The following is a 105,369-nucleotide window of genomic DNA, read 5'->3' as shown; positions in this document are numbered from 1 at the left end:
GCTCGCTCGGACAATTAACATGGGCTATTGTCGCTGCGCTTAATATTTTAGCCCATTATTAATTGCCGCTTAGGCAGGCGTTAGCCCTCAGGAGGAAAAATGAAAATATCTCTTATGGCAGCTGTTTCCGAGAATGGAGTAATTGGCTCTGGATTGGATATACCTTGGCATGTACAAGGCGAGCAGCTCCTATTCAAAGCCATGACTTACAATCAATGGCTTCTAGTTGGTCGTAAAACCTTCGACTCAATGGGTAAACTTCCGAATAGAAAATATGCAGTGGTTACTCGTTCTAAAATTATCTCGAATGACCCTGATGTTGTGTATTTCGCAAGTGTTGAATCGGCATTAGCTTACCTAAACAATGCGACAGCACATATCTTTGTTTCTGGTGGTGGTGAAATATATAAAGCTTTAATCGATCAAGCAGATGTTATCCATCTTTCAGTGATTCACAAGCATATCTCTGGCGATGTGTTTTTTCCTCCAGTTCCACAGGGCTTCAAGCAAACATTTGAGCAAAGTTTCAGTTCAAATATTGATTACACGTACCAAATTTGGGCAAAGGGCTAACAATCTGTTTAAGAGTGATTCGCAACGCGTGGCATTTTTACTATGCGTTGCGTTTAGTGTTTAAGGTGGTATGCGGAGGCTTCGGTATTGCGTTGCTCACACCTTAACAGGGCGTTATAAGTACAAGGAAGTATGGAGAAATCATTAGAGTTTATAATTCCTTTTGTAATATTGTTTATTGCAATGGAAGCAGTAATGTACTTTCAATTAAAGAAAGGGATTAAGTCGACTTTAGGTTTCGGGCTTTTAATTGCTGTCATAATTTCCATCATCTATTTTATTTTCACTCAACCAGTTGCTCATAACGATCGTGATTTACATTATTTCTTTGTTTTGCTTTCCACTGCGGTATCGTATTTGGGTTTCTTTGCAGTAATTAGTACAATCCTCATAAAAATAAATAATGGCACTTTCGCGCATATCTGTATTTTATTAATTGCAATGTTATCAACACCGGTTTGGTGGATAGTTTTGCTTTTATTTTCATGTTTTACTGGTTACGATTGTTTCTAGGTACTTATAACAAGAGACTATGGCTCACTTGTGAAAATTTTATAGTTTCTATCTCACTTTGGGGGCGATTACGCCTTAGACTTAATACTCTAAATCCGTTTGAATTTAAATGATTCTTATGTCCGCTTTGGGGATTTAAGATCTAACACCATGCAAAGGTTTTAATCATAATTTTAGTTGTAAATGGATGTAAATTTTAATTGAAATATGAAGCTTTAGGACCTCTGAACTGCCGTTAATATTTAAAAGCTAATGTCAGCTTTTGGCTAGTTGAAGTCATAAAAGTAATCACTTGCCTTAATTTGAACTGCTGCACATTAAGGCAAGTGTTCACTTGCTAAATAGTCGCTTGATTGCATTTCTTGTAAACGACTGAGGCAACGTTTAAATTCAAATTCTAAACTACCATGTGTGTATAGTTGTTCCATAGCAACTTCAGCCGAAATAATAAGTTTGACATTGCGCTCATAAAACTCATCAACTAGTGCTATAAAACGACGTGTTGCATCATCACGATCTACATTCATTTGTTTTACATTAGCCAGTAATACGGTGTGATAGATGCGACTAATTTCCATGTAATCGCCCTGGCTACGTGCAGATTCACATAAAGTAGAAAAATCAAAATGTACAACGCCATCAGATTCTTGAAGCGTTTTCAGATCGCGATTATTAATTTTAACAATCTTATTTTTTATACCTTGCTCAGTAGATAACTGATTAAAATAATTTTCAAGATTTTCATCCGCTTGTTTATCTAGAGGAAAGTGATAAATCTCAGCTTGCTCTAAGGTGCGTAAACGATAATCAACACCACTATCTACATTGATCACGTCGCAGTTTTCATTGATAAGCTTTATTGCTGGTAAAAAACGTGCCCGTTGCAGACCGTTTCGATAAAGTTCATCAGGAATTATATTTGATGTCGCCACTAACGTTACATTATGTGCAAACAACTCCTCAAATAAGGTACCTAAAATCATGGCATCGGTAATATCTGAGACGAAAAATTCATCAAAACAAATAATACAAGTTTCATCAGCAAAACGCTTGGCAATAATCTTTAATGGATCAGACTGCCCAGTTAACGTTTTTAACTCTTGATGAACGCGATGCATAAAGCGATGAAAGTGTACCCGCATTTTATTTTCAAATGGCAAACACTCATAAAAAGTATCAACTAAATAGGTTTTGCCTCGACCAACACCTCCCCAAAAGTATAACCCCTTTAAGCGTTTTGGCTCTTGTTTTGCCACTACTCGCTTCCAACGATTTAAGACTTTTTTAAAGCCTGTAACAGGTAAAGGTTTATTTTTTAAATCCTCATATAAACGTTGTAAGTTTTTTACGGCATTTTCTTGAGCTACATCATATTGAAAATCATCTCGCGTTAAATCTTGTTTATATTTCTCTAGCGGGGAAAGAATTATCATTTATTGACCGTTTCATTGTAATTTAATCTATTTATGCTTGAAATTATCCTTTCACAAACATAATTATTAGATAAGTGTAAATAAGCGCGTTATATTATACCAATAGAAATGATACCAACGGAGATTATTTCTATTTTCATCTATTTTCTCTGAATACAACGAAGGTGTACACACTATGGAAGTTTTTACAATCATTGCTCTTTTACTTACTGGCGGTATTTTAGGTTTTCTAGCAAGTTATTTTTTATCCCCCGCTTCTGCGCAAACAAAAAAGCTTTCTGCACAAGTTAGTGAAAGCGAGTCTGCACTGGCTCAATATAAATTAGATGTTGCAGAGCATTTGGACGATTCAGCTAAATTACTAGCGCAAATGAATGACACTTGCCAAAAAGCCATGCAGCAAATGGAAAAAAGCACTAAGTTGTTACAACAAGCTACGCCAAGCGATATTGATGTTATGCCATTTTTTTCTAAAGAAACGCAAGAGCAATTAGCTCAAACAGTGAGCTTACGTCACGACAAAAGTGAAAGAAAAATATCAGAAGAATCTACAGAAGCACCATTAGATTACTCAGGAAAATCAACAGGGCTATTTGCTGATAAGAAACAAACTGTTACAAATGCTGAGCTTGGAAATTAGGAACTTCTTCCCTATACATAAGTCAGTAGTTTAGTGATTACTTAAGTGCTATAGGTTTGCTAATGAATATTATCAGCAAAATATTATTCCTTATAAAAATGTAATAAACGTTGTTATTTTTATTAAGTTCTATCTTTTTAACTATACAAGTACATGAGTTTTATATAAGCAGTAACTTTCAATGGCCTTTAGTCCAATAACCACTTTACATATTGTTTAAATGCCTAAGTAGGAGTAATTTTTCGAATGAATAAAATGTCGATTATTTGTAGTTCCATACTACTTTCAACCACTTTAGCTATGGCGTCTTTACCAGCCCAAGCTAATTTACCATTACAATTAAATGGTCAGCAGATGCCGAGTTTAGCCCCCATGCTAGAGAAGGTAACACCTGCTGTTGTGCTAATTTCAGTTAAAGGTACTCATGCTCAGCAACAAAAGATACCTGATGCTTTTAAGTTCTTTTTCGGTAATCCGAGACAAAATCAATCACGTGAGCGTCCATTTAGAGGTTTAGGCTCAGGCGTAATCATTGATGCTGAGAAAGGTTATATTGTTACAAACAATCACGTCATAAAAGAAGCTGACGAAATCCAGATCACTCTCAAAGATGGTCGTCAAATTGAAGCAAAGAAAATAGGAGCTGATGAGAGTAGTGATATTGCATTATTAGAAGTTGATCCAAATAATTTAACTGAAATTAAAGTTGCTGATTCAGATAAATTAAGGGTAGGTGATTTTACCGTCGCTATCGGAAGTCCTTTTGGTTTAGGGCAAACCGTTACTTCTGGCATAGTTAGCGCTTTAGGCCGTAGCGGCTTAAATAATGATAATTACGAAGACTTTATTCAAACAGATGCGGCTATCAATAGTGGTAACTCAGGTGGCGCTTTAGTTAACTTACGCGGTGAACTAATTGGCATTAACACCGCCATAATAGGCCCTAATGGTGGTAATGTGGGTATAGGCTTCGCCATTCCCAGTAACATGGTAAAAAATATTATTAGTCAAATTTTAGAATTTGGTGAAGTACGCCGAGGTGTTCTAGGGGTTTCTGGTTATAGCGTTAATGGTGAAATAGCTAAAGCAATGGAACTAGATGCAAGCCAAGGTGGCTTTGTTGAGCGCGTAGCACCTAACTCAGCCGCTGAAGAAGCAGGCATTGAGGCAGGTGATGTAATCACGCAAGTTAATGGCAAACGTGTTAAAGGTTTTAGCGAGCTAAGAGGAAAAATAGGCTCTATTGGTGCAGGTAAAGATGTAGAATTAACTGTGATAAAAGCTAATGGAAAAACTAAAACTTACACCGTAACCCTTAAAAAAGCAGAAAATGCGAATATAGAACCTGCGAGCATTCATGAAATGCTTGATGGCGCCAAATTAAGCAATCAAACAAATGCTCTAGGGGTTATTATAGAATCTGTAGAAGAAGATTCTCCAGCAGAAGTTATCGGTTTACGCAAGGGTGATATCATTGCAGGTGTTAACAAAGTAACGATAAAAAACATCGCTGAGCTACGTGATTATTTAGCTGAAATTAAAGGTATTTCACTGTTAAAAATCATTCGCGGTAACACCATATTATATGTGCGTATTAGATAATTACTTTCTCGTATTTACATCTAAAAAGGCTCTTTATTGAGCCTTTTTTATACCCCCACCCTTTTACTTTCCCTGTTAATAAATATAGACACTCAGTTTACATAAAAATCTAATAATCTAGTTTACCAATTGTTTACATACCTCTAGTATAGGTTTAAACCAAGTAAGTAATACTCTGAAATGAATTCAAAACCATTGACTGAACATAAAAAAATTCATCAAAAATCATTTGGCCATTTAAGTAATGGTGAAAATGCCCAACTTTTTATACTAAAAAATAGCCATGGCACTGAAGTTAGCATTACGAATTTTGGTGCCATTATCACAGGTTTATCTATAGCAGACGCTAATGGAAATTTTGACGATATCGTACTTGGTTATGAGAATGTTACAGATTATGAAAATGACACCTATTATCTTGGGGCTATTATTGGTCGATATGCTGGCAGGATAAAAAATGGTGAGATCATCGTAAACAACCACAAGTATCAGTTAACATTAAATGCTGGCAATAGCCAATTACATGGTGGTAACAAAGGACTTAATAAACAACTTTGGCGAGCACATTATAATACTAACGATACAAGTGTAACGTTAGTATTAGCATATACCAGTCCAGATGGTGAAGAAGGCTTCCCTGGAACAGTAGATTTTAAAGTTCACTATACTCTGACAGAAGAAAATGAATTAATCGTCGAATATTTTGCTAGTGCGGATCAAACTACCATTATTAACCTAACACAACATAGCTACTTTAATTTAGCTGGGCATGACAATGGAAATATAGAAGATCACTATTTAACCATGAATGCCCAATACTATTTACCTATGAATAATGAAGCTTACCCAACAGGTGAGATAAAAGCAGTACAAGGTGGTATACATGACTTTAGACAAAGTAAGCGAATTGGCAAAGATATTAGCAGTAAAGATCCTCAAATAATCATTGGCAAGGGGTACGATAATTATTGGCTACTTAATGAACTTGATAGTTCACAGCAAAGCTATTCAGCGCAAGTAGAAGAGCGAAAATCTGGCCGACGAATGACTGTCGTAACCGATCAACCTAGCTTGATTTTATATACAGCCAATTATATAGATGGTTCGCATATTGGAAAGAATAATACATGTTATCAACAACGTGCTGCGCTATGCTTGGAACCTGTGAGAGCGGTAACTAAAAACTATATTAATGACTTTACCCCGACAATGCTGTATCCAGATAAACCATTTTACGGAAAAACAGTTTATCGATTTGATACGATTGCTAAGAAGTTAGATTAATTTTTCACAATAAAATGCAATGAAGTCTCTAACCTAGACCAAGTTTTTTACGAATATCAAACGTAATTTCGTCAATTCTATGAACATCTGATGGAGCGATAAAAATAGTATCGTCACCCGCTAAAGTTCCTAAAATACCCACTGATTCACCAAGACTATCTAACATACGTGAAATTAATGGGGCACCGCCAATCCCGGTTTTAACAATGATTTGTACATTATTGTGTTTAACACTCATCACAACGGACTCGATTGCCTGCTTAGAGCGGGGTATGGCAAGCTCATCGGGTAAAATATAAACCACATCACTACTAGTGTTGCGCATTTTAACCGCACCAAGTTTTGATAATAAGCGAGAAATTTTCGCTTGGGACATATTAGTAAAACCTTGTTCAGCCAAAGCATCGGCTAATTGTCCTTGAGAGCCATAACATTGCTCATTTAGAAGGGCTTTAAATGCGGTAACTAATTCCGCTTCATTTTTTTTTCGTACTGACATCATTAATAATGGCCAACAAAAGTGATTAGCGACGATTTTACCGCGTTAGTAATAAATATCTAGCGATTTTATCTATATAAATTTTAGCTTGGCTAATAAATAATAAAAAACCGCCATCTAGGCGGTTTTAATTAGAAAAAATTCTTAAAGAATATTAGCCGTTGATAAAATCAACACCTTCTTGGATATCAGCATTTAAAGTAGCTAGCATGTCATCTTTTGCTTTTTGCTCAAATGCACTTAATTGACCATAAGATAAGATCTCTTCAACACCATTTGCGCCTAAACGAATAGGGTGTGCAAAATAAGGAGCATCACCACCTTCAACTTCAACGTATGCATAATCAACAACACTTTCACCTTGTAAACCTTTAACTAAAGATAAACAAAAACGGGCCGCGGCTGCTCCCATTGATAATGTCGCTGAACCACCACCGGCTTTAGCGTTTACAACTTCAGTACCTGCGTTTTGAATACGTGGTGTTAACGCTGCAATTTCTTCATCTGAAAACTCTACACCTTCAACTTGTGAAAGTAATGGCAGAATCGTTGTTCCTGAATGACCACCAATTACTGGTACTTTAGTTTGAGTAACATCTAGGCCTTTTAATTCAGCAACAAATGCTTCGCTTCGGATCACGTCTAAAGTAGTCACACCAAAAACACGACGCGCATCATAAGTGCCTGCTTTTTTGAAAACTTCAGCAACAATTGGTACGGTGCCATTTACTGGATTAGTGATAACCCCTACTAACGCTTTAGGACAATTAGCAACAATACCTTCAGCTAATGTTTTGATAATACCCGCATTAACTGCAAATAGATCTGCACGATCCATACCTGGTTTACGAGGCATACCTGCCGGAATAATAACAATATCAGCACCTGATAATGCATCGCCTAATGCATCAGCACCATATCCAGTAACTTTTACAGCAGTAGGGATATGTGATAAATCTACAGCAACACCTGGAACAACTGGTGCAACATCATATAATGATAACTCAGATCCTGCTGGTAATTGAGTTTTTAAGAGTAATGATAACGCTTGACCGATACCGCCAGCCGCGCCTAAAACAGCTACTTTCATGGGTTGTCTCCGAAATTTGAGTAAATACGTAAATATTTGGTGCCCAAAAGATATAGCATCACGCACCAAAAAACAATTATTATGATCTATTAATCTGTTATGGCATACAAGGATACCGTATAATCAAATTTATAAAATAATACTATGGTATTATAACAGGGAATATAAATTTACCGCTTTATCTAAATCAATCACTAGTGAGTTTTATGACTGGACAACAAAAGCAAGAAGCCTTAGTACAAGCCTTTAAAGATCTACTAAAACAAGAACAATTTAGTTCTCAGGGTGAGATAGTTGACGCACTGAAAACTGAAGGGTTTGACAATATAAGTCAATCCAAAGTATCACGAATGCTAAGTAAATTTGGAGCAGTTAGAACACGCAATGCGCGCCAAGAAATGGTGTATTGTTTACCGGCCGAGCTTGGTGTACCAACAGCTAAAAGCCCTTTAAAACAGTTAGTTCTCGATATTGAACATAATGATGTCATGATCATTGTTCACACTAGTCCAGGGGCCGCCCAATTAATTGCGAGATTATTAGACAGTTTAAGTAAAAGTGATGGTGTATTAGGTACTATAGCAGGCGACGATACTATTTTTATCGCCCCCACTAATGTCACAGAAATAAAGCAAACAATTGTAACGCTTGAGTTATTATTTTCTAAAAATTTAACTTAGAAGCTCAAAGCCTTGCTTCAAGTTTTTAAGAGTGAATCTGGCTTTAATTTTCATCTTTAATTTGCATTAGTTCCGCAAGTATATTTAAACTTGGCGCAAAAAAAGCAGCGCCTGTTTCAGCTTGCGTATATTTAAGCATATGGTCGAAATTTCCATGTTCATCACCTTCAATCATACTTTTTAGCATTAAATTAAATGGCTCTGGTGACTTACAATATGAAACAAAGAATAGTCCCTGCTGTTTCATGTCACCATAAGGCATACTTTGCCTTAAAATTTCAATGCTATTACCTTCCGAATCTTTAATACTTGTTCGTTTAGTATGAGATGTTAATGGCTTGTTTTCCGAAGAATATTCTTCATTATCCACTTTAGTACGTGCAAAAACATCTTCTTGCTCTTTAACTTCAAGCGTATTCCAATGATTTAGATTATGTCGATAACGTTGTATGTGTAAATAACTCCCACTAGAAAACGCTTCGTCATCTTCAACATGTACTAAAGCAACCTCTCGACGATGACGCCCTTTGGGGTTTTCAGTACCATCAACAAACCCCGTTAAATCACGTCCATCAAGAAAGCGAAAGCCTCTAACTTGCTCAATCAATTCGACACTTTCCGCAAGTAATGCACACACTTTACCCGCAACAATATGATTAACATCCGCTCGGTCACTTCTTACTTCGATATACAAATCATAGTTCACAGCTGGTGCTATACGGTCATCACTTGAAATCTCACTAAAAGGTTTTAAGTACTTAGGTTTTGCTTTTGGAAAAAGCTCATCCCAATAATTTGCCCCTATGGCAATAACCCCTGTTAAATTGCTCTCTGAAAAACGATCTGCATATTTATCAAATAACGCAGGAAGTCGAGATAAAGCCTGACGAATATAATCATTATTATCATCAAGCACATTAAACAATAAATAGTATCCATGTAAGCTTGGCTCTGCACATATACCAAATTGTTCTCTAGCCATTTAATGCTCCTAACCTAGTGAGATGTTCTTTTAATACGATAATTTTACACACTTTTCAATATTTGACAGTAACTGTTTAATTTAAAATAAAAAAGCCCCCCTAAAATTAGGGAGGCTTTTGTCGCAGAAGTTATATTAACTTAAGTAAATTCAGGGTAAGCCTCTAAACCACAATCAGACTTATCAACACCTTCGTATTCTTCTTCTTCACTTACTCGAATACCCATTGTTGCTTTTAATATCGCCCAAACAATTAGACTTGTCACAAATACCCAAACAAATATTGTTGCTGCGCCAATTAACTGCCCACTAAATGTAGAACCTGGATTAGTCACTGGCACGAGTAATAAACCAAACAAACCAACAACACCATGAACTGAGATAGCACCTACCGGATCATCAATTTTTAATTTATCTAAAGTGATAATAGCACCGATAACAATAATACCACCCATAGCACCGAATAATGTCGCTTGTAATGCTGTTGGAGTAGATGGCTCTGCCGTAATTGCCACAAGACCTGCTAATGCGCCGTTTAACACCATAGTTAAATCAGCTTTTTTAAATAAGATTTTAGCTAATATAAGCGCAGCAATTGCACCACCTGCAGCTGCAGCATTAGTATTTAAGAATACCATAGCAACAGAGTTAGAATTACCAATATCGCCCAACTTTAATACTGAACCACCGTTAAAGCCAAACCAACCCATCCATAAAATAAATGTACCTAATGTCGCTAGAGGTAAATTTGAACCAGGAATGGCATTTACTTTACCATCAGCACTATATTTTCCTTTACGAGCACCTAGTAATAATACGCCAGCCAACGCCGCTGCAGCACCCGCCATATGAACAATACCTGAACCAGCAAAATCAGAAAAACCTAAATCGCCTAATGTATATAACCCAAATACAGAGTTACCACCCCAAGTCCAGCTACCTTCCATTGGATAGATAACACCTGTTAATACTACGGCAAAGATAAGAAATGCCCATAATTTCATACGTTCAGCAACAGCACCTGACACGATAGACATTGCGGTTGCAACAAATACTACTTGGAAGAAAAAATCAGAGGCTTTTGAATAAATCGCGCCACCTGTGAAACCATCTTCACGATCTGAAAACTCTTTTAAAACCGCAGCAGCATCAACTGTTTCTATACCAGATAAAAAGAATCCTCCGCCATACATGATTTCGTAACCACAAGCTAAATACATGATACAAGCGATAGCATATAGAGCAACGTTTTTAGTTAATATTTCAGTAGTGTTTTTTGAACGAACTAAGCCGGCTTCCAACATTGAGAAACCTGCAGCCATCCACATAACAAGTGCGCCACAGACAAGAAAATAAAATGTGTCCATCGCATATTGAAGGTGAAAAATATTCTGTTCCATAATAACTCCTATAAGGCTTCTATGTCAGTTTCACCAGTACGAATACGCACGGCTTGCTCAAGGTTATAAACGAAGATTTTACCATCGCCTATTTTACCCGTATGTGCAGATTTAGTGATGGCATCAACCAAACGTTCAACCATGTCATCATTAACTGCTATTTCTAACTTAACTTTAGGCAAAAAATCGACTTGGTATTCAGCACCTCGATATAATTCTGTATGCCCTTTTTGACGACCAAAACCCTTTACTTCACTTACTGTTAAGCCTTCAACGCCTACTTCAGAAATAGCTTCTCTGACGTCATCTAACTTAAATGGTTTGATAATTGCGCTTATCAATTTCATGTTAAACCCCTCGTTATTATTTGTTATGATCTATTCAACCTACATGCCAAATAGATATTTTTAATTAATAACAACAACTTAAGAAGATTACATAAACATTACAGTACCTTTGTGCACCAAAATAATGCAACAGATAAAAACCAATGGAGTTATTTAGTGCAAAACTAGCAAGTTAGTGAGCTTTAATCTGATTGTTAACTGTTACAAATTGTTAATAAAAATTCTTAACAGTACATTAACAATTTTGCTAAAGTGTTAGAGTCTTAATAAAAATAGGAACATAAGATGATAAAGCAATGGATAAAACAGCCAAGCATAACCTTGGCTGCCACTTTAATTTTTACGATATCTACCTTCAGTACCTCCGTAAGTGCTGAAAATAAAATAGAAAAAATAACCGAAGTTGAAGGCATCAGTGAATATAAACTAGAAAATGGCCTTCAAGTATTATTATTTCCTGACCAAACTAAAGAAACAGTTACCGTTAATGTGACTTACCATGTAGGCTCTAAACACGAAAACTATGGTGAAACAGGTATGGCTCATTTACTTGAACATTTAGTTTTTAAAGGGACTCCTAAACATAAAGATATTCCTGCTGAGCTAAGTTCACATGGCGCTAGACCAAACGGTACTACCTGGACTGACCGTACGAATTATTTTGAAACTTTCGCCGCAACCGAAGAAAATATTGATTGGGCATTGTCTATGGAGTCTGATCGCATGGTCAACTCTTTTATCGCAAAAAAAGATTTAGACAGTGAAATGACAGTTGTACGTAATGAGTTTGAACGTGGCGAAAACAGTCCATTTAGAATTACATTACAACGTATGATGGCTGCTGCTTTTGAATGGCACAACTATGGAAAGTCAACAATTGGCGCGCGCGCTGATTTAGAGAATGTTCCAATTGATCGCCTACAAGCCTTTTATAAAAAGTATTACCAACCAGATAATGCAACCCTGATTATTGCAGGTAAATTTGACAGCGACGCTATACTTAAAAAAATCAATAACACTTTTGGTAAAATCCCTAAGCCTAGTAGAACCATCAACCCACTTTATACACAAGAGCCAGCACAAGATGGTGAAAGAGAAGTAACGGTTCGCCGTGTGGGCGATATTCAACTATTAGGTGCTATGTATCATGTTCCTGCAGGTTCACACCCTGACTTTGCTGCTATAGATGTATTAAACGAAGTGCTTTCTGCGACACCTGGCGGTCGTTTGCACAAAGCAGTGGTTGAGAAAAAATTAGCTACAACTACTTCAGGTTTTAACTTCCAATGGCAAGAACCTGGGGTTGCTATTTTCATCGCACAAGTAGATAAAGCAAATAACATTGCTGAAACTCGCGATGCAATGCTTTCAACACTTGAAGGCATTAAAACGTCTCCAATTACAAGTGATGAAGTTGAACGAGCCAAAAGAACACTGTTAAAAAATATTAAATTATCATTTAATTCATCACAAAGTATTGCACTTAATTTAAGTGAATGGTTAGGCATGGGTGACTGGCGATTACAGTTCCTAAACCGAGATCGTTTAGAGAAGGTAACTGCTGAAGATGTTCAGCGCGTAGCTACTAAATACATTGTACAAAACAATCGTACATTGGGTAAATTTCTTCCTGCTGAAACACCTGAGCGTGTTGAAATACCTCAAGTTGAAAATGTCAGCAAAATGCTTGAAGGTTATAAAGGCCGTGAGCAAGTTGCTCAAGGGGAAGCATTTGACCCTTCTCAAGACAATATCGATAAGCGTACACAAATATTAACGTTAAAAAGTGGTGTTAAAGCCGCGTTGTTACCGAAAAAAACACGTGGTGAATCAGTTGTTGTTAGTTTAAGCATGCAAATGGGGGATGAAAAATCACTCTTTGGCTTAAATACAGTTGGTCGCGCCGCTGGTGCAATGTTAATGCGTGGTAGTAAAAATTATACTCGTGAACAACTTAAAGAAGCTTTTGATAAGCTTGAAGCACAAGTAAGTATTGGTGGTGGTAGTGAATACGCCTATGCATCTGTTAATACAACAAAAACTAATTTAAATGAGACATTAAAATTAGTTGCCGAAGTATTACAACAACCAAGCTATACAGAAAAAGAATTTGAGTTGTACAAAAGTGAGCAAAAGGTAGCGATTGACCAACAGTTACAAGATCCTCAAGCAATTGCTTTTAGAGCTTTTTCTCGCCATCAAAGTCCTTTCCCTAAAGGTCACCCAAACTATACGCCTACTTTCGAAGAAGCTTTAACTGAATTAGATGCACTAACGCTGAAAGAAGTAAAAGCATTCCATCAAAAATTTTATGGCGCAAATCAGCTTCAAATTACTGTTGCTGGGGATTTTGACCAAGATGTCATTACTAACACCTTAGAAGAAATCACTTCAAATTGGCAAAGTAAAGCATCATATCAACGCGTTGAAAACCCTTATAAAGAGCTTCCAGTAAAAGTGTTAGATTTTAATACACCAGATAAAGAGAACGCGACTTTTGTAGCTTCTGCTAGTCTACCTGTAGGCGAAAACCATCAAGATGCACCGGCATTAACTATTGGTAACTATATGCTAGGTGGTGGTTTCTTAAATAGCCGTTTAGCAACACGTTTACGCCAAAAAGACGGTTTAAGTTACGGCGCAGGATCATTTTTAAATCTAAGTTCTCAAGATGAACGTGCAGCACTTGGCGCTTACGCTATTTGCGCTCCTCAAAACCTTGATAAAGTTGAAATAGGCTTTAAAGAAGAGATTGCACGCTTAATTAAAGACGGCTTTACTGCAGAAGAAGTAGAAAGTGCTAAATCTGGCTTATTACAAGGCCGTAAAGTAAGTCGTTCTCAGGATAGAGAACTTGCAACTAAATTAACAAGTAACCTTCGCTTAGATCGTACCATGCAATTTAGTAAGCAGTATGAGCAAGCAATTAAAAACTTAACAGTTGATGACATTAATAAAGTGATGCGTCGCTACATTTCAGTAGATGCTTTCACTATTATTAAAGCTGGCGACATGAGTAAAATAGAGAAGTAATATACTCACTTAAATTACTCAAAACATAAAAAACGCTTGTCTAGGCAAGCGTTTTTTTATTTAGGCTTAGTTGCGTACATCATTACAACATTGAGTTTTCGTTTAATAGATCATAGCCGCGCTTGGCTTTAGCATCGCAAGTATGCCTAATCTCTCCATGTCACAAAATTCATTTGCGGCTTTAATTAATGCTGAATTAACATGAGTTTCAACCAGTTTTTCAGGGGAAATTAACATTTCTTGCTCAAAGTGAGAACAACCATAATTAAGTAACATCATGCGTTTAGCTATAAAGAGTAATTTGGTTTCTTGCGTGCTACATTCAAACTTTTCTTCATTTTGATATCTAATAGGTTCAACAATACTAAAAGGCAATTGCCACTCTTTAAGTAATTCAGCACTGACATCTGCGTAAGTAAAACCAAATACCTCTCGCTGTTTTTGCCAAGGTAGTTCATCTGAAGAAATCACTAAAGCCTCTTTAAATTTCTCAGGTGCTAACTGTTTTATCACAAGTTCACCAACGCCGTGCAGCAATCCTAAAATGAATAAACGTTCGGCATTCACCGTATGTAACTTAGAGCCGATGTACTTAATCATTAATGCAGTATCAACACTACATTCCCAAAATTCTTCTAAAAATTGAGACTCTACTTGATTAGACTTAAACGCTTGTGTTGAGAAATAAGCTATCACTAAATTATAAACTTCAGTAATTCCTAGCACTAACACAGCTTTAGAAATCGTATCAATTTTTCCTGGATAATTAAAAAAAGAACTATTTGCAAGTTTTAAAATTGTGCCCGACAGCGCGGGATCTAACAATATAACATCTGCGATGTCATCTATCGTTGAAGATTCATCATCAATTAACTCTTTAATACGAATAAAAGAATCAGATAAAACAAATATTTCGCTTGCCTGTTCTGCATAATCTTCAGCGTTCATTAAAAATACCCTAAACAATAAACATGAAAATAAAACTGAATGCTAATGGTTTCAGTTAATAAACAAACCTTTATGGTTTAAATATGAAAATAGCTACCTAAGCTATTTTCATAGTATAGACGGTAAATTAAAACTATTAGAAGTTAATTTACCGAAACACTTATTTGATAAGAGCCATATTTTCGGATATTTATGACACCGGTATCGAATAATAGATATTGTCCCTTAATTCCTAAAAGTATTCCACTTACCGTTGGCGTTTTATCAAGATTAAATGATGTTACTTTCTGGGGAAACTCTGACACTGGAAAATGAAGTTCAACTACCTCTTCATTTAAAACTTCTATAGCCGTATTACCAAAACGTTCATTAAGTTTAGCTAAAGTGCCTTCAATTAAAGGACGTAATTCATTAGCTTTTTCTTTTAAATTAATCGACTCTGCATTTCCCTTTAACATTGCTCGCCAATTAGTTTTATCGGCTATAAACTCAGCTAATGCAACTTCAACTAATCCTGACTGTAAGCGAGTGCTTACTTTAAAAATAGGTAATGCTTGGGTAGCTCCTTGATCAATCCAACGAGTAGGAATTTGTGTATGCCGTGTGATCCCTACTTTCAACCCTGAAGTATTCGCTAAGTATATATAATGAGGGATCATACAGTTTCTCTCTCCCCATTCAGGTTCTCTACAGGTACCTTTATCGAAATGACAAGTTTCTGGTTTCATTATACACATATCGCATTGAGCTAATTTTTGCATACAAGGAAAACAGAACCCTTGGGAATAACTTTTTTTAGTTTTTCTACCGCAATGACAACAATTAATCTGACCATTAAAAGACAAGGTGACTGTTTTGCCAATACATTCATTCAAAGCTAGTCTTTCATCCCCCACAGGTAATTGATAATTAACATTTCCCTGCGAGTCAATTTGACCAATCATTTTTTTTAACGCACCGAAATCGGTTGAAAGCATAATCTAACTCTCGTTCATGTATAATGAAAATCTGGCGCCATAGTACTGAAAAGTGGCACAATAAACTAGCTTGTGTTTATCTAATATAATTTTAAATAGGTCTTTAATGCTTTCTAACTCTTGGTATGTCTATTTATTACGTTGTAGTGATAACAGTATCTATGCAGGTATAACTACAAATATTGTTCGCCGTATAAAAGAGCACAACCACTGCAATAAATTAGGAGCAAAGTATACACGTGTTAGACGACCTGTCAGTCTTGTTTATAGTGAAGAACACCCAGATAGAAGTACGGCAAGCAAAAGAGAATACGAACTCAAACAATTAACAAAAAAACAAAAAGAACAATTGATTCGCCAATAAAAAATCGATAAAAGATACACCTGTTCGCTCAAAGCCCTTATTTTTACTGGTCTGCTTAGTTAATTTTAGCATTATTATTTCGACTTTTTCTTACTAGTACTGGTAGAATGCGACGGTTTTTAGCCCGTATATGTAGAGTAGTCACTATGTTTCTTGAAAAGTATTGTCAAAACGACAATGAAAAAATCAGTTTTACTCGTCAGCAAGCAAGTGATTTTGCAAAAAATATTGCTGATGACTTCAACCCACTGCATGACATAGATGCAAAAAGATTCTGCGTACCCGGTGATTTGCTTTTCGCAATTATATTAGAAAAATCAGGTTTATCACAAAATATGACGTTTACCTTTTCAGGTATGGTCAATGATGGCATAGCATTAAATTTTCCTAACAAGATTAATGAAAGTGCACTTATTACTGATGATAATGGTAAAGAGTATTTATCGGTGTCAGTCAGTGGAGACAATACAGAGAATACAGCGACAATTAGATCCCTCACGCAAGCATATGTAGAGTTTTCAGGCCATACATTCCCACATATTTTGGTAGATTTGATGGCAAAAGAACAAATGATGATTAATCCAACAAGACCTATGGTTATGTATGAAAGTATGTCGATACACTTAGATAACTTAACGTTTACGTCTGTAAAGTTAGAACTCGCAAAAACCACCCTTTCAATTGATGGTAAACGTGGTGTTGCTGATCTTGTATTCAATTTAGTCGCTGATAAAAAAATTATTGGACATGGTAAAAAGCACATGCTGTTAAGTGGACTACGCCCCTACGAGCAAGATGTTATTAATGAGATAATTACAATGTATAACAATAAAAAAGCCGCCTTTTTGTCATAAAAAAGACTTCTCATATTCGCGAAGCTTCATAACTGGCTGGCTAACTAATTGTTCCGCGTACTATAACGACGCTTCGCTATAAATTTATCCATTTGCACTGCACTTTTTCGCATCCAACGCTGGCAAGACTTTAACCAGCGTTTTGCCCAGTTAAATTCCAAACTTAATAGCGCTAATCCTAATGGCAAAAATATAATCGCAGGGCCAGGAAGTAATATAAAAACAACGCCCATTAAAACTAAAATTCCACCTAATACAGTTATCACCAATCGCTTAACATTATTCATACATGCTCCTTATTAATTATTTAAAAAAAGCAAATTTAACGCCAAAAATATTACCTATTAATTTCAGACTGTTACAACCCGTTTAAATTATGCACCTGAGTTTTTAGTGATTTAATAAGCATTATCACTAAAATCTAGTGAAATAATCATGCAAACCCCAAGCTTGAGTCTATACTTCTATTGATATTTAACTCTCCTAACATTTATCAAATAAATTGAACAAGGACGTTCACATGAAAGTACTCTATGGTTTCGCCTCGATCTTATTCATCCTGCTATATTCTTTCTCTGCTTTTGCCGAGAATTTACCAATACAACACGGGATTAACTATCATAATAGTTTAAACATTAACGATTATTGGATCAGTGAAAAACTTGACGGTATTCGCGGTTATTGGACCGGAAAAAAACTCCTTACTAGACAAGGAAATCCTATTTACACCCCACAAGGATATACTGATAATTGGCCTAAAACCCCCTTAGATGGAGAGCTTTGGAGCAACAGAGGTGAGTTTCAACGGATTGTTTCTTGTACTCGTAAAAAAGTCCCTGAACCAGAGTGTTGGAAAGCAATTACATTTAAGGTATTTGATCTGCCAACAAGTAAAATTAACTTTACTCAACGAATTAACAAAATCCAGAATATAATTGAGCAATCTCAAAGCACTACAATTAGCATGGTAGAACAATTTAGCTTAACCAATGAAACACAACTATATAATAAACTTAATCAAGTTGTTTCCTTAGGTGGTGAGGGGTTAATGCTTCATCATAAACAAGCAATTTATAAAATAGGAAGAAATAAAGCATTACTAAAGTTAAAGCCCTATCAAGATGAAGAAGCTATTGTATTAAAACATATTCCTGGAAAGGGAAAATACAAAGATATGTTAGGCTCTTTACTCGTAAGAAATAAACAAGGGTTTGAGTTTAAGATCGGTACAGGGTTTTCTGACAAAGAACGTCAACAACCACCAGCTATAGGCAGTGAAATAACTTACAAATATATTGGTAAAACTGATCGTGGTGTGCCAAGATTCGCTAGTTTTTTACGTATCAAACAATAGAAGTATAGGAATATTAATGGAACTACATTTATGGTTGTCTCTTGTAACTATCTGTATCTTAGGCGCACTTTCACCAGGCCCTAGTTTAGCACTTGTTATTAGAAATACTTTAAATGGCGGCTCTCAGCAAGGCTATGCTACCGCATTAAGTCATGGTTTTGGTGTAGCGCTTTATGCCGCAATAACTGCAACAGGTATTGGTATTATCATCGTCAAATCTCCCACTTTATATTCTGTAATACAATATGCTGGGGCCGCTTTTCTTCTTTACTTAGGTGTAAAAGCCTTAATGAGCAAAAAACAATCAGTTGATTTAAACAGCAACTCTCAACATAGAGCAAACATAACAGTTAACGGATGGAGAGATGGTTTTTTAATTGCCTTTTTAAACCCTAAATTAGCTATTTTCTTTCTCGCACTTTTTAGCCAGTTTGTAGACGAAAATGCTGCTTGGCAGCAAAAAGCGATTATGACATCTACTGTAGGTTTTATTGATGCACTTTGGTACATCATTGTTGCCTATGCCTTATCACGCGGCCCCGTATTAGAAAAATTAAAAAACAACAGCCATATAATTGATAAAATTACTGGCTGCTTTTTAATTTTACTTGCAGCGCGTGTAGTTATTAACTAAGGATGAAATAAAGTTAAGCAGAATAATTAACTTGGTTTGTACTTAAAGTATAAAACTTTAAGTCCTTTACCTTGCTCAGCCTCCTTAAATACTTTAGGATTTTCTACTTTATACTGAAACTGACACTCAGGGCACTCTCTAGCGACTTCATCAAGAAGAAATTGCTCATCTAAATCCGGCGAATTTAAACATAACAATACATCAGCATTATCACTCATTAATTCAGGTAGACGTTTGATAATTTTTTTATAATCACGTTCAATATTGACACTGCCCTTTTGAAATGAGGGCGGATCGCATATTAACATTTGATAGGGCCCATATTTTTTTAAACGGCTATACGACTTAAAAATATCAACACCTTCAAACTTTACTTTGGTTAAGTCTTGTTCATTTAACTTATGATTGTCTCTCCCCTTTGATAAGGAAGATTTACTCATATCAATATTTACAACCTGAGTTGCTCCTCCTGATAATGCTGCTACTGAGAACGCGCACGTATAAGAAAATAAATTTAAAATATTCTTTCCATGTGCATTTTCTTTTACCCATTTTCGACCATTAGCCATATCAAAAAACAAGCCTAAATTTTGAGACTTACCTAATGTTAATTGATAGCGTAAGTCATTTTCAACAGCTACCGCTTGCTGTAGATCATCCCCCCAAAGTACCTCTATTGGTGAAAATTTAATATATCGATGCTGTACTTGTATTGATTTACATTCATGAATATTTTCTCGTAATAACTCAACCTGTTGATTGAGCCACGAGGGATCTACCGCCTGATATAACGTGATAAATATAATTGGTGAGAACCAGTCCACATTAACATGGGAAAGTCCGTCATAAGCGTGTCCACGCCCGTGAAAAAGTCGCTGACTATCTGGTTCAGAGAACCCGCTATTACCTAGAGAGGTTAAGTTTTCTGGAAATTGAATATATTCGATCATAAGGCAAGTCGTTCAAAACAGTAAGGCCGCATAATAACAATTATACGGCCTTAAAAATAACTAAAATTAAATGTATTTACTGATTTATCTAAAAACCAAATAAACTCACAGCAAAGAACTTTTGCATCACCGTATTAATAAAGATGAAAAGCACAATCACTGGGATAAAGGTACCTAGTGAGAAATTAATATACTTCTCAACCCATGAATTAGCATAGCTTTCATTACCAATAGACAATTCTTTAGTCAGTTGATTTTTCTTCCAACGGTAGCTGACAAAAATACACAGCAGAAAACCATTAAGTGGTAAAATGGTATCGTAAAAAATATCATAAACTACATCAAAAAATGACTTAGGCTGACCTGCATAAGTCACAAACTCAGTAAAAAACGCCACCATGCCGAATGAAACAGTAGCAAATACAGTCAATACGCCTGCAGTCATTAATAACGTTAATAAGGCTTTCTTACGACTCTTAGCTTTTTCAGTGACTAAATAAGATACAGGCACCTCAATAATCGAAACTAAAGATGTTATTGCCGCAAAGAAAACCAAAATAAAGAAAAACACCGCAACAGCACTAGCAGCAAAATATCCAATACTCGTCTGTAATGCTAAAAATATTTTCGGTAAAAATGTGAAAATAAGTGATACAGAGCTATCGCTCAGTTCTTGAGGGTTTACATCAGGATTAAATGAAAATACTGCTGGCAATATCATCAGTCCAGCAATAAAAGCAACTGCAGTATCGGTTAAAGCAACTAACTTTGCGGAGCCAACAATATCTGTTTGACGATTAATGTAAGATCCATAAGTAATTAAAATCCCCATACCTAACGACAAAGAAAAGAAAGCTTGAGAAAGCGCTCCATTGATTACAGAAGGTGTTAATTTATCAATATCAGGAATAATAAAAAACTTTATACCTGACATTGCATTATCAAGCGTTAGCACAAAACACACCATCAAAATTAGCATGAAAAATAGTGTTGGCATTAGTATTTTAGCCGCTTTTTCAATGCCATCTTTAACGCCTGCCACTAAAATAAAATTAATAATAGCGGCAACGATTATCATAACACCGAAAATATAAGGGCTATTAATAAACTCACCAAAAGCAGCCCCTGTAGCTAAATAATCTAAATTTCCAGAAAGTATTATTGCAATATAACCAAATATCCAAACGGTGATCACCATATAAAACACCGCGATCATAAAAGGCGTTAATACACCTAAAAACCCTGCGAGACTCCAGATCTTACTACCATTAGATAAAGTCTTATATGCGCCTACGGGTTCTTTTTGTGTTTTGCGACCAACGGCCATTTCAGCAATCATCACAGGTAAACAAATAAAGAAAACAAAGAGTGCGTACATTAATAAAAATGCACCACCACCATTTTTCGCAGCATTAACTGGAAAACCCACTAAATTACCAATGCCTACTGCAGAGCCTGCGGCGGCTAATATAAACCCAATACGGGAACTAAAATGTTCTCTTGCTGCTGTCATAAATGTCCTTGATTATAATAATTTTGTAGGGCAATTAATTGTTAATTATAAATAAGTAAATATCGACTTACTTCATTTTTGCCTATCTAATATTTTTGTTTTCAGATGCTATCAAGCTTCTTTGAAAATGTCTTGCTTTACCTTTACGTTAAGTAATAAAGAACTGTATATAATATTTTGCGCTTTTATTAAAGTTTATGACGCTTTAATTAGCGGTAAAAAACTTGGCATCCATAATGGTTAAAATGCTTTCAGCTTCTTTACCAGCAAATTCTGCCGCAGCTTCAAGATCTTCAGCAGTAATATTTAAACTTTCGCACATCGATTGATCTATGGTGTCGTCATAGGAAAAAACTTCAGGATCACTATCAACTAAAGCAAGTCTTGATGCTAGGTATAACACTTTAACGTCTTTATTAATTTGAATATTTTGAGCTTGATTGAAATGCTTAATTGGCAAAATAATTTTTTCAGGTATTTGCCAAATTTTTAATAGTTCTGCTGATATATCAGTATAAGTAAAATTTAAGACTTGTTGTTGCAAAGACCATGGCATGACATCTGCGTTATAGTGTTCACATTGTGTTGCTAAGTCGGGTGTAACTTTAGCTACGATCAACTCACCAAAATTTTGTAATAATCCAGCAACAAAAAGTCGTTCAATATCGCGAATTCCCGCTTTAATCGCAAGATTTTTTGTTGCCAATCCACAGAATACACTCATTCGCCAGAAACGCTTAAGATCAATAGCTTGATTCGAAAAGTGCTTAAACGCAGTAGCGGCAACATCGACTAGCATCATATTATAAATAGCTTGAGTGCCTATAATGGTGATAGCACGTGATATCGTACTAATTTCACCTGGAAAACTATAAACAGCACTGTTTGCTATTTGTAGTAAGCGAGATGTCATTGATGGGTCGATACTAATAACATTTGCAAAATCTTCAATGGTAGAATCTTCTTGTTCCATTAATGACTTCACTTTAAAACAGGCATCTGGCAAAGCAAAAGAACCATTTGCAGTAATGGCATAATCATGAGCATTCATAGAGATATTCCGATAAACAACATCGTTTCAGTGTAACCTGTTGCTAAGTTTGATTAAACAAAAAGCGCAACGATTTTGTTGTTGCGCTTACATTTTGAAAAAGCCCATTTACATGGCAAATGTTTTACCGAAAAAGTCACCTTCATTCCATGTAGGACGTTTTTCTTGATTTGCTATTTCTAACCCGATCATCATATTAACTAACGCAAATTTTGCTGCAGCTTCATAGTTAATCGGTAGATCTAATTGATCACTATGTTGGTGATAATGATTTTTCAAAAAGTCACCAAATACCTCACCACCATTAATACCTTCATCGGTTGACTTAAAACCTGTCATCATAAAAACAGACGGAATACCTTGTTTTACAAAGCTATAATGATCACTTCGCGTAAATATTGCTTGTTCTGGCATAGGGTCCGGACTCAAACTAATATTGATTTTATTTGCTGCTGTTTCAACAACTTCACCTAAACTTGAGTGGGTAGAGCCAAACGCGACTACATCAGCAAATGGATATAATACTAATGGCATATCTAAGTTAACGTTAGCTACCATGCTTGTTAATGGAACCGTTGGGTTATTAGCGAAATAACTTGAACCTAATAAGCCTTTTTCTTCCCCTGTAACCACAACAAATAAAATAGAACGCTTTGGCGGTTTTGCCATGCTTGACAACAAACGTGCTGTTTCAATTAATATTGAAACACCGGATGCATTATCTAAAGCACCATTATTAATTTTATCTTCATGATCACCATGTTCATCCACACCAATGTGATCTAAATGTCCTGTAAAAACCACATATTCATTCTTTAACTTCTCATCACTGCCTTCGATCATAGCGATAATATTCGGGCTTGTAATTTCTTCATGATGTGATCTTGTTTTTAGTTTCACTTTTGAATGGAGCATGAAACCAGTAATGGGTTTATTATTAGTGTCATCTAAAAAAAGCTCTTCTAAACTGCGTTTAGCCCCGAAAAATAAGGCTTGTGCATGATTATTGTTAATATACGCACTGCCCTTTATTGATGGTTGACTACCAAAAGGTTTACCGTCTTTATCTAACCATGAATATCGTGGAGCACTCGCGTATTGAGCCGTCTTTTCAAATGTTCTTACTTGGTCACGTTTAGGTGTGTGAATAGTAATATATCCCACAGCACCACGCTCAGCAGCATGACGCATTTTTTCTCCATTTGACCCTAAATGAGCTCCTTCTTCAGAGGGTAAATCATCTGGGCGCCCCGTCAGAGCAACAACGATTTTCCCTTCAACATCAATATCTTTATAATCGTCATACCCAAACTCAGGGGCAATCACACCATAGCCAACAAAAACAGTCTCAGCTTCAACTGAAGCGCTATTATCTAAAGTAGAGCCAGATGTAATAAAGTGTTCTATTTCTTTGAGCTCTACAACCCCGGATTCATTAATAATAGTTAATGCTGCGCTGTTTTTTTCTAACGATGTTTTACGAAAGGTAACTTCTTGCTCAAAGCCTTGAGCTTCGCCCATCGGAGTTAGCCCTAACTGCTTAAAATTAGATTTTACATAGTTAGCTGCAATTTGATAACCATCACTTCCAGTGTCTCTTCCCTTTAGCGTGTCATCTGCTAAAAATTCTAAATGTGCTTTTATATTTTCGGCTTTAGGTGTGTTTGTCACATCATGAGATTGTTCTACCTCTTTTTGACCACACCCCATCAATAATGCAAGTAACAGACTTGCACAAGTGAGTTTTTTATAATTCATTTTTCTCTCTTTTTAATTTTACTTAATTTAATTAGTTAAAGCTGACTTAGAAGTGCTACTGACCAGACGTTTGTGCCAATTACTTTATCATAATAGGCACACCAGAATCTCGCTTAACATGCTCTAATACTATATAGCTGTGAGTTTGCGATACACCGGGGAGCTCAACAATCTTTCCAAGCAATCCTCTATATGCATCAATATTTTCAAACCTTAATTGCAATAAATAATCAAAACCACCAGCAACCATATGACATTCAGCAACTTCCCTAATTTTAACGACTTGCTCTCGAAATTCATTAAACATGCTGCCATTATTTCTATCTAACGTCACTTGAATAAAAGCGGACATCCCAAATTTCAATTTAGTGGCATTGAGTAATGCGCCGTAACTTTCTATAAAGCCCTCTTTTTCTAACCGACGTACTCTTTCTAAACAAGGACTAGCGCTCAAATTAACTTTCTCAGCAAGATTGGCATTTGAAATTCGACCATTTTTCTGAAGTACATCTAAGATAGAAAGATCAATTCGGTCTAAAGTGCGAGGAGTATTGTTATTCATCATCAATACAATATTTTGGTTAATACAATATATACCATAGATTATTCTGTATTTTATTGCATTTCGCAAATACAATTGATTTGATTTGAATGTTTTTTTATGAACAATAACTGACTATGTAAATAATTCGAGACATGAACCGTCTATAGATTACTTTCTAAACAAAATTTTACGCTTGTAAGAATTTAACCAAATCACTTGCAGGCATTGGTTTATAAAAATAGAAACCTTGACCATAGACACAATCCATTTTTTCTAATAATTGAGCATCTGCAAGGTTTTCAATTCCTTCTCCAACGGTAGACATTTGTAAATTAGTAGCCAAGTCTACAATCGTTTTAATTATAGCTTGGTGATTACCGTGTTCATGCACATTATTGATAAAAGATCGGTCTATTTTGAGTACATCAATAGGAAAACGATGCAAATAGCTTAAACTTGAATACCCGGTACCAAAGTCATCAAGTAATATTCTAATACCAAGTGCTTTTAACCTCGTCATGTTCTCTAATACAACTTCAGTGTTTTCAAGTAATGCCCGTTCTGTTAACTCGAGGCGTAAATTCTGAGGACTTAACCCCACTTTAGTTAAGATATTTTCAATATCATCGGGTAAAGTATGACTAAAAAAATGATTAGAGAACAAATTACAGCTTACATATAAATCAAATCGTTGAAGTTGGTCCTGCCATAGCTTTAATTGTCGGCAGGACTTCTCTAAAATTTGTAAGTCGATAGCCATAATCAAATTAGTTTCTTCTGCTAAAGGGATAAATTCGGAAGGATAGACAAAGCCTCTTTGATCACTTTGCCAACGGGCAAGGGCTTCAAAGCCTACTATTTTTTTATCCCGTAAACGTACGATAGGCTGAAAGTGTGGTACAAACTCTTCTTGGATAATGCCTTCGCGGATATCTGTCTCTAAACGTAATGCATTCTGCACTTTATTATGCATACTCGCATCAAACACCTCATATCGACCTTTGCCTTTGTCTTTAGCATGATACATTGCGGTATCGGCATCTCTTAGCATTAAATCCGCACTGGTGTAGCGAAGATCATTAAATAAAATACCAATACTAGTACCGATAAAAACAGCTTGATTAGAAATATGAAAAGGGGTGGCTAAATATTCTGTAATACGTTGAGCTATTTCAAACGCTTCTTGATTTTCTTCTAAATCTTCAATCAAAATAACAAACTCATCGCCCCCTAACCTTGCAACAACATCTTTAGTTCGAACAATAGATTTTAGCTCTAAAGCAACTTCTTTAAGCAATTGGTCACCAGCATGATGCCCTAAACTATCATTGACTACTTTAAAACGATCCAAATCTAGAAAGAGAATAGCAAACTTCAACTCAGGTCGGCGGACATTACATGCAATGGCATGATTTAATAAATCAACAAAAATGGCCCTGTTTGGTAAGCCCGTCAAACTATCATGAGTTGCGGCATACTTTAATTTTGCTTCGGCTTCTTTACGTTGTTTAATCTCTTCTTCTAATGCAACCGTACGTAATTTTACTTGATGTTCTAGTAATTCATGGGTTTCTCGTTCAACATCAGCAATTTCTCTTCGTTTTATCGCTGTAGAAACATGCTGGGAAACAAATTTAAGTAACTCTGCATCTTGTTCATTAAAAATAACTTTACTTTGGTAGCTCTGAATTACCATAGCTCCAATCACATTACCAGATTGAATTAAAGGGACCCCCAACCAAGACTTTGTATCATCGTTAGGTGCTGCAGAAATTTCCCCTGCCTCATATAATTCAATCATGTCTTGATGTGATAAAAGTACAATTTCTCCCCGTTTAATAACTAATTCGGTATAACGGTTTGTTAACTTTCTAGGAGCAAAGTCTTTATCAATATTTTGACTACGTTGATCAGAGTGGTAGACAAAAGACAATAAATCTTCTTCAGGATCATACTTGGCAATAAAAAAGTTTTTCGCGTTAATTAATTGCCCTACAATGTTATGCACCATGGCATAAAATTTATCAATATCTAAAGAAGTATCGTTGGTTAATTCAGATATTCTATACAATGATTCTTGCAATAACTCAGATTTTTCACGCTCTCGTATTTGCCCCATTAATTCACGAGTTCTAGCATCAACAGCTTTTTGTAAACGTTCACGATCTTGTAAACGCATCATGGCAGTTATGACATGTTGGGCAGTAAACGTAAGCATTTCAAGATCATGCTCTTGATATCGTACATTTTCGTTATAGCTTTGTACCGCCATTACGCCAATAACAAAACCGTCACTCATTAGGGGGACGCCAAGCCAATCGACACCTTTAGTGCCCATTTGTTTAATTTTTTTCTGCTGAGTTAATTCTTCAATTTTTTCTGGTGTGGCAAGTAAAGGTTTAGCTGATTCAATAACATAACATGTCATTGAGCCTTCAAGTTCAGCATATGGCATAACACCAGGGGGATATGAATCTTTTTCATCGACATCATAAACAAAATCTATAGTCGACGCTCCTTGATCGTACATCGCTATATAGAAATTATTAGCGGGCATAATGGCTGAAATAGCACTATGAACTTGAATAAAAAAAGTATTAAGATCGGCACAATCAACGGCTAACTGATTAAGAGTAAATAGCGCAGTATAACGACCTTCTAATTTACGGTATTTATCTATTAAAATTAAGCTTTCTTTTGCTAAATCAGTCTCTTTATTATTCAATTGATTACCTGCAAATCCCATCTTACTACTACAGTAACGCATCTATTAAGAACAACTATAATGAACCTTATTAAAAAATAATTCCACTAAAAATATGAGATGCTACACTTATAAGTATATGTAACTTTACCTATTTTTATCACTTATTGTACTTTCTATTGCTTTCATTTCTTCTTTATTACCACAAATAGCATTTTGATGTTCATCTCGATAATATCGAATATCGACACAAGATTCTTGATACCTACGTTCCAATTCAGTTCTCAATATAGGTTTCCCCGAAGCCGCATTTATTTGATTTTGGAGAATCTGACATTGCTTTAATTGTTCTTTTGCTAAGCGAATATCTTCACAGGGATCTTGCTGAATTGCACATCCTGATAAGGTTAAAACGATCACCATACTACAAAGTGTTTTAGTATTCATACATGAGCTCTTGTTAGTAAATAAATGTTAAGGTATTGAAACTCTTAACTCCAGTATAAGCATTAAGTAGCATTACTTAAAGGTTAACACAAATTCAGTCTATAGTTTTCTACCACAATGAGCCCATATCACAAATTAAAACCCACATCGAATTAAAGTGACTTAGAGATATACTTTATTGCTATAATGACTCTGGCTGTATATATCGAATTAACAGGAGAAAGTCATGCAAGTTCAAGTCGTTGATTATCATTCAGATGACGCCGCCAAAGATTTTGTAGAAAGTTTAAAATCTACAGGCTTTGGTGTATTAAAAAACCACCCAATAAAACAATCGTTAGTTAATTCAATTTATCAACACTGGTATACGTTTTTTACTGAAGGAAACCCGAACGACTTCGCTTTTGACCCGACCAAGCAAGATGGATATTTTGCACCAGAAATATCAGAAACAGCTAAAGGACAGACTAAAAAAGACATCAAAGAATATTATCATATTTACCCTTGGGGAAGAATTCCTGCACAACTTAAAGATGAAATACTTGAATATTATGAAAGCACGTCAGCCCTTGCAGCTGAACTTCTCGATTGGATTGAAAAAAATAGTCCTCCTGATATTTCAAAAACGTATTCAGAACCTTTATCAAACATGATAAACAACACACCAAACACTCTTTTAAGGGTACTACATTATCCTCCACTAACAGGTCATGAAGAGCCTGGAGCATTACGTGCTGCCGCCCATGAAGATATTAATTTAATCACTATTTTACCTGCGGCTAATGAACCAGGATTACAAGTAAAATCACAATCAGGTGAATGGTTAGATGTACCTGCTGACTTTGGTCATCTCATTATCAATATAGGAGATATGTTGCAAGAAGCTTCAGGTGGCTATTTTCCATCAACAAGCCATAGAGTGGTAAACCCTACGGGGGAAGCGGCTAAAAAGTCGCGTATTTCATTACCCTTATTCTTACACCCAAGAAGCGAAGTAGTGTTGTCGGATAAACATACACAAGAAAGTTACTTATTAGAAAGGTTAAAAGAATTAGGCGTTAAGTAATCATAACTTAGGCTCTTCTTTGTCCAAACTCATTATTTACATGGATGTAAATATCTTAGCATATCTTTGAAACGACAAGCCTGTCCGTTCTTCTTGAACATAAAAAGGCACCGGTTAAGGTGCCTTTTACAAAATGATTATAAATTTTAACGGAAAGTACTAGCTAGATAAAACTTCCGAATTATCCATTTCATTTGATGCTATCACTTTTTTCTTACGAGAAAACATGCGTTTAATATCTTCAATAATCACATATAAGCTCGGGATCAACACTAATGTTACAATTGTTGCGAACAGCACACCAAATGATAGTGACACAGCCATAGGTACTACCATTTTTGCTTGCATACTTGTTTCGAAAAATACAATTGGCACCAAGCCTATAAACGTAGTAATTGAAGTTAACATTATCGCTCTAAAGCGTCGTGTACCTGCAAAAATGACGGCATCTTTTAACGGAACACCTTCTTTTCTGGCATTATTCACATAATCAACCATCACCAGAGAATCATTGACGACCACCCCTGCGGCGGCAATCACACCGAAAATAGAGAGGGTGTTCATGTCCATTCCTAATAATAAATGGCCAAACGCAGCTCCAATAATTCCAAACGGTATCACAGCCATAATCATTACTGGTTGAGAATAAGAGCGTAATGGTACTGCTAACAGTGAATAAATCACCATGAGTGAGATAACAAAATCTCGCACTTGCTGCGCAGCACTTTCCATTTCTTCCTGAATTCTTCCTGTAACTTCACTCTTCACTGTAGGAAATTGACGTAACAGTTGAGGAATAAAATTCTCTCGAATATCCTTAGCAACAGCAAAGGGCTCTACTTGATCCGCATCGACACTTGCCCAGACATTAATCGTTCGGTTTCCGCTTTCTCGGCGAATACTCGTAACACCCTCCGTTAACTTTATCGTGGCTAATTCAGATAATGGTAACTCTGAACCATTAGGTGCTTTTATCATTACATTATCAACATGACCTATTGAACTACGTTGTTCTAATGGATAACGCACCATCACCTTTATTTCTTCGGTATCTCGTAATATGCGTTGCGCTTCAAGACCGTAAAAACTATAACTCACCTGTGAAGCAATATCTGAAAGTGTTAAGCCTAAACTATAAGCTAACGGTTTAAGTTCAAACTGTACTTCTTTAGCACTTGTTTGACGACTATCGTTAACATCGCCAACGCCTTTAAGAGAATTTAGTTTTTCTTTAAGTTTAATTGCCGCAGCTAATAATTGAGCATCATTTTTACTTTCTAGTCTAAAGCTAATATCTCCATCTTCACGGCCCCCACCAAACAAATTATCATTAATAGTAAATGATTTTACACCTGGCATTTTGGGGATAGCTTTACGCCACCTATCCGCTAAAGCAAACGTATCCATAGCTCGGTCTTCCGGATCAACAAGCTTCACCGTAATATTGCCAGCGATCCGACCACGTAGCTCTACATTCATATCGGCAATCATAGGCTTACCAAACTCTTTTTCAACTTCCCTATCAACACTCGTCAGTATATTTTCGACTTTTAATAAAGCATCTAAAGTCGCTTGATCAGAAGAGTCAACGTTCATTTCAATGTTAATACGCGGGAAGTCATGAGGTATTTTCGGTTGACCCACAAAGCGTAGGATACCGCCGCTGTACAAACCTGCACTAATCAAGAGTAGCGAGATAAAAAACATCAAGACACCATAACGGTAGCGAATAAACATGGTCAATGAGGGTTGATAAACTGTATCAATAAAGTGCTTTAAACCTTTATCTATACTTCTACGCACACGATCCAAAGGATTTTTAGGGTTAAACTTTTTAACCTTCATACCCGCTAAATGCGCAGGAAGTATAAGTTTAGACTCAACCAAAGAAAACAATAAACATAGTATGACAACAAAACCAATAGATTTGCCAAACGCAGAAGATGGACCATCACCTAAAATAAACGGCACAAAGGCGGCTATTGTGGTTAGTACACCAAAGGTTGCCGGCATTGCGACTCTTTGTACGCCGCGTATAACGTTTTCGGTTGATTGCCCTTTCGATTCTATTTCACTGTGAGCACTTTCTCCCATCACAATGGCGTCATCAACAACAATCCCAAGGACTAATATAAAGGCAAATAAACTGGTAATATTAATCGTTACATTTACAAATTCCATTGGCATAAATAAAAGCGTACCAAGGAAACATACGGGTAACCCCATCATTACCCAAAAAGCTAGACGAATACGTAAAAATAGCGCAAGCATTAAAAATACTAATATTGCACCTGACTTCATATTATCGATCATCATAGTCAAACGACCTTCAAGATAATAAGTCAAATCTACCCATGTTTCTAATTTAACCCCTGTAGGTAATTGCTCACTTTTCTCTGCAACATATTTATGCATGACTTTAGCGATATCAGTAATGCTTTGATTTTCAGCAGCACCGATAAAAAAGGTCATTGAATTTTTACCATCAAATTTAGAGTATTGGATACCTTCTTCAAAACCATCATTAATAGTCGCTACTTGGCCCAATAACACTTTACTACCGTCAGCAAGTGTAATTAACGGAATTTGTTCAAATTCATGTCCACGATATGCTTGCTTTTCTACACGTAGATTGATGTAACCATTTTCGGCTTTAATCTGCCCTGCTGACATATTACGAGAATAGCTACGAACTGCGTTAGCCACATCAGTAAAACCTAAACCAAACTCACGTAGTTTATCTTTACTCACTTCAATTGAAATTTCATAGCCTAAACCGCTATAAAATTCAGAAATATTAATTAATGGTAGTTGTTGAATTTCATCATGAATACTACGACCTAACTCTTTAAGTTCTGTATTAGATAAGTCACCGTATAAGCTGATATACATCACTTCTTGGCGAAACTTTATTCTTTCAACTTTTGGACGTTCCATGCCATCGGGAAAACTTGGTATAGAGTCTATCGCCGATTTAATCTCTTCTAATACGATTTGTGGATCATAGCTTTCATCGACACGAAAATAACCAGAAGAAGCATTTCGGTTTGAGTAAGTAATTACTCGCTCTAGACCTTGTATAGTCTCAAGCGCCTCTTCAATTTTAATAGTAATACCTTCTTCAACTTCTTGCGGTGCAGCCCCTGGGTATATAGCTGAATACTGAATCCAATTAATTTTAACTTGAGGGAACATTTGTTTATTAATGGTAAACGCCGTTAATAAACCACCGACAATAATAAATAGCATTAATAAGTTTGCGGCAACACTATTGCGTGCAAACCATGCAATCAACCCTTTATTAGTACTATCCATAATTACCCCTTAATGCTTGCAATTTGCGTTGCTTCGCTGTCTTTTTCACTATCAGCTTTATCACTAGGCAAAGCTAATTGCATACCGTCAACAGGATAATCTAAAGCAGAAACTATAATTTGATCGCCATTATTCAAGCCACTAGAAACAATAACGTTTCGCCCTATTTGGCGTACAATATCAATTGCAGAAAAATGTAATTTAGAGTCAGAATCTAAGATAGCTATTTTATCTTTAACGACTAAGTAACGAGGCACTGTAGTGGCACTTGCCAATTGAAGCCCTTTAATTTTTGCATTTACATAAGCACCGAACCTTAAAGGTGTTTCCTGGTTACTTTTGTCTAATAATCCATAAGGGTCTTTTACTTGTGCAACAAAATAGCTCATACGACTTTTAGCATCGACAACGCCTTCACTGCGAATGACTTTTGCCTGCCATTGTTTTTCTTTACCAGCAAAATCACCAATAAGTACAACAGAAGCATCTTTACCCTGATTTTCTAAAAACTCAAGCTCACCATCGGCAACAGGCAAACGAACCTCAGCAATGGCAGTGCCTAGCAATTTTCCAATATTACTCCCAGTACCAACAAATGAACCAAGACCTATATTGCGACTTTCAATCATGGCGTCATAAGGTGCTCTTATTTCAGTACGCTCCATATTACGCTGAGCTCTTAATACCGAGGCTTGTGCTGCTTTTACCCTTGCAATTTCTTGGGCAAGTTGCGGCTTACGTAAACTAAGCTCAGTAGGTGATGTATCAGTAATTTCTTTCCATTCTTGTTCGGCTACTTTTCCCTGAGCGCGTTCGGTTTCTAAAGAAGCCTTTGCTGATGCAAGATTTGCTTGAGCATCAATTAATGCAGCTTCGTAATCACTAGGATCAATACGAGCAAGTAACTGTCCTTTAGAAACAAAACCTCCACGTTCAAAAGTTGGAGATAGTTCAACAATTTGACCACTCACTTGAGCAACCAACTCTGTTTCATACTTTGGTGATACAATACCGTAAGAGTCTACTTCTAGAGTCATGGGTGCTAGAGTAATTGGCTCAACTGCGACAATAGGAGTTTTGTCTATCTTTTCTTTTTCTTCTGGAGGCTTCTTCATACCAGAAAATAGCATAAACAGTAGTACACCTACTAAAAGTATCGCTATTGGTACAATTATTTGTTTTTTTCTTGTCATCACTAAATCCCCGGATAGTGTATACCAATTTGAGTTATTATTATTTTTCTAAAAAAGGACACTAATAATGATTCAAATTGGTATAAGTCATATAATTTTTATAATTGCTAATATAATAACTAATTAGCAGTATAAAATTTAAGTAAAGTGTAAATGCTTATTACAAGATCTACGCCGATTATTTAGAAAAAGTTCCACGAAAATAATAAATATTTTTTATTTAATAAAAACAAACAATTAAAATAAAAATAAAGATTTTTCTGATGTTAAAATTAACCTTTTATTTATAGGAAACTTTGAGAGGTTAGCGTAATTAGCTAAATGTTATATTTTTATAAAAAAAATTCGGCAAAATAACCAATAATAAATAAGTTATTGTAAAAACTCATGTTAATTAAACTTAGCGAACTTAAGTTATTATTCATGATAATGAAAAAGGAAATTTGAGAAGCAACGAAATATTACATATTTGACTTGCATTAATGGGTTAACCTCGTGATGCTATGCCAATATATTTAAATTTGGCAGAATTATGATCGCAAATATAAAAAAATTCTTTAATGATCTGAGCATTAATAGTCAATCAGAATCTAAAGATAATTTATCAATTGAAATGGCATCTACCGTATTACTATGCGAGGTGATGCGTGCTGACGGTAAATTAGATGAACAAGAATTAAAACAGCTTCCTATCTTTATTAGTCATCATTTTCAATTAAGCCAAGATGAAATATCACTCCTAATAAATGAAGCCATAGCGATGAGTGAACATGCTACTGATTTTTATCAATTTACATCAAAAATTAATACCGCCTTCTCTATTAGTGAAAAAATTGAGATGGTAAAACATTTGTGGTTACTGGCGCTTGCCGATGGAGAAGTAAGCGCAGTAGAAGAACACACAATTCGACGCATTGCAGACTTACTTTATCTACGCCAAAGTGAATATATTCAAGCAAAAGATATTATTATTCAGCGATAAGATGAATTTCCTATATAATAGTTTCAATAATGATTTTATATAACGAATGACAAACTATGGCTGATATTGGCAAATTTAACACCCTTCCTGTAATTGCATTAACTGAGAATGGCGCCTATTTAAACGCAGATCAGTTAGGTGAAATACTATTGCCTAATCGATATATCCCAAATGAATGTGAAGTTGGTGATCTGTTGACGGTATTTATTTATTTAGATTCTGCCGACAGGCTAGTGGCTACGACACAAAAACCTTATGCTCAAGTTGATGAATTTGCTTCACTTAAAGTTGTGCAAGTCAATAAAATGGGAGCCTTTCTTGATTGGGGCTTACCTAAAGATTTATTAGTGCCTTATAATCAGCAACATAAAGCCATGGAAGTCGGCCGACATTATCTTGTTAGAATTTCATTAGACAATAACAGTCAGCGATTAATTGCTTCAAGTAAAATAGACAAATTTGTCGATATTTGGCCAGCCGACTATAAAGCACAAGACAAGGTAGATTTGCTCATTGCCGCAAAAACTGATTTAGGTTTCAAAGCTATCATTAATGATAAGCATTGGGGACTGTTGTACGACAATGAAATTTTTCAACCTTTACGCGTAGGACAAAAAGTTTGTGGTTATATTAAACAGGTGCGTGAAGATGAGCGAATTGACCTAACATTAACACGAACAGGCAATGATAAGGTGAATGACTTTAGCGGTCAGCTTATTGCTTACTTAAGTAAGCAAGGTGGCCATAGCACCTTAAATGATAAAAGCTCCCCTGAATTAATTAAAAAAGAATTAGGTGTAAGTAAAAAAACCTTTAAAGCAACAGTGGGGAACTTGCTAAAGCAAGGTAAATTAACTATCGAACCGAATGGCATAAAACTAACGTAAATAGCCTGAACTCTCATTAATAAAAAAGTAAAAGGCGCTTAATCATGATAATTAAGCGCCTTTAAATTTAATTAATAAATGATTTCAGTAAGCTTTAAAAGCTACCTCTAATTCCAACCGTAAACCCACGACCTGGTAAAGGTGCTAAATCTTTTAAAAATGAGGAATGAACACGAGCCTCTTCATCTGTTAAATTATTTACTTTAGCAAAGATAACCATATCATCGCCAATACCATCAAGGTAATAATTCACATGAGCATCAACCATAGTATAACCATTAGTTTGACTTTCATATGCAGCAACATCTGACTGCTGGCTGTAACGAGTAAATGACAACTCAGCATCGAAATTATTCGCTTGGTAATTTAATAAACCGCCCACACGTAATGGTGGAATTCTTGGTAAATTCCCCCCTCCGACTATAGAAGCACGAATATAATCGCTGAACATAGTTGCTTTAATATTGCTATTTATTTGATAAATAAATTCAGCTTCAAAACCGTAAATTTTAACATCATTTTGTTGATAGTTATAAATAGGTAGGCCTGACTCTTCATCATGTTCGTCATGTTCGTCATGTTCGTCATGTTCGTCATGCTCATCGTGATCATGCTCTTCCCCGAAGAACAAACCTGTATTTTGAGAATAGTAATAATCATCTATACGGTTATAAAAAGCACTAACAATAAAACCAAAATCACCTTCAAATTTACGCCAAGTTAAATCAATACTATAAGACGTTTCAATTTCAGCTTCACTATCACTCAGCTCATAATGATTATGGCCATGACCTTCATGATATTCAGCTTGATATAAAGCCCCTATTTCATAACTGCTTGTGCCTACATGTGGGCCAAATGAGAATAATTCTGCTGCTGAAGGTGCTCGTTGTGATACAGCTGCCGACAAACCTAAATTGTAACCCTCTTGGTAATCCCATACGACGCCAGCAGAGGCGCTAACAGGGGTAAAACTGTATTTTTCTTCAGCTAAGCCTGCAACTTCTTCACTAAATAAAGAGTCTGTAATATTCAAAGAAATATGTTCAACTCGTGCGCCTAATTGAAAAAGTACATTATCAATATGTTTTTCTTCTAGCCATGCAAGTGCAATCGACTCTGTTTCAGATGGCGGCGTAAAAGCTTCTTCACCTTGGGCTTCAAAATCTGTATTTTTATAGTGAAGTGTCCATGCACCTTTCCAGCCTAAATACTCTTTATGAGTAACATCAATGCGAGTTTCTAACATATCACTTTTAAACACAGTACCAACTTCACCATGCTCGATTTCTTTATGCTGATAATCGGTATAAGCAAGTTTAGCCGTTACTTGATTAAAAATAGCATCATCAACATCCCACTGAGATAAAATTTGAAATCTATTCTGGCTTAAATCTGCAAAGACTTCTTCACTCTCATCTTCATCATGATGATCTTCTTCGTGTTCTTCCTCATGATCGTGATCTTCATGGCTATGGCCAACAATGCCATAAGTACGATCGGTTCTTCCATAAGAAAACCCGACAAATCCATCATCAAAAATATAACTAGAACCGATAGTAAAACCTGACGATTTCCCATTACTATTTGCTAGAGTGCCTTTTCCTTCTAATTCATCTTCGTGCTCTTCATGTTCATCATGATCTTCCTCGTCATGTTCTTCTTCATGAGCATGCTCTGATTCCGCATAACCTGGGATATTATAATCATTAGCATCACGCCAAAAGCCATCTAAATGAAAAGCAAAATTATCAACCGTTTTGTTTATTTCAATTGATGCTTCATTTTCATCCGCAACATCATTATGTTTAACCATATAGTTAACATTTTCATCTAAATTGCGAGGTACTCTGTTATCAACAACGTTGACAACACCACCTATAGCACCACTACCATAAAATAATGTGGCAGGGCCACGTAACACTTCAACTTGTTGGGCATTTGCAGTCTCTGTAGAAATAGCATGATCAGGCCCTACTCGAGAGGCATCACCTACGTCTAAACCATTTTGAGAAATCAGTACTCGCGGGCCGTCTAATCCACGAATAATAGGGCTACTTGAACCAGGGCCATAATATGAAGAATGTACACCTACTTCATTCTTTAAGGTTTCACCTAAAGTAGAAGTATGTTTAGTTCGAAGTTCATCAGCAGCTAGCACATTAACTGGCAAAGCTGATTCAATAGTAGATGAATGTAGTGGCGTTGCATGAACATCAATCACTTCCATGACACTTGGTGTTAACACCAATTCAAATGCAGTTATGTCGTTATCATTAATTGTGACACGTTGATTTTTATGACTATGATTTTTAGCAGTTACATGTAACTCTACCACGCCTTTATTCAAATCAGTCATTTTAAACTGACCGTTAGCATCGGTTGTTACTTCTTGATTAGATCCAACAATACTAACTTTAGCATTGGCTACAGGTTGTCCAGAAAGACTTTTTATTTTACCAGTAATATCTTGAGCATAACCCATGTGGCTATACGTTAACGCCAACAGACAAGCTGCTGAAACTTTATTTAACACCATGTTCATTTCACCTAGTTTTTAAATTTAAATTATTGTAAACAAGGGGTTTAAACATTTTATTTTTTAGTGAAATTACAACTTTATAGACTAAGCACGAAGCCTAACCTGATCAGTTAACAAAACTAAAAATAGAATAAAATGAAGAAACCTAGAGCAAATTAACCATCTCAGCATGTAGTAATGTGGTTGTAATATTAGCCCTAGAAATAAAATGGTGGTGCCCTAAGTTGAGGTGATAAAAAGTATAACTTGATATGTCTAGCATGTGACAATAGAGCTAATGGCTCATTAAACTCGCCAACATCAATCGGAGCCAGTTTTATCTTTTGTGGCGTTTTATCTAAATGATGTTGGCATAGTTTACAATCTTGCTGCTCTACACTCGTATTTAAAATGTCGACTGTATGCGCATGTCCTAACGAAGAGACAAACAAAAAAACCAGCAAAAATATGCTGGTTAATAAGTGTTTTTGTTTTAACGTTCGGTTCATACATATCATAACGGATGTGATATTATAACACTCAGCTGTAAATAACAATATGATGAAACACACAGCAGTTAAATTAAGGTGTAATTATTTGTTACTGAGTTCCTCCTACCGTCATCTCATCTACTTTTAACGTAGGTTGTCCAACCCCCACAGGTAGACTTTGACCATCTTTGCCACAAACACCTACACCAGCATCTAAAGCAAGATCATTACCTACCATACTTACATTTTTCATCGCCTCAGGACCGCTACCAATTAAGGTGGCTCCTTTAATTGGCGTAGTAATTTCACCATTTTCAATTAAGTAAGCTTCTGAGCTGGTAAAAACAAATTTACCTGAGGTAATATCCACCTGACCACCTGCAAAATTAGGGGCATAAATGCCTTTTTTCACCGTCGCTATAATATCTTTAGGATTATGTTCGCCTGCTAGCATATAAGTATTCGTCATGCGTGGCATAGGTAAGTGAGCATAGGATTCACGACGACCATTCCCCGTAGGTTTAACGCCCATTAACCCTGCATTATGCTTATCTTGCATATAGCCTTTTAGAATACCTTTCTCAATTAATACATTATATTGTGATGGTGTACCTTCATCGTCTATCGATAATGAACCTCGACGATTTTGTAAAGTTCCATCGTCAACAATAGTGCAATGTTTTGAGGTAACTTGTTGACCCACTTTTCCTGAAAAAGTAGAAGAGCCTTTACGGTTAAAATCACCTTCTAAGCCATGACCTACAGCTTCATGTAATAAAACTCCTGGCCAACCACTTCCTAAAACAACAGGAAAATTCCCTGCAGGAGATTCAACAGCTACTAGGTTGACTAAAGCCTGCCGAACCGCTTCTTCTGCATAACTTAAATAACGCGCTTTACCGTTTAAGGGTTCAAAAAAATAGCTATAATCGGTACGCGCACCACCACCTGAACTTGCTCGTTCGCGTTTACCATTTGCTTCTACTAATACTGAACAATTAAGTCGTACTAATGGTCTGATATCTGTGGCATAAGTACCATCACTTGCAGCAACAAGTATTTTTTCAAAAACCCCTGACAAACTTACAATAACTTGTTTTACTCTAGCATCTACTGCCCGCGCGTGTGCTTCAACTTCATGCAACAAGGCTATTTTTTGCTCTTGAGCTAAGCTTGATAACGGATCGTTAGCTTGATAAATAACGGGAGCAGTTCTCTTTTTAAACGCATGCACTGTAGCGCTTTTATCTGCATTAGCGATACCTTTAGCCGCATCAGCAGCGATGGTTAAGGCTTCTGGCGTTATATCATCTGAATAAGCAAAACCTGTTTTTTCCCCCGAAATAGCACGAACACCCACACCTCGCTCAATATTATATGAGCCTTCTTTAACTATCCCATCTTCTAACATCCAAGATTCATGGCTACTTGCCTGAAAATAAAGGTCTGCTAAGTCAACTTGTCGCTGATATATATTGGAAAGAGTTTTACTTAAAAAACTAGGATCTAACTGGCTATCTGCCAAGAGCTCTTGCTCTACACTATTCATATTATTTCAACTTGGTTATAAATTGATTATGTGCCTGTATCGGCATGGATTTTCGGACTTTGTTTAAATTTTCAAGTGAGAATGTTGCTGTTGCACATCCAGGCATTTGATCTAGCGAAGTCATTATTTCTCCCCAAGGGTTTATAATCATGCTGTGTCCCCATGTTTCACGCCCATTTGTGTGTCTACCAGATTGACCAGCAGCAACTATATATACTTGATTTTCAATCGCTCTACTTTGTAACAGAACTTGCCAATGAGCTTCACCCGTTACCTTAGTAAATGCACTAGGCACCGTGATAACATTTGCACCATAATTCGATAATTCCCGAAATAGTTCAGGAAAACGTAAATCATAACAAATGGATAAGCCAAGATTAATCTTATCTGTAGCAGCCAATACCGTTGTTGTATCACCTGCTTGCGTATAGCGGGATTCTAAATAACTCTTTTCACTGTCATCGACTTCCACATCAAATAAGTGCAACTTGTCATATCGCCCGATTTGTTCACCCGTTGCAGAAAACACGCAACAAGTATTTGTGAACTTTTCGCCGTTTTGCGTTAATAATGGGATACTTCCTGCAACTAAAATAACTTGGTATTTTTTTGCAAGTACTGCTAACGATTTAACTAAACTATTATCTTTAGCAGTAGCTTTTGCCAATGCTAATTGTTCAGCATCTTTACCACCAAAAAATAAACAACACTCAGGTAAAACTACAATGTGATCACCTTCAATAGGCAACTGCTCAAGCTGATGTTTTATAAAAGCTAAGTTTTTTTCAACATCAGGCTCAGAACACATTTGCATAACGGTTAGTTGAACACTTACTTTATCCATCTGTTTTATCCGGTATGTTAAGTTCTTCAGTTTGGTTGCTATCTTGACTTGTAGTGTTATTTTGACTGTTTTCGTCAATTTCAACAATTTGGGGGGGAGTAGAACGTCCTACACTTATATTTTGACTCTTACGATTAACTTCTCGTAAATTAGGTTCATCAACATTACCCGTTAGTTCAAAATTAAACTCTGACCAAACCTTAGAAATTAATACTTCATCTAAGGCTAGTGCACCTAAAAAGGTAACAGGGTTTAATGTAGCTATCCATGCTATTGCAGGTAAACTAGCACTAAAATTAGGCTTATAAGACATTCGATAATCTAAATTCCCCACCACTAAATCTGTATTACCTTTTATTGACAAATCTCCTGCTGCACCTTGCATTTTGGCATTATCAGTATAAAGCACACCATCTTTAATATGGGCATTTGCCTTGATCTCACTATAAAACATGCCGTCGCTGAAAATATCTCTAAAATCGAGTGTTAATTTTCTCACTAAAGACTGTAAACTTAATACAGAAAAGATGCGAAGGCCTTTATCATCGACATCAGCTAAATAGCCATCATTTAATTCAGTTTCAAAATCACCATTAAGCGTTGCGACATTCCATTGGTACGGCGCACCACGCCAAGTAATATCATATGTTGCTTCCATACCACTATCTTTAATGAGAGAGGCAAAGCCAAGTTGTTTGAACTCTTGCTCTAAATCATCAATAGATAATTTTCCTTTAATCGAAGTTGTATAATGATCTACTTGTTTCTGCCATTTTAAGTCAAAATTAATATTATTATCTTGCCGCTTGGCAACAAAGTTATCAACTAAGATCGTATTATCATTACCACGCTTCATTTGAAAATTTACTTGGCCTAAATCTAAGCCGTTATATTGGCAATGTTTACAAGAAAAAACTACGGGAGGAATATGATTAAAGACATTCTCAATCACTCTATTTTCTTCAATAATTTCTTGTTCAGTTTTTTCCAAAATAGGAATAACCTGTATTTGCTCTTCATCTAAATCTTGTGTTGTTGAAGTCGCAATCGTACGAGGAATATTGATAAAATCAGCATCAATAGATAAACCTTGTTCAAGCCAATTTGGGTAAAATTTAATATCAGCACGAACTTGTTCACTATTTAATTCTAGTAACCACCAGGCTTGTTGATCTGACATAGTAAAAGCTACATCATCTAATACTTCATCAAGTACATTCAACTTACCTATATTTCCCCTAATACGCTGAGGTTTCGCCAATAAGGGCACGCCATCTCCAGCTAAATTTTGGTCAGAAAATTCAGACACTGAATCAATAATGTCATTAACAAAGGGTTGCCACTGAGTTAAGTTAGCGTCTATCAAATTAGCTGTTATGTGGAAACCACTTAATGGCAATAACATATCTTCTTGTCCCAAAATTAAATGAGCTCGTGAAAAAGCCACTAAATCATGCTCTAAGACACCATAAAAATTCATATGCTCACCAACAACAGCATCAATAGTTGACCGATGATTATCACCTTTCGCCTTAGCAAAAACAGAACGCTTTTCTTTACTTGCTTTTTTAAAAGGCTCTGGGAGGTTTAGTTGTGTAGTATTAAGATCAGAAAGTACGGACAACTCATAACTAAACTCACCATTTTTCGCATTTTTCAGAGTCAATTCACCTTGCCACTCTAATGATCCCTCACCGTATTGGGTAAGTTTTTCAGGTAACTGCTTTTGCCATGTATTTTGAGGCCAATTTGCATTTATATTGATATCTGTTTGATAAAAATCCTGAGTAGATTTTGCTATCACATCCAAAGTTAAAGGCATACCCCGCCACATAAGTGCAATATCTTTCGTTGTAATAACATCATTCACAAAAGTTAATTGCCCATTAACTTGTTCAAAGTTCATTTCAGGGTTTTGTAGTAAAATATCATTATTAGCGAAATTTACAGTTCCCCTAGCTTCGGTTTTAGTTGAATCTTCAAGCGGGATAGTTAACGCAAATGAACCAGAGATATTGTCACCAATTTTAACCTGTTCTAGCACAGAACCAACGCTTTGTTTTAATGGACTTTGCTGCATTAATGAGGTAACAGCACTGGCTTGTGTTTTATTAAAGTCAGCATTAATTAGTAATAATTGAGAACCCACTAATTCATCGATTTGTGCGGTAACGCCTGTAACATCAATCCCTTTAAGAAAACCTGATCGACCAGTGATCAACATACTATTATTTGTAAAGTTTAAATTACCATGGAAGTTTTCTATTGCAGGCCATTGCTCATTAAATTTAAATAATGAATCGGTTAACTCTGCATCAACGGTAAAAACACCTTGATGGTCAGTAAATGGAAAATCAGCTAAAGGTCCATTAAATAGAACTTGTGCTTGTGTCACATGACCGCTAACCAATGAACTATTCAAATAATTTATTAAGCTATTACCCATTAACTTTTGGGGGTAATAATGAGGCGCATTTTTAGCATCTACTTTCTGGATATCAGCTAATAAAGCCATTGATATAGGTAAATTATTACGTGCGTCAATCGCTAATTCACCAGTCAATGTAAGCTCTTCAGACAATAGTTTTATTTCATTAGCGTAGGCAAGCACACCTTTCTCTTGAAAAAATAATGAAACACTAGCCGCTAAAGTTTGATATGAAATAGGCTTGATAAAATGATCTTTAAAATCTAAATAGCCTTCGTTACCCTCTACCTTCATCAACATTTGCTGTTCACGATAAAGAATTTCGCCTGACAAGTTATTTATACTTGGAATGCCATTAGAGTAATTTAATGATAATTGAGAAAATTCTGCATGTGCACTTACTTTTTCATCACGTATTTGCCAAAACAAGTTCTCTACTAAACCTTTAGGAGCTAAACCGTAGAGTAACTCTCTGACGGTTTTGTTATCGGTAAATAGTGGAATTAATTGCGCTATACCTTCTGTATCTATACTTGAAATATAACCATTATATTGATTATTTTTTGCTGTCAGTTCTATGCTAAGTGGTTGCCACAAACGTTTGTTAGAACTAAATGTTAACGGTGAAGTGCTTAAACTATAATTTTGATTATCAATGATATTATTAATCAACAATTGACCTTGTTGAATATCAAATGTTTGAATGTTAGCCAAGTGTTGCCATGCAATTTGAGTCTCACCTATGTCAACTTGAACTTTGCTGATCTCCCCCTGACTAATAGATAACCATGCATCAAAATTAATAGAAGAGTGGGTGTCTTCATTTTTAATCGCAAAAACTTTATCAAGCCAAGGAGTTATATTAACCTGATTAGCTTCAACGTAGAGCATTCCTTGCATTTCTTTAAATTTTTGACCTTTAACAGCTAAAGAAATATTTAAATTATTTGACGTTAAGCCATCAATAATAACTTGACCTTCAGCTTTATGGTGTTCACCACGGTTTAGCCAATTTAATTGGCTAATTAAAAAGGTTCTTTCGTTTTTTTCGGTGCGATAAATGACTTGGCTGTTAATTAATGAAAACCGATTAATTCGTTGTAAAAATAAATCGGTAACATTATCTAACATTGTTAATTGTTGATTATCAGCCGTTTGGTTAATAAGCGTCTCATCAACAAAAACTTTAACGCCTTCTAAAGTTAAAGCCTTAGTCACTAAATTAAGTTGCTGTAAACTTCGCCAAAAATCTAGATGAAAATCTACCTCAGCAATAAACACTTCGGCACCATCAGTTTGTAAGAAGCTCACATTATTCGCTATCATTGAAGGTCCTGAACTTTTCCAGTCCATGTGCAAAGAACCAATAATGATATTACTCTGATAAGTTGAATTAATATAATCTTGAAAGTCTAGACGATAATTATGAGCATAAGGCAATAAAAGCCTTAATGAGCTGATCAATACCGCGAAGGAAACCAACAAAATTGCAATAACTTTGTAAAATCGGTTTAACCACCGGTTTGAGAATTTAGAAATACCCATTCACACTCTTTTAATAATGCTCTACTGCATAGATAATTGCGGTTACTACTTATGTATTTGTTAATTACATTATACGTAAATAGTAGCTACATCATAACTACGTCAAACTGCTCTTGATTATACATGGTTTCTGTCTGTACTTTAATTTGCTTACCAATAAAAACTTCTAACTCGGCTAAATTATGAAACTCATCATTAACTAAAGACTCACTGACTGACGTCGAGGCATACACAATAAATTTGTCGGTGTCATAAGCCCTATTAACTCGGACTATTTCTCTTAAAATTTCATAACATACAGTTTCTACAGTCTTTAAATTACCTCTACCCGAGCAGACATCACACTCACTACACAAAATATGCTCTAAGCTTTCTCGTGTTCTTTTACGAGTCATCTCCACTAAACCTAAAGCAGAGAAACCACTAATACTAAATTTAACTTTATCTTTCAGCATAGCAGCTTCAAGGCTATGCAGCACTCTACGTTTATGATCGGCATCAGACATATCAATAAAATCAACAATAATAATCCCACCTAAATTACGTAGTCTTAACTGTCTAGCAATTGCTTGAGTAGCTTCAATATTCGTATTGAAAATTGTTTCTTCTAAGTTGCGATGCCCAACAAAAGCTCCTGTATTGATATCAATAGTGGTCATGGCTTCTGTTTGATCTATGATCAATGAGCCACCAGATTTCAATGTGATTTTACGATGTAATGCCCGCTGAATTTCATTTTCAACATCAAACAAATCAAAAATAGGCCGTTCACCAGGGTAATACTCCATTACTGCCGTAAGTTCCGGCACAAACTCTTTGGTAAATTCAGATAGCTGATCAAATGTCAACTTAGAGTCAATTCGAATTCGCTCTAACGAAATACCAACAAAGTCTCTTAGCACTCGAAAAGCAAGCGATAAATCTTGATACAAGGCTACTTTGGTTTGCTTTCGTTTTTTCCTCTCTAATACCTTAGACCACACTCTTCGTAAAAATTCCGCATCATGCTTTAATTCATCCTCACCAACGCCTTCAGCGGCGGTTCGAACGATAAACCCTTGGTTTTCATCACAATAAGGAGTAATAATATCTTTCAAACGAGCACGCTCACTGGCTTCCTCAATCCGCTGTGAAATCCCGGCATGGCTTGCATTAGGCATTAAAACTAAATAGCGCGCTGCAACGGTAATATCGGTAGTTAATCTAGCCCCCTTTGTCCCTAACGGATCCTTTACTACCTGTACAACAATGTGCTGTCCTTCATGTACTAAACTACGAATGTCAGGTACTTGCTCCGACGTTTTTTCTTCATTAGTTATTAATGTAGAATTTATGTCAGAAGCATGTAAAAAAGCGGCTTTATCTAAGTTAATATCTACAAATGCTGCTTGCATGCCAGGCAAGACACGAATAACTTTACCCAGATAAATATTACCCACAAGGCCTCTACGAGCTTCTCGTTCCACATGAACTTCTTGTAGGACACCATTTTCAATTAATGCCACTCGGGTTTCACTAGGGGTGACATTAATGAGTAATTCTCCGTTCATTGTTTTTCAACCTTCTTACGTTGAACTGCTGAATCATTTAGATATGCAATTGGGCTAGGTAAACCAAATTCAGCAAGTAATTGTGTGGTTTCATATAAAGGTAAGCCCACAACAGCACTGTAACTGCCATTGATATGGGTAACAAATTGTCCACCAATACCCTGGATGCCATACGAACCAGCTTTATCTTGAGGTTCATTGGTATGCCAATAATTAATCATTTCTTGCTCTGTTAGTGCTTTAAAGGTGACATCAGTTATCACTTCAATAACGTTACTCTTACTTCCCTTTACAGCTGCCACTGACGTTAACACATGATGCGTATTATTTGAGAGCATTGTCAGCATATTTATACTTTCAGCAAGTGTTTCAGGTTTACCTAAAATAGTATTTTGATATACCACTGTTGTATCAGAGCCTAAAACAATGGTGGTATCTGGCTGATTTTTAGCAATATGCTGGGCTTTAGCTAAAGCAAGTCGATTTACATAGTGGCTAGCACTTTCTCCCATTAGTTCGGTTTCATCAATATCTGAACTGATACAGTCAAACTGATAACCTAATTGTGCTAATAGCTCTTTTCGGCGAGGTGATTGTGAAGCAAGAATAAGTGTCTGATTCATTTTATTCCAATTAAATTAACAAGCTTGGCTCATTAAATTTCATTTACTTTATTTTAAAGTGACGACGTATTTTTCTAAGTAATAAAAAGGCCCATGGCCAAAGTATCACAGTCGTTATGACTGGATATAAATAGTGAGGCAAAAATACCACATCCGTTAAAAAGCGTTGAAACCAAAAAACCAGCAAATGATAAAGTGCAGATAAAATACCTACAATTAATGCCTGTTGCCACACAGAAAAATTTCTAATTTTTTGATAATTACCCGCTATAATATATACAGACAAGGCCATAGCTGCCGCATGTATTCCTAAGATAGAGCCCAATAAAATATCAAGTAATAAGCCAAACAGCCACGCAGTAACCACATTAACTCTATTGGGTAATGCTAAACACCAATATAAAACTACCACTAAAATCCAGTCCGGTCTAAATGCGTCGACTGCTATCGGTAGCGGCATAATAGTTGCCATTAACGCGACAATAAAGGTCAATAAGATGATAATTCCGTTATGCGCAAACATAATTATTTCACCTTCCCGATGTTATCTTCTTTAGACGATGTACTAGGTTGAGAGGAAAACAAACTCGCTTTTTGTTTTGGCCATAATAATAATAAATATCGTAATCTATCTATTTGTGCCACTGGTTCACTTTGCACTTGAGCAAAGGGGCGTGATTCATCTTGTCTAACTCGTGTAACTCGTCCTACAGGGTAGCCTTCTGGATACTTTCCTCCTAAACCTGAAGTGACCAACAAGTCTCCTTCACGAATATCGGTACTATGAGGTACAAAATTGTGAGTTAATCGATCTAAGGTTCCTGAGCCATTTGCTACTAAACGTATGCCATTTCGGCTAATTCTAACAGGGATAGCTTGTGTTACATCCGTTATTAACAACACTCGGCTGGTAATAGTACCCACATGTAATACTTGACCAACAATCCCTTGATCATCAATAACCGCCTGCCCTTCAAACACTCCATCATTAGCACCACGGTTAACAACTACTTGGTGTGAATACGGATCGCTATCAACAGAAAGTATTTCAGCCAACATTGTTTCAGAGTCTGTTCGGGCGGGTGAGGCTAATAAAGAACGTAAACGATCATTTTCTTTTTTGAGAATATCAAGCTGCATGATTTGAGCATTTAATAACAATTCATTCGCTTTATACTGTTGGTTTTGATTGATTAAGTCTTCTCGGCTGCCCAAGTTTTCAAGCGCCCAATTAACGGCATTTTTAGGAGCAGACGCTAAATATTGTATAGGGCTAACTAACGACTGTAGATAACCACGAACTACATCAAAACTACCCATTTTATGATCAAAAAATATAAAGGTAGCTGATAAAATCAGAACCATAATAAGTCTATGCTGAGGAGATGGACCGTGCTTAAATATCGGATTCATTGATGTGCTAAATTCTCCGCTAGCAGCTTGTGTTATTAGATAGAATAAGTGATAAAAGCCTCATCACTTATTCTTAGAATGTTTCTATGGCTAACTCTTATCAGTGATTAGCCATTAAGTTAATATTACTCGTAAGAGAATAAGTCGCCGCCGTGCATATCAATCATTTCTAACGCTTTACCACCGCCACGTGCAACACACGTTAACGGATCATCAGCAACTACAACGGGAATACCGGTTTCTTCCATTAATAAGCGATCTAAATCTTTTAACAATGCGCCACCGCCAGTTAAGACCATGCCTCGTTCAGAAATATCAGACGCAAGCTCTGGTGGTGATTGCTCTAATGCCACCATAATTGCACTAACAATACCCGTTAATGGTTCTTGTAAAGCTTCTAAAATTTCATTGCTATTAAGTGTAAAACTACGTGGTACACCTTCAGCAAGGTTACGACCACGTACTTCAATTTCAACTAACTCTTCGCCTGGGTAAGCCGAACCGATTTCGTGTTTAATACGCTCTGCTGTTGCTTCACCTATTAAACTACCAAAATTACGACGCACATAGTTTATTATCGCGTCATCAAACTTATCACCACCGATACGTACTGACGATGAATACACCACCCCATTAAGTGAAATAATACCAACTTCGGTAGTACCTCCACCAATATCGACCACCATAGAACCTGTAGCTTCAGAAACTGGCATACCGGCACCAATTGCAGCTGCCATTGGTTCATCAATTAAATACACTTCACGTGCACCAGCACCTAAAGCTGACTCTCTGATTGCTCGACGCTCCACCTGAGTAGAGCCACAAGGTACACACACTAAAACTCGTGGGCTTGGACGTAAAAAGTTGTTGCTGTGTACTTGTTTAATAAAATACTGCAACATTTTCTCTGTAACAAAAAAGTTAGCAATTACACCGTCTTTCATTGGGCGAATAGCTTCAATATTACCAGGTGTTCTCCCTAACATTTGTTTCGCAGCAGCACCTACAGCAGCGACACTTTTTGAACCACCCGCGCGATCTTGACGAATAGCCACTACTGAAGGTTCATCTAAAACAATACCTTGGTCTCGAACATAAATAAGTGTGTTTGCTGTACCCAAATCAATAGATAGGTCATTTGAAAACATGCCGCGTAATTTTTTAAACATAAGGTCTAATTGTCCTTTGTGCGTAGACAAGGCAAGTCATTGCCTGAAAATCATAATAATTTTTTGAATTGGCTAATCATACCTTAGGTTTAATAAGATGTGATGCCTGTTTTTCGAAAAAAACGTAATAAATTGCAATTTTTTTCATGAAATAGCTAAAAAGCAGCTAATTTCCAACTTCTCGCCATGAAATTATGCGATCGTTACCGCGATATAATCCAAAATTGATTAACGATGTTGGGTTTTCGGTAAAAGGACCATTACCATCGGTCCAATCATATTTAAGCCATGTTGGTACTTCATACTCTAGCTTTAATGGCCCTTGTCTGTAATCATCATTAGGCGCACTAAAAACAAAACCATTAAATAAGCCGTCTTCAAATTTTTCACTGGCTGAAATAGTTGCCGAAGTATCACTGACTCGTAAATTGTCAGTCGCATTTTCATCAGTCAGTAAATAATCAAATAAATCGAGTGGGTTACTTGATTTTTTAGCAGTAATAATTGGAGCGGTACAACTATCAAGGTTATGAATAACAAACTTCGTACCGTCAAAAACTTCAATAGACATCGGACTAATTAAATCAGAGGTTTCGGGGCCATACGCATTTTCAATAGTCCAACGACCAAAGTAAACTTTAAGATCTGACTCTAAGCTGGGGTTTTCAAAATAGGGACCATTACCATCATCAGGTTTTAGTTGGATGTTGTCACTATCTATTATTGATACAACGGGTATTTCAAATGTCGCATCAAACGGTGCGGTTTTACTTAAGTTATTTCGTGTATAAGTAAAGTGGTGTTGATCAGATAAAGTGTATATTGTTTGAGCATTGCTAAATTCGGATAAAGCACCTTTTTCACTAACATCACCAGCCACTTCCAATGTATTTGCATGTAATGTTAGAGGATCACCAAGTATTATATTATTCCCACTAACAGCTGGAGTTTCTGTGAACCCAGCAAGTTTAGCAAAATCACCAATATAATTAACGGTTGGGACATCATTGCTATTATAAGCTGTTACCGTTAATTCTGGTTCTATTGAATATTTTATACTACCCTTCCCAGCAGTTTTTTGGCCACTATAAACCCAGTTTTCTGCTGGGCATAATGCCGTATGATAAGCCGTAATAATTCCATTATTAGCCGTTTGTTTAAAGTAAGCTGGTGTAAAGCGCCCAACAGTCAAAGCATTAGCATCAACCAATAGACCACTACCTGTACCATCATCACCATAGTGACTATCTTTAAGGTCTATCTGTATCACTCCGACTTCAGAATATTTTGCGCCATCAGTACTAGAAACACCTGTATTTGATGCATCTGCATCAAACGCTGTTAAGGTAATATTTTGAAATCCTGAAGAGCTTGTTATATTGCCTGCGCCATAAGTAAACACCCCATCTACACTCCCAGCAACGCTAAGGTCTGGCAGTAAACGTAAAACGTTAAGTTCAATATTTCCTTGTCGGTAATTTTTCGTAATAGCACCCGAACGATTAACTGCACTCACAGTAAAGTCAAAAACGTCACCCGCTATATGCTTAGGAGCGCCACTTGCAGTCGCATTATTTAAACTATCGCCTGCTACTGTCGCTGATAGTACTAACGACGCAGGTTTAACCCAAAAATCATTAGAGTTACCCACTAACGAAATATTTGCATCACTGTAACTTGCATATAAACGTATTTCCCCTGCATCTTGGTACACAGGATTTGGAATAACTGCCGCACTAGTATTATCGAAGTTCAGTGTAATATTTGAGGTAAAAGTTGGGGATTTTGCAATATTTTTAATAGCCCCATCATTTACTTGAAAGGGTAAACCTGATGTCCCTGCAGGTGTAATATTGCGTTGCGACAAATTAACATTAACATCGCCATTAAATACGCCGGTACAAACCCCGTTAGTATTTTCCACCGCTTGTAATTTTAAAACTTCACTGAATTCATCACCAGATGTTTGATAACCAATTTTTTCATTTGTATTGGTTTCATACAAAAACCTAAAACCCGCATCCGCAAATTGCATATTACAGCTTTGTACGCCAGCATTTAAACAAACAAAGTTTGCAGCTGGCGCAGGAGATTCATTGGTTAACGCAAAGCTTACTTGTTCTGCAGTAGTATAATTAAAATCAACAGTGCCTACACCATTAACAAATGTACCCGCTTTTGCCACAGCGCCATTAGCCCCTGTCACATTAAGGGTAAAACTACCGCTTTCGTTAACGACATTACAGGTACCATCAAACGAATTACTACAAGCTTTTATCGTCACGGTTTCGCTATCACAAGTTAAGCCATTACCGTCATGTAATATTTGATAATGATCTAATAAAATAACACAATCGGTATCGATCATATCCGCTTGAATTTCAGCCGGTGTTTTTACAACTGAATAAACTCTAACTTCATCAAATTTCCCATTTGCAGAGGTACGTGACGCTAAAGAGCTATGATTGTTACCTGAATAAGTAGACGCATTATCACCAAAAATAAGCGAACTTAACACCATTTGACCATTGGTATTAATACTACTTTGAGCAACAACCTCACCATCTACTAATATTTGAAAATAATCAGCGCTGTAATCCCAAGTTACTGAAATATAATACCAAGTATCCGAATTTCTCACTGAGGTTGCTGGCTCTTGCAAAGCAAAGTCATTGTCAGCACTATCTTCGAAAGTAAACCGTAAACGACCATTACTTTGAATTTCTAAAGTAAAGTACTTATTAGAGTTACTTGCATCAAACAAGGTACGTTCACCACCACCGTTATAGCCTCCTTGATTCCAATCAGTATTACTATTAAACCAAAAACTGATAGTGCCTTTAGTACCAATATCCTCATCTACATCTAATCCAGTAGAAAAAGCATTATTGGTTGCAGAACTACTGTTTGTACCATTCGTATCAAAGGCCCGACAATATTTACCACTGGCAGAAGATCCCCCCCCAATGTTAAAGCCATGATTATCTAAGCCACTTGTATCAATAATATTCGTGTTAAAATCTGTTTGTTCAAATTGATAAAAACCCACTAAAGGATTACAAATAACAACTGCACGTGAACTACCGTCATAATTACTCTTTGCTAATTGATGAGCATAAATTTGGCTAATTTGAGTTTGTGATAATTCACCATCAAACACCATAAACTCATCAAGCGGCGCACGAAAACCTTGTGGATTACTCGCATTAATTTCATCGTATGAGGTACCTATATATTTTAGTGTACCTGTGGCTTGTAAATTAATGGTGTCCTTCAATACACCATCAATATAAAGTTTCGTTTGATTATTAGCATGAATAAGCACCATATGGTGCCAGTCATTATCCAAAGAACTGAAGCTATAAGTACCTAACCTAGAAGTTCCAAAACTTGCATTATAAACACCCCAACGCCAATTCGTCCCACGATCTAAATAAAGCAAATCACCGCCGGCCGCCATTGCACCTAAAACAAAATAACGATTACCCGAATTTGACGACGGTTTTTTAAACCAAGTTGACACACTAAAAGAAGACGTTAATGGAATACTTGTTTCAACATAAGAGGATGAGTTTGACAACTCTATCGCTTTTTCTATTTGCCCGGTAGGCAAAGATACGACGTTACCGGTAGTTTTAGCATTGTAATTTCCAGTTTGATCAACAACTTCACCGGCAGCACCAGAGTAACGACAATCATCAAAGCGATAATTTGCTTTGGGTATAGCTAATAAGCAATCGTCGCAACGCACTTCAACATTATCAACCTCTACGCCTACATCATTATCATAACTAAAAATACCAAAATCATTTAATATTGGCTGTTCCGTGGCACTATAAAGCATTGCGGTATCATTCACGCACACTGCCGTGCCATCGTCATTTACGACAACTTCAAAATTAAATGGGTCATTAACATCAAAGTCATCTGACGAAGCTAATAATGAAGCATTCCCTGAAGACACTTTAACAAGCTCTAAACGCCGATAAACGCCCGGAAAAGAATTATTACCAGAATAACTCGTACCGTATTTATTCCAACGTGCTAGAAAGTAATTACTGTCATCCTCATAACCAAAAACAAGACCAACATCGTTGTTAGTACCACTTTTATGTGCCGTTATATCAGATGAGATAGCATAATTATCAACATTTTGCTTATCAATATTGGCTAATGATAAGTCATACGACACCATACCGTATTCGTTATCCCCGCTAGCAGTAACTGCACCATTTATTTGCAGTTCTCCTCCGGTAATATTGAAAGCCATATCAGCATTTTCGCCATTTGAAGTAGTAATGGTATCTGAAGGCCAGTTACTAATGGCGCGATTGAAATTAGTATTTTCCCAGCCAGCTGTAACATTTGAAAAATTATCCGAAAAAGCAACCTCAGGTAACGAAGCACTACACGAAATAGGAATTACTGGCGCACTATTACCACAAAAACCATGCGCGTCCATATTATCGACGTAACTATCTTGGTAATTAAACTCACTATTTGAATCCACATAAAGTGAACCCGCAACAGAAACGGCACCATTTATCTTTGAGTTTTGATAAATAACTAAAGAACCTGTTGAATAAATATTTGCATTGATTACAGCATTTTGATTAATAACGACAGAACCGTTAACAATAATTAAAACATTTTCTGGCGATCCTGTTGGATTAATTCTAGTATTTTGACCAATGGAAACACTGCTATTAAAATACATGACTGCAGTGCCTGAACCTGTAAATGTAACGGTGGAATAGCTGCCTAACCCCCAACTTGTGTGTTGATACACACCGTCACTAATATTAGTCGAATTGAAAGAACCACTTGGATAAAGTGGAGGCACATTGGTCATGTAAGTAAAGTCTACGGGCGAACAATTATAGCTTCCATTACATTGGTTTGTGTTAAGGATATAAGCGCTTCCTTTGACAGCAAAAGACTTAGGACCAGGAAATACGGCGTCACAATCTGCAGCTAAAAGAGCTGAATGTATTAAGAGGAAGAAGAGCGTAACAAAAACGCGAAACATCATTGACTGATATCCCTTTGTCGAAAAATAAAAAATTAATTATAGTTAATATTGCTAAGTTACGCTGAACGATACAAATAAACAAGCATAACCCATTGAATTAGGCCCTATTGTATAATTTGATCAAGTGTCTAAATAGAAAAAAACCCCACAAAAGTGAGGTTAAAATTTCATGAAACGAGTTGAACAGTCGTCTTGTTGTTATAGGAATTTTTTACGTAAAGCCAAAGCAATTAAGCCAAAGCCAAAAATCATTACAGTAGTTGGTTCAGGCACATCAACGCTACCACCGCCACCTTGGTTGTTACGGCGGACGTAAAAAGTTTCAAAATCAGAACCAAATGTGTCCATATCACCCACAGTCCAAAAGCTCTTTACCTGTTTATTGGTAAAATTATCTAAATTACTTATATCAACATACTCTACACCGCCTACCGTAAACCTTAAAACCACATCTTCAAAATATGAGTTCCAAAATTTAGCAGCATTACGATAAACACCATCACTAATATAAAAGTCCGCTAAAGTTACATTTTCAAATAAAATTTCTAACTCTTCGCTAGTAGCATAATCCCAGCCTTCATGAATAGTTGGAGCATATAATTGATTATAATCGTCCCAGTATTCAACATTAACCGGTGATGCCCATGCAAAGTCTAAACTTCCTACACTCACATAGTGATCAGATGTGATAAGGCTAGAATCGGTAATTAATGTAGCATGAGAAGAACTTGATACAAATAACATCAAAAAAAGACAACATGTTTGAGCAAACTTATTCATTAAAAAACCTCGATTAATGACTATACGACATTACTTAAAACTTAATACACGGATTAATGCAAAATATAAGCCAAAATAAAACATCAACATAAAAACAAAGACTTAGTTTTTTTTTAAATATAATCTTAACCAAACTGTAAAAAATACCAACACTTACATGGCAATATTTGATGATAATATGTACTTTATTTGGGTGATTGTTAATTACTATAGACTACGGGCATCCACCGCTATCGTACGAGAGGTTTCAACACCACCAACAGAGCAAATACCCGTGCTTTTAAGTTGATAATAAGTAATATTGTTATGTTCGAAACTATCACACTGAAGTTTAGCCTGACAATTTTTTAGCCCTCTACCATGGTTGCCACTATTCGCAAAACTTTTGATACTATTAGCACTAGGGCATGCAATGCCACTACTATCTAATGGAAATATCTGCTGTAACTGCCATTGCATACCTGATTGCGCCGCTTGGAATGCACGTGTACCGATAACTTCATAAGCTACCGTTTCAGCTTCTGTGGACAGCATACGCACTAGTGCTGTACCTAATAATGTCATTACAATAATCACAAATATTGCGATCACCAAGGCGCTCCCCTTTTGTTTTTTATATGTTGATTTCTTACTAGGGAACATTAGGCACCTGTATTTCATTATTAAAGCTAACAACTTCATCATTTCGACTAAAATTTAATTTCACCAAAACATTACCTGAACGTAGCTGGCTTGGCGAATTAACTTGAAAACTGCTGATGTTGTTAGCGTCTAAATGCTCCGCCATTAACGAGGCTGATGCATTGGGAACACCATCTGATCTATAACTTGTATAATTTTCATAACGATTAAGCACGAGCCCTTCAATACAATAGCTCACTGGCTTATCAATAAAAAAAACGCGATTGGTAGGTGAACTTTCAGTAAATTGCATCGGCACATCAAGCGTAATTGGCCATTCATCTAATGTTACGTCGAAAGCAGGGTTACTACTATCGATGGCACTCATTTTATCGCTAGGGAAATAAGCATCATCTGCAGTGAGCGGATAAATAACCAAGTCGAGCGCATTACTAAACTGACTGTCATCAAAACGTATCACCTTAATTGTTGATGATGCCGGTAAAGGCGCTAGGGGTATTTCAGTGTATATGGCAGCAGCTTTAATGGGGCGAAATTCCAAACATTGATTATTACCAATAAGGCGTGGGCTATTGGGCAACGCATGACGTACTTCTCTATTGAGTCGCTCTATAGCAAAACGGGCACTGGCAATTAATTGACTTCTATCATTGGTTTCAAGATATATACGACTACCAAATTGTAAAAAATTACTTATACCCACAGCTAGCACACCAAGTATCACCATTACTGTGACCATTTCAATTAAGGTAAAACCTCTACTTTTAAGAGAAAAAGCGCCCATTAGAAATTGGCCTTATAGGTAGAAAAATCAATTGCAAAGCCTGTTGGTGTTGTAACTGTTACCGTAATAAGTTTTGCTGTATCGTTATCAGCATTGGTTGCACAATTCCCATCATAATCACTGTCATTACATACCATTATGGTTACCGAATAACCTAAATAGAGAGTGAGATTTTCACCTTGAGAATTTTGTATATAACTACCAACTGTATTAGCATCAAATCTTAGATTATTAAAGTCATCAACATCATCAAATAATAAACGATTTTCACCTATTTCACTCTTCATATCGGTTGAACATATTATTCCATTTTCACCACAACGATATTTACTCCCTGAATGATCTGAGTTTTCATCAAAAGCATGTCCTGTTATTTCATTTAATAACGATTGACCTAGCTCAGCCGCACGAATTTGATGTAGTTGATCGGCACTTTGTTCAACCGTAGGATAGATGAGTGTTATGATAATTGAGAATGAAATTGACAGCACCACAATACCGACAATGGTTTCAATTAAGGTAAAGCCTTTTGATAAGATATGAAAATTAGAGCGCATGAATATAGCCTTCATTTTCTATTTGAATAATTAGGGTGTCTTCACCTGTAATAATCACTTGGCAAACATTAGGATTTACACAATCAACTCTATTGCCATTACTGTCAATAACTCGCCCCATTTGATCGAATGCAAAAACACTAGCGAGTGAAGCTGATGTACTAAAAGTTACCTCGTGCTTACTATCAATACTGACACTGGTATGTTTATCGTATTCATCTTTACTAGCGTCCTCATAAATAGAAAGGTCACAGTTATTAGCTAATCCAGTATCAGTTTTATGTAAGCCGATTTGGCTGTTAGTAACTGAGATATGATGACAAGTGTCACTTGATGTTTGTTGCATTGAGCGTAATTGCAAAGCCCGTAATGTAGTAACGACTTCATTTCGATACGTAAATTGTTCAAAGCCATTAGAGGAAAAAAATTTAGGGGCAACCGTTATGGCCAAAATACCTAAGATGATAATGACAACGATTAATTCTATTATGGTAAAACCCTTGATCATCATAACAGAATTAAATTTTTGTGTTTTTTTTTGCATGTCACCCTCAATTTTTAGGTACAAGGATTAACTTTTATCGTCGGCTTTTCACCTGAGCCAGTTGGCTCTTTATAAAACACTAAACAACTCTGTAAAGTACTAACGGGTTTAGTTTTATTCAAGAAATAGATAACCAATGCACCATCTATTGTTTTTGTGTAGCCGTAAGTGTCCTCATCTATATCAATAATATTTTCCCAGTCAGCTTTCACATTCCGAGGGTGACCATAATGAAGCGCTATTGTTTGTCCTGACACTTCAACACTAGGGTTGTCTGTTACTGGAAGTTTATGTACGCCCTTAACAATAGCTTTACCATAGACTAAATTACTTGCCCCATCCATTGAAGCTTTTATTGCCTCAAGCGTTGCAGTTTCGGCTTCAGGTTTTAAGTTAATAAACTTAGGCGCAGCAGTTGCAGCTAAAATACCTAGAATAACGATAACCACAACGAGCTCAATTAAGGTAAAACCTTTCTTTGGGTTCATAACTTTCTACTTTAACTGAATTAATCAATGAAAGATAAAAATAAGGAGAGCATTGCTCCCCTTAATTATGTCTACTTAGCAATATTTACTAACATTTATCGAAGTCAACAGTTACTTCAGGACGAATCTCTGCTCCCGTAGAATCAGTATAAGTAACTACACATTCGTCTTTATCCGTTGCATTTTGATGCTTGAATAAAGCCGGTGCTGCAATAGTAATCTCAACAGGTGTTTCCGAGTCTAATTCTAATAATTCTGATATACCATAGCCATTCCCTGTAGTTTGACCATCAGCAGTCCCTGCACCAGCTGCTGAAGGGTAACCATTTATTAACGCATAAAACTCACCACCAATCACTATTTCACCAGTTGCACCAGTTTCGCCACTAACTAATGCTTTTGCGTTTGCTAAATTTATCGCGCTATTGATTGAGCCTTGAACACCTTGCATTACAGATGTTTTAGCATCACCGGTTAAATCTATAAATTTGGGTGCGGCTGTGGCCGCCAAAATACCTAAAATAACAATAACAACAACGAGTTCTATTAAGGTAAAACCATTACTTTTTTGTATATTTTTCATAAGACACCTGTTTCTAATTAATTATGTTTAACTTTATATTTCTTAAAGAAGTTTTATTTGATCGCTATCTTGTTATTACTGTTTAATTGTTACTTCTACAGAGCTTGTTGCTGGGAAGTAGCTAAAGAAGTTACTGACAGTATTAATATTAGTAGTGACAAATAAACCGTTATTATCTTTTGCAAGAGTTTCTTTCAAATGATATGAACAGCTTGTTGTTGCTGCCGTACCATTTAAAGTGACAAAATACTGCATGCTTGAATCGGTATTTAACGTATTAATATCATTTGTTAATTTAGGTGGCTGCTGTAAAATATTATTCCAAATATCAATACAGTTATCGGCTGTAAAGGCGCCACCAAGTCCAGCCCCAGAGTTTTCTCCGGCAACCGAAGCAACCACATAACCTGCACGAATTCCCGCTGTAGTGTTTTCTGTTGTTAGTAACATGTCGGTACCGTCATAAGAAACCACATTCTGCCCGCTAGTGTTGGTTGAACGACCTTCTGCTTCCCATTGAGCTCTCGCTAATGAAACTGCAGTAGCAAAGCCCCCTGCCATACCTTCAATATTGGCTTGTTTAGCTTGATCGGTTAAATCAATAAATTTTGGAATCGCCGTTACTGCAAGAAATCCTAAGATCACAACTACAATTACTAACTCGATTAAAGTAAAACCTGACTGTTTGTTCATAACAACCTCTAATTTTCTAATTATCTTAATTCTAACAACGTTTTACGTAATAAGTCACTTTTTTACGACAGTGAAAACTATTTTTTTCACACAGTAGTGAAAACGTTACTATAATTATTTAATTATCAATATATTAGATACTTTTCCATTATCTGGGTTATATTGAAAATATTCTCCACTCGCTAACATATAACGACAAAGACGCTTATTCACGCCAGAGTTATTATTTATTTGTAAGGCCGCTACTGGCTTATTCATAAACACCAATGGGCTATTCATTACCTGTTGCCAAATGCTAATGCAATCAAGATTACCTTTTTTACTGTCAACCCAGCCTTTTTTATTTACGCTGATGTTACGTTGTGTTTTTTGATCAACACCTTGTTGAATTTGTTCCTTTAGCATGATCACAGCTGGTTGCTTATCCATAAACCATTGTGCTCTGATAGTTGATACATTAGTCGCAAATTTACCTGCAATAGTTTCAAAGCCAACCAGGGTAAACTGCTGCTCTTGTTTTAAAAAATAATACCAAAAACCCGCCATTAATACCGATATCATGACAACGGTAATAATCTGTTCTGCTAACGACTTTTCACGTTTAACAATCACTGCGTTGCGAGACATAACTTACTTTAACCCAACTTAAATTGATTAATGGTTAAATAACTAAAAATAGTTAAAATATTACTTTCCTTTAAACGCTGACATCATATCCCACATAGGCGTAAATATACCTAATGCTAAAATCAATACCATACCTGCAACAATAGCAATAAGTATAGGTTCTATACGTGCAGTAAGTGTACTAAGTTCATAATCGACTTCTCGTTCGTAGTAGTCTCCGACTTCCTCTAATAGCTCGTCTACACGACCTGTTTCTTCACCAACGGCAATCATCTGTAATACCAATGGTGTAAACATCGTGCTCGCAACAGCTGAACGTAATAAGCTCTCACCACTTTCAATAGCCGTGCGCATTAATAGTATTTTCTTTTTCATATAGCTATTATCAACGGCATCTGAAACTAACGTGAGGCCTGATGTCATCGGTACCCCTGCTTTTAAAACAATAGCAAAACTATGTGAAAATCGAGATAAAATAGAACGTTCAATGACAGAGCCCACTACCGGTAATTTAGTTTTTAAGCGATTCCAAGCATGCTCTCCTTTAGGAGTACGCACATAATAACGAATACCAAAATATAACCCTATTGTAACGACTAACATTATCGGCCAATAATCTAAAAAGAAGTTAGAACTAGTAATTAATGCTTTAGTCGCCCAAGGTAATTCCGCACCTAATTTTGAAAACATATCAGCAAATGTTGGGATCACCCATATATTTAAAATTACAATTGCAGCGGCTAGGGCAATAAGTACAAAAGAAGGATAGCGTAATGCTGTTTTTATTCGTTTACGTGTTTCCTGCTCACGTTCAAAATAACTGGCAAGCTTTGCAAAAGCATCATCTAAATTACCGGTATTTTCACCTACATGAACCAAGGAAACAAACAAGGGAGAAAATAATTTTGGATGGCGATTTAAAGCCGAAGACAATTCATATCCCCCTTCCAATTGCGTGGCTATTTCAGATAACGCTTGTTTTAATTTGGGTGCATTGGTGGATTCAGCCATACCATTAATAGCTCTAAGAATAGGGACTCCTGATCGAACTAAGGCATACATTTGTCGACAAAATACAATTAAGTCATCTAATGCTATAGTCTCAAAGCCTAATAATTCTCCAATATCGATATTCGCCAAATCACCAGCACTACTTTTAGTGGATTTTGCCTCCGTTATTGCTGTAGGTGTAATGCGTTGCCGTGACAATTGTTCTGCCACTGCATTGCTATTTAAAGCCTCAATTGCACCTTTAACTTGGGAGCCAGCAGCGTCTCTTCCTACATAATTAAAAGCTTTCATCATTTAATTACCCAGTTACATCAACAGTTTCCACTAAACGTAGGACTTCTTCTACGGTAGTGATACCCTTGCATGCATAATCAAATGCTGACAATGCTAGGGGTTGAAAGGTTGGATTTTCTTTAGATAATTGTGTAAAGGCTTCAGTATCATCTCGTTTTAATGCCGCCATCATAGGCTCATTCATTTCAAGTAATTCAAATACACCAATACGACCTTTGTAACCTGTATATTGACAAGATTGACAGCCTTTGCCTTGTTTAAATTGAGCAGTGTTAGCCTGTTCGCCTGCTAAATGACTCAACCATAATAGTTCTTGGCTAGTTGGTTGATGGTCAATTGCACAGTGTTCACAAATACGACGTACTAATCGTTGAGCCACAATGGCACGTAAAGAGCTACCTACAAGAAAACCTGCCGCGCCCATATCAACTAAACGTAAGGCACTGGTTATCGCATCATTGGTATGTAATGTTGATAATACTAAATGACCTGTTAATGCACCTCTTAAACCTATTTCTACGGTTTCCTGATCACGCATCTCACCGACCATAAGTATGTCAGGATCTTGACGTAATGCGGTGCGTAATACACTTGAAAATGTTAAATCAATTTTACTGTTTATTTGTACTTGGTTTATTCTTGGTAAACGATATTCAACCGGATCTTCTACTGTAATAATTTTTTTACTCGATTGATTTAGCTCGCTTAGGGCGCCATATAGTGTCGTTGTTTTACCACTTCCGGTAGGCCCTGTAACTAAAATCATACCGTGAGGACGTGTAATTTGATGCCTTAATCTAGCAACTAAATCTTCAGGCATACCAGTTTCATCAAGTGATAAAATGCCTTCCGTTTGATCCAGCAAACGCATAACTACTGACTCACCATACTGTATCGGCATTGTTGACATACGTACATCAACACTATGGCCTTTAATTTTTAAATTAAATCGGCCATCTTGCGGTAAACGCTTTTCTGAAATATCTAATCCCGCCATTAATTTTAGGCGTAAAACCATAGCCGATGCTATTTTGGTTTCTTTTAAAACGTTTTCTTGCAGCACACCATCAATACGTTGCCTGATGCGTAATTGTTTTTCATCTGGTTCAATATGAATATCTGATGCTCGCATTTGTACAGCATCTTCAAAAACCGACTGTAATAACTTACCAACAGTTGCATCACCACCTTCATCAATAAAAGATGTAGATAAATCAAAGTCAGAGCTTTGCTCATATTCTTCGCCTAACTGACTAGCAAAAGATTCAATATCTGCGGTACGTCGATATAAACCATCAAATGCTTCATAAAGTTGAGATTCCATAACAACGGCAAGTTTAAGACGCTTAGGCGAAAGCATTTGTTCAAGCTGATCTAAGCCACTCAAATCAGCGGGATCACTCATACCAATAAGCACAGCATCACCTTGGTCTTCAATAATTAATGCACGTAAACGTCTGGCATGTACTTCAGGTAATAACTTGGCAACTTCAGTTGGAATACGGCGTTGACTAATATCTAGGAATGGTACATCAAGTTGTTGCGCTAAAAACTCAAGTAATTGCTTCTCACCAATGTAATTCAACTCAATTAAGGTGTCCCCTAATTTACGCCCTGTCGTTTTTTGGCTGTTAAGTGCTTGCATCAACTGTTCATTAGTTATGATGTGCTCATGTACTAATAAATCTCCCAGTCGCATTTTTAGCTTTGGTGCAGCCATGACTATTCTCCCAACTCTACTATTCTATTTTTTGCAAACTGCGCTGTTTCATTTGATAAATCTTGCAGTTTTAATGCATTTTGATAACTCATTTTGGCTTGTTTAAAGTAACCTTGACTGTCTTGTGCAATCCCTAGGCCTAACCACCAACGGCCAATATTTGGCGCTAATTGTGTTAATATATTGTAGGCTTTTTCTGCTGCCGAAAATAAGCTCAATTGTTGTGCTGTAGAAGCTAATACTGATTGATATTCTACTAACCGTAAATCATCTAAAACGACCAATTCGTCGTATGCAGATTTGGTCTGCCCTTGACTTAAGTATATACGGGCTTTCATTAAACGAAACTCAACATCTTGGTTATCAAGCGCTAATCCTTGTGATAATAAATTTAATGCCGCTTGATAAGATTGCTTACCAAACCATAGCGCAGCTAATTGTTTACGTGCAAACTTATGTGACGGTACGACTAACAACACCTCTTCGAGTAACTGCTCTGCTCTTTTAATATCTTGATCTGCAATAGCTTGTTCCGCTTGTGCTATTTTTTTTATAGCAAGTTGATCAGGCGTTAATTGTCTACGAGATATTGTTAAGGTAGGCTCTATTGACTGCGCTAGTTCTTTTTCTGCCTGCTCTACAATAATAGTGGCTTCTCTATTTTCTCCTCTCCCTATTTTTTCTAGACTTTGCTTTATTTCAGGTTTTTCTTGCTCAATGAGCTTTTGTTGGGCCATCAGGGACTGATCAGACTCAAGGTTACCATTCACATTTTTTGTAACAGTCGTTGCCGCTAAATTTTCAGCTTCGATAATATTCGGCTCGTTATCATTATTAGGTGAAGTAACGATTGTTTCTATATTATCTTTTTCTCTTTGCTTTTTAGATTGCTCTTGCTCCGGCAATGTACTCTCAGTCATTACTTTATCAGGGACTGTATTATTACCAGACGTTATATTATTTCCAATAACGGTGTTTTTCGATAATGTTTCGTTCGTACGAATACCCCACTTCTGCCAAACAATTACCCCCAATGATATTATTAATAGCAGAATTAGAATAATAATTACCCAGCGCTGACTGCGCGGCTTGCTATCTGTAATAGCTGCATTAGCTGTTAAGGGATTCACCTGCTCTTGCTGACGTTTATCTAAGTCTTTCAGCATTTGATTGATAACACTCAAGGTTGCACTCCAATAAACCAAACTATGATACAAAGCATGATTAAGACAACGACACCAAATATTGTTGTTAGGTTTTGATGCTTTAATTTATGATCTGTACCTTCAGTATCTTTAACCGCCGTTAAAAGGTGTTGACGAGTAATTTTATATTGGCCCTCTCCGAAACTTAACATCAACATTTTATGACATAAAATGTTGACTAACCGGGGAATACCATCACTAAATTGTGCTATTTTCTTACAAAGTGCATGATCAAATAGGGCGGCACCTTTATAACCCGCAATGTTTAACCGGTGATGAATATAACTTTCAACCTCACAAGCATTCATAGGCCGAAGCTGATAAGAAAAAGAAATACGTTGTTTTAACTGCCTAAAGGCATTTTCGGCTAAACGCTGATCTAATTCTGGTTGCGCAAACAACACAACTTGTAATAATTTTCGCGTTTCCGTTTCCAAATTAGTAAACAAGCGCAATGCTTCTAAACTTTCTGCTGGCAATGCTTGTGCTTCATCTAATATTAAAACAACCGAACGTCCTTCATTATGCAACTCCAATAGCCGAGATTGTATCCGTTGGGTAAGTAACTGAACTGACATGCGCTGTGCTTGTTTAACATCTAATTCAACGGCAACGGCTCGCCTTAATTCATCGGGTTTTAAATAAGGATTAGGGATATATGCTGTCACAAAGTGTTCAGGTATTTCATTTAACAACTTCCGGCAAAGTAAGGTTTTACCTGTACCAACTTCACCAATAACCTTTATAAAACCCTCGCCACTTTTTAAAGCTGTGAGTAATACGGCAAACGCCTCATCGTGAGGCGCTAAACCTAAATAAAAATTCGTATTCGGTGTTAACGTAAAAGGTAATTCTCGTAAACCAAAATGATAAAGATACATATTAGCGAGTCACTGATAAAGTCATCATTAAGCTTAATTTTCACTTTCTTCAGGGAACCATTCCTTTAATAAAGCACGAGCATCTTTTAATTGGTTTTTCCATGTATCCTGTCCAATTACAATCGGTTTAAGCATGATCACTAACTCTTTTTTCTCTGTGAGCTTACTTTTACTTTTAAATAATTCCCCCAGAACAGGAATATCACCTAGAAGGGGAGTTTTAGATTCAGAATCAACTTTTCGAGTTTCAATTAAACCACCAATCACTACGATTTCCCCAGACTTAGCACGAATAATAGTATCTGATTCTCGCACGCTACTTTGTGCTAATGGTAAAACAATATCTTCGTTACTTAATCGAATTGTTTTGGTTTGTTCATCGGTTACTGTAACTGATGGATGAACATGTAGTATAACTTCACCGTTAGCATCAATTTGTGGGGTAACGTCTAAAGCAATACCAGAAAAGAATGGCGTTAATTCAACTTGAGGTGTGGTTGTTGTGGCTGTACCAGTAGTAATAGTACTTGAAACATCCGTTACAAAATATTCATCTTCTCCTACTTTAATTACCGCTTTCTGATTATTAGTAGCAGTAATTCTTGGACTAGAGAGCACCTGAACATTGCCTTGTGTCTGAAGTAAGTCAATAACACCACTAAAGTCTTTATTTAAAAAACTTAAACCTGTAACGCCGCCAATAGAGGATGAAATAACATTGCCCGCAATAGAGCCACTAGTTGAAAAAGTAACGTCTGTGCTACCAGCATGGCCTAACACTTGATCCCATCTTACCCCTTGTTGATAATCATCATTAAGAGTAACCTCCATAATTTTAGCTTCAATAATCACTTGTCTACGCAAATGGCCCTGCGTATCAGTAATAAATCGTTTTACTGCTGAAATTTCCTGCGGTAAAGCTCGAACAGTTACTAAGCCAGCTTGAGGTGAAACAATAACTGATCGCCCATTTTCAGAGCCAATCAAAGCAGATAATGTTTCTTCAAGTTCAAGCCAGAAATCAGATTCACTTTCTGTATAAACGTTAGTACCACTGTTATTATTTTGCTGTTGGTTATTCTGATTATTACTATTATTATTTCTATTGTTATTGCTGTTATTACTATTATTGTTATTACTAGTACCAGAATTAGGGTCGTTTTCAGAAACGCCGCCTGAATTAATACGCATACTAGAAGTACCAAAACGTTTCACAAACAAGTAATCTAATGGGATTGTTTCAGTACGAATTCCAGCTGGATAAATTTGAATAACTCTGCCAGAACGGCGAACTTCATAGCCATATAGTTGTTCGATTACATCAAAAGCTTCACTTAATGTGACATCTTTTAAGTTTAAGCTTATAGTTCCGCTGACATCAGGATGAATAGCAATACTATATGGAGAGTCTTCCACCAATGCTGCAAAAAATTGCTGTGCGTCAACGCTATTGGCAGCTATTGCTAATCGTTTTTCAGCCAGTAACCCTTGCTTTGCTTGTTGCATATTTTGCTGCATTAATTCTTGCTTTACGGAATTAGGTAACTGACTTAATGGTTTTGGCTGCTGTGATTTATCAGTCTCACTAATTGCCTCATCTAAAGCTTGATTTACTTCAGTTGGCGCATCTGGCGTACTTTCACATCCCATTAAAACGATAAAAATGGAAGCGAGTGTGACACTTTTTTTCAATTTATTCATACCTAACTTACTTTTCATTTTGATTTGCCACTATTGGTGAAAATAACGATAACTCAAGGTGTTTATCTGGCGATGACAACACCACATTTTTCTTATTAATTTGCTTGAGTTGATACTGTTCAATGCGATCACCTACCTTTAGCACTTTGCCATTAATAATCACAGTTGAGTGTTCCCCGTTATCAACAATAGACTGTAATTGCATGGTCGATTTAACATGATGATATGCAACTGTACTTGAACCCGATAATGGACGCGTAGGATCCACTTCTTGTGCAACAACCTGCCCTGTAAGCATAAAAACTAAAGTAGTAACAAAAGTGATTAATTTATACACCTATAAACTCCTTTTTAGTGCTTAAGCTATATAGTTCAACCTCTAAAATACTCTGAGGATATTCTTTTAATTTATAATCAAACTTTTGCCAAAAAAATGTCCACTTTAATTGCTCTAACTGAGAAAGGTAATCTCTTAATTGGAAATAATTACCTGATAACGTCAATTTAATACCATGTTTATATAAAGTCAGTGATGGTATGTCTTTATCTAAATTATCGGTATTGTTTTGAGGTTGAACTGTTTTATTACTTTCCAGTTGATTATCTGAACTCACCTCAGCTTTAGCTATTTCAGGATTTATAGAAACAGGTTGTGCCGGAATGACATCAAAAGCAAGTAGAGACACCCCTTTTTGTAATTGGAGAAGCTCAATTAAGGCATACCGCATTTGAATAGGGTTAATGAGATCAGATGTTAAACTTAATAATGCGGTATCTATTTGTTCAAGTTTATTTTCATATTGAACAATTTGGCCATTAACCGCTTCATTAGGATCTTCCAATAAGGCTTGTTCAAATATATTCAGTGTTTGTTGTTTTGCTTTTATATTTGACTCAATTTGTTTAATGTCTTTTGAATAAGTGTCACTACGCATGCTATTTTCATCGATAAATAAGCTGTATAAAACAAACGAAATAGCAACGACACCCGTTAATAAAACTAATATTTGCTCACGTGGAGTAATTACTTGGAACTTATCACTATAATCTCGCCAAAAGGTACTCATTAATTGCCCCCTTTAACAGGCTGAACTTTTGTTGTACTCACGCTAAACATCGTCAGACCCTCTTCATTTTCAGATAAACTAAAGTGGGTAAATTGCTTTCCTGAGAGAAAGGTAGAAGATTCAAAGCCGGCAAGCCATTGGGGTACTGAATCAGCTGTTTTTGCTACACCTGAAAAGCTAAGTTGTCCTTGATTCATATTCACTTGCTCAAGGCTCACTGATTTATGATGTAACATAGCAAGCTCTGTCATGGCAGACGAAAAGCCAGCAGCATAGGTTTGTGATTGATCTGTTAACTGGTTATGCAACACTTTTTTATTAGCCAAGACCACTTTTAATTTATTTAATCGTTCGAGTAATTTAGCGTCTGCACGATTACTACTTACTTTTTGCTGTAACTCATCTAATAATTTTTGTTGCTCTAATTGTTGCTGGTTAACTTGTTGATATTGTCGAGCAAGATTATCAGTTGATATCTGACTATAAACCATCCAAGCGATCATAAAAATCAATAACGCACACCACAAAAAAACTACTCGGGCTAACGACAATAATGGGCGTTTGGGTAATAATTCAGGCTGAAGTAAATTTATGGCTAATTTAGGCATTTAGCTATAATTCCTCCATATGAGTTAACTGACTTGCACCGAAACAGGCACTACAATCTCGGGCGTGAGTAATAGCATCAGGGACCGTAAAAATATTCACAGGTACGTGAGCATTTTCAGCTAATTTTCGCGCTAAAAAGGCTTCATTTTTCATCGGGATAAGCACTTCAATTGAGCGAATTGGGGCCTGTTTTAGCTGACGTTCATAATAATCGGTAGAGCGTTGTATTTCCAAACTCAAAGCATCAACAACACTCATGCTAAGTTCTTCCTCAGATTTACTGGCAATATTTGCCATACCTCTGAGGCGACGGTAGAAGAAGAGTTTATTTTTTTTCACAATAAGCAATAAAATCTCTTCATTGGGTTGTTGGCAAACTAAAAGAATGGCGTCATCACTTTGAGGTACTAAACTGCTAAAAGCAAACTCTTCAATTGAAATAGATTTCACACTAAAACCATTATCAATTAACTGTTCTACATAAGGAGATAATTCAGCCTTGGAAGCGCATACCACATGAACCTTTTCAATACCACCTGAGGTCATTGGAGCATCAAAATAATCAAGTACCATATCGTTAGGTTCAATAGAAACTAAGTCTTTAATCTGCCACTTTAGCGCTTCTTTTAATTCATCATTTGGAATATTAGGTTTGTCGATTTGCACAATTTGGCTTTGCTGTGCAGATAACACTAGGTGACATTGTCCGCTCAAAGATAAGTCTTTCGATAAGCTTTTTAACGCAGGGCTGTAATTTTTATCTAACGCAGCTAACTCGTTAAAGTTAATACTACCGTCATCAAGGACGCTACAGCAGGCAATTGAGTGCTGACGAAAACAAAGTCCAATTTGACTTTGTTTATTTGATTTGGAAAATAATTTACTTAGTCGCATATTTAATGACATTATCGATATTATTGTTAGTGTAAACGAACTGTCTTACTTTCATTATCCCTGATTAGGTGCCCTGCGCAAGTTTTTTCAGTATTATGTTGTTAATAAAGTAATAATAATAAATTAACATCATTAGCTAATGAAAAACATCTCTCGACTACAAACTCTTAACCACCCATTATTTGCTAGGCATCAAGTTAAAGTATCAATTAAACGTGACGATCAAATACATCCAATTATTTCTGGCAATAAATGGCGTAAACTCAAATATAATTTACAGTATGCCAAGTTAAACCAATATAAGGGCATCATAAGCTTTGGTGGTTGCTATTCAAATCATCTTCACGCACTTGCTTATGCATGTCAACAGCAACAGCTAAAAGCCCTAGCTATTGTACGAGGTGAAAGCATTAATCAGGATAATTACACCCTTTCTTGGGCAAAACATTGGGGAATGCAACTTTCTTTCGTAGATCGCCAAACCTATCGTCAACGTCACGAAACAGACTACTTGTATACACTTCAACAATTATACCCTGATCATTTTTTAGTACCTGAAGGCGGTAGTAACCAACTTGCTTTAGAAGGTATAGGTGAAATAATTAACGAGTTAAATCAACAAACAACATTTGATCATTTATTAGTCCCTGTCGGCAGTGGTGGTACCCTAGCTGGTTTAATAAAACAAGATAACAATCAACATAACATATTAGGAATTGCTGTCCTTAAGCAAAGCAATTACTTACTAAATGAAGTTAAGACCTTACTCAAAGATAATAAAAGCCATCACCGTTGGAGTATTGAAAATGATTATCATGGTGGCGGTTATGCTAAGTTTTCTACTGATAATGCTAATAAGATATTGCAGTTTTCAAAAGAAACAGGCGTTCAATTTGAGCCTATATATTCAGGAAAAATGTTACTCGGCTTTTTAGACTTGCTTGAAAATGGCTACTTTAACGTTAATCAACACATAGTACTGCTTCATACTGGTGGCTTACAAGGTATTGCCGGTTTAGTTGAGCAAAATAGATTATCAGCTAGTGAATGGCCTTTACCACCTGCACCACCGGCTTGGTAAAAAAATGTCCTTGTCCGCCATTTACCCCTAATTTTTTTAATATGCGCCACTCTTCTTCGCATTCAATGCCTAAGGCATAAATATTGATATTAAGAGGCTTACAAATAGCTTTTAAGCTTTGGACAACTGTCTGATTTTCTGGCTTATTATGTATATTAAGTACTATACTACGATGAAGCTTAATTGACGATATAGGGCACTCTTTTAAGTATTGGGAACTCACAACATATTGCCCAACTTTGTCTGAAAGCAAACTCATTCCTTGTGCCTTAAAGAAGTCCATAACGGGCTTTAATAAAGGTAAATTATGAACTAAATGATATTCACTTATTTCAATAATTATTTTACTAGCGACATTCGGGTATTTATTCAAAATCACCTTAAATTTGTCAATAAATTGAATCGATAATAGCGATTCTATCGATAAGTTTAAACTACAACCTTCTTCCTGAAGTTCATGAGTTAGCAATTTACAAACCTGCTCAACAATTAGTAAGTCAACTTTCACAGTAAAGCCACACTTATGCACCATTGGCATAAAAACTCTAGCATTCAATAATTTCCCTTCTGTATCTCGAATTTTAGCGAGGACCTCATGATGTAATATTTTATTTGTGTCTTGCTCTATCACTGGCTGAAAAAAAATAACAAATGCATTATTGTCAATAATCTTGGTTAATAAGGTACGCCATTTTAATGATCCTTTAGCTTGCTCAACTTCATCTTTATCATACATAAACCACTGTGAAGGTCCTTGTAATTGAGCAGAACGTAGCGCCATATCAGCTTCTGACATAACTTGATAAGACTTTGCATTGCATTGGAAAAAACTAATACCAATATGAACAAATTCATCATTACTAATACCAATAGGAAGTGGTACTGACATTAGGTTTTTTACTAATCGAGAAGCTAATTTTTCTGTTTCTTTTACATAAATATCTGGAATAAGTAATGCGATTTCAAATTCATTACGCCGAGCAATAAAATAGCTTGGCAAGTGTGTTAATCGATGTTGTATGGTATGAATTAATGTTGTCAATAAAACTAATGCTTGTTGTTTACCATGCAGGCTTTGAATTATGTCGCATTCTTTAAAGTGAAAAAATAATACCGCGCCATGTGCTCCCTCTTCCTTTAATAAGGCCTCTAAACGATTATTAAAATATTCTCGATTACCAATGCCAGTTTCACCATCCAATAAAGCTTTTTCTCTTAATAACATGTCAAATGAACTGTTCTCTGTAGATTCTGTTAGCAATTGCTGTTGAAGCTTAGCAATCGCAACGGCTACAGAATAATTGGCCGTGTTCGGTGAAATAATGCTTTCATTATTATTTTTGTCTGCCCACTCCTCTATCGCTTGAATAGGTTCAAAACTTTCGTTTACTTTTGTTATCAACACCCTTTTAAATCTTGCGATAATAAAAAACATTAAAACAGCAGCAATCACTATAACAATCGATATAACGAATTGACTTGAAATAAGAAGATTAAGCGCCAACAAGGCAAAAAATATAGAAGCAATCGCTGCCTGTATAACGATAAAGCCAAAATTAATAACTTTTACTAACTGTGCTTTAGTAGCAACCATAAGTCTAATTTTTTATTTTATAATGAAATTAATTATTTATAGTGTAGACGGGAATAGCTTTTCTAGGTAATTTAATTTTCCCATAAAAAAACGCTGCACAAGGCAGCGTTTTTTAGCAAATTAAAGGCAATTGTAATTATGCTTCAGCAATAACAATTACTTTAATGCTTGTATCTACATCGTTATGTAAGTGAATAGCAATATCAAATTCACCTGTTTCACGAATAGTACCTAAAGGCATACGTACTTGAGCTTTCGCTACTTCTACGCCAGCTTCAGTAATTGCATCAGCGATATCTTTAGTACCGATAGAGCCGAATAATTTACCTTCATCGCCTGCAGTTGAAGCAATAGTTACTTCTGCTAACTCAACGATTTTAGCTGCTTTAGCTTCAGCAGCATTTAATGCTGCAGCTAATTCTTTTTCTAAATCAGCACGACGAGACTCAAAGTGCTCAACGTTTTCTTTAGAAGCAAATACAGCTTTACCTTGTGGTAATAAAAAGTTACGTGCATAACCAGACTTAACAGTTACCTTGTCGCCAAGGCCGCCTAATTTGGCGATTTTATCAAGAAGAATTACTTCCATTTTCAAAACCCCTTATTAGGTTACTTATGTAAATCAGTATATGGTAATAACGCTAAATAACGAGCACGCTTGATCGCACGACCAAGTTGACGTTGATATTTAGCAGCAGTACCAGTAATACGGCTAGGAACAATTTTACCACTTTCAGTGATATAGTTTTTTAACGTAGCGATATCTTTATAATCGATTTCGCTAGCGCCTTCCGCAGTAAAGCGGCAGAACTTACGACGTCTAAAAAAACGAGACATGGATCTCTCCTAATTAATCATTTCAATTTGTTGAGCATGTAACACTAAAAGCGGATTTCCGTTTCTAGATTCGTGACGATTAATAAAACCTGTCACTTTTATGTTACTACCCGAAATTAACTCACGTGTTAATAGTGATAATTCGCTAGTAGCCACTACTTGTATTCGTACAAACGCTTGTCTGTTCATACCTGCCTCTTGTTGAATTGACTTATGGTCAATTGAAAATTGGCAATGTTCTATACCTGCAGGACTCGTTGAAAACTTTGGTGTTTTTACCACTTTTCCAACTAATACTAAGCAATTTTCTATCACAGATTACTATTCTTCGCTTGCCGCTTCTTCTACAGTTTCAGTAGCTTTTTCAGCAGGAGCTTCTTCAGTAACCTCTTTCTTAACTTCACGACGGTCTTCTTTAGCAACAGCCATAGGTGATGCTTCAGTTACCGCGTTTTTCGTGCGCATGATCATGTTACGAATAACAATATCGTTATAACGGAAAGAAGTTTCTAATTCATCAATAACTGATTGAGGCGCTTCAATGTTAATTAAAACATAATGTGCTTTATGTAGTTTATTGATTGGGTATGCTAATTGACGACGACCCCAGTCTTCTAGACGGTGGATTTTGCCTTCAGCAGCATTGATCAAGTCAGTATAGCGCTGGATCATACCAGGTACTTGTTCACTCTGATCAGGGTGAACCATAAATACGATTTCGTAATGACGCATTACGAGCTCCTTACGGTTGTAGTCTCTTATCCGGCTCAGCCAATCACCAGTATTGAGACAAGGAACAAAAAATTAGGGCTGAATTAAGGTCGCGTATTGTATGTAAAAGCAAAGTAAATAACAAGCTTAAAATTCAAGCAACTTATGTAGTTTGATTTTAATTCAAATTTTTAAATATACGCCCTGAATATTCAGCATTAAATTTTTCAATTGCGCCACGCTTCTGCATGGTCACAAATACCGTTTTCCCGTCAACGCCACCAAATGCGACATTGGTAGGAAATTTCCCTTTCAACGTGACTTCTCGTATTAACTTTCCTTTTGGGGAAACGATTGCAATCACGCCTTTACCATAACGAGCAATATATAAATTACCTTGTTGATCAGTACGCATGCCATCTAGGCCAAAATCGTCAAAATGAATTAATAGGCGTTTATCACTGATGCTACCATCATTTGCCAAGCGATAACGCCAAACGTTTCGTTGCACACTTTCATTAACATACAAGGTTTTATTATCTGGGCTAACTTCAATACCATTGGTCGTACCCATTTCTTTCACGAGCAAACGCGCTTTACCCTCTTTATTCACTCGCCAAAGTTGTCCGGTATTTTTTGCCCAATTAGGATCACTGGCAAAAATGATACCGTTATCCATAATAGCGATATCATTGGGTTGATTCATCATCGAAGAATGCGCATAAACCTTAACACTGTCAGTTTTCAGTTGATGACTTTCTAACTGGTTACTAATTAGGTCTTTGTTATTAATAGTTAGCACATTATGATTAACATAATCGGCAATATACATATTACCGCTTTCATCGAAACGAATACCATTACCAATAGAACCATTACTTAATTTTACCAATAAAACCACTTGGTTTTTATCGATTACACGCCCAATAGTGCCTTGTTCTCGATAATTGACGACAAAAAGATCACCATTTTTAGCAACTGCCGGGCCTTCAATACCGCTTGTAAACGTACCATCACCAACCCAATCTTCACTTTGATATAAATCCCTTTGCTTAAGTGGAGTATCCGTAGCACAAGCAACTTGACTTGCTATAGTAAACAGTAAAAACAGTGTGAAAATTTTGAACATGGTAATTCCCGTAAAAAATGAAACAATAAGTTAATATAAAAGCTTAACGACATGATGATAATAATTGACTAATATGAGGCGCCCCTGCAAGTACCTGTTCTCGAGGAGTTATCATTATTGAAGTTAGTTTTTTCCGTATGTTAGTTTGCTGCGCCTTTGTCAGTACTTCTATTTTTTGGCAATGGTTAATCACCGCAATACTCAAGTCAATAAAGATATCGAGTTCATTCAATATCGATTTTATATTAAGACTTTCTTCCAATGTACTAGCAACTTTTTGAGTGGGATGGTCTGGTAAAGTTAAATTTTCCTTAAGATATTCACTTGCTTCTTTCCAACGAGATAAACGCGCTTTGGTTGCTGACAATGCCGACAAGTCACCGGCTATCACTGTATTGATCTCTTGCTTCATTGCGCGAATATTTCGGCTTTCTACCGGAAGGTAATCAACAAAGTAATTAAGTGCTGCTTGCTGATGATAATTGTTTTGCTGGAATTTTAAGTGATGTCGCGTGTAATAATGGGCAGGCTCGAACGCTTGAGCGATAATAGCTAAGGCGTTATCTATTGATGTAAGCATACTAGTGTCAGTAACTAATGGTGATACGCTCGCAGCCATACCACGTTGTTGTTGTACTTGATGCTGTAAGCCAATGATATTTGCTGCGTAACTATCCATAAGATGCAAACGTTGATACATATTATCTACATCGGTAAGACTCTTAGGTGACCATAAGCGCTCGGCAATAGCGAATAAACGCGGCCATATGCGTAAATCAATATTATGTTCATTAACCATTTCAGCCCATAATGTCGCCTCTCCCCCTAAAATATTTTGAGCTTGTACATTATTGAGTTGCGGCTGAAGGTTAATCGTTGTTGTTTGAAGTTTTTTTTCTTCTATGTCAGCATTACTGGCGTTCACCGCGTAATAACTATTGCCTATTTTTACGCTGCCACTTAAAGTGTTTTGAGCTAAAGAAACCTCAAATTGTAAAGGCCCCATCCAGCTATCAATAGTAAAAACTAATGACTTGTCAACTGACTTTAAGGCAATAGATTTTTGAAATACTACTTGCTTATCATTGCCATTATTGAGTTGCAGGTAAGCTTTTTGAATACCTTTATGAGGTTTGTTATTTAAATGATTACTTACCTCATCATTTTCTGTTTTTTGATAAATAACTGTCAACCGGCCTTTAACCGCACTACCTTTTAAACGAGGTATAATAAAGGTGTGTGTATGCCATTTTTCATTAGGTGCAGGGGCTAATGCTAATCTCTGTAAATTACCTTCGCCTTTAAAAGAAGGTTGCCCTTGAGGATCATTTAAATAATGAAAACTCGCGTATTGAGGTTGATCAATATAATACCCTGTGGAGAGAAGCCCTTGGTAACCACTCGCTGCAATAGTATTAAGTGAGTCTAGTCCTCGCCAAGATTGCACCATAATATTTTTAGGTAATTCAGGGTGAAAAATTTCATCCCACCCCATCATATTCCGGTTATATTTAGCTAATATTTTTTGGATTTCACTATTAAAGTAACGATGAACATCATCACTATCGCTTAGCAATTGTTCTTGCATTAGTTTCTGTATAGATGCACTTTCTTGCCATTGCTTAGGATTTACTTCATCGCCACCAATATGTAGATAGCTATCAGGAAACAAACGGCTTAGCTCTTCAACAATAGAGTCAATAAACTGATATACCTTAGGGTTGCTAACATCAAGTAAGGGTTCAAAAACGCCCCAGTGCCTTTCCATTGCGTATTTTTTTTGTTGTGTAATGAGTTCTGGGTAAGCAACGGCAATGGCAGAGGCGTGTCCTGGCACATCAAATTCTGGGATCACTCTAATGCCTAGTAAACTGGCATAATTAACCAAGTCTTTAATTTCATTCTGTGTGTAATATAAGCTATCGGATGCCTGTTGATGAAGTTTAGGGTAGGTTTTAGATTCGATTCGCCAGCCTTGATCATCTGTTAAATGCCAGTGAAATACGTTCAATTTTGCTGCAGCCATGCCATCAAGTTGTCTTTTAAGTGCCGCGAGTGGAATAAAGTGACGTACACTATCAATTAGCAAGCCACGCCATTTAAATCGTGGTTGATCGTTAATCGTTAATTGTTTAAGTGATAAAAATTCATCAGAAGCTAACACAAGAAGTTGCTGCAAGGTTGTTAACCCATGTAAAGCGCCAAAATCAGTCGCAGCATTAATAATAATCCGTGCTTGATTCTCGTCTGATTGATGATGTGTAATGATTAATTGATAACTTTCATCATATCCTAATTGAGGAAATTCATACGTATTAGCTTTTACGTTTACAACTACATCCGCATTTTGTTGAGTAGCTATGGCTGAAAAGCCAAGAAAATTGCCTTGCTCAATTTTTGCTAATTGTTTATTCAAACGCTTAAGTGCGTCTTGTTGTCTTTGCAAACTCATCCCCTGAAAGTGAATTTTAGGGTATTTTTTTAAACGTACCGAACCTTGTCCTATCAAAATTTGTTGTGGGCAAGGCATCAAATTAAAACATGACTTTTCTTGTAATTGGTCTTCAACAAAGAAAGCTTGCACAGGTATATGCCAAGTTAAAAAACTTAAAAATAACAATGTAAAAGTTAAATTTTTACTAGAAAATATATTATTCATTGAATTCTGCTTCTAAACGGGAATTAGTACCCTTGGTTTGTTGACTCACTGCGTTTTTTTGATAAGTGATCATGCTAACAACGATACCAGCGAAGAGTGCGCAACTCATTGCAGGGATGATAGCGTTGCCCCAGTACTGATACCAACCTTGGTGCCATGTGATGGTAATTGCACCTAACATTCCAAAAAACAAGCTAGCAATAGCACCTTGCCAGGTATATTTAGACCAAAGCCTCCCCAGTAAACCACAAGCACACATTCCTGACATTAACACTGCAATCATGCTCGTTATGTAGCTAATAATATTATTCGACATTAACGCTAATAGTAGTGCAGTAATAATAGTGAATACTAAACCTACACGAGAAAACAAAATCATACGAGCGGCAGGTGGTTTTTCTCCTGTTATCAGTTGATACAAATCAGTAAGTAACACGCTAACACCTGCAATAGCATCAGAGCTTGCACTTGATAATGTCGCAGAAATGCCTGCGATAATAATGAGTATACCAAGTGCTACCGGTAATACGTGTAGCGCAATATGAGGAAAAGCATAGGCCGGATTTTCTAAACTATCTGTCATTGCGTATGCACTCATTCCTAAAATAGCAGGGATCAATGAAAAGCCTAAGTAAAGTAATCCAGAATAAATAAACGACTTTCTGATACTACTAACATTTTTACCTGAATATATACGTTGACGGAAAGAGGGTGTCGCTAGTACTCCCACTAAAATAGCAACGGCTAATGAAAAAGCGGGGAGTACGCCTATTTTATCTAGTGCTAAGAAACTGATGTTTTCAACTGGCTGTGCGTCTAGCATATTCTGCCAACCACTTATTTGTTCACTAGCTAAGTAATCAACGGAGAAATAAGCCATTAATATAAACCCGACAAATAAAATTAATGCTTGAATAGAGTCGGTCCAAATGACCGCGGTGTAACCACCAATAACAATATAAATTGAAAAACTCAGAGCAATAATCACTTTAGCCAAGCTAATATCTAGGCCTGTCAGCCAAGATAAGTACATACCACCGCCAATAATGTGTGCACCTAACCAGCCAATACTTGCGGCATATATAATGAAAGCAATAATATTTTTAACATAAGGATGGTTATCAACATAATAAGCAATTTCTTCACTCATCGTGGTAAATTGTAACCGTCTAACAGGTGCAAATAACCAAGCCAGTAGTAATATTCCTGTTGCACCACCTAAACCATATAGCGTTCCTGCCCAACCGTTATAATAAGCAAAACCAACCGCCCCCATTGAAGACCCTGTACCTACCATTGTCGCAACTGTTGTGCCTAATGAAAGTAGCAATGGTACATTTCTCCCCGCCAGCAAAAAATCATCACCTGATTGTTGTTTACGTGAAACTAACCAACCAATAGCGATCATTGCGAGAATGTAAGCAATAAATGCGGCGAGAAAAATGTGTTCCATTTTAAGTCCTAAATATTCATCAATACTTAATAAAGCCCTTAGTAAAGGCTTAACTATCAATTAGCTAAGGCGCTTTATAGCAAGTAACATCAACCTCAACTTTACAATCAACAACTAAATCAGCCACCATACAAATACGTGCTGGAGGGTGTTCACCAAAAACTTCTTTAAACACTTTATTAAAAGACTGAAAATAACGCGCATCAGTTAACACAACCGTTACATGGGTAACGTCAGCTAAACCATAACCTGCTTCGGCCATAATTAGAGTGCAGTTTTCAATGGCAATACGTGACTGCTCAATAATTCCGCCTTCAACAACTTCGCCATCTCGCATCGGTGTTTGACCTGAAACTCTCAACCAACCACCTGCTTCAACAGCTCTTGAAAAAGGTAAATGTTGACCACCAGTTCCTTGACCGCCTTCAGCACCATATCGTTTAATTGTCATTTAATTTTCCTTACTGCTTGATAATAATGAGTTCTGTCACTCACATCGTTGATTAATTTTCATGTGCTAGAAATCGGCCAGCACCTTTGCTATTTTTAAGTATTTCATTTGCGTAATAGGTCAGTTGCCCATTAACCCAGACTTTTTCTATACCTTCTGATACTAAAAATGGTTCGGTAAAGCTGGCCTGATCTTTTATGGTGTTGGCATTAAAAAGTACAATATCAGCGAAGTAACCTTCTCGAATAAAACCCCGTTGCTTCAACTTAAATTCAGTCGCACTCAATCCTGTCATTTTATGAATAGCTTGTGCTAATGCTAAAGTTTGGTGATCTCGACTGTAATGCCCAAGTACTCGAGGAAATGTTCCCCACAGACGAGGGTGTGGATGCGGATCGCAAGGTAAGCCATCAGAACCAATCATGCTATAAGGCGCTTGCATAATCTGACGAACATCATCTTCTAGCATACAATGATACACAGCACCTGCTGGTTGTAGTTTTCTTGCTGCTTCAATAAGGGAGACTTGCCATTGTGCCGCAATGTTAGCTAATAATTGTCCTGACTTTTCAGGGTGGGTTTCAGACCAAGTAATAAAGATCTCAAAATCGTCTGTTACCTGAGACAAATCTAAGGTGCTAGAGCTAGCATTATACGGATAACAATCACAGCTAATTGCTTGGTTTTCTCTTGCTTGTGATATATGTTGCAGTACTTCGGATGAGCGTCCCCAGTTGTTTTTCCCCGCACACTTTAAGTGTGAAACAATAACAGGAACCTTACCTTGCTTCCCAAGCGAGAAGGCTTCATCTAGTGCACCGATAATACCGTCAAACTCGGTTCTTAAATGCGTAGTATATATAGCATTATATGGCGCAAGGGTTGACACTAATGCTTGCACTTCACTTGTAGGTGCCGCATTCGCATTATGATAAGCAAGGCCTGTACTTAAGCCTTTAGCCCCTTGTGATAATGCAAGGTTTAGCAAATCAACCATCTGCTTTATTTCAGATTCACTCGCGCCTTTATCTAAGTCCTTCATTACTTGTGCGCGTAAGCTAATATGGCCAACAAGTGCTGCTACATTTAGATTAGGGCGAATATTATTAAATGCCTCTATAAAATCATTTAATTCGGGATAAGCAAATTCATCTTTCTGACCTAATAAATTAATCGGATCCACTGGTGTAGCATTAGCCACATAAGGGCTAGCACTTATCCCACAATTACCAATAATGACACTTGTCACTCCTTGGCTAATTTTATTCATCATTACAGGGTTGCGTAAAACTTCAAGGTCATCGTGGGTATGAACATCAATAAAGCCAGGGGAAACAACCAAACCTTGAGCATCTATGACTTCGATTGCCGATAAAGTATTTAAATCACCTATTTTAACAATTTTGTCACCTTTTATAGCGATATCTTGCTTAACACTAGGGCTACCACTGCCATCAAACACTTCACCATTTAATATCAAAACATCAAAAATTTCCTGTAGAGGTGTAGCGGAATTTGATTCTTGATGCACACCTAATCTCCTAAAGGTAAACGTTTAAGACGATCTTCCATAATCTCACTATTTTCATCACAGTATTGTTCTCGGTGACAATCAAGGTGCATTTTAAGGCGTCGTAATTTTTCACGTGATTTACGTTGATTTTTCATTGCTAATTCATTTGATAAAATATCAATCGCAGCCATCATTACGTAACGTGATGCGCTAGGTTTGAATATATAATCACTTTCTTGTGTCGCTATCGGCAAATGAAAATCAGCAAAGCTCCCTAGTTTACCTTCAGGGCAAATCGCAATAATCATTGCACCATATTCCTTTGCTATTTGAGCTGCACTATATACATCGGGGCTTACTCCTCCTAATGACAAACAAACCACCACATCTTTAACATCGACAGTAGCCGCTGTCATACGCATCATCATAGGATCTGAGTGGGCATTACTTGGGATACCTAAGCGAAAAAAACGATTCTGGCATTCTTGTGCCATCATACTACTGCCACCACCAACACCAAAAATAAGTGTATGTTTTGCGTCACATACATACTGACTGGCTTGTTCAACAACTTCGTCTTTTATCAGGCCTGCATTAAGCGCCAAAATATCATGTATCGATTGGTATACATGAGAAATCCCTTGTTTATCCACATTACTTTCACTAATAAAACGAGCGCCAACCGCAGCCGACTGCGCTAATTTAAGTTTTAACTCACGTACATTCGCACATGTTAACGTACGAGCTAAACGCGTAATACTGGCATGACTCACCTGTGCTTTTTCTGCGAGTTCATTGATAGGAGCATTGGCAGCGTAATTAATGTCAGCTAAAATAAATCGAGCAACTTTTTCCTCTGCGGGACTAAAATGACGTAATCCTTCTTTAATTTTATTTACAATATCCAAGGTAGTGCCTCACTTTATTTGAAAAATGAACTTATTGGCTTTTAAGTTTAATTAGAAAAAAGTAGCTATGGTTTTATTAACAATATAGTTTTCATCCATAACACCGATACGACGCCACTTATCCATAGTCAAACATGGATGTGAACTTGAGAAAATAACAATATCACCTGGTTTTAAATCAGAATCGGGGTCAATATTCATCATACAATGTTGATCCATAATATGAGTAACATTCCAGTGACTATTGGCTTTTTTGGGGGCCTTATCTCCTGGGCGATAAACATATTCAGGAGTAGGTAAACCCGCATCAAAAGCAACATCTCGCTTCCCTAAACCTATGATCGCTAAACCAGCCTCGGGAACTGAATGTACATAAGCCCAAAGCTCAAGGCTTGATATTAACTCACCTGAAATATCACAAGCCTGTTGACTACGTGAAAGCACTTGCATTTGTGCGCTCTGATAAATACCTGTGTCATGGATTAAGTAACACCCGGGTCGGATAATCACTTGAAAATTAGCGTTACTATGATTTACATCAGCCATTAACTGTTTTGACACAACATCATACCAAGCCGATCCCGCACCAGTTAAAATAACATCAGAGGTTGAGAAAGCATTAATAGCCATTAATTCATTAGTTAATGATTTTATATCATTAATAAATTGACAAATTTTTTCTTCGGCATCATCACCGTGTATCACGCCTTCGTAGAAACTTAAACCACAAAGCTTCAAACATTTACTTTGTGTGATCACATTGGTAAGTGCTGAAATATTATTGAAGTTTCTCCAGCCACAACGACCACCCTCAACGCCCATTTCAATTAAGATGTTTAATGTGACACCTCTTTGTGAAAAATATTGATCTAGCTGATTAGCATTTTCTACGGAATCGACAAAACAATAAAACGTTAAGTCTCCTTTAGACAATAAATCAGCAATGACTTTACAATGATATTTGCCTATTAGTTGATTAGCTAAAATAATACGTTTTATACCGTTTTGATAAGCGTTAACTACTTGTGGAACCGTGGCTAAACTTATTCCCCAGCAACCATATTCTAATTGCAACTTAAATAATTCAGGTGCCATAGAAGTTTTGCCATGAGGAGCTAATTTTACTTGTGAACTTTCACTAAAACTTTGCATCCACTTTGCATTATTCAATAAAGATTGCTCATTAATAACAGCAATTGGAAAGCTCACCTCTTCTTCCAAAAGATTCCAACTACTATCATCGTTATTTTTATGAGCACCACTTCCTTTTTCAAAACTATTTGAAATGAAAGTATTTCCTATATTATCCATTGATATTTAAGCCTTCATGCATATAAGCCTGTTACTTAACCTTTAATAAAAATATCGTTATTGGTTGAAAACAAGCACTAAATAGCAAAAATGTATTGATTTATTAAGTATAGTAATGTTAAAAAGTAACTAGTTCAACACAAGTTTATTGTTATTTTATAACTTACACTTTTAATGTTGCACTTAGAGTGGCGACTTATCTATGAATGATAGGTGATTTAAAGGAAGAAGGAATCACATTAGAACAAGAGCTGACGCAACCCTTACACACGTTGCTGCATCAAAATTCATGTTTTACTATAAAATTTATCGTTAAGTCGCTTCACTCGACTTGTAAAACAATAATTATTTATTGTTTTACAAATAAATAATGTTAGCGACTAAACCATTCTTAGTAATTGGTATCGTATATGTGATAATAAAAATTATAAAATATCTGCTCAAGTCCTTGGTGGTCATTTTCAGTAAAGCGTACTTTCAACCCTCCTAAACTTTCAAAAAAGCGGTTAAGTTTATTTATATAGCAAGCTTTGGTAAGACTATTAGCACACTGCATTGCTACTTTACTAAACAGCTTAGCATTGGAATAACCTTCAAAAACAATACGGTCAAAGCCTTTTAAATTAGCCGCTTTGGCATCTAATCTAAACTCTTCGCACAGAAGTAATTCACAATTTTTAGGGTCGGGGAAGACTTCTGTCACCAACACTCTCGCAGGTACTTTAATTTTATTAAATAAGTCTTGGCTAGAAATAAAAGACACAGTAGAGAAATATGGGCTAAAGCCCTTAGAGGAAGCTAAATTAATCAACCGAGCAAAAGGCTCGTAAGTACCAACAAACGCAACGGCATCGATTAAATGTTGACTAAAAATATCAAGTGACAGCTCGATATCCTCAGTATTACGACGATATCTTGTCGTTACCACTGGTTTAAGGCCATATTGTTTTAATACTTTTAAGTAGCCGGCTTCTACAGCGTCACCAAACTCATCCGCCTGAACCATTAGGGCAATATTTTTAACTTTGACAGTATTTATTAAATAATTGATTTGCGCCTGAGCTTCTTGAAAATAACTTGCTCGTAAATTAAATATATTAGGCTTTACTGGTATACGTAAAAAATCAGCTCCTGAAAAAGGTGTTAATAATAGTGGTTCATACTTTTTAAGTAACGGAATAATCGCATGTGAAGTAGGCGTACCAACATAATTAAATAAAGCAAATAACTCGTCTGACTCAAGTACTTTTTTTGTATTTTGGTAAGTTTTAAATGGTTCATAACCATCATCCAACATAATTAACTTAACATGTTGGCCATTAATTCCCCCTAATTGATTAATTTTATCAAAATAAAGATTAGCGCCTTGATTTAGTTTAATCCCCAAACTTGCCGCAGGACCAGTTAGTGCACTTGAGCTCACTAAGACAATGTTATTCTTTTGCTCTGCGTATACAACAAAGCAAAACAGTATGGTAGAAACCAATACACGAAACATGTACTTTGCCAAACAATGCACCATTTTTATTTATATCACTTATCGCCGTTGACGAACAATTTCGAACAAACAAATTCCTGTGGCAACAGACACATTCAAACTAGATACACTGCCTTCCATAGGAAGTTTAACTAATTGATCACAATGCTCTCTTGTCAACCTACGCATACCTTTACCTTCAGCGCCCATCACTAGAGCCATAGGCCCATCCAACGTGATATCATATAAGCATGTATCTGTTTCACCTGCAGTGCCAATAATCCAAATCCCCATTTGCTGTAGTTGTTTCATTGTTCGGGCTAAATTGGTTACTTGTACCAAAGGGACCGTTTCAGCTGCGCCAACAGCGACTTTTCGTACTGTTGCAGAGAGCCTTGCTGCATTATCTTTAGGTACTATAATCGCTTGTACCCCTGCAGCATCAGCATTACGTAAGCAGGCACCTAAGTTGTGAGGATCAGTTACACCATCTAATATCAATAAAAATGGAGCTTTACCTTGATTTTCCGCATCCTTAAGGATGATATCTAAATCAGCTTCTGTATAGATTTTTCCTGGTGTTATACGTGCAACCACACCTTGATGTTGCTCACCTTTACTTTTATCGTCCAATACTTTTCGATTAACCATTTGCGTCGAAATATTATATTTTTTAGCTAAATTGATAATCGGCATTAAACGTTCATCTTCACGTCCCTTTAATAAGAAAAGTTCAATAAAACGCTCTGGTGAACGTTTTATTAATTCGTTTATTGCATGAATTCCAAATACTATATCGTCTTGCTTTGCCATAATTTTCTTTACTATCTATTAACGTTTATAAGTTCTACTACTTAGCTTTATTTTTACGAGCATTTTTTCCTGGACGCTTTTTACTCGCACTCGCTTTCTTAGGCTTAGCTTTTTTAGGTTTATTCTTCTTAACTGATGCTTTTTTAGTAGTGCCCTTAAACTCAGGTGAGTTTTTATTTGACGCTCTGCCACGTACTGGTTTTCCATTACGACTATTACGATCAGAATTTTTTCTTAAACTTTTTCTACTTTCACCACTATCATTCCTAGGTAATGGTTTAGCTCGACTAATTACCGCATTATCACCCGATAAGACTAAATCAATTTTTTTCTCGTCAAGGTTTACTGCAGCAACTTGTACTTCAAGCACATCACCGACTCGATATATTGCCCCCGTTTTTTCTCCACTTAAGGACATTCTAACATCGTCATAATGATAGTAGTCATGGCCTAGAGAAGTAATATGAATTAAACCTTCTATGTGCAATTTAGACAAACGCACAAATAAGCCAAAATTCGTTACCGTTGAAATTACCCCGGTAAATGTATCCCCCACGTGATCTTGCATGAATTCACATTTAAGCCAGTCGGAGACATCACGGGTAGCATCATCTGCTCGTCGTTCGGTCATGGAACAATGCTCACCCAACTCTACAACGGCTTCTTGAGGATATTGGTAAAAGCCTTGATTAGCGTCACTAGATTCTTGCTGTTCTAATACCGCTTTAATAACACGATGTATCACCAAATCAGGATAGCGACGAATAGGTGAAGTAAAATGACTATATGAATTTAATGCTAAGCCAAAATGGCCAACATTATCACTTTGGTAAACAGCTTGTCTCATTGAGCGAAGCAGCATAGTTTGAATAAGCTCTTGATCTGGGCGACCCGCTATTTTAGCTAAAATATTGCTATAATCTCGTGGTTCAGGTAAACCATCTTCACTATCACTTTTTGGCATTTGCAAGCCAAGCTCAGAAAGGTAAGTCACAAAATTTGCGAACTTTTCTTCGCTTGGTTTATCGTGAACCCTAAAGAGTCCTGCCACGTTATGTTTTTCTACAAACTCAGCAGTTGCTACGTTTGCTAACACCATACACTCTTCAATAATTTTATGAGCATCGTTTCGAATTAAAGGTTCTATTGATTCTATTTTACGGTCGGCATTAAAAATAAATATGGATTCTTCAGTTTCAAAGGCAATAGCGCCTCGCTCAACTCTTGATGTTGTCAAAGCTAGATACATTTGATAAAGATTTTCGAGATCAGCCACTAATGGTTGATATTCTTTACGTAATTCTTCATCACCCTCTAAAATAGCCGCAACTTTCGTATAGGTAAAACGCGCTTTTGAACGCATAACCGACGGATAAAACTGACTATCAATTAATTTACCGCTAGCACTTACTTCCATTTCGCAAACCATACATAGACGATCTACATCAGGGTTTAACGAACAAAGACCATTTGATAATTTTTCAGGTAACATAGGAATAACTTGGCTAGGAAAATAAACAGAGTTACCACGAGCGATTGCTTCATCATCTAATGCGGTATTAGGACGAACATAATAACTTACATCAGCAATAGCGACCCATAAACGCCAACCTCCGCTTTCAATCGGTTGACAATAAACCGCATCGTCAAAATCCCGCGCATCTTCACCATCTATGGTGACTAATGGCAATTGACGTAAGTCTTTACGTTGCGATTTAACTTTTTCTTCGACTTCGTCTGGTATAAGCGCAACTTCTTGTTCTACTTCATGTGACCACTGGTAAGGTAAGTCGTGCTCACGCAGTGCAATTTGAATTTCCATGCCTGGAGCCATATGTTCACCAAGCACTTCAATAACTTTGCCAACGGCATTGGCTCTTTTTGAGGGACGTTGAATAACTTCAACCACCACCATTTGTCCATGACGAGCCCCCATTTTTTCATCCGGGTTAATTAAAATATCTTGTTTAATACGCGCATCATCAGGCACAACAAACGCAATATTATGTTCAACATAAAATCGACCAACGATGCCCGCTTTTCTTGGCTCAATCACACCAATAATTTTTATCTCTTGTCGACCTTTTCTATCGGTACGATCAACTAAAATAGCTTCAACAATATCACCATGAATAACACGTTGCATTTCATGAGATGAAATATAAAAATCTTTACCTTTTTTCCCGCCAGCAGGCACATCAGGTTCAAAAAAACCAAAGCCATCGCGATGACCAATAACTTTACCTGTGATCAAGTTACTTTTAGGGGTAATAGCATATTGTTTAAACTTATTGAAAATTATCTGGCCTTCATTTTCCATTGCACGCAAACGGCGTTTTATACCAACAAGTTGATAATCTTCTTGGTAATTTAATATTTTTGCTATGGCTTTAAAGGTCAATGGGGTATGAGCCTGTTCAATAATCGATAATAACAACTCTCGACTTGCTACAGGCTGATCGTATTTTTCGGCTTCGCGTTTTAAATGTGGGTCTTTAATGATGAATTTACTTAATTAATTAATTAATGAGATCAGTATAACGTAGTTAAACTAAGCCCGCGATAATTTAAATTACCCTGATAAAAAAACATTCAGTGTTAACGTAAATTGAGTTGTTTTTAATACTTTCCTTTTTTAGCGGCATCAACCACTCTATCAGGCAGTTTTTCAGCAAGTTTAGCAAGCAATACTGTAATTTTTTGATGTGTTTTTTTATCATCTGTTAACGAATGATGAAGGAGCGAATAGAGTTCAGGATAGTCTAATGGGCTTCCCTCTCCTTCATTATAGATTTCAGCAAGGCGAATTTGTGCCTTCAGGTTATTTAATATTGCCGCCTCTTTAAGGAAAAGTATTGCCTTACGTAAATCGGGTTGCATAAATTTACCGATATGATAGTAACGTCCTATCTGCTCAAGGCCTTCAGGTAAACCTTGATCAGCAGATAACTGCATGTAATGTAAGCCCAACTCGATATCTTTTTTCACACAAACTCCATACGCCAACATGTCGCCCCATAAAAATTGATAAGCAGGTATTTCTGACTTCAGGGCTCTTGCTTGTATATCATCAACTAACTGGCACTCATCAATAACAACTTGGCTTAAATGTTTATTTTCTCGAATAAGTTCAAGCAACTGATTGTCTGAATAAATTTGTACCGCTTCTAATTGTTGGGCATTAGCCTTAAAGTTCATTCCAGTCGTTAAAATCAATACAAAAATAATTAATCGTAAATTCAACATAATACCTTCATATTATTTATCATGAGTTTTAAGAAGTATCTTTACCTTTTAACTTATCGGCAAGATGTAATGTTTCTTTGATATTTTTGGTTCATCATACACACATCAAAATTAAAGCAAACTTAATACCACCTTGCTTTATTTAGAACCTAAGTACAAAAATAAAATTCCACTTGACTTAATTAACGAAAAGCTCAGAATGAAAATTAGTACTAAGATGCAGTGAGTAAAAATGTCTACACTCGAACAATTAATTGCACATTCAAAAACAAATGAAGAAATAGCACGTAAATTGTTTACGATTGAAACTGAAATTCTCAGTTGTCAATCTAGTCAAGAATTATTAAAAAAGCTTCTCGACTTAATTAAAGAGTCTTTTCAATTAACCGACATATACTTATTATTAGCTGATCCTACCCCTATCAGCTATTTATTAACCAGTAAAACACAATCAAAATGGCATCAACAAAACACTAAACGTATTAGTGCTACTAAATTACAAAATTTCCACCCTAATAATTTACCCTATTTAACGAATGATACCTATTTGGTTAACGGCATAGTACCTCAACATTTACAAAAAAACGCAGGCTCAATAGCTTTAGTACCAGTTACATTAGAAGGTCAATTTTTTGGTAGTTTATTGTTTACAGATCAAAACCCTAATCGTTTTACCACTGACTTAGGTACTTTTCACTTAGAGCAACTTGCCGTAAAAATTAGCTTATGTTTATCCAATGTATTAATCCGTGAACAACTCGAATATATGGCTCATTATGATCGACTTACAGGCATTGCCAATCGGCGTTTAATGGAAAAAACAATCGAAGAAGAACTGATTAGACAACGACGCTATCAAGTACCATTTTCTGTGCTTTTTATTGATTGTAATAAGTTTAAAATGATTAATGATACCTATGGTCATGATTGTGGTGATAAAGTCCTTTCTTATGTAGCTACGCAGTTACAAGAATTAATTCGTGAAAATGATAAATGTTTTCGTTATGCTGGTGACGAGTTTGTTGTCGTGCTAGCGAGTCAAACCTACCAAGAAGCAAAGCAAGCTAGCCAAAGACTCTGCGAATTTTTTATAAAAAACCCTATGCCTTACCAAAATTCGCACCTCGAAATAACCATCAGTTGTGGCGTTGCCGCAAGCGATGGATTATTAACTATGGATCAATTACTCAAAAAAGCTGATGAGCACCTATACTTACATAAAAAAGTGACGTCACGCAGCTACTAATACCTAAAGTAGAGAATAAGAAATAAAATGCTCCCTAAAAAGCATTATGTAAAATAACCAACACTGAATATAAGCAATAATTATTATTTTTAGTGAGAATGTATAAGGTTTTCAAAACGAATGCAGTTAGAAATAAACATCGCAGAATTAAGAGCAGGACATTTTGTCGTTGAAATAGCGTCACAACGAGGCACCTACAAATTAACTCAAGCTGGGCATATAAAAAATGAACTTGTGATAAAAAATCTAATAGCCAAAGGTGTCGAAAGTATCATTATAGATACGGACAAAACGCTAAATTTGACACCAAAATCACTAAACCTCGATGATGACTTCAAACCTATCCCACCTGAATCTCCTGGTGTTTTTGAAATAGATAAAGCGAAAAAGCTCTTTAACGAATCTAAAAGAATTCAACGCCAAGTATTTGATGCCGCTTTTGTAGGAAAACCTCTAGATATTCAACCAATCCATCAAGTTACCGACAAAACTATCGATGCCATTTTCAAAAACCCTGATGCGTTAGCCTGTATCATCAATATTAGAAAGAAAGATGAATACTTACTAGAGCACTCTGTTTCAGTATCTGTATTAATGACTATTTTTGCTCGTTTTTTACGGATAGACAAAGAAATTATTCAGCAGTTAGCTGTTGGCGCTTTTTTACATGATGTAGGTAAAATAATGGTACCAGAGGAAGTATTAAACAAGCCTGGCAAACTGACCGATGAAGAATTTACCCTCATGAAAACCCATGTAAATCACTCCATTGATATAATAAAAGCCACCCCAGGAATTTCTCCAATTAGCTTAGAAGTTGCTGCTTTACACCATGAGAAGTTAGATGGTAATGGCTACCCGTTTAATGTTAAGGGCGAAGACATTACCACTTATGGTCGTATGATTGCGATATGTGACATATTTGATGCACTAACAGCCCATCGTTGTTATAAAGATGGATATAGTCACATGAAAGCTTTTAGTATTTTAAGGAATTTAGGTGATAGCGGTCATCTAGATAAACGTTTAGTTAACTTATTTATTAATTGTATGGGGGTTTTCCCTGTAGGCTCCTTAGTTGAGTTAAATTCAAATAAATTAGCTATTGTTGAAAAACGAAACGCTGAAGATCCAACAAAGCCTAAAGTTAGAGCTTTTTATAGCGCTAAACATCATCACTATGTAGAAGCTAAAAACATTGACCTTTCTAAAGACAGAGATTTTATTATTAAAGGTGTTAGAGCCGATGATTTTGATCTAGACATGAACAAAATTATTGAATTTTTGCTCACTGAGGGATAATTATATCCAAGTTAAGTTTCTATTAACTTTTAAGAACAAATTCATTGCAATAAAATACCTCAACAACTATCTACTTACAGTAATATAACCAATTGATTGTATTACTGTAAGCAGGGGTTCTATGCTGCATCATCTACGGGATTTTTTCGTTTTAACCTAAAGAAATTAAAACGATCACTTTGTGCTGTATGCTCTTTATTTCTATCTCTCACCATTAATAAACAAGGTGTTAAGACCAAGGTTAATACGGTTGCAAAAGCTAATCCACCAGCGACAGCTGTTGCAAGCTGTGTCCACCATTGTGTTGACGGCGCCCCCCAAACAATAGTGCGATTAAAAAAATCTAAATTCACTTGTAGCACCATAGGTAACAAACCTAAAATGGTAGTAATTGTCGTCAACATTACAGGGCGTAGACGTTGCGCTCCCGTTCTTAGTATTGCGTCAACGGTATTATGCCCTTCTTTTCTGAGCATATTGTAGGTGTCAATTAACACTATATTGTTATTAACTACTATGCCTGCAAGCGAAATAACACCAATACCACCCATCACAATACCGAAAGGCTTTTGTAATAAAAATAGTGCGAGAAATACGCCTACAGTAGAAAATACAACGGCACTTAAAATTAAAAACGCTTGATAAAAGCTATTAAACTGAGTGACTAAGATAATCGCCATTACAAACAGTGCAACACCAAACGCATTGACTAAAAATGCTTGTGACTCTTCTTGATCCTCATTTTGGCCTTTTAATGAGATTTCAACCATTGGATCGATACCAAGTTCAGGAAATTTAGCTTGTAATATAGGTAACTCTTTGACCAATTGAGCACCAGAGATTAAATTAGCTTGTATGGTAACTACGCGTTTTCCGTCAACACGTCGGATAGTATCAACTTTAGGCGCAGCTTTACGTTCAACAAAACTACTCACGGGTACTAACCCTTGCGGCGTTTTCAATCGCAAGCTATCTAAGCGATCAATATTGCGTTTATCTTCTGGAAAGCGAACAAGAATATCAAGTTCATCATCAACATCATCTGGACGATATTCTCCTAATTTTAAACCATTAGTGACCATTTGCACGCTAGAGCCAACTAAGGCAGCATCAGCACCATAGGTTGCAGCTAAACTTCGATCAATTTTAAGTTGCCATTCAATACCTGGCTTAGGTGAAGTATCTTCTAAGTCGGTAAAATTACCATTAATCAAAAGTTCATTTCGAATAATTTTAACCGCACTATCAAGCTTTTCAGGAAAACGAGAGCTTAATTCAATCACTAAATCTTTGCCGTTTTGTGGTCCATCTTCATTTTTACGCACTTCAATTTCTACGCCAGCTAAATCATCAGTTCGTTGATGTATTTCAGCAATAATGTCATTTGCAGGACGTCTAGATTGCCAATGAGTAAAGTTTACTTGGAAGGTACCTATAATGTCATTTCCCCCTGTACGAGTGTACAAAGTTTTAATGGCTTCCATATCTAGAATACGTTGCTCAATATCATGCATTATGACATCTTTTTCTTTTACCGATAAATCGCCATGCGACCGAACGACCATAGTGGCACTGTTTGGCTCTATTTCAGGAAAAAATACGACACCAAGACCTGATGCACCATATAACCACATCACAAAAATAGCGACTCCAATAGTGCCACTGATAATTTTCCAAGGATGGTTTATTGCTTTTTGTAATATTGAGACATATTTTCCAGTGAAACCTGACAGATGGGTAACATCACCCTCTTCTGCTTGTAATACTTGAGCTTTCTCTTCCTCACTGATCACACGTGATTTACCAAAAACAGTTCCTAAGGCCGGCACAAAAATTAATGCCATTGCCAATGATGCCGTTAATACTGCAATTAAGGTAATAGGAAGATATTTCATAAACTCCCCCATCATGCCAGGCCAGAACATTAAAGGAGCAAAGGCTGCCAAAGTTGTAGCTGTAGAAGCAATTATAGGCCAGGCCATACGCTTAGCCGCATGACTATAAGCTACTTTTCTTGGTTTGCCTTCGCTCATTTCACGATCGGCAAACTCTGTAACAACTATCGCGCCATCGACCAACATACCTACAGCCATAATTAAGCCAAAAAGCACAACAATATTAACAGTTAACCCTGCAATGGCTAACACTAGGATACCTGTCAAAAATGCACCAGGAATTGCAAACCCCACCAACATCGCAGTACGCGTACCTAGTGCAGCAATAATAACAATGACAACTAAAAGTACTGCAGAAAAGACATTGTTTTGTAAATCAGACAAAGTATCTTTTACGTCAATTGATTTATCTCCAACGTAGTCAACCATGACTTGATTTGGCCAAATAGTGCGTTCGCTCTCAATTAACGCTTTAACATTATCAACAGTATGAATAATGTTTTCCCCTGAACGTTTTTTCACTTCAAGAGAAATAGAGCGCTCACCATTTAAACGTGCAAAGCCTGTTGGATCTTTATAAGATCGGCGAACCGTCGATACATCTTGAAAGGTAATAACTCGGTCGCCATTAACTTTGATCGGTAACTCTAATAAATCTTGTACCGTTTCAAATACTGAAGGCACTTTGATAGCAAAGCGTCCTTTACCTGTATCCATAGTCCCTGCAGGAACTAAGCGATTATTACGTTCTACTAAGTTAAAAATATCAGTTTGATCTAATCCATAACTCTCCATCAATAATGGATCAACTAAAATTTCAACCATATCTTCGCGATCGCCGCCAATATCAACTTCAAGCACTTCTTGCATGCTTTCAATTTTATCTTTTAAATCACGTGCTAATGTAAGTAAGCCTCGTTCAGACACTGGGCCTGATAAAATAACAGTAACTGCTGGTACTTGATTAGCCATAGTCACTTCATTAACAACGGGCTCTTCTGATTCAGAAGGAAGCTTTGCTTTTGCCAAGGTCACTTTATCGCGAACATCAGCTAATGCTTCTTTGGGATCTAAGCCTGCTAAAAATTCAATCGTCACTGAAGCATGCCCTTCGCTAGCACTCGACTTCATTTCTTTAATGCCAGCTAGAGACTTAAGCTCTTTCTCCATAGGTCTAACCAGCATACGTTCAGCATCTTCAGGTGAAATACCATCGTGTACCATAGAGACATAAATAATAGGAATAGTAACGTCTGGGTTAGACTCTTTAGCAATATTGGCGTACGTGACAGCGCCTGCAATAAGTAAGAGCGCAAAAATCATTAATATTGAACGGGTGCGAGCAATTGCAGCATCAATCATAGCTAACATACAAACTCCGTTACTTCACATCAGTGCTGATTACAGACTGAACTTTATCGCCAGCACGAACAAAACCTTGTCCAAGTGTAATAATATTCGCTTTTTCACCTAAACCACTTAACCAAACACCATCGCTTTCACTTTTTACAATATTAATTGCTGTAAATATTACCGTATCATTTTCCACTGTTTTTACACCGATATTACCTTTTTCATCGAGTGCAAGTAATGCCGGTGTTATTTTAATCGCTGGAACTTGTGCTAAGCTGATATTGACTTCACTACTTAATCCCGCCAATAACGCGCTATCTGCGTTATCTATACTCACTTCTATTTTAAAAGTATTCGTTTGCTCTTCAGCCACGCTTGCAATGTAACGTACAGAACCCAAGACTTGAGTTTTATTTAAAATACGTATTTGTGCTTTTTGCCCGACAGTCACTTGAGCTACTTGATTTTCAGTGACATAAGCTCGAATAACCAAAGGGTCTAAATCGGCAATCATAGCGACATCGTCACCACTTTTGACATAGTCACCCTCTTCAACATAGCGTTTATTAAGCACTCCGGTATAAGGGGCTTTTATGACGGTACGTTCAATATTCAATTCTAGATTTTTAATATCTGCTTTAACTGACATTAAGTTCGCTTGAGCATTACTCAGCTGTGCTTGCCCTTGGTAACCATTTTCTGCAAGTTTGAGCGCACCTTTGTATTCAATTTCACGTTGTTTGAGCAAGGCTTTATTTTTCTCTAATTGTGCCATCAGATCTGAAAGATCAAGTTTCACAATAATATCGCCTGCTTTAACAAACGCACCTCGTTGAGCCATTACTTCAATAACTTTCCCGGAAATTTCAGCTTTAATAGTTGTTATTCTATCAGGCTCAGTTCGACCATAAAGTTCAATGCTATCATTTACTTGCTCTGCAAATAATGTTTCAACCTTTACTTTAGGAATAATAACTTCATGCCCCTTTTTAGGAGGGAGATTTTCTTGTGCCTGCATTGCACCTGAAGCCATCCAAAGTATTAAAGATAATGTAATAGTAATCGCAATAATGTACGGTCGTTGAGCCAACCATTGCTTTCCTTTACCCATTTGTGTCATAAATCATTCCTAAAAAATAAACATCCAATAACGGACTCTATATTAAATCGCTTTCATTATTGAGATTAGCTGTTAATTGCTACAAAATATTTATACTAAAGTTAACACAGTAGGTAGCAAGCAGCTCGTGCTGAATAACTTTTAAGCAAAAAATTAACTATATAAATTTTTGTGCTAAAAAAACCGGCAATTGCCGGCTTTTTTACAATGAGAAAATTAGATAGAAAATGATGACCCACACCCACAAGTGCTTGATGCATTAGGGTTACTCACCAAGAAGCGACTACCTTCTAAACCTTCAACATAATCAACTTCACCATCAACAAGGTATTGAATACTCATGGGGTCAACCACCATAGTAACACCTTTCTTTTCAATGGTCATATCGCCTTCATTCACCTTTTCGTCAAAGGTAAATCCGTATTGAAATCCCGAGCAGCCTCCACCAGTTACGTATACACGTAACTTAAGATTAGGATTCTCTTCTTCCGTAATTAATGCATGTACTTTACTGGCCGCGGCATCAGAAAATTTAATTGGTAATTCAGCGCTTGACATAAAACTCTACTCATTCGAAAAATCGAAAACACAATTATCTTAAACTTGACTAATTTAATCAAGTATTAGGGCTACTTATTATTTGCAATCACGTCTTGCCAAACATACTTTTGGTCAACACGACGGTGTTCTTGCCAAGACGTTTTATCCAAAACAGTGGTAAGCACCAATTTTTCAGGTAAAAAATTCTCTGATAATGTGAACTCGCCTTCAATAATTTGGAAATATTTAAAACTAAATGCTAAATCTTTTTTACTAATGCTAGAGACATTTAGTAAAGAGACTTGATCCGGCTTATTATCTAAACTTCCATGAAAAGTTAATTCTATAGAGCCTCTGGCATAGCGTTTTCTAGCTTGTTGCTGTACTAACACCACTTGAAAACGAAAGTGATTTAAGCTTCCTGTGGGTGTTATGGTTACGTCATCAATTACCACTCCATCAACTTGTTTCTCAGGGGCCATTACTTTTTCATAAAAAGCGAGTTCTTTTTTTACTTTAAAATGATCTTTTTCAATTTCAGTCAGTAATTGCTGCGAACGCATATTTGCCATACGCTCAACTTCTAATTCTACCTCAAGTGTGTGTATTTGCTTAACTTGCTGCACCTGTTGCTCGTATAAATTGTCTAAACGAATTTTCTGCTGATTAATCGTTTGTATTTGATAACCGTGAAAGAAGTTACCCATTCGATAACCACAAAACAGACAAGTAATAATTAATAGGAGCAATAATATCGCTGAGCGAAAAGAGCCTAATTTATTAATAACCACATTTAAATTTATTTTTGCTAACCAACTCATATGAAAGGTATTATGATAACTTATTAAATAATGACAGATTATTATGCAAATCCATCAACTATGACACTACTATATTCGCTAAAAAAACATTTAGCTTTGCCAAAAACTTCTTGGCAAATATGTTTGTTAGCGGCAATTGGAGGTGTCGCGTCTGCTGGCTTGATTATACTTTTCACTGCCAGTATCGATTTCATACAGCAATGGTACTTACCGCAAAAAGAGGATTATACCAGCTTAGATGCAGTAAGTCGTTTTGATTTACCAATAATTGGCGCTTTACTGATCTTATTGTTTGCAAAGCTTACTGGATATAAATACTTAAGAACAGGCATTCCGTTTGTTTTGCATCGCCTTAAAGTTGCTCATGGTGTTATCCCTTTACGTAATACCCTTAATCAATTTGTAGGTAGTGTACTTGCATTGGCTTCAGGGTTTTCTGTGGGGCGTGAAGGACCTGCTGTTCATTTAGGAGCTGCTTGTAGTAGCTTTATCGGTAGCTTTTTAAAACTGCCCCATAATGCAATTCGTACTTTGTGTGCTTGTGGGATTGCTGCGGGTATATCTGCCAGCTTTAATACACCGCTAGCCGCAGTAATTTTTGTGATGGAAGTCATCATGCGTGAATATAAAGTCCACGTATTTATTCCTGTTATGATTGCATCAATTGTTGGTTCACTAATCACCAGTCATACATATGGACCCGCACATAAGTTTGAATATTTTAATAAAATCACTATTGTTGTTGGTGACTATCCTTTATTAATCATGCTCGGAATACTTTTAGGTATTCTAGCTTTTGCTTTTAATCGCTATTTAACACTTATTATCAAACATTCAAGTCAGTTTCATATTATATCTCGTTTTCTATTTGCAGCTTTAATCACTGGGGCGCTTGGCGCAGCGGTTCCACATGCAATGGGAACAGATTTAACCGCCATTGCATTCGCCATTGACGGTAATGTTCATTATCAATTATTACTCGGTCTACTCCTTGCTAAATTAATTATGACCATCGTTGCATTAGGGTTAGGCGTGCCTGGTGGTATAATAGGTCCCATATTAAGCATAGGTGCCATTGGGGGAGTTTCTGCCGCTGCAATAGCCAACCACTTCTTTTTGCAAGACACATTAATCACTGATTATGCGTTAATGGGAATGGCAGGCTTTATGGCTGCAACTTTAAATGCACCACTTGCAGCCTTAATTGCTGTTGTTGAATTATCAAATCAACTTGAAATAATTATACCTGCAATGATAGTAATAACCACGGCATCACTTACATCTGGTCAATTTTTTAACAATCGTTCTATTTTAGTAATGCAATTGGAAATTCAAGGGTTAATTTATCGCCACCCTCCTATAGAAAAGTCATTACTACGTATTGGTGCTATGGGTATAATGCAAGAAAACTTCCGTTTATTAGATCCCGAACACTTGTCTAATAACACGAATTTTTTGAATGTGAGTACTAATAATGAACTATTAATAGTTAAAGAAAGTTCGCCTTCTCCTAGCTTTACATTATTACAACCAATACAAGCTGCATTAAACGATACACCTCCTATTATAAAACAACAGAAATTAATTCCTTTATCATATCAAGCCACACTCGCGGAGGCTTATGCATTATTAAAAGATACACGTGACGGGGGTGTTTATTTGTATGATGGCGCTGAAGATAATATTATTGGCGTGCTAATGTTTGTACAAATTCGTCGCTACCTAATAGAAGGAAAAGCAAATTAATGAATATTCTTTGGTTAAAAGCATTTCATGTCGCTTTTATGGTCGCTTGGTTTGCCGGTATCTTTTATTTACCGCGTTTATTTGTCAATCATGCAGAAGCAGATAACCAGGTTATACGTGATAAATTAAAAGGGATGGAAAAGCGCTTATTATTTTTTATCACGCCGTTTGCCATTTTCACGGTGGCACTTGGTATTGCACTAATTTTCCAGTATGGCTATGAATGGTTTATACAGGCAAAATGGCTGCATTTGAAAATAAGCTTAGTAAGTATATTAATTATTTATCATGCATATTGTTTTAAATTATTGAAAGACTTTCAGCTTGATAAAAACAATCGCACAGGGCGCTTTTATCGAATTTTTAATGAAGTCCCCGTATTAATTTTATTTGCAGTGATTATTTTGGCTTACCTTAAGCCTTTTTAAGCAAGTAATTCAGACACTAGATATAAGGGGCTAGTGCCGACATATAATTAATGCTAATCCCCCTTCATTTATGCTATATTCTCGCCGCAATATTTACCTCACAACTTACATTAAGCGGGGCAATTTTATGATGACCTTTGAAGGTAGCCATATTCTTTCTGTTTCACAATTTGATCGTGAATCAATTTCAAAAATATTGACTGTTTCGTCACATATGGCTCCCTACGCCATGCGACATAAAAGCTGCCACGTACTCAATGGCGCTATTTTAAATAATCTTTTTTTTGAACCAAGTACACGCACCCGTGTGAGTTTCGGCACTGCTTTTAATTTACTGGGGGGCTTTGTAAGAGAAACTGTTGGCGAAGAAAACTCCTCATTAAGTAAAGGTGAATCATTATTTGATACCGCACGTGTAATTAGTGGTTATTCAGATGTAATTGCCATGCGACATCCTAAAATGCATTCAGTATCAGAGTTTGCAGAAGGTAGTAGTGTTCCAGTAATTAATGGTGGTGACGGTGCAAATGAACATCCTACCCAAGCATTACTTGATTTATTCACTATACAATCTGAAATGTTACCTTTTGGTAAATCATTAGATGGTCTTCATATCGTATTAATGGGAGATCTAAAACATGGTAGAACGGTACATTCCTTATCAAAGCTTTTGAGCTTATATAATAATATTCAAGTAACCATGATCTCTCCAACTGCTTTGCAAATGCCTGACAATGTTATTTCAACCCTGACGAATGCAGGCCATAAAGTGGTTATTACCGACAAACTTGAAGGTAATTTAACTTGTGATGTTATTTATCAAACGCGTATTCAGCAAGAAAGATTCCCAAGTCAAGATGAAGCTGATCTTTACCGCGGGCACTTTAGCTTAAATAGAGAGCTATACCAACAATATTGCCAACAACATACAGTGATCATGCATCCTTTGCCGCGTGACTCTCGTCCAGAAGCGAATGAATTAGATATAGATTTAAACGAATTAGATAACTTAGCTATTTTTAGACAAGCCCAAAATGGCGTATTAGTGCGAATGGCTCTATTTGCATTAGCCCTAGGCGTTGAAAACAAGCTAACTCAATACGAAAGACCAGTGACATGGTTTACAAATAAAAGTTAAAACAGGTGTTCTTATGCAAAACTCTCAGCAATTGTTCAATCACGCTCAAGATATTATTCCAGGCGGTGTAAACTCCCCTGTTCGTGCATTCAATGGTGTTGGTGGCACCCCATGTTTCATAAAGCGTGCAGAAGGCGCTTATATTTATGACGCAGATGATAATGCGTATATCGATTATGTAGGTTCTTGGGGACCTATGATTTTAGGCCATAATCATCCTGCAATATTAGATGCCGTAATAAAAACAGCAAAAAATGGCTTAAGTTTCGGTGCACCAACAGAGCTCGAAATAACCATGGCTGAAAAAGTAAAACAGTTGGTTCCTTCTATGGAAAAATTGCGTATGGTAAGTTCCGGTACCGAAGCAACCATGAGTGCAATTCGTTTAGCTAGAGGGTTTACTGGTCGCGATAAAATTTTAAAATTTGAAGGCTGTTACCACGGACATGCCGATTCTTTATTGGTAAAAGCTGGATCTGGTGCTTTAACAATGGGTGTGCCAAACTCTCCTGGCATACCTGCTGATTTTGCTAAGCATACCTTAACAGTTAGTTTTAATAACTTAACAGAAGTTGAAGACATTTTTGCAAAATACGCTGATGAAATTGCTTGTATTATTGTAGAACCTGTCGCGGGGAATATGAACTGTATTCCACCTGTCGATGGTTTTTTACAAGGGTTACGGAAGATTTGTGATCAATATGAAAGCGTTTTGATTTTTGATGAAGTAATGACAGGCTTTCGTGTTGCTTTAGGTGGAGCTCAGGCCTATTACAACGTAAAGCCTGACTTAACAACATTAGGTAAAGTAATTGGCGGCGGTATGCCTGTTGGTGCCTTTGGTGGTAAAAAAGAAATTATGGACTATATTGCGCCCGTTGGACCGGTTTATCAGGCTGGTACACTTTCAGGCAATCCCATAGCGATGGCCGCGGGGTTAGCTGCGCTATCAGAGTTAAGTCAAGGCGATAAACATCAACAATTGACTGACGCTACTGAAAAACTAGCTATGGGCTTAAAAGCGGCTGCTGAACGAAATGGCATTGCGCTTTCTATAAATTATGTTGGTGCTATGTTTGGCTTTTTCTTTACTGGTGAAGACACAATAACCAGTTATGAACAAGCAACTCAGTGTGATAGTGCATTATTTAAAAAGTTTTTTCATTATATGCTTGAAGAAGGCGTTTATTTGGCCCCATCAGCATTTGAAGCAAGCTTTTTATCAACCGCACATACTGATGAGATTATTGATAAAACTCTCGCAGCCGCAGATAAATGCTTTGCAAAGTTATAATTTGGCCGCTCGAATACTAGCCTCCTTTTTAAAAACTATAAAAGCGCCTTTAAGGCGCTTTTATAGTTTTTAACACTAATCATTACTTTTCACAGGTTACTAATAACTCTTGTTGTAACCAATTATATGCTTCTTGCCAGCCCATATTTAAGCCTGCAAAAGTTTGTACATTCCAAGCGTCGTGTGCTCTTATTTTAGCCAACTGGTTAACTTGATTTTTACTTTCGGCAGTATAATAAACAAAAGCAATAGCTTTTAAATTTTCATAAGAAGCTAGGCTTAATTTAGCCTCATAACTATAATCGTAATGATTAACGCGATTAATTAATAAAGCAAAGTCATCAGGGCAATATTTATCAATAAACTGATGACATTCCTCTACCATTTCGAGTGTCATTTCTATATTTTCATCAACAATAACTTCAACAATATTGTCTTCAAGCAATGTAAAGTAAGCAAAGCTTAGTCTTTGTTTCATTAGTACACCAAATAAAAAACACAATCCATTAGTCGAAGAAAATATCAACAAAGCCTTTTGTTAATATGCACCTAAAACATAAATGAAAAAAATTCATTCATATTAAAACTAAAGTAAATATAGTAACTATTAGATCAAAGTACAAATAAACACCGTATAAAAAACAAAAAATATAGAAAACAACAACTAAATATAAGATTTTATAGCTTAATTTCCGAATAACTTTTCAAACCACGACTTTTCTTTTGGTTTGTCTTTATTTATCTCTACTTCTGAGCAGTCATAGTGTAATACAATTCCTGCGGAAATCGCTGGTACCTTGGTGGTATTTGGGCACTCTTGCGCAACTGCATAACCCGTTTCGCGTTCAAATTCGGCTAAACTTACGCCAGTTGGCATTGAGAGGTTTATTGAATTAACCCCATAACGCTTCATAAATTGTGCATACAGTACTAATGCACCGCTACTACCAGTGAGTTTAGTCGCATTATTGTCATCGTTACCTACCCAAGTTGTCACAAGTGTTTTTTGATCGAACCCCACATACCAAGAATCGCGTTGATCATTTGTAGTGCCTGTTTTACCTGCTGTAAGCTGTCCACTTAAACGCCACGCTAGCGATTTAGCACTCCCTGTTTTTGTTACCTGTTGTAAAGCATAGTTAAGTAAGTAACTCGCTTGAGTTGATATATATTGTGGCTCTTGGGCTTCAAATTGCCACAAAGTTTCTCCTTGAGCTGAAACTATTTTATCAATCGCATGTCCTTCGATAAAAAAGCCATTACGGGCAATAGGCAAATAGAATTGATTAACTTCATAGGGCGTCATATTTATTGAACCTAACAACATTGAAGGCCGCATAACAATATCATCAGGATAACCAAGTAAATGTATTGCTTTAGCGACATTATCCAAACCCAATGCCATACCTAAGTTAACAGAAGGTATATTGAGTGAGCGTACTAAACTATCTAGTAACGATACTCGTTCGTTATATTTACCGTCGTAATTTTTAGGTTGCCAAGTTTCTTCTCCCTCAACGGTAATAGTCAACGGCTTATCTTCGAGAATTGTTGCCAGATTATATTGCTGATAACGTTCTAAAGCAGAAAGATATATCGCAGGTTTTATTAGTGAGCCAATAGGCCTTGTTGCGCTCAATGCACGGTTAAATCCTGCAAACCCCGATTCTTTAGCGCCAAGCAGCGCTTTTATTTCTCCATTTTCTATATCAGTTACTACCATAGCAGCTTGTAATGCTTGTTCATTATTCTTATCTAAATTAACTAATTGCTCTTCAACCGTCTTTTCAAGCATTTGTTGGGTGTAATGTGAAAAACCGGTAAAAACTCTAATGCCAGATTGTTGGACATTTTCAAATAATATTTGTGATAACTCTCGTTTAACTAGTTGCAGATAGGCTGGAAATTTTAATGTGCTTTTTATTAGGCGGCGTTGTTTACGAATAGCTAATGGTAACTTTACAGCTTCAACAAATTCTTCTTTTGTTAGCAATTCATGCTCAAACATCAAACGTAACACTAAATCACGGCGCTGACGTGTGCGCTCTTCATGTCGCCATGGATCATAATAGCTTGGTCCTTTAATAACACCGATCAACGTTGCCATTTGGCCATAATTGAGTTGTGCAATACTTTTACCAAAATAGAACTCTGCAGCTAAACCAAAACCGTAAATACCATTAGCGTAATGTTGCCCTAAATAGACTTCGTTTATATAGGCTTCAAGTAATTGATCTTTGCTATAACGGTACTCTAACAACAGCGCCATAATAGCTTCGTTAATTTTACGCGTTATTGTTTTATCTCGAGTTAAGTACATATTTTTAACTAATTGTTGCGTTAATGTACTACCACCCTGCACTGTTCTACCTGCAACAATATTGTTATAGGCAGCGCGAAGAATTCCTATTGGTGATACTCCTGAATGGAAGTAAAAATCGCGGTCTTCCACTATTAATAAGGTATCAAGCAGTAATTCTGGAACGGACTGAAGCGGTACCAGTACTCTGTCTTCTTTATTCTCAGGAATAATTCGATCAAGCAAAATAGGTTCTAATGCAACCTCATTCACAGGCTGATCATCAATATAAACTTGTGTAACCACATTATTTTTTGCATCAATAGTAATGACATCTGTAGTTGTTACACCACTTCCAAAGTCAAACGGGCGACGATAAATAATTAATCTATTTTTACTCGCTGCAAATTCACCTGACTTGCTTGGAGAGTTAACACGCTGATATCCATTGAGTAACAAAGACTCTCGAATATGAGCAAAATTAATATCATCACCTTGTTTAAAGCGCTCAACTTTACCAAAAACCTGTACCGGCACTTGCCAACGTTGACCTTCAAATTTAGCGACTACTTTACTATCAAGGTATAAGGTATATGCAGCTAACAAAGCAAAAAACACTAAAAACAATTTAAATAGAAAGACAAATGTTTTACGCCATGAAACTTTCGCAAATAGACTGGTTTTGTTAGGAATAGTAGCCTCGTTTGAGGCTTTAGGTTCAGCTTTTCCTTTGCGTTTTTTATCTGAAATTTTTGTCATTAATTACGTCGTTTTGATCTGTTTGAAATAGTTTAATAATGAGCATTAAAATACATACTGCGTTCAGGGTTTGTAAATTCTATAGAAGTAAAGTTATATATTACCTTCTCAACAAACTATTCATATTTAATGTTTGAATATTTAACACTCTAAGTATAACTTTAACTCATAAGGTTGGGGAAATCTCGAATACTATGAAGATAAAGCTATTACTTTTAACATTTCTTTTAACAATTCCTATTACAGGCTTTTGTCAAAAGAAATTAACAATTGCTTTTGGTGATGCACTAGCTCCTTGGGTTGATCTTCCCCCGATTTTGTAGACCTCTAGCTTCCAGTTAAAAACTGGTTTTCATACTCATCAGGTGACACATGACCAAGGT

Annotated in this window: 90 protein-coding genes; 21 read left to right on the top strand and 69 right to left on the bottom strand. The window is 36.5% G+C overall.

Annotated features, from left to right (window positions below; all coding sequences use genetic code 11):
- Positions 1-99 precede the first annotated feature (99 nt).
- Both dfrA6 and IE155_RS15720 read left to right on the top strand, forming a co-directional pair.
- Positions 100-573 (top strand): trimethoprim-resistant dihydrofolate reductase DfrA6, encoded by a 474-nt coding sequence (dfrA6, locus tag IE155_RS15730; RefSeq protein WP_063844458.1) that lies wholly within the window; start codon positions 100-102, stop codon positions 571-573.
- 132 nt (positions 574-705) lie between these two features.
- On the top strand, positions 706-1,086 hold the full coding sequence (locus IE155_RS15720; RefSeq protein ID WP_189379203.1) for a hypothetical protein: 381 nt from the start codon (positions 706-708) through the stop codon (positions 1,084-1,086).
- Positions 1,087-1,403: 317 nt separating this feature from the next.
- On the opposite strand, the gene zapE is transcribed toward IE155_RS15720, so the two are convergent.
- On the bottom strand, positions 1,404-2,519 hold the full coding sequence (gene zapE / locus IE155_RS15715; protein WP_189379202.1) for a cell division protein ZapE: 1,116 nt from the start codon (positions 2,517-2,519) through the stop codon (positions 1,404-1,406).
- Between the two features lie 175 nt (positions 2,520-2,694).
- Between zapE and IE155_RS15710 the strand changes: the two genes are divergently transcribed.
- The 3 genes from IE155_RS15710 to IE155_RS15700 all read left to right on the top strand — a co-directional run bounded on the left by IE155_RS15710 (position 2,695) and on the right by IE155_RS15700 (position 6,045).
- Positions 2,695-3,159, top strand: a complete 465-nt coding sequence (locus IE155_RS15710) for a Z-ring associated ZapG family protein (RefSeq protein ID WP_189379201.1) — start codon at positions 2,695-2,697, stop codon at positions 3,157-3,159.
- Positions 3,160-3,405: 246 nt separating this feature from the next.
- On the top strand, positions 3,406-4,761 hold the full coding sequence (locus IE155_RS15705) for a Do family serine endopeptidase (RefSeq protein ID WP_189379200.1): 1,356 nt from the start codon (positions 3,406-3,408) through the stop codon (positions 4,759-4,761).
- Positions 4,762-4,941: 180 nt separating this feature from the next.
- Positions 4,942-6,045, top strand: coding sequence for an aldose epimerase family protein (locus tag IE155_RS15700; RefSeq protein WP_189379199.1), 1,104 nt, complete (start codon positions 4,942-4,944; stop codon positions 6,043-6,045).
- 28 nt (positions 6,046-6,073) lie between these two features.
- Here the strand turns inward: IE155_RS15700 and argR (IE155_RS15695) are convergent, their stop codons facing one another.
- Together argR (IE155_RS15695) and mdh are read right to left on the bottom strand one after the other, a co-directional pair.
- Entirely contained in the window at positions 6,074-6,544 is a 471-nt protein-coding gene (argR, locus tag IE155_RS15695; RefSeq protein ID WP_189379210.1) for a transcriptional regulator ArgR, read from the bottom strand.
- Positions 6,545-6,698: 154 nt separating this feature from the next.
- Complete coding sequence (mdh, locus tag IE155_RS15690) at positions 6,699-7,634, bottom strand: malate dehydrogenase (protein ID WP_189379198.1); 936 nt, start codon at positions 7,632-7,634, stop codon at positions 6,699-6,701.
- A gap of 206 nt (positions 7,635-7,840) precedes the next feature.
- On the opposite strand from mdh, the gene argR (IE155_RS15685) reads away from it, so the two are divergent.
- Complete coding sequence (gene argR / locus IE155_RS15685) at positions 7,841-8,314, top strand: transcriptional regulator ArgR (RefSeq protein ID WP_189379197.1); 474 nt, start codon at positions 7,841-7,843, stop codon at positions 8,312-8,314.
- A gap of 43 nt (positions 8,315-8,357) precedes the next feature.
- Here argR (IE155_RS15685) and IE155_RS15680 read toward each other — a convergent pair whose 3' ends face one another.
- The 3 genes from IE155_RS15680 to glnK all read right to left on the bottom strand — a co-directional run bounded on the left by IE155_RS15680 (position 8,358) and on the right by glnK (position 11,043).
- Complete coding sequence (locus IE155_RS15680) at positions 8,358-9,296, bottom strand: Dyp-type peroxidase (protein ID WP_189379196.1); 939 nt, start codon at positions 9,294-9,296, stop codon at positions 8,358-8,360.
- Positions 9,297-9,436: 140 nt separating this feature from the next.
- Complete coding sequence (amtB, locus tag IE155_RS15675) at positions 9,437-10,696, bottom strand: ammonium transporter AmtB (protein WP_189379195.1); 1,260 nt, start codon at positions 10,694-10,696, stop codon at positions 9,437-9,439.
- 8 nt (positions 10,697-10,704) lie between these two features.
- Entirely contained in the window at positions 10,705-11,043 is a 339-nt protein-coding gene (gene glnK, locus IE155_RS15670; RefSeq protein WP_189379194.1) for a P-II family nitrogen regulator, read from the bottom strand.
- A gap of 285 nt (positions 11,044-11,328) precedes the next feature.
- Between glnK and IE155_RS15665 the strand changes: the two genes are divergently transcribed.
- A complete protein-coding gene (locus IE155_RS15665) occupies positions 11,329-14,076 on the top strand; it encodes a M16 family metallopeptidase (RefSeq protein WP_189379193.1) in 2,748 nt (915 codons plus the stop codon).
- A 102-nt stretch (positions 14,077-14,178) separates the two neighbouring features.
- On the opposite strand, the gene IE155_RS15660 is transcribed toward IE155_RS15665, so the two are convergent.
- Together IE155_RS15660 and IE155_RS15655 are read right to left on the bottom strand one after the other, a co-directional pair.
- Positions 14,179-15,024 carry an HDOD domain-containing protein gene (locus IE155_RS15660; protein WP_189379192.1) on the bottom strand — a complete coding sequence of 282 codons (846 nt, stop codon included), beginning with the start codon at positions 15,022-15,024 and terminating at the stop codon, positions 14,179-14,181.
- A gap of 143 nt (positions 15,025-15,167) precedes the next feature.
- Positions 15,168-16,001, bottom strand: a complete 834-nt coding sequence (locus IE155_RS15655) for a DUF2797 domain-containing protein (protein WP_189379191.1) — start codon at positions 15,999-16,001, stop codon at positions 15,168-15,170.
- 106 nt (positions 16,002-16,107) lie between these two features.
- On the opposite strand from IE155_RS15655, the gene IE155_RS15650 reads away from it, so the two are divergent.
- Both IE155_RS15650 and IE155_RS15645 read left to right on the top strand, forming a co-directional pair.
- Positions 16,108-16,365 carry a GIY-YIG nuclease family protein gene (locus tag IE155_RS15650; RefSeq protein WP_189379190.1) on the top strand — a complete coding sequence of 86 codons (258 nt, stop codon included), beginning with the start codon at positions 16,108-16,110 and terminating at the stop codon, positions 16,363-16,365.
- A gap of 146 nt (positions 16,366-16,511) precedes the next feature.
- Positions 16,512-17,219 (top strand): DUF3581 family protein, encoded by a 708-nt coding sequence (locus tag IE155_RS15645; RefSeq protein ID WP_189379189.1) that lies wholly within the window; start codon positions 16,512-16,514, stop codon positions 17,217-17,219.
- A gap of 44 nt (positions 17,220-17,263) precedes the next feature.
- Here IE155_RS15645 and IE155_RS15640 read toward each other — a convergent pair whose 3' ends face one another.
- Positions 17,264-17,506 carry a PGPGW domain-containing protein gene (locus IE155_RS15640; RefSeq protein ID WP_189379188.1) on the bottom strand — a complete coding sequence of 81 codons (243 nt, stop codon included), beginning with the start codon at positions 17,504-17,506 and terminating at the stop codon, positions 17,264-17,266.
- Positions 17,507-17,739: 233 nt separating this feature from the next.
- Between IE155_RS15640 and IE155_RS15635 the strand changes: the two genes are divergently transcribed.
- The gene (locus tag IE155_RS15635; protein ID WP_189379187.1) at positions 17,740-18,573 is read left to right on the top strand and encodes a DNA ligase; all 834 of its coding nucleotides are present in this window, start codon (positions 17,740-17,742) and stop codon (positions 18,571-18,573) included.
- A gap of 16 nt (positions 18,574-18,589) precedes the next feature.
- Complete coding sequence (locus IE155_RS15630; protein WP_189379186.1) at positions 18,590-19,207, top strand: LysE family translocator; 618 nt, start codon at positions 18,590-18,592, stop codon at positions 19,205-19,207.
- A 26-nt stretch (positions 19,208-19,233) separates the two neighbouring features.
- On the opposite strand, the gene IE155_RS15625 is transcribed toward IE155_RS15630, so the two are convergent.
- The 7 genes from IE155_RS15625 to IE155_RS15595 form a co-directional block, all read right to left on the bottom strand.
- Positions 19,234-20,157 (bottom strand): class I SAM-dependent methyltransferase, encoded by a 924-nt coding sequence (locus IE155_RS15625; protein WP_189379185.1) that lies wholly within the window; start codon positions 20,155-20,157, stop codon positions 19,234-19,236.
- Positions 20,158-20,245: 88 nt separating this feature from the next.
- Positions 20,246-21,670, bottom strand: coding sequence for a sodium-dependent transporter (locus IE155_RS15620; RefSeq protein WP_189379184.1), 1,425 nt, complete (start codon positions 21,668-21,670; stop codon positions 20,246-20,248).
- A gap of 205 nt (positions 21,671-21,875) precedes the next feature.
- A complete protein-coding gene (locus tag IE155_RS15615; protein WP_189379183.1) occupies positions 21,876-22,721 on the bottom strand; it encodes an HDOD domain-containing protein in 846 nt (281 codons plus the stop codon).
- A 108-nt stretch (positions 22,722-22,829) separates the two neighbouring features.
- Positions 22,830-24,479 carry a M28 family metallopeptidase gene (locus IE155_RS15610; RefSeq protein ID WP_189379182.1) on the bottom strand — a complete coding sequence of 550 codons (1,650 nt, stop codon included), beginning with the start codon at positions 24,477-24,479 and terminating at the stop codon, positions 22,830-22,832.
- A 79-nt stretch (positions 24,480-24,558) separates the two neighbouring features.
- The gene (locus IE155_RS15605; RefSeq protein WP_373295378.1) at positions 24,559-25,044 is read right to left on the bottom strand and encodes an Lrp/AsnC ligand binding domain-containing protein; all 486 of its coding nucleotides are present in this window, start codon (positions 25,042-25,044) and stop codon (positions 24,559-24,561) included.
- 166 nt (positions 25,045-25,210) lie between these two features.
- A complete protein-coding gene (locus IE155_RS15600; protein ID WP_229817378.1) occupies positions 25,211-27,748 on the bottom strand; it encodes a sensor domain-containing phosphodiesterase in 2,538 nt (845 codons plus the stop codon).
- A gap of 126 nt (positions 27,749-27,874) precedes the next feature.
- The gene (locus IE155_RS15595) at positions 27,875-28,174 is read right to left on the bottom strand and encodes a hypothetical protein (protein ID WP_189379179.1); all 300 of its coding nucleotides are present in this window, start codon (positions 28,172-28,174) and stop codon (positions 27,875-27,877) included.
- 226 nt (positions 28,175-28,400) lie between these two features.
- Between IE155_RS15595 and IE155_RS15590 the strand changes: the two genes are divergently transcribed.
- Positions 28,401-29,240 (top strand): 2OG-Fe(II) oxygenase family protein, encoded by an 840-nt coding sequence (locus tag IE155_RS15590; protein WP_189379178.1) that lies wholly within the window; start codon positions 28,401-28,403, stop codon positions 29,238-29,240.
- Between the two features lie 159 nt (positions 29,241-29,399).
- Here the strand turns inward: IE155_RS15590 and IE155_RS15585 are convergent, their stop codons facing one another.
- Entirely contained in the window at positions 29,400-32,555 is a 3,156-nt protein-coding gene (locus tag IE155_RS15585) for an efflux RND transporter permease subunit (protein WP_189379177.1), read from the bottom strand.
- Positions 32,556-32,557: 2 nt separating this feature from the next.
- On the bottom strand, positions 32,558-33,748 hold the full coding sequence (locus IE155_RS15580) for an efflux RND transporter periplasmic adaptor subunit (protein ID WP_189379176.1): 1,191 nt from the start codon (positions 33,746-33,748) through the stop codon (positions 32,558-32,560).
- Positions 33,749-34,280: 532 nt separating this feature from the next.
- Here IE155_RS15580 and IE155_RS15575 point away from each other — a divergent pair.
- Positions 34,281-34,730 (top strand): tellurite resistance TerB family protein, encoded by a 450-nt coding sequence (locus tag IE155_RS15575; protein ID WP_189379175.1) that lies wholly within the window; start codon positions 34,281-34,283, stop codon positions 34,728-34,730.
- A gap of 56 nt (positions 34,731-34,786) precedes the next feature.
- Positions 34,787-35,617, top strand: a complete 831-nt coding sequence (locus IE155_RS15570; protein WP_189379174.1) for a CvfB family protein — start codon at positions 34,787-34,789, stop codon at positions 35,615-35,617.
- Between the two features lie 94 nt (positions 35,618-35,711).
- On the opposite strand, the gene IE155_RS15565 is transcribed toward IE155_RS15570, so the two are convergent.
- The 29 genes from IE155_RS15565 to IE155_RS15425 form a co-directional block, all read right to left on the bottom strand.
- The gene (locus tag IE155_RS15565) at positions 35,712-38,156 is read right to left on the bottom strand and encodes a TonB-dependent receptor (protein WP_189379173.1); all 2,445 of its coding nucleotides are present in this window, start codon (positions 38,154-38,156) and stop codon (positions 35,712-35,714) included.
- A gap of 200 nt (positions 38,157-38,356) precedes the next feature.
- Positions 38,357-38,647: a hypothetical protein gene (locus IE155_RS15560; protein ID WP_189379172.1), complete on the bottom strand. Its 291-nt coding sequence runs from the start codon at positions 38,645-38,647 to the stop codon at positions 38,357-38,359.
- Between the two features lie 91 nt (positions 38,648-38,738).
- Positions 38,739-40,178 (bottom strand): metalloprotease TldD, encoded by a 1,440-nt coding sequence (gene tldD, locus IE155_RS15555; RefSeq protein WP_189379171.1) that lies wholly within the window; start codon positions 40,176-40,178, stop codon positions 38,739-38,741.
- A 1-nt stretch (position 40,179) separates the two neighbouring features.
- The gene (locus IE155_RS15550) at positions 40,180-41,022 is read right to left on the bottom strand and encodes a carbon-nitrogen hydrolase family protein (RefSeq protein WP_229817376.1); all 843 of its coding nucleotides are present in this window, start codon (positions 41,020-41,022) and stop codon (positions 40,180-40,182) included.
- Positions 41,015-44,995 (bottom strand): YhdP family protein, encoded by a 3,981-nt coding sequence (locus IE155_RS15545; protein WP_189379170.1) that lies wholly within the window; start codon positions 44,993-44,995, stop codon positions 41,015-41,017. Before IE155_RS15545 ends, IE155_RS15550 begins: the two co-directional genes overlap by 8 nt.
- 86 nt (positions 44,996-45,081) lie before the next feature.
- The gene (gene rng / locus IE155_RS15540; RefSeq protein WP_189379169.1) at positions 45,082-46,545 is read right to left on the bottom strand and encodes a ribonuclease G; all 1,464 of its coding nucleotides are present in this window, start codon (positions 46,543-46,545) and stop codon (positions 45,082-45,084) included.
- A complete protein-coding gene (locus IE155_RS15535; protein ID WP_189379168.1) occupies positions 46,542-47,168 on the bottom strand; it encodes a Maf family protein in 627 nt (208 codons plus the stop codon). Before IE155_RS15535 ends, rng begins: the two co-directional genes overlap by 4 nt.
- A gap of 43 nt (positions 47,169-47,211) precedes the next feature.
- Complete coding sequence (gene mreD / locus IE155_RS15530) at positions 47,212-47,691, bottom strand: rod shape-determining protein MreD (RefSeq protein ID WP_189379167.1); 480 nt, start codon at positions 47,689-47,691, stop codon at positions 47,212-47,214.
- 2 nt (positions 47,692-47,693) lie between these two features.
- Positions 47,694-48,581 carry a rod shape-determining protein MreC gene (gene mreC / locus IE155_RS15525; protein WP_189379166.1) on the bottom strand — a complete coding sequence of 296 codons (888 nt, stop codon included), beginning with the start codon at positions 48,579-48,581 and terminating at the stop codon, positions 47,694-47,696.
- A 125-nt stretch (positions 48,582-48,706) separates the two neighbouring features.
- Positions 48,707-49,750 carry a rod shape-determining protein gene (locus IE155_RS15520; RefSeq protein ID WP_189379165.1) on the bottom strand — a complete coding sequence of 348 codons (1,044 nt, stop codon included), beginning with the start codon at positions 49,748-49,750 and terminating at the stop codon, positions 48,707-48,709.
- A 166-nt stretch (positions 49,751-49,916) separates the two neighbouring features.
- Entirely contained in the window at positions 49,917-54,782 is a 4,866-nt protein-coding gene (locus IE155_RS15515; protein WP_189379164.1) for a LamG domain-containing protein, read from the bottom strand.
- 198 nt (positions 54,783-54,980) lie between these two features.
- Positions 54,981-55,562, bottom strand: a complete 582-nt coding sequence (locus IE155_RS15510; RefSeq protein ID WP_189379163.1) for a PEP-CTERM sorting domain-containing protein — start codon at positions 55,560-55,562, stop codon at positions 54,981-54,983.
- A 207-nt stretch (positions 55,563-55,769) separates the two neighbouring features.
- Positions 55,770-56,204, bottom strand: coding sequence for a pilus assembly PilX N-terminal domain-containing protein (locus tag IE155_RS15505; protein ID WP_189379162.1), 435 nt, complete (start codon positions 56,202-56,204; stop codon positions 55,770-55,772).
- Positions 56,194-56,988, bottom strand: coding sequence for a PulJ/GspJ family protein (locus tag IE155_RS15500; RefSeq protein ID WP_189379161.1), 795 nt, complete (start codon positions 56,986-56,988; stop codon positions 56,194-56,196). The genes IE155_RS15505 and IE155_RS15500 overlap by 11 nt, the downstream gene beginning before the upstream one ends.
- A complete protein-coding gene (locus IE155_RS15495; protein WP_189379160.1) occupies positions 56,988-57,545 on the bottom strand; it encodes a type IV pilus modification PilV family protein in 558 nt (185 codons plus the stop codon). The genes IE155_RS15500 and IE155_RS15495 overlap by 1 nt, the downstream gene beginning before the upstream one ends.
- Positions 57,535-58,089: a prepilin-type N-terminal cleavage/methylation domain-containing protein gene (locus IE155_RS15490; protein WP_189379159.1), complete on the bottom strand. Its 555-nt coding sequence runs from the start codon at positions 58,087-58,089 to the stop codon at positions 57,535-57,537. The genes IE155_RS15495 and IE155_RS15490 overlap by 11 nt, the downstream gene beginning before the upstream one ends.
- 14 nt (positions 58,090-58,103) lie before the next feature.
- Entirely contained in the window at positions 58,104-58,577 is a 474-nt protein-coding gene (locus IE155_RS18110; RefSeq protein ID WP_189379158.1) for a type II secretion system protein, read from the bottom strand.
- Between the two features lie 88 nt (positions 58,578-58,665).
- The gene (locus IE155_RS18105) at positions 58,666-59,160 is read right to left on the bottom strand and encodes a pilus assembly FimT family protein (protein WP_308433838.1); all 495 of its coding nucleotides are present in this window, start codon (positions 59,158-59,160) and stop codon (positions 58,666-58,668) included.
- A 75-nt stretch (positions 59,161-59,235) separates the two neighbouring features.
- Positions 59,236-59,853: a type II secretion system protein gene (locus tag IE155_RS18100; RefSeq protein ID WP_189379157.1), complete on the bottom strand. Its 618-nt coding sequence runs from the start codon at positions 59,851-59,853 to the stop codon at positions 59,236-59,238.
- A 114-nt stretch (positions 59,854-59,967) separates the two neighbouring features.
- Positions 59,968-60,480 carry a hypothetical protein gene (locus IE155_RS15470; RefSeq protein ID WP_189379156.1) on the bottom strand — a complete coding sequence of 171 codons (513 nt, stop codon included), beginning with the start codon at positions 60,478-60,480 and terminating at the stop codon, positions 59,968-59,970.
- Positions 60,481-60,540: 60 nt separating this feature from the next.
- Positions 60,541-61,782 (bottom strand): type II secretion system F family protein, encoded by a 1,242-nt coding sequence (locus tag IE155_RS15465; protein WP_189379207.1) that lies wholly within the window; start codon positions 61,780-61,782, stop codon positions 60,541-60,543.
- Between the two features lie 7 nt (positions 61,783-61,789).
- Positions 61,790-63,505 carry a GspE/PulE family protein gene (locus IE155_RS15460; RefSeq protein WP_189379155.1) on the bottom strand — a complete coding sequence of 572 codons (1,716 nt, stop codon included), beginning with the start codon at positions 63,503-63,505 and terminating at the stop codon, positions 61,790-61,792.
- 2 nt (positions 63,506-63,507) lie between these two features.
- Positions 63,508-64,689: a tetratricopeptide repeat protein gene (locus IE155_RS15455; protein WP_189379154.1), complete on the bottom strand. Its 1,182-nt coding sequence runs from the start codon at positions 64,687-64,689 to the stop codon at positions 63,508-63,510.
- The gene (locus IE155_RS15450; RefSeq protein ID WP_189379153.1) at positions 64,686-65,591 is read right to left on the bottom strand and encodes an ExeA family protein; all 906 of its coding nucleotides are present in this window, start codon (positions 65,589-65,591) and stop codon (positions 64,686-64,688) included. The genes IE155_RS15455 and IE155_RS15450 overlap by 4 nt, the downstream gene beginning before the upstream one ends.
- 33 nt (positions 65,592-65,624) lie before the next feature.
- The gene (gene mshL / locus IE155_RS15445; protein ID WP_373295379.1) at positions 65,625-67,292 is read right to left on the bottom strand and encodes a pilus (MSHA type) biogenesis protein MshL; all 1,668 of its coding nucleotides are present in this window, start codon (positions 67,290-67,292) and stop codon (positions 65,625-65,627) included.
- Between the two features lie 7 nt (positions 67,293-67,299).
- Positions 67,300-67,629 carry a hypothetical protein gene (locus tag IE155_RS15440; protein WP_189379151.1) on the bottom strand — a complete coding sequence of 110 codons (330 nt, stop codon included), beginning with the start codon at positions 67,627-67,629 and terminating at the stop codon, positions 67,300-67,302.
- Positions 67,622-68,359: a hypothetical protein gene (locus IE155_RS15435; protein WP_189379150.1), complete on the bottom strand. Its 738-nt coding sequence runs from the start codon at positions 68,357-68,359 to the stop codon at positions 67,622-67,624. The genes IE155_RS15440 and IE155_RS15435 overlap by 8 nt, the downstream gene beginning before the upstream one ends.
- Positions 68,359-68,967, bottom strand: a complete 609-nt coding sequence (locus IE155_RS15430; protein WP_189379149.1) for a PilN domain-containing protein — start codon at positions 68,965-68,967, stop codon at positions 68,359-68,361. Before IE155_RS15430 ends, IE155_RS15435 begins: the two co-directional genes overlap by 1 nt.
- Positions 68,968-68,971: 4 nt before the next feature.
- Positions 68,972-69,862: a hypothetical protein gene (locus IE155_RS15425; protein ID WP_189379148.1), complete on the bottom strand. Its 891-nt coding sequence runs from the start codon at positions 69,860-69,862 to the stop codon at positions 68,972-68,974.
- Positions 69,863-70,001: 139 nt separating this feature from the next.
- On the opposite strand from IE155_RS15425, the gene IE155_RS15420 reads away from it, so the two are divergent.
- Positions 70,002-70,943, top strand: a complete 942-nt coding sequence (locus IE155_RS15420) for a 1-aminocyclopropane-1-carboxylate deaminase/D-cysteine desulfhydrase (protein WP_189379147.1) — start codon at positions 70,002-70,004, stop codon at positions 70,941-70,943.
- On the opposite strand, the gene IE155_RS15415 is transcribed toward IE155_RS15420, so the two are convergent.
- The 16 genes from IE155_RS15415 to IE155_RS15340 all read right to left on the bottom strand — a co-directional run bounded on the left by IE155_RS15415 (position 70,903) and on the right by IE155_RS15340 (position 89,045).
- Positions 70,903-72,537, bottom strand: a complete 1,635-nt coding sequence (locus IE155_RS15415; protein ID WP_189379146.1) for an EAL domain-containing protein — start codon at positions 72,535-72,537, stop codon at positions 70,903-70,905. The genes IE155_RS15420 and IE155_RS15415 overlap by 41 nt on opposite strands.
- 136 nt (positions 72,538-72,673) lie before the next feature.
- Positions 72,674-73,126 carry a 50S ribosomal protein L9 gene (gene rplI, locus IE155_RS15410; protein WP_189379145.1) on the bottom strand — a complete coding sequence of 151 codons (453 nt, stop codon included), beginning with the start codon at positions 73,124-73,126 and terminating at the stop codon, positions 72,674-72,676.
- Between the two features lie 20 nt (positions 73,127-73,146).
- The gene (rpsR, locus tag IE155_RS15405; protein ID WP_189379144.1) at positions 73,147-73,374 is read right to left on the bottom strand and encodes a 30S ribosomal protein S18; all 228 of its coding nucleotides are present in this window, start codon (positions 73,372-73,374) and stop codon (positions 73,147-73,149) included.
- Between the two features lie 9 nt (positions 73,375-73,383).
- Positions 73,384-73,689 carry a primosomal replication protein N gene (priB, locus tag IE155_RS15400; RefSeq protein ID WP_189379143.1) on the bottom strand — a complete coding sequence of 102 codons (306 nt, stop codon included), beginning with the start codon at positions 73,687-73,689 and terminating at the stop codon, positions 73,384-73,386.
- 6 nt (positions 73,690-73,695) lie between these two features.
- Positions 73,696-74,106 carry a 30S ribosomal protein S6 gene (rpsF, locus tag IE155_RS15395; protein WP_189379142.1) on the bottom strand — a complete coding sequence of 137 codons (411 nt, stop codon included), beginning with the start codon at positions 74,104-74,106 and terminating at the stop codon, positions 73,696-73,698.
- A 157-nt stretch (positions 74,107-74,263) separates the two neighbouring features.
- On the bottom strand, positions 74,264-75,214 hold the full coding sequence (locus tag IE155_RS15390; RefSeq protein WP_189379141.1) for an SMP-30/gluconolactonase/LRE family protein: 951 nt from the start codon (positions 75,212-75,214) through the stop codon (positions 74,264-74,266).
- Between the two features lie 43 nt (positions 75,215-75,257).
- Complete coding sequence (locus IE155_RS15385; RefSeq protein ID WP_189379140.1) at positions 75,258-77,873, bottom strand: family 20 glycosylhydrolase; 2,616 nt, start codon at positions 77,871-77,873, stop codon at positions 75,258-75,260.
- Positions 77,866-79,326: a sodium:solute symporter family protein gene (locus IE155_RS15380; RefSeq protein WP_189379139.1), complete on the bottom strand. Its 1,461-nt coding sequence runs from the start codon at positions 79,324-79,326 to the stop codon at positions 77,866-77,868. The genes IE155_RS15385 and IE155_RS15380 overlap by 8 nt, the downstream gene beginning before the upstream one ends.
- A 64-nt stretch (positions 79,327-79,390) precedes the next feature.
- Positions 79,391-79,777, bottom strand: coding sequence for a RidA family protein (locus tag IE155_RS15375; protein ID WP_189379138.1), 387 nt, complete (start codon positions 79,775-79,777; stop codon positions 79,391-79,393).
- Between the two features lie 52 nt (positions 79,778-79,829).
- Positions 79,830-81,308, bottom strand: coding sequence for an N-acyl-D-amino-acid deacylase family protein (locus IE155_RS15370; protein ID WP_229817374.1), 1,479 nt, complete (start codon positions 81,306-81,308; stop codon positions 79,830-79,832).
- A 2-nt stretch (positions 81,309-81,310) separates the two neighbouring features.
- Positions 81,311-82,198, bottom strand: a complete 888-nt coding sequence (locus tag IE155_RS15365; protein ID WP_189379137.1) for a MurR/RpiR family transcriptional regulator — start codon at positions 82,196-82,198, stop codon at positions 81,311-81,313.
- Positions 82,199-82,249: 51 nt separating this feature from the next.
- On the bottom strand, positions 82,250-83,509 hold the full coding sequence (locus IE155_RS15360; protein ID WP_189379136.1) for an amino acid deaminase: 1,260 nt from the start codon (positions 83,507-83,509) through the stop codon (positions 82,250-82,252).
- A gap of 391 nt (positions 83,510-83,900) precedes the next feature.
- Positions 83,901-85,007, bottom strand: a complete 1,107-nt coding sequence (locus IE155_RS15355; protein ID WP_189379135.1) for an ABC transporter substrate-binding protein — start codon at positions 85,005-85,007, stop codon at positions 83,901-83,903.
- 39 nt (positions 85,008-85,046) lie between these two features.
- Complete coding sequence (gene rlmB / locus IE155_RS15350) at positions 85,047-85,799, bottom strand: 23S rRNA (guanosine(2251)-2'-O)-methyltransferase RlmB (RefSeq protein WP_189379134.1); 753 nt, start codon at positions 85,797-85,799, stop codon at positions 85,047-85,049.
- 37 nt (positions 85,800-85,836) lie between these two features.
- Entirely contained in the window at positions 85,837-88,302 is a 2,466-nt protein-coding gene (gene rnr, locus IE155_RS15345; RefSeq protein WP_189379205.1) for a ribonuclease R, read from the bottom strand.
- Positions 88,303-88,418: 116 nt separating this feature from the next.
- Entirely contained in the window at positions 88,419-89,045 is a 627-nt protein-coding gene (locus IE155_RS15340; RefSeq protein ID WP_189379133.1) for a tetratricopeptide repeat protein, read from the bottom strand.
- A 232-nt stretch (positions 89,046-89,277) separates the two neighbouring features.
- Here IE155_RS15340 and IE155_RS15335 point away from each other — a divergent pair, with 232 nt between their 5' ends.
- Together IE155_RS15335 and IE155_RS15330 are read left to right on the top strand one after the other, a co-directional pair.
- A complete protein-coding gene (locus IE155_RS15335) occupies positions 89,278-90,291 on the top strand; it encodes a GGDEF domain-containing protein (RefSeq protein ID WP_189379132.1) in 1,014 nt (337 codons plus the stop codon).
- Between the two features lie 120 nt (positions 90,292-90,411).
- The gene (locus IE155_RS15330) at positions 90,412-91,593 is read left to right on the top strand and encodes a cyclic di-GMP phosphodiesterase (RefSeq protein WP_189379131.1); all 1,182 of its coding nucleotides are present in this window, start codon (positions 90,412-90,414) and stop codon (positions 91,591-91,593) included.
- Between the two features lie 119 nt (positions 91,594-91,712).
- On the opposite strand, the gene IE155_RS15325 is transcribed toward IE155_RS15330, so the two are convergent.
- The 4 genes from IE155_RS15325 to IE155_RS15310 form a co-directional block, all read right to left on the bottom strand.
- On the bottom strand, positions 91,713-94,859 hold the full coding sequence (locus IE155_RS15325) for an efflux RND transporter permease subunit (protein WP_189379130.1): 3,147 nt from the start codon (positions 94,857-94,859) through the stop codon (positions 91,713-91,715).
- Positions 94,860-94,869: 10 nt separating this feature from the next.
- Positions 94,870-95,961, bottom strand: coding sequence for an efflux RND transporter periplasmic adaptor subunit (locus tag IE155_RS15320; RefSeq protein ID WP_189379129.1), 1,092 nt, complete (start codon positions 95,959-95,961; stop codon positions 94,870-94,872).
- 216 nt (positions 95,962-96,177) lie between these two features.
- Complete coding sequence (gene erpA / locus IE155_RS15315; protein ID WP_189379128.1) at positions 96,178-96,519, bottom strand: iron-sulfur cluster insertion protein ErpA; 342 nt, start codon at positions 96,517-96,519, stop codon at positions 96,178-96,180.
- 71 nt (positions 96,520-96,590) lie between these two features.
- Positions 96,591-97,322 carry a DUF6776 family protein gene (locus IE155_RS15310; protein ID WP_189379127.1) on the bottom strand — a complete coding sequence of 244 codons (732 nt, stop codon included), beginning with the start codon at positions 97,320-97,322 and terminating at the stop codon, positions 96,591-96,593.
- 30 nt (positions 97,323-97,352) lie between these two features.
- Between IE155_RS15310 and IE155_RS15305 the strand changes: the two genes are divergently transcribed.
- From IE155_RS15305 to hemL, 4 genes are all read left to right on the top strand, one after another.
- On the top strand, positions 97,353-99,068 hold the full coding sequence (locus IE155_RS15305; protein ID WP_229817370.1) for a chloride channel protein: 1,716 nt from the start codon (positions 97,353-97,355) through the stop codon (positions 99,066-99,068).
- Positions 99,068-99,496, top strand: coding sequence for a CopD family protein (locus IE155_RS15300; protein WP_189379126.1), 429 nt, complete (start codon positions 99,068-99,070; stop codon positions 99,494-99,496). Before IE155_RS15305 ends, IE155_RS15300 begins: the two co-directional genes overlap by 1 nt.
- Before the next feature lie 127 nt (positions 99,497-99,623).
- Positions 99,624-100,634, top strand: a complete 1,011-nt coding sequence (locus tag IE155_RS15295; RefSeq protein ID WP_189379125.1) for an aspartate carbamoyltransferase — start codon at positions 99,624-99,626, stop codon at positions 100,632-100,634.
- Between the two features lie 13 nt (positions 100,635-100,647).
- Complete coding sequence (gene hemL / locus IE155_RS15290; protein WP_189379124.1) at positions 100,648-101,928, top strand: glutamate-1-semialdehyde 2,1-aminomutase; 1,281 nt, start codon at positions 100,648-100,650, stop codon at positions 101,926-101,928.
- An 82-nt stretch (positions 101,929-102,010) separates the two neighbouring features.
- On the opposite strand, the gene IE155_RS15285 is transcribed toward hemL, so the two are convergent.
- Entirely contained in the window at positions 102,011-102,406 is a 396-nt protein-coding gene (locus tag IE155_RS15285) for a hypothetical protein (protein ID WP_189379123.1), read from the bottom strand.
- 207 nt (positions 102,407-102,613) lie between these two features.
- The gene (gene mrcB, locus IE155_RS15280; RefSeq protein WP_189379122.1) at positions 102,614-104,986 is read right to left on the bottom strand and encodes a penicillin-binding protein 1B; all 2,373 of its coding nucleotides are present in this window, start codon (positions 104,984-104,986) and stop codon (positions 102,614-102,616) included.
- Between the last annotated feature and the right edge of the window lie 383 nt (positions 104,987-105,369).

The organism is Thalassotalea profundi, from assembly GCF_014653195.1.
Lineage (GTDB): Bacteria > Pseudomonadota > Gammaproteobacteria > Enterobacterales > Alteromonadaceae > Thalassotalea_B > Thalassotalea_B profundi.
The sequence above is the reverse complement of the archived record's forward strand: the minus strand, read 5'-3'. Positions and strand labels throughout refer to the sequence as shown.

Bases quoted from the DNA above. Each gene is read 5' to 3' on its own strand.
- dfrA6 (WP_063844458.1), top strand. From the start codon at position 100: ATGAAAATATCTCTTATGGCAGCTGTTTCCGAGAATGGAGTAATTGGC.
- IE155_RS15720 (WP_189379203.1), top strand. From the start codon at position 706: ATGGAGAAATCATTAGAGTTTATAATTCCTTTTGTAATATTGTTTATT.
- zapE (WP_189379202.1), bottom strand. From the start codon at position 2,519: ATGATAATTCTTTCCCCGCTAGAGAAATATAAACAAGATTTAACGCGA.
- IE155_RS15710 (WP_189379201.1), top strand. From the start codon at position 2,695: ATGGAAGTTTTTACAATCATTGCTCTTTTACTTACTGGCGGTATTTTA.
- IE155_RS15705 (WP_189379200.1), top strand. From the start codon at position 3,406: ATGAATAAAATGTCGATTATTTGTAGTTCCATACTACTTTCAACCACT.
- IE155_RS15700 (WP_189379199.1), top strand. From the start codon at position 4,942: ATGAATTCAAAACCATTGACTGAACATAAAAAAATTCATCAAAAATCA.
- argR (WP_189379210.1), bottom strand. From the start codon at position 6,544: ATGTCAGTACGAAAAAAAAATGAAGCGGAATTAGTTACCGCATTTAAA.
- mdh (WP_189379198.1), bottom strand. From the start codon at position 7,634: ATGAAAGTAGCTGTTTTAGGCGCGGCTGGCGGTATCGGTCAAGCGTTA.
- argR (WP_189379197.1), top strand. From the start codon at position 7,841: ATGACTGGACAACAAAAGCAAGAAGCCTTAGTACAAGCCTTTAAAGAT.
- IE155_RS15680 (WP_189379196.1), bottom strand. From the start codon at position 9,296: ATGGCTAGAGAACAATTTGGTATATGTGCAGAGCCAAGCTTACATGGA.
- amtB (WP_189379195.1), bottom strand. From the start codon at position 10,696: ATGGAACAGAATATTTTTCACCTTCAATATGCGATGGACACATTTTAT.
- glnK (WP_189379194.1), bottom strand. From the start codon at position 11,043: ATGAAATTGATAAGCGCAATTATCAAACCATTTAAGTTAGATGACGTC.
- IE155_RS15665 (WP_189379193.1), top strand. From the start codon at position 11,329: ATGATAAAGCAATGGATAAAACAGCCAAGCATAACCTTGGCTGCCACT.
- IE155_RS15660 (WP_189379192.1), bottom strand. From the start codon at position 15,024: ATGAACGCTGAAGATTATGCAGAACAGGCAAGCGAAATATTTGTTTTA.
- IE155_RS15655 (WP_189379191.1), bottom strand. From the start codon at position 16,001: ATGCTTTCAACCGATTTCGGTGCGTTAAAAAAAATGATTGGTCAAATT.
- IE155_RS15650 (WP_189379190.1), top strand. From the start codon at position 16,108: ATGCTTTCTAACTCTTGGTATGTCTATTTATTACGTTGTAGTGATAAC.
- IE155_RS15645 (WP_189379189.1), top strand. From the start codon at position 16,512: ATGTTTCTTGAAAAGTATTGTCAAAACGACAATGAAAAAATCAGTTTT.
- IE155_RS15640 (WP_189379188.1), bottom strand. From the start codon at position 17,506: ATGAATAATGTTAAGCGATTGGTGATAACTGTATTAGGTGGAATTTTA.
- IE155_RS15635 (WP_189379187.1), top strand. From the start codon at position 17,740: ATGAAAGTACTCTATGGTTTCGCCTCGATCTTATTCATCCTGCTATAT.
- IE155_RS15630 (WP_189379186.1), top strand. From the start codon at position 18,590: ATGGAACTACATTTATGGTTGTCTCTTGTAACTATCTGTATCTTAGGC.
- IE155_RS15625 (WP_189379185.1), bottom strand. From the start codon at position 20,157: ATGATCGAATATATTCAATTTCCAGAAAACTTAACCTCTCTAGGTAAT.
- IE155_RS15620 (WP_189379184.1), bottom strand. From the start codon at position 21,670: ATGACAGCAGCAAGAGAACATTTTAGTTCCCGTATTGGGTTTATATTA.
- IE155_RS15615 (WP_189379183.1), bottom strand. From the start codon at position 22,721: ATGAATGCTCATGATTATGCCATTACTGCAAATGGTTCTTTTGCTTTG.
- IE155_RS15610 (WP_189379182.1), bottom strand. From the start codon at position 24,479: ATGAATTATAAAAAACTCACTTGTGCAAGTCTGTTACTTGCATTATTG.
- IE155_RS15605 (WP_373295378.1), bottom strand. From the start codon at position 25,044: ATGATGAATAACAATACTCCTCGCACTTTAGACCGAATTGATCTTTCT.
- IE155_RS15595 (WP_189379179.1), bottom strand. From the start codon at position 28,174: ATGAATACTAAAACACTTTGTAGTATGGTGATCGTTTTAACCTTATCA.
- IE155_RS15590 (WP_189379178.1), top strand. From the start codon at position 28,401: ATGCAAGTTCAAGTCGTTGATTATCATTCAGATGACGCCGCCAAAGAT.
- IE155_RS15585 (WP_189379177.1), bottom strand. From the start codon at position 32,555: ATGGATAGTACTAATAAAGGGTTGATTGCATGGTTTGCACGCAATAGT.
- IE155_RS15580 (WP_189379176.1), bottom strand. From the start codon at position 33,748: ATGACAAGAAAAAAACAAATAATTGTACCAATAGCGATACTTTTAGTA.
- IE155_RS15575 (WP_189379175.1), top strand. From the start codon at position 34,281: ATGATCGCAAATATAAAAAAATTCTTTAATGATCTGAGCATTAATAGT.
- IE155_RS15570 (WP_189379174.1), top strand. From the start codon at position 34,787: ATGGCTGATATTGGCAAATTTAACACCCTTCCTGTAATTGCATTAACT.
- IE155_RS15565 (WP_189379173.1), bottom strand. From the start codon at position 38,156: ATGGTGTTAAATAAAGTTTCAGCAGCTTGTCTGTTGGCGTTAACGTAT.
- IE155_RS15560 (WP_189379172.1), bottom strand. From the start codon at position 38,647: ATGAACCGAACGTTAAAACAAAAACACTTATTAACCAGCATATTTTTG.
- tldD (WP_189379171.1), bottom strand. From the start codon at position 40,178: ATGAATAGTGTAGAGCAAGAGCTCTTGGCAGATAGCCAGTTAGATCCT.
- IE155_RS15550 (WP_229817376.1), bottom strand. From the start codon at position 41,022: ATGGATAAAGTAAGTGTTCAACTAACCGTTATGCAAATGTGTTCTGAG.
- IE155_RS15545 (WP_189379170.1), bottom strand. From the start codon at position 44,995: ATGGGTATTTCTAAATTCTCAAACCGGTGGTTAAACCGATTTTACAAA.
- rng (WP_189379169.1), bottom strand. From the start codon at position 46,545: ATGAACGGAGAATTACTCATTAATGTCACCCCTAGTGAAACCCGAGTG.
- IE155_RS15535 (WP_189379168.1), bottom strand. From the start codon at position 47,168: ATGAATCAGACACTTATTCTTGCTTCACAATCACCTCGCCGAAAAGAG.
- mreD (WP_189379167.1), bottom strand. From the start codon at position 47,691: ATGTTTGCGCATAACGGAATTATCATCTTATTGACCTTTATTGTCGCG.
- mreC (WP_189379166.1), bottom strand. From the start codon at position 48,581: ATGAATCCGATATTTAAGCACGGTCCATCTCCTCAGCATAGACTTATT.
- IE155_RS15520 (WP_189379165.1), bottom strand. From the start codon at position 49,750: ATGTTTAAAAAATTACGCGGCATGTTTTCAAATGACCTATCTATTGAT.
- IE155_RS15515 (WP_189379164.1), bottom strand. From the start codon at position 54,782: ATGATGTTTCGCGTTTTTGTTACGCTCTTCTTCCTCTTAATACATTCA.
- IE155_RS15510 (WP_189379163.1), bottom strand. From the start codon at position 55,562: ATGAATAAGTTTGCTCAAACATGTTGTCTTTTTTTGATGTTATTTGTA.
- IE155_RS15505 (WP_189379162.1), bottom strand. From the start codon at position 56,204: ATGTTCCCTAGTAAGAAATCAACATATAAAAAACAAAAGGGGAGCGCC.
- IE155_RS15500 (WP_189379161.1), bottom strand. From the start codon at position 56,988: ATGGGCGCTTTTTCTCTTAAAAGTAGAGGTTTTACCTTAATTGAAATG.
- IE155_RS15495 (WP_189379160.1), bottom strand. From the start codon at position 57,545: ATGCGCTCTAATTTTCATATCTTATCAAAAGGCTTTACCTTAATTGAA.
- IE155_RS15490 (WP_189379159.1), bottom strand. From the start codon at position 58,089: ATGCAAAAAAAAACACAAAAATTTAATTCTGTTATGATGATCAAGGGT.
- IE155_RS18110 (WP_189379158.1), bottom strand. From the start codon at position 58,577: ATGAACCCAAAGAAAGGTTTTACCTTAATTGAGCTCGTTGTGGTTATC.
- IE155_RS18105 (WP_308433838.1), bottom strand. From the start codon at position 59,160: ATGAAAAATATACAAAAAAGTAATGGTTTTACCTTAATAGAACTCGTT.
- IE155_RS18100 (WP_189379157.1), bottom strand. From the start codon at position 59,853: ATGAACAAACAGTCAGGTTTTACTTTAATCGAGTTAGTAATTGTAGTT.
- IE155_RS15470 (WP_189379156.1), bottom strand. From the start codon at position 60,480: ATGTCTCGCAACGCAGTGATTGTTAAACGTGAAAAGTCGTTAGCAGAA.
- IE155_RS15465 (WP_189379207.1), bottom strand. From the start codon at position 61,782: ATGAAAGCTTTTAATTATGTAGGAAGAGACGCTGCTGGCTCCCAAGTT.
- IE155_RS15460 (WP_189379155.1), bottom strand. From the start codon at position 63,505: ATGGCTGCACCAAAGCTAAAAATGCGACTGGGAGATTTATTAGTACAT.
- IE155_RS15450 (WP_189379153.1), bottom strand. From the start codon at position 65,591: ATGTATCTTTATCATTTTGGTTTACGAGAATTACCTTTTACGTTAACA.
- mshL (WP_373295379.1), bottom strand. From the start codon at position 67,292: ATGAATAAATTGAAAAAAAGTGTCACACTCGCTTCCATTTTTATCGTT.
- IE155_RS15435 (WP_189379150.1), bottom strand. From the start codon at position 68,359: ATGAGTACCTTTTGGCGAGATTATAGTGATAAGTTCCAAGTAATTACT.
- IE155_RS15430 (WP_189379149.1), bottom strand. From the start codon at position 68,967: ATGCCTAAATTAGCCATAAATTTACTTCAGCCTGAATTATTACCCAAA.
- IE155_RS15425 (WP_189379148.1), bottom strand. From the start codon at position 69,862: ATGCGACTAAGTAAATTATTTTCCAAATCAAATAAACAAAGTCAAATT.
- IE155_RS15420 (WP_189379147.1), top strand. From the start codon at position 70,002: ATGAAAAACATCTCTCGACTACAAACTCTTAACCACCCATTATTTGCT.
- IE155_RS15415 (WP_189379146.1), bottom strand. From the start codon at position 72,537: ATGGTTGCTACTAAAGCACAGTTAGTAAAAGTTATTAATTTTGGCTTT.
- rplI (WP_189379145.1), bottom strand. From the start codon at position 73,126: ATGGAAGTAATTCTTCTTGATAAAATCGCCAAATTAGGCGGCCTTGGC.
- rpsR (WP_189379144.1), bottom strand. From the start codon at position 73,374: ATGTCTCGTTTTTTTAGACGTCGTAAGTTCTGCCGCTTTACTGCGGAA.
- rpsF (WP_189379142.1), bottom strand. From the start codon at position 74,106: ATGCGTCATTACGAAATCGTATTTATGGTTCACCCTGATCAGAGTGAA.
- IE155_RS15390 (WP_189379141.1), bottom strand. From the start codon at position 75,214: ATGTTCAAAATTTTCACACTGTTTTTACTGTTTACTATAGCAAGTCAA.
- IE155_RS15385 (WP_189379140.1), bottom strand. From the start codon at position 77,873: ATGAATAATATATTTTCTAGTAAAAATTTAACTTTTACATTGTTATTT.
- IE155_RS15380 (WP_189379139.1), bottom strand. From the start codon at position 79,326: ATGGAACACATTTTTCTCGCCGCATTTATTGCTTACATTCTCGCAATG.
- IE155_RS15375 (WP_189379138.1), bottom strand. From the start codon at position 79,777: ATGACAATTAAACGATATGGTGCTGAAGGCGGTCAAGGAACTGGTGGT.
- IE155_RS15360 (WP_189379136.1), bottom strand. From the start codon at position 83,509: ATGGATAATATAGGAAATACTTTCATTTCAAATAGTTTTGAAAAAGGA.
- IE155_RS15355 (WP_189379135.1), bottom strand. From the start codon at position 85,007: ATGTTTCGTGTATTGGTTTCTACCATACTGTTTTGCTTTGTTGTATAC.
- rlmB (WP_189379134.1), bottom strand. From the start codon at position 85,799: ATGGCAAAGCAAGACGATATAGTATTTGGAATTCATGCAATAAACGAA.
- IE155_RS15340 (WP_189379133.1), bottom strand. From the start codon at position 89,045: ATGTTGAATTTACGATTAATTATTTTTGTATTGATTTTAACGACTGGA.
- IE155_RS15335 (WP_189379132.1), top strand. From the start codon at position 89,278: ATGTCTACACTCGAACAATTAATTGCACATTCAAAAACAAATGAAGAA.
- IE155_RS15330 (WP_189379131.1), top strand. From the start codon at position 90,412: ATGCAGTTAGAAATAAACATCGCAGAATTAAGAGCAGGACATTTTGTC.
- IE155_RS15325 (WP_189379130.1), bottom strand. From the start codon at position 94,859: ATGTTAGCTATGATTGATGCTGCAATTGCTCGCACCCGTTCAATATTA.
- IE155_RS15320 (WP_189379129.1), bottom strand. From the start codon at position 95,961: ATGACACAAATGGGTAAAGGAAAGCAATGGTTGGCTCAACGACCGTAC.
- erpA (WP_189379128.1), bottom strand. From the start codon at position 96,519: ATGTCAAGCGCTGAATTACCAATTAAATTTTCTGATGCCGCGGCCAGT.
- IE155_RS15310 (WP_189379127.1), bottom strand. From the start codon at position 97,322: ATGAGTTGGTTAGCAAAAATAAATTTAAATGTGGTTATTAATAAATTA.
- IE155_RS15305 (WP_229817370.1), top strand. From the start codon at position 97,353: ATGACAGATTATTATGCAAATCCATCAACTATGACACTACTATATTCG.
- IE155_RS15300 (WP_189379126.1), top strand. From the start codon at position 99,068: ATGAATATTCTTTGGTTAAAAGCATTTCATGTCGCTTTTATGGTCGCT.
- IE155_RS15295 (WP_189379125.1), top strand. From the start codon at position 99,624: ATGATGACCTTTGAAGGTAGCCATATTCTTTCTGTTTCACAATTTGAT.
- hemL (WP_189379124.1), top strand. From the start codon at position 100,648: ATGCAAAACTCTCAGCAATTGTTCAATCACGCTCAAGATATTATTCCA.
- IE155_RS15285 (WP_189379123.1), bottom strand. From the start codon at position 102,406: ATGAAACAAAGACTAAGCTTTGCTTACTTTACATTGCTTGAAGACAAT.
- mrcB (WP_189379122.1), bottom strand. From the start codon at position 104,986: ATGACAAAAATTTCAGATAAAAAACGCAAAGGAAAAGCTGAACCTAAA.